Annotated in this window: 110 protein-coding genes, 1 tRNA gene, 1 other RNA gene and 2 riboswitches (2 of these 114 only partly in view); of the genes, 49 read left to right on the top strand and 63 right to left on the bottom strand. The window is 70.1% G+C overall.

The genetic code is table 11. The annotated features are described in order from the left end of the window. Both BM396_RS04710 and BM396_RS04705 read right to left on the bottom strand, forming a co-directional pair. Window positions 1–1,129, bottom strand: the start of a protein-coding gene (locus tag BM396_RS04710) for an AAA family ATPase (RefSeq protein WP_051975905.1). 1,379 nt of this gene lie to the left of the window's left edge; only the first 1,129 of its 2,508 coding nucleotides appear in the window; its start codon is at window positions 1,127–1,129; its stop codon lies beyond the left edge, outside the window. Between the two features lie 80 nt (window positions 1,130–1,209). Beyond that, the gene (locus BM396_RS04705) at window positions 1,210–1,710 is read right to left on the bottom strand and encodes a hypothetical protein (protein WP_051975904.1); all 501 of its coding nucleotides are present in this window, start codon (window positions 1,708–1,710) and stop codon (window positions 1,210–1,212) included. A gap of 175 nt (window positions 1,711–1,885) precedes the next feature. On the opposite strand from BM396_RS04705, the gene BM396_RS04700 reads away from it, so the two are divergent. The 7 genes from BM396_RS04700 to BM396_RS04670 all read left to right on the top strand — a co-directional run bounded on the left by BM396_RS04700 (window position 1,886) and on the right by BM396_RS04670 (window position 5,198). After that, entirely contained in the window at window positions 1,886–2,305 is a 420-nt protein-coding gene (locus BM396_RS04700; protein WP_043378700.1) for a hypothetical protein, read from the top strand. A 3-nt stretch (window positions 2,306–2,308) separates the two neighbouring features. After that, entirely contained in the window at window positions 2,309–2,776 is a 468-nt protein-coding gene (locus BM396_RS04695) for a hypothetical protein (protein WP_043378697.1), read from the top strand. Window positions 2,777–2,778: 2 nt separating this feature from the next. Continuing rightward, a complete protein-coding gene (locus BM396_RS04690) occupies window positions 2,779–3,078 on the top strand; it encodes a hypothetical protein (protein ID WP_081948547.1) in 300 nt (99 codons plus the stop codon). Between the two features lie 111 nt (window positions 3,079–3,189). After that, window positions 3,190–3,807 (top strand): hypothetical protein, encoded by a 618-nt coding sequence (locus BM396_RS04685; protein ID WP_043378695.1) that lies wholly within the window; start codon window positions 3,190–3,192, stop codon window positions 3,805–3,807. 11 nt (window positions 3,808–3,818) lie between these two features. Beyond that, the gene (locus tag BM396_RS04680) at window positions 3,819–4,106 is read left to right on the top strand and encodes a hypothetical protein (RefSeq protein WP_139239452.1); all 288 of its coding nucleotides are present in this window, start codon (window positions 3,819–3,821) and stop codon (window positions 4,104–4,106) included. A gap of 11 nt (window positions 4,107–4,117) precedes the next feature. Continuing rightward, on the top strand, window positions 4,118–4,564 hold the full coding sequence (locus BM396_RS04675) for a hypothetical protein (RefSeq protein ID WP_043378688.1): 447 nt from the start codon (window positions 4,118–4,120) through the stop codon (window positions 4,562–4,564). Window positions 4,565–4,700: 136 nt separating this feature from the next. Continuing rightward, entirely contained in the window at window positions 4,701–5,198 is a 498-nt protein-coding gene (locus tag BM396_RS04670; RefSeq protein ID WP_051975903.1) for an HNH endonuclease signature motif containing protein, read from the top strand. 67 nt (window positions 5,199–5,265) lie between these two features. Here BM396_RS04670 and BM396_RS04665 read toward each other — a convergent pair. The 3 genes from BM396_RS04665 to thiC form a co-directional block, all read right to left on the bottom strand. After that, window positions 5,266–5,340, bottom strand: a tRNA-Gly gene (locus BM396_RS04665). A gap of 529 nt (window positions 5,341–5,869) precedes the next feature. Continuing rightward, window positions 5,870–6,208 carry a FlaG family protein gene (locus BM396_RS04660; RefSeq protein WP_043378685.1) on the bottom strand — a complete coding sequence of 113 codons (339 nt, stop codon included), beginning with the start codon at window positions 6,206–6,208 and terminating at the stop codon, window positions 5,870–5,872. A gap of 764 nt (window positions 6,209–6,972) precedes the next feature. Continuing rightward, the gene (gene thiC, locus BM396_RS04655; RefSeq protein ID WP_043352437.1) at window positions 6,973–8,859 is read right to left on the bottom strand and encodes a phosphomethylpyrimidine synthase ThiC; all 1,887 of its coding nucleotides are present in this window, start codon (window positions 8,857–8,859) and stop codon (window positions 6,973–6,975) included. 71 nt (window positions 8,860–8,930) lie between these two features. Continuing rightward, a riboswitch (TPP riboswitch) is annotated at window positions 8,931–9,036 on the bottom strand. Window positions 9,037–9,155: 119 nt separating this feature from the next. On the opposite strand from thiC, the gene BM396_RS04650 reads away from it, so the two are divergent. The 3 genes from BM396_RS04650 (at window position 9,156) to BM396_RS04640 (ending at window position 11,552) form a co-directional block, all read left to right on the top strand. After that, the gene (locus BM396_RS04650) at window positions 9,156–9,986 is read left to right on the top strand and encodes an alpha/beta hydrolase (protein ID WP_043378682.1); all 831 of its coding nucleotides are present in this window, start codon (window positions 9,156–9,158) and stop codon (window positions 9,984–9,986) included. 13 nt (window positions 9,987–9,999) lie between these two features. Continuing rightward, complete coding sequence (locus tag BM396_RS04645; RefSeq protein ID WP_043352432.1) at window positions 10,000–10,374, top strand: HNH endonuclease family protein; 375 nt, start codon at window positions 10,000–10,002, stop codon at window positions 10,372–10,374. Between the two features lie 107 nt (window positions 10,375–10,481). After that, window positions 10,482–11,552 (top strand): acyltransferase family protein, encoded by a 1,071-nt coding sequence (locus BM396_RS04640; RefSeq protein ID WP_043378679.1) that lies wholly within the window; start codon window positions 10,482–10,484, stop codon window positions 11,550–11,552. Between the two features lie 11 nt (window positions 11,553–11,563). Here the strand turns inward: BM396_RS04640 and BM396_RS04635 are convergent, their stop codons facing one another. Continuing rightward, a complete protein-coding gene (locus BM396_RS04635) occupies window positions 11,564–11,809 on the bottom strand; it encodes a hypothetical protein (RefSeq protein ID WP_043352457.1) in 246 nt (81 codons plus the stop codon). A 115-nt stretch (window positions 11,810–11,924) separates the two neighbouring features. Next, window positions 11,925–12,407, bottom strand: a complete 483-nt coding sequence (locus BM396_RS04630) for a hypothetical protein (RefSeq protein WP_043378677.1) — start codon at window positions 12,405–12,407, stop codon at window positions 11,925–11,927. Window positions 12,408–12,591: 184 nt separating this feature from the next. On the opposite strand from BM396_RS04630, the gene BM396_RS04625 reads away from it, so the two are divergent. The 3 genes from BM396_RS04625 (at window position 12,592) to BM396_RS04615 (ending at window position 17,111) form a co-directional block, all read left to right on the top strand. Continuing rightward, entirely contained in the window at window positions 12,592–12,975 is a 384-nt protein-coding gene (locus tag BM396_RS04625; protein WP_043378674.1) for a hypothetical protein, read from the top strand. A 140-nt stretch (window positions 12,976–13,115) separates the two neighbouring features. Further along, window positions 13,116–15,308 (top strand): transglycosylase domain-containing protein, encoded by a 2,193-nt coding sequence (locus BM396_RS04620; RefSeq protein ID WP_043378671.1) that lies wholly within the window; start codon window positions 13,116–13,118, stop codon window positions 15,306–15,308. A gap of 252 nt (window positions 15,309–15,560) precedes the next feature. Continuing rightward, complete coding sequence (locus BM396_RS04615; RefSeq protein ID WP_043378668.1) at window positions 15,561–17,111, top strand: sensor domain-containing diguanylate cyclase; 1,551 nt, start codon at window positions 15,561–15,563, stop codon at window positions 17,109–17,111. 13 nt (window positions 17,112–17,124) lie between these two features. Here BM396_RS04615 and BM396_RS04610 read toward each other — a convergent pair whose 3' ends face one another. Further along, complete coding sequence (locus BM396_RS04610; protein ID WP_043378665.1) at window positions 17,125–17,964, bottom strand: aldo/keto reductase; 840 nt, start codon at window positions 17,962–17,964, stop codon at window positions 17,125–17,127. A gap of 281 nt (window positions 17,965–18,245) precedes the next feature. Here BM396_RS04610 and BM396_RS04605 point away from each other — a divergent pair, with 281 nt between their 5' ends. The 3 genes from BM396_RS04605 to BM396_RS04595 are packed head-to-tail and all read left to right on the top strand — an operon-like array spanning window position 18,246 to window position 20,025. Continuing rightward, a complete protein-coding gene (locus BM396_RS04605) occupies window positions 18,246–19,319 on the top strand; it encodes an adenylate/guanylate cyclase domain-containing protein (RefSeq protein WP_043378663.1) in 1,074 nt (357 codons plus the stop codon). Further along, window positions 19,319–19,522: a hypothetical protein gene (locus tag BM396_RS04600; RefSeq protein ID WP_043378658.1), complete on the top strand. Its 204-nt coding sequence runs from the start codon at window positions 19,319–19,321 to the stop codon at window positions 19,520–19,522. Before BM396_RS04605 ends, BM396_RS04600 begins: the two co-directional genes overlap by 1 nt. Next, the gene (locus tag BM396_RS04595; protein WP_043354907.1) at window positions 19,519–20,025 is read left to right on the top strand and encodes a YaiI/YqxD family protein; all 507 of its coding nucleotides are present in this window, start codon (window positions 19,519–19,521) and stop codon (window positions 20,023–20,025) included. Before BM396_RS04600 ends, BM396_RS04595 begins: the two co-directional genes overlap by 4 nt. A gap of 31 nt (window positions 20,026–20,056) precedes the next feature. Here the strand turns inward: BM396_RS04595 and BM396_RS04590 are convergent, their stop codons facing one another. From BM396_RS04590 to BM396_RS04560, 7 genes are all read right to left on the bottom strand, one after another. Next, on the bottom strand, window positions 20,057–20,317 hold the full coding sequence (locus BM396_RS04590; protein ID WP_043378655.1) for a BrnA antitoxin family protein: 261 nt from the start codon (window positions 20,315–20,317) through the stop codon (window positions 20,057–20,059). A 6-nt stretch (window positions 20,318–20,323) separates the two neighbouring features. Beyond that, window positions 20,324–20,653, bottom strand: a complete 330-nt coding sequence (locus BM396_RS04585) for a hypothetical protein (protein WP_051044989.1) — start codon at window positions 20,651–20,653, stop codon at window positions 20,324–20,326. A 299-nt stretch (window positions 20,654–20,952) separates the two neighbouring features. Beyond that, window positions 20,953–21,948 (bottom strand): energy transducer TonB family protein, encoded by a 996-nt coding sequence (locus tag BM396_RS04580; RefSeq protein WP_043378653.1) that lies wholly within the window; start codon window positions 21,946–21,948, stop codon window positions 20,953–20,955. A gap of 4 nt (window positions 21,949–21,952) precedes the next feature. After that, window positions 21,953–22,435, bottom strand: coding sequence for an ExbD/TolR family protein (locus tag BM396_RS04575; protein ID WP_043354910.1), 483 nt, complete (start codon window positions 22,433–22,435; stop codon window positions 21,953–21,955). 53 nt (window positions 22,436–22,488) lie between these two features. Continuing rightward, window positions 22,489–23,178 (bottom strand): MotA/TolQ/ExbB proton channel family protein, encoded by a 690-nt coding sequence (locus BM396_RS04570; RefSeq protein WP_043354911.1) that lies wholly within the window; start codon window positions 23,176–23,178, stop codon window positions 22,489–22,491. Window positions 23,179–23,310: 132 nt separating this feature from the next. Beyond that, window positions 23,311–23,784 carry a hypothetical protein gene (locus BM396_RS04565; RefSeq protein WP_043354914.1) on the bottom strand — a complete coding sequence of 158 codons (474 nt, stop codon included), beginning with the start codon at window positions 23,782–23,784 and terminating at the stop codon, window positions 23,311–23,313. A gap of 73 nt (window positions 23,785–23,857) precedes the next feature. After that, a complete protein-coding gene (locus BM396_RS04560) occupies window positions 23,858–24,349 on the bottom strand; it encodes a hypothetical protein (RefSeq protein ID WP_170861845.1) in 492 nt (163 codons plus the stop codon). Between the two features lie 407 nt (window positions 24,350–24,756). On the opposite strand from BM396_RS04560, the gene BM396_RS04555 reads away from it, so the two are divergent. Next, the gene (locus tag BM396_RS04555) at window positions 24,757–25,185 is read left to right on the top strand and encodes an Hsp20 family protein (RefSeq protein ID WP_012320108.1); all 429 of its coding nucleotides are present in this window, start codon (window positions 24,757–24,759) and stop codon (window positions 25,183–25,185) included. Between the two features lie 98 nt (window positions 25,186–25,283). Continuing rightward, window positions 25,284–25,568: a BQ00720 family protein gene (locus BM396_RS04550; RefSeq protein WP_043354930.1), complete on the top strand. Its 285-nt coding sequence runs from the start codon at window positions 25,284–25,286 to the stop codon at window positions 25,566–25,568. A gap of 21 nt (window positions 25,569–25,589) precedes the next feature. Here the strand turns inward: BM396_RS04550 and BM396_RS04545 are convergent, their stop codons facing one another. Beyond that, complete coding sequence (locus BM396_RS04545; protein WP_043378650.1) at window positions 25,590–26,357, bottom strand: alpha/beta hydrolase; 768 nt, start codon at window positions 26,355–26,357, stop codon at window positions 25,590–25,592. Between the two features lie 107 nt (window positions 26,358–26,464). Here BM396_RS04545 and BM396_RS04540 point away from each other — a divergent pair, with 107 nt between their 5' ends. The 3 genes from BM396_RS04540 to moeB all read left to right on the top strand — a co-directional run bounded on the left by BM396_RS04540 (window position 26,465) and on the right by moeB (window position 29,370). Next, window positions 26,465–27,751 carry a glycosyltransferase family 4 protein gene (locus BM396_RS04540; RefSeq protein WP_236961350.1) on the top strand — a complete coding sequence of 429 codons (1,287 nt, stop codon included), beginning with the start codon at window positions 26,465–26,467 and terminating at the stop codon, window positions 27,749–27,751. A gap of 208 nt (window positions 27,752–27,959) precedes the next feature. Further along, the gene (gene infC, locus BM396_RS04535) at window positions 27,960–28,481 is read left to right on the top strand and encodes a translation initiation factor IF-3 (protein ID WP_020092802.1); all 522 of its coding nucleotides are present in this window, start codon (window positions 27,960–27,962) and stop codon (window positions 28,479–28,481) included. Window positions 28,482–28,584: 103 nt separating this feature from the next. Beyond that, window positions 28,585–29,370 (top strand): HesA/MoeB/ThiF family protein, encoded by a 786-nt coding sequence (moeB, locus tag BM396_RS04530; protein ID WP_043378639.1) that lies wholly within the window; start codon window positions 28,585–28,587, stop codon window positions 29,368–29,370. Here moeB and BM396_RS04525 read toward each other — a convergent pair. The 5 genes from BM396_RS04525 to rpmI form a co-directional block, all read right to left on the bottom strand. Beyond that, window positions 29,359–30,240 (bottom strand): DUF1186 domain-containing protein, encoded by an 882-nt coding sequence (locus BM396_RS04525; RefSeq protein ID WP_043378636.1) that lies wholly within the window; start codon window positions 30,238–30,240, stop codon window positions 29,359–29,361. The two genes, moeB and BM396_RS04525, sit on opposite strands and share 12 nt — an antisense overlap. A 9-nt stretch (window positions 30,241–30,249) precedes the next feature. Next, window positions 30,250–32,670, bottom strand: a complete 2,421-nt coding sequence (gene pheT / locus BM396_RS04520; protein WP_043378633.1) for a phenylalanine--tRNA ligase subunit beta — start codon at window positions 32,668–32,670, stop codon at window positions 30,250–30,252. Between the two features lie 98 nt (window positions 32,671–32,768). After that, window positions 32,769–33,851: a phenylalanine--tRNA ligase subunit alpha gene (pheS, locus tag BM396_RS04515; RefSeq protein WP_043378630.1), complete on the bottom strand. Its 1,083-nt coding sequence runs from the start codon at window positions 33,849–33,851 to the stop codon at window positions 32,769–32,771. Window positions 33,852–34,007: 156 nt separating this feature from the next. Continuing rightward, a complete protein-coding gene (gene rplT, locus BM396_RS04510; RefSeq protein ID WP_043355811.1) occupies window positions 34,008–34,385 on the bottom strand; it encodes a 50S ribosomal protein L20 in 378 nt (125 codons plus the stop codon). A gap of 51 nt (window positions 34,386–34,436) precedes the next feature. Next, complete coding sequence (gene rpmI / locus BM396_RS04505; RefSeq protein ID WP_007561407.1) at window positions 34,437–34,640, bottom strand: 50S ribosomal protein L35; 204 nt, start codon at window positions 34,638–34,640, stop codon at window positions 34,437–34,439. Between the two features lie 647 nt (window positions 34,641–35,287). On the opposite strand from rpmI, the gene BM396_RS04500 reads away from it, so the two are divergent. From BM396_RS04500 to dapE, 3 genes are all read left to right on the top strand, one after another. Next, complete coding sequence (locus BM396_RS04500; RefSeq protein WP_043378628.1) at window positions 35,288–36,418, top strand: glycosyltransferase family 4 protein; 1,131 nt, start codon at window positions 35,288–35,290, stop codon at window positions 36,416–36,418. Between the two features lie 148 nt (window positions 36,419–36,566). Then, the gene (locus tag BM396_RS04495; protein ID WP_043378625.1) at window positions 36,567–38,912 is read left to right on the top strand and encodes an amylo-alpha-1,6-glucosidase; all 2,346 of its coding nucleotides are present in this window, start codon (window positions 36,567–36,569) and stop codon (window positions 38,910–38,912) included. Between the two features lie 82 nt (window positions 38,913–38,994). After that, window positions 38,995–40,173, top strand: a complete 1,179-nt coding sequence (gene dapE / locus BM396_RS04490; RefSeq protein WP_043378621.1) for a succinyl-diaminopimelate desuccinylase — start codon at window positions 38,995–38,997, stop codon at window positions 40,171–40,173. Here the strand turns inward: dapE and truA are convergent. The 4 genes from truA to recR all read right to left on the bottom strand — a co-directional run bounded on the left by truA (window position 40,155) and on the right by recR (window position 43,078). After that, window positions 40,155–40,916, bottom strand: coding sequence for a tRNA pseudouridine(38-40) synthase TruA (gene truA, locus BM396_RS04485; protein WP_043378618.1), 762 nt, complete (start codon window positions 40,914–40,916; stop codon window positions 40,155–40,157). The two genes, dapE and truA, sit on opposite strands and share 19 nt — an antisense overlap. Next, window positions 40,916–41,845, bottom strand: coding sequence for a methionyl-tRNA formyltransferase (fmt, locus tag BM396_RS04480; protein ID WP_043378615.1), 930 nt, complete (start codon window positions 41,843–41,845; stop codon window positions 40,916–40,918). The genes truA and fmt overlap by 1 nt, the downstream gene beginning before the upstream one ends. A 7-nt stretch (window positions 41,846–41,852) precedes the next feature. Beyond that, on the bottom strand, window positions 41,853–42,368 hold the full coding sequence (gene def, locus BM396_RS04475) for a peptide deformylase (protein WP_043378612.1): 516 nt from the start codon (window positions 42,366–42,368) through the stop codon (window positions 41,853–41,855). A 104-nt stretch (window positions 42,369–42,472) separates the two neighbouring features. Then, window positions 42,473–43,078, bottom strand: a complete 606-nt coding sequence (recR, locus tag BM396_RS04470) for a recombination mediator RecR (protein ID WP_043378609.1) — start codon at window positions 43,076–43,078, stop codon at window positions 42,473–42,475. A 403-nt stretch (window positions 43,079–43,481) separates the two neighbouring features. On the opposite strand from recR, the gene BM396_RS04465 reads away from it, so the two are divergent. After that, window positions 43,482–45,101, top strand: a complete 1,620-nt coding sequence (locus BM396_RS04465; protein ID WP_043378606.1) for a phosphoenolpyruvate carboxykinase — start codon at window positions 43,482–43,484, stop codon at window positions 45,099–45,101. A gap of 214 nt (window positions 45,102–45,315) precedes the next feature. Here BM396_RS04465 and BM396_RS04460 read toward each other — a convergent pair whose 3' ends face one another. From BM396_RS04460 to BM396_RS04445, 4 genes are all read right to left on the bottom strand, one after another. After that, window positions 45,316–45,639 carry a YbaB/EbfC family nucleoid-associated protein gene (locus BM396_RS04460; protein ID WP_043347589.1) on the bottom strand — a complete coding sequence of 108 codons (324 nt, stop codon included), beginning with the start codon at window positions 45,637–45,639 and terminating at the stop codon, window positions 45,316–45,318. A gap of 73 nt (window positions 45,640–45,712) precedes the next feature. After that, window positions 45,713–47,578, bottom strand: coding sequence for a DNA polymerase III subunit gamma/tau (locus BM396_RS04455; RefSeq protein WP_043378603.1), 1,866 nt, complete (start codon window positions 47,576–47,578; stop codon window positions 45,713–45,715). A gap of 35 nt (window positions 47,579–47,613) precedes the next feature. Next, window positions 47,614–47,712, bottom strand: an RNA gene (gene ffs / locus BM396_RS04450) — signal recognition particle sRNA small type. Window positions 47,713–47,753: 41 nt separating this feature from the next. Beyond that, window positions 47,754–48,014: a PepSY domain-containing protein gene (locus BM396_RS04445; RefSeq protein ID WP_043378600.1), complete on the bottom strand. Its 261-nt coding sequence runs from the start codon at window positions 48,012–48,014 to the stop codon at window positions 47,754–47,756. A gap of 146 nt (window positions 48,015–48,160) precedes the next feature. On the opposite strand from BM396_RS04445, the gene BM396_RS04440 reads away from it, so the two are divergent. Further along, window positions 48,161–49,699 (top strand): YifB family Mg chelatase-like AAA ATPase, encoded by a 1,539-nt coding sequence (locus tag BM396_RS04440; RefSeq protein ID WP_043378597.1) that lies wholly within the window; start codon window positions 48,161–48,163, stop codon window positions 49,697–49,699. Beyond that, window positions 49,696–51,453 (top strand): bifunctional protein-serine/threonine kinase/phosphatase, encoded by a 1,758-nt coding sequence (locus BM396_RS04435; protein WP_043378594.1) that lies wholly within the window; start codon window positions 49,696–49,698, stop codon window positions 51,451–51,453. The genes BM396_RS04440 and BM396_RS04435 overlap by 4 nt, the downstream gene beginning before the upstream one ends. A 10-nt stretch (window positions 51,454–51,463) precedes the next feature. Here the strand turns inward: BM396_RS04435 and BM396_RS04430 are convergent, their stop codons facing one another. The 5 genes from BM396_RS04430 to BM396_RS04410 all read right to left on the bottom strand — a co-directional run bounded on the left by BM396_RS04430 (window position 51,464) and on the right by BM396_RS04410 (window position 56,227). Next, complete coding sequence (locus tag BM396_RS04430) at window positions 51,464–52,183, bottom strand: glutathione S-transferase (RefSeq protein ID WP_043378591.1); 720 nt, start codon at window positions 52,181–52,183, stop codon at window positions 51,464–51,466. Window positions 52,184–52,230: 47 nt separating this feature from the next. Beyond that, window positions 52,231–52,680, bottom strand: a complete 450-nt coding sequence (locus tag BM396_RS04425) for a hypothetical protein (protein WP_043347577.1) — start codon at window positions 52,678–52,680, stop codon at window positions 52,231–52,233. A 135-nt stretch (window positions 52,681–52,815) separates the two neighbouring features. Further along, window positions 52,816–53,190, bottom strand: a complete 375-nt coding sequence (locus BM396_RS04420) for a hypothetical protein (RefSeq protein WP_043378588.1) — start codon at window positions 53,188–53,190, stop codon at window positions 52,816–52,818. A gap of 40 nt (window positions 53,191–53,230) precedes the next feature. Further along, window positions 53,231–55,120, bottom strand: a complete 1,890-nt coding sequence (locus BM396_RS04415; RefSeq protein WP_043378585.1) for a methylmalonyl-CoA mutase family protein — start codon at window positions 55,118–55,120, stop codon at window positions 53,231–53,233. A 303-nt stretch (window positions 55,121–55,423) separates the two neighbouring features. Further along, the gene (locus BM396_RS04410) at window positions 55,424–56,227 is read right to left on the bottom strand and encodes an undecaprenyl-diphosphate phosphatase (protein WP_043347572.1); all 804 of its coding nucleotides are present in this window, start codon (window positions 56,225–56,227) and stop codon (window positions 55,424–55,426) included. A gap of 253 nt (window positions 56,228–56,480) precedes the next feature. Between BM396_RS04410 and BM396_RS04405 the strand changes: the two genes are divergently transcribed. Genes BM396_RS04405 through BM396_RS04395 form a run of 3 tightly spaced genes read left to right on the top strand, consistent with a single transcriptional unit; the run spans window position 56,481 to window position 59,208 of the window. Further along, the gene (locus tag BM396_RS04405; RefSeq protein ID WP_043347569.1) at window positions 56,481–57,173 is read left to right on the top strand and encodes a glutathione S-transferase family protein; all 693 of its coding nucleotides are present in this window, start codon (window positions 56,481–56,483) and stop codon (window positions 57,171–57,173) included. After that, window positions 57,170–58,348: a tRNA epoxyqueuosine(34) reductase QueG gene (gene queG / locus BM396_RS04400; RefSeq protein ID WP_081948553.1), complete on the top strand. Its 1,179-nt coding sequence runs from the start codon at window positions 57,170–57,172 to the stop codon at window positions 58,346–58,348. The genes BM396_RS04405 and queG overlap by 4 nt, the downstream gene beginning before the upstream one ends. Next, window positions 58,345–59,208 carry an SDR family oxidoreductase gene (locus tag BM396_RS04395; RefSeq protein ID WP_043378582.1) on the top strand — a complete coding sequence of 288 codons (864 nt, stop codon included), beginning with the start codon at window positions 58,345–58,347 and terminating at the stop codon, window positions 59,206–59,208. The genes queG and BM396_RS04395 overlap by 4 nt, the downstream gene beginning before the upstream one ends. Here BM396_RS04395 and BM396_RS04390 read toward each other — a convergent pair whose 3' ends face one another. From BM396_RS04390 to BM396_RS33620, 3 genes are read right to left on the bottom strand one after another with little or no spacing between them, the layout of a single operon-like run. After that, on the bottom strand, window positions 59,209–60,033 hold the full coding sequence (locus BM396_RS04390; RefSeq protein WP_051044682.1) for a metal ABC transporter permease: 825 nt from the start codon (window positions 60,031–60,033) through the stop codon (window positions 59,209–59,211). It abuts the gene before it with no gap. A gap of 47 nt (window positions 60,034–60,080) precedes the next feature. Next, the gene (locus BM396_RS04385) at window positions 60,081–60,881 is read right to left on the bottom strand and encodes a metal ABC transporter ATP-binding protein (protein ID WP_043378579.1); all 801 of its coding nucleotides are present in this window, start codon (window positions 60,879–60,881) and stop codon (window positions 60,081–60,083) included. Continuing rightward, window positions 60,878–61,012, bottom strand: coding sequence for a hypothetical protein (locus BM396_RS33620; protein ID WP_280142386.1), 135 nt, complete (start codon window positions 61,010–61,012; stop codon window positions 60,878–60,880). The genes BM396_RS04385 and BM396_RS33620 overlap by 4 nt, the downstream gene beginning before the upstream one ends. Before the next feature lie 124 nt (window positions 61,013–61,136). Here BM396_RS33620 and BM396_RS04380 point away from each other — a divergent pair, with 124 nt between their 5' ends. Further along, window positions 61,137–61,622 (top strand): Fur family transcriptional regulator, encoded by a 486-nt coding sequence (locus tag BM396_RS04380; protein WP_043347562.1) that lies wholly within the window; start codon window positions 61,137–61,139, stop codon window positions 61,620–61,622. 112 nt (window positions 61,623–61,734) lie between these two features. On the opposite strand, the gene BM396_RS04375 is transcribed toward BM396_RS04380, so the two are convergent. After that, window positions 61,735–63,240, bottom strand: coding sequence for an undecaprenyl-phosphate glucose phosphotransferase (locus BM396_RS04375; protein ID WP_043378576.1), 1,506 nt, complete (start codon window positions 63,238–63,240; stop codon window positions 61,735–61,737). 334 nt (window positions 63,241–63,574) lie between these two features. After that, window positions 63,575–63,919, bottom strand: coding sequence for a heme-degrading protein HmuQ (locus tag BM396_RS04370; protein ID WP_043378573.1), 345 nt, complete (start codon window positions 63,917–63,919; stop codon window positions 63,575–63,577). Window positions 63,920–64,302: 383 nt separating this feature from the next. Here BM396_RS04370 and BM396_RS04365 point away from each other — a divergent pair, with 383 nt between their 5' ends. Then, entirely contained in the window at window positions 64,303–64,710 is a 408-nt protein-coding gene (locus BM396_RS04365; RefSeq protein WP_043345276.1) for a helix-turn-helix domain-containing protein, read from the top strand. A gap of 57 nt (window positions 64,711–64,767) precedes the next feature. Here BM396_RS04365 and BM396_RS04360 read toward each other — a convergent pair whose 3' ends face one another. The 4 genes from BM396_RS04360 to BM396_RS04345 are packed head-to-tail and all read right to left on the bottom strand — an operon-like array spanning window position 64,768 to window position 68,493. Further along, window positions 64,768–66,087: a cobyrinic acid a,c-diamide synthase CobB gene (locus BM396_RS04360; protein WP_043378570.1), complete on the bottom strand. Its 1,320-nt coding sequence runs from the start codon at window positions 66,085–66,087 to the stop codon at window positions 64,768–64,770. Then, window positions 66,084–66,860 (bottom strand): precorrin-4 C(11)-methyltransferase, encoded by a 777-nt coding sequence (gene cobM, locus BM396_RS04355; protein WP_043378566.1) that lies wholly within the window; start codon window positions 66,858–66,860, stop codon window positions 66,084–66,086. The genes BM396_RS04360 and cobM overlap by 4 nt, the downstream gene beginning before the upstream one ends. Then, window positions 66,857–67,279, bottom strand: a complete 423-nt coding sequence (locus BM396_RS04350) for a cobalamin biosynthesis protein (RefSeq protein WP_043345283.1) — start codon at window positions 67,277–67,279, stop codon at window positions 66,857–66,859. Before BM396_RS04350 ends, cobM begins: the two co-directional genes overlap by 4 nt. Continuing rightward, on the bottom strand, window positions 67,258–68,493 hold the full coding sequence (locus BM396_RS04345) for a bifunctional cobalt-precorrin-7 (C(5))-methyltransferase/cobalt-precorrin-6B (C(15))-methyltransferase (protein ID WP_043378974.1): 1,236 nt from the start codon (window positions 68,491–68,493) through the stop codon (window positions 67,258–67,260). The genes BM396_RS04350 and BM396_RS04345 overlap by 22 nt, the downstream gene beginning before the upstream one ends. Before the next feature lie 28 nt (window positions 68,494–68,521). Between BM396_RS04345 and BM396_RS04340 the strand changes: the two genes are divergently transcribed. Continuing rightward, window positions 68,522–69,289 (top strand): cobalt-precorrin-6A reductase, encoded by a 768-nt coding sequence (locus BM396_RS04340; protein ID WP_244538801.1) that lies wholly within the window; start codon window positions 68,522–68,524, stop codon window positions 69,287–69,289. Here BM396_RS04340 and cobJ read toward each other — a convergent pair. The 9 genes from cobJ to BM396_RS04295 form a co-directional block, all read right to left on the bottom strand. Then, window positions 69,256–70,017: a precorrin-3B C(17)-methyltransferase gene (gene cobJ / locus BM396_RS04335; RefSeq protein WP_043345289.1), complete on the bottom strand. Its 762-nt coding sequence runs from the start codon at window positions 70,015–70,017 to the stop codon at window positions 69,256–69,258. The two genes, BM396_RS04340 and cobJ, sit on opposite strands and share 34 nt — an antisense overlap. Further along, window positions 70,014–70,793 (bottom strand): precorrin-2 C(20)-methyltransferase, encoded by a 780-nt coding sequence (locus BM396_RS04330; protein WP_043378562.1) that lies wholly within the window; start codon window positions 70,791–70,793, stop codon window positions 70,014–70,016. Before BM396_RS04330 ends, cobJ begins: the two co-directional genes overlap by 4 nt. Further along, window positions 70,793–71,485 (bottom strand): precorrin-8X methylmutase, encoded by a 693-nt coding sequence (locus tag BM396_RS04325; RefSeq protein ID WP_280142384.1) that lies wholly within the window; start codon window positions 71,483–71,485, stop codon window positions 70,793–70,795. Before BM396_RS04325 ends, BM396_RS04330 begins: the two co-directional genes overlap by 1 nt. After that, the gene (cobG, locus tag BM396_RS04320) at window positions 71,482–72,822 is read right to left on the bottom strand and encodes a precorrin-3B synthase (RefSeq protein ID WP_043378559.1); all 1,341 of its coding nucleotides are present in this window, start codon (window positions 72,820–72,822) and stop codon (window positions 71,482–71,484) included. The genes BM396_RS04325 and cobG overlap by 4 nt, the downstream gene beginning before the upstream one ends. Further along, window positions 72,819–76,211, bottom strand: a complete 3,393-nt coding sequence (cobN, locus tag BM396_RS04315) for a cobaltochelatase subunit CobN (RefSeq protein ID WP_043378557.1) — start codon at window positions 76,209–76,211, stop codon at window positions 72,819–72,821. Before cobN ends, cobG begins: the two co-directional genes overlap by 4 nt. Window positions 76,212–76,282: 71 nt before the next feature. Continuing rightward, on the bottom strand, window positions 76,283–77,317 hold the full coding sequence (gene cobW / locus BM396_RS04310) for a cobalamin biosynthesis protein CobW (RefSeq protein WP_043378553.1): 1,035 nt from the start codon (window positions 77,315–77,317) through the stop codon (window positions 76,283–76,285). Next, complete coding sequence (locus BM396_RS04305; RefSeq protein ID WP_043378550.1) at window positions 77,314–77,715, bottom strand: DUF1636 domain-containing protein; 402 nt, start codon at window positions 77,713–77,715, stop codon at window positions 77,314–77,316. The genes cobW and BM396_RS04305 overlap by 4 nt, the downstream gene beginning before the upstream one ends. After that, the gene (locus BM396_RS04300; protein ID WP_043378547.1) at window positions 77,708–78,445 is read right to left on the bottom strand and encodes a CbtA family protein; all 738 of its coding nucleotides are present in this window, start codon (window positions 78,443–78,445) and stop codon (window positions 77,708–77,710) included. The genes BM396_RS04305 and BM396_RS04300 overlap by 8 nt, the downstream gene beginning before the upstream one ends. A 16-nt stretch (window positions 78,446–78,461) precedes the next feature. Next, window positions 78,462–78,644: a CbtB domain-containing protein gene (locus BM396_RS04295; protein WP_043348844.1), complete on the bottom strand. Its 183-nt coding sequence runs from the start codon at window positions 78,642–78,644 to the stop codon at window positions 78,462–78,464. Between the two features lie 35 nt (window positions 78,645–78,679). Next, window positions 78,680–78,873: riboswitch (cobalamin riboswitch) on the bottom strand. 166 nt (window positions 78,874–79,039) lie between these two features. On the opposite strand from BM396_RS04295, the gene BM396_RS04290 reads away from it, so the two are divergent. Next, a complete protein-coding gene (locus BM396_RS04290; protein WP_043378544.1) occupies window positions 79,040–80,398 on the top strand; it encodes a discoidin domain-containing protein in 1,359 nt (452 codons plus the stop codon). A 63-nt stretch (window positions 80,399–80,461) separates the two neighbouring features. On the opposite strand, the gene BM396_RS04285 is transcribed toward BM396_RS04290, so the two are convergent. The 4 genes from BM396_RS04285 to secG form a co-directional block, all read right to left on the bottom strand. Then, window positions 80,462–82,057, bottom strand: a complete 1,596-nt coding sequence (locus BM396_RS04285) for a S10 family peptidase (protein WP_210281158.1) — start codon at window positions 82,055–82,057, stop codon at window positions 80,462–80,464. Beyond that, window positions 82,057–82,509: a DNA polymerase III subunit chi gene (locus BM396_RS04280; RefSeq protein WP_043378542.1), complete on the bottom strand. Its 453-nt coding sequence runs from the start codon at window positions 82,507–82,509 to the stop codon at window positions 82,057–82,059. Before BM396_RS04280 ends, BM396_RS04285 begins: the two co-directional genes overlap by 1 nt. A gap of 57 nt (window positions 82,510–82,566) precedes the next feature. Next, window positions 82,567–84,195, bottom strand: coding sequence for a CTP synthase (locus BM396_RS04275; RefSeq protein WP_043378539.1), 1,629 nt, complete (start codon window positions 84,193–84,195; stop codon window positions 82,567–82,569). Window positions 84,196–84,351: 156 nt separating this feature from the next. Then, window positions 84,352–84,771: a preprotein translocase subunit SecG gene (gene secG, locus BM396_RS04270; protein ID WP_043378536.1), complete on the bottom strand. Its 420-nt coding sequence runs from the start codon at window positions 84,769–84,771 to the stop codon at window positions 84,352–84,354. A gap of 308 nt (window positions 84,772–85,079) precedes the next feature. Between secG and BM396_RS04265 the strand changes: the two genes are divergently transcribed. Continuing rightward, complete coding sequence (locus tag BM396_RS04265; RefSeq protein WP_043378533.1) at window positions 85,080–85,526, top strand: nuclear transport factor 2 family protein; 447 nt, start codon at window positions 85,080–85,082, stop codon at window positions 85,524–85,526. A 144-nt stretch (window positions 85,527–85,670) separates the two neighbouring features. On the opposite strand, the gene tpiA is transcribed toward BM396_RS04265, so the two are convergent. Further along, window positions 85,671–86,432: a triose-phosphate isomerase gene (gene tpiA, locus BM396_RS04260; RefSeq protein WP_043348827.1), complete on the bottom strand. Its 762-nt coding sequence runs from the start codon at window positions 86,430–86,432 to the stop codon at window positions 85,671–85,673. A gap of 187 nt (window positions 86,433–86,619) precedes the next feature. Between tpiA and BM396_RS04255 the strand changes: the two genes are divergently transcribed. The 7 genes from BM396_RS04255 (at window position 86,620) to glp (ending at window position 94,451) form a co-directional block, all read left to right on the top strand. Continuing rightward, window positions 86,620–88,521: a peptidylprolyl isomerase gene (locus BM396_RS04255; RefSeq protein ID WP_043378530.1), complete on the top strand. Its 1,902-nt coding sequence runs from the start codon at window positions 86,620–86,622 to the stop codon at window positions 88,519–88,521. A 3-nt stretch (window positions 88,522–88,524) separates the two neighbouring features. Continuing rightward, a complete protein-coding gene (trpE, locus tag BM396_RS04250) occupies window positions 88,525–90,048 on the top strand; it encodes an anthranilate synthase component I (RefSeq protein WP_043378527.1) in 1,524 nt (507 codons plus the stop codon). 110 nt (window positions 90,049–90,158) lie between these two features. Continuing rightward, a complete protein-coding gene (locus BM396_RS04245) occupies window positions 90,159–90,773 on the top strand; it encodes an anthranilate synthase component II (RefSeq protein WP_043378963.1) in 615 nt (204 codons plus the stop codon). 35 nt (window positions 90,774–90,808) lie between these two features. Then, on the top strand, window positions 90,809–91,846 hold the full coding sequence (gene trpD, locus BM396_RS04240) for an anthranilate phosphoribosyltransferase (protein WP_043378524.1): 1,038 nt from the start codon (window positions 90,809–90,811) through the stop codon (window positions 91,844–91,846). After that, entirely contained in the window at window positions 91,843–92,730 is an 888-nt protein-coding gene (gene trpC / locus BM396_RS04235) for an indole-3-glycerol phosphate synthase TrpC (protein WP_043378522.1), read from the top strand. The genes trpD and trpC overlap by 4 nt, the downstream gene beginning before the upstream one ends. Before the next feature lie 3 nt (window positions 92,731–92,733). Continuing rightward, window positions 92,734–93,225, top strand: a complete 492-nt coding sequence (moaC, locus tag BM396_RS04230) for a cyclic pyranopterin monophosphate synthase MoaC (protein ID WP_043351646.1) — start codon at window positions 92,734–92,736, stop codon at window positions 93,223–93,225. After that, window positions 93,222–94,451: a molybdopterin molybdotransferase MoeA gene (gene glp, locus BM396_RS04225; RefSeq protein ID WP_043378519.1), complete on the top strand. Its 1,230-nt coding sequence runs from the start codon at window positions 93,222–93,224 to the stop codon at window positions 94,449–94,451. Before moaC ends, glp begins: the two co-directional genes overlap by 4 nt. 3 nt (window positions 94,452–94,454) lie before the next feature. Here the strand turns inward: glp and BM396_RS04220 are convergent, their stop codons facing one another. After that, the gene (locus BM396_RS04220; RefSeq protein ID WP_043378516.1) at window positions 94,455–96,242 is read right to left on the bottom strand and encodes a hypothetical protein; all 1,788 of its coding nucleotides are present in this window, start codon (window positions 96,240–96,242) and stop codon (window positions 94,455–94,457) included. 191 nt (window positions 96,243–96,433) lie between these two features. Here BM396_RS04220 and BM396_RS04215 point away from each other — a divergent pair, with 191 nt between their 5' ends. The 3 genes from BM396_RS04215 (at window position 96,434) to BM396_RS04200 (ending at window position 99,875) form a co-directional block, all read left to right on the top strand. Continuing rightward, window positions 96,434–97,936 (top strand): NAD(P)/FAD-dependent oxidoreductase, encoded by a 1,503-nt coding sequence (locus BM396_RS04215; protein ID WP_043378513.1) that lies wholly within the window; start codon window positions 96,434–96,436, stop codon window positions 97,934–97,936. 114 nt (window positions 97,937–98,050) lie between these two features. After that, on the top strand, window positions 98,051–99,334 hold the full coding sequence (locus BM396_RS04210; RefSeq protein ID WP_043378511.1) for a PQQ-dependent sugar dehydrogenase: 1,284 nt from the start codon (window positions 98,051–98,053) through the stop codon (window positions 99,332–99,334). 223 nt (window positions 99,335–99,557) lie between these two features. Then, window positions 99,558–99,875, top strand: a complete 318-nt coding sequence (locus tag BM396_RS04200; RefSeq protein ID WP_043351655.1) for a c-type cytochrome — start codon at window positions 99,558–99,560, stop codon at window positions 99,873–99,875. Between the two features lie 158 nt (window positions 99,876–100,033). Here BM396_RS04200 and lepA read toward each other — a convergent pair whose 3' ends face one another. The 3 genes from lepA to BM396_RS04185 all read right to left on the bottom strand — a co-directional run bounded on the left by lepA (window position 100,034) and on the right by BM396_RS04185 (window position 103,257). Next, a complete protein-coding gene (lepA, locus tag BM396_RS04195; RefSeq protein WP_043351666.1) occupies window positions 100,034–101,836 on the bottom strand; it encodes a translation elongation factor 4 in 1,803 nt (600 codons plus the stop codon). 373 nt (window positions 101,837–102,209) lie between these two features. Then, window positions 102,210–102,446 carry a hypothetical protein gene (locus BM396_RS04190; RefSeq protein WP_236952957.1) on the bottom strand — a complete coding sequence of 79 codons (237 nt, stop codon included), beginning with the start codon at window positions 102,444–102,446 and terminating at the stop codon, window positions 102,210–102,212. Between the two features lie 25 nt (window positions 102,447–102,471). Further along, window positions 102,472–103,257 (bottom strand): HugZ family pyridoxamine 5'-phosphate oxidase, encoded by a 786-nt coding sequence (locus BM396_RS04185; protein ID WP_051975902.1) that lies wholly within the window; start codon window positions 103,255–103,257, stop codon window positions 102,472–102,474. 304 nt (window positions 103,258–103,561) lie between these two features. On the opposite strand from BM396_RS04185, the gene BM396_RS04180 reads away from it, so the two are divergent. The 4 genes from BM396_RS04180 (at window position 103,562) to BM396_RS04165 (ending at window position 107,115) form a co-directional block, all read left to right on the top strand. Beyond that, window positions 103,562–104,272 carry a response regulator transcription factor gene (locus BM396_RS04180; RefSeq protein ID WP_043378508.1) on the top strand — a complete coding sequence of 237 codons (711 nt, stop codon included), beginning with the start codon at window positions 103,562–103,564 and terminating at the stop codon, window positions 104,270–104,272. A gap of 71 nt (window positions 104,273–104,343) precedes the next feature. Continuing rightward, window positions 104,344–106,098 (top strand): sensor histidine kinase, encoded by a 1,755-nt coding sequence (locus BM396_RS04175; protein ID WP_051975922.1) that lies wholly within the window; start codon window positions 104,344–104,346, stop codon window positions 106,096–106,098. Next, window positions 106,098–106,538 carry an HPr kinase/phosphorylase gene (locus tag BM396_RS04170; protein WP_043378502.1) on the top strand — a complete coding sequence of 147 codons (441 nt, stop codon included), beginning with the start codon at window positions 106,098–106,100 and terminating at the stop codon, window positions 106,536–106,538. Before BM396_RS04175 ends, BM396_RS04170 begins: the two co-directional genes overlap by 1 nt. 175 nt (window positions 106,539–106,713) lie before the next feature. Beyond that, window positions 106,714–107,115 (top strand): PTS sugar transporter subunit IIA, encoded by a 402-nt coding sequence (locus BM396_RS04165; RefSeq protein WP_043351658.1) that lies wholly within the window; start codon window positions 106,714–106,716, stop codon window positions 107,113–107,115. Window positions 107,116–107,124: 9 nt separating this feature from the next. On the opposite strand, the gene BM396_RS04160 is transcribed toward BM396_RS04165, so the two are convergent. Then, on the bottom strand, window positions 107,125–108,012 hold the full coding sequence (locus BM396_RS04160) for an EamA family transporter (RefSeq protein ID WP_081948543.1): 888 nt from the start codon (window positions 108,010–108,012) through the stop codon (window positions 107,125–107,127). A 214-nt stretch (window positions 108,013–108,226) separates the two neighbouring features. Next, window positions 108,227–108,617 carry the 3' portion of an ATP-dependent protease ATPase subunit HslU gene (gene hslU / locus BM396_RS04155; RefSeq protein WP_043351661.1) on the bottom strand. It continues 923 nt past the right edge of the window, so 391 of the gene's 1,314 nt are visible here — the last part of the coding sequence; its start codon lies off the right edge, out of view; its stop codon occupies window positions 108,227–108,229.

The raw sequence follows: 108,617 nt of genomic DNA, 5'->3' as shown, positions 1-108,617 counted from the left end.
GCACCGCCGCGGCGACGTCGGCCGCGGTGAATGTCAGCCCCTCCAGCCGGGCCCGATCGGCCTCGGACACAGCCTGTCCGGTCGTGCCGCGGATCACTGCGGCGACGTCCGCACCGGTGATCGGGGACAGCGTGAGGCGGTGGTCAGCCGCCCGGACTGCGACGGCCGGCAGGCACCCCCCTGCGTCCGGCGAAAGGGCCAGCACCGGCTTCTCGCGACGCAGGTAGGCGACGTACTGGCGCTCGCGCTTGGCCGCATCGCTCGGCCTCGCCGGTGCGTCCTCCACGAGGATCTCGACGCCGAACGGGATCGCCCGCTTGCTCTCGGCCGTGTCCTTGAAGAAGGCGAGCGTTAGCTGCTCCGGGACGTCCAGGATGACGACGCCACCCCCGCCGGCCAGGGCCTCACGGACGCCGGGAACGTCGAGCGTGCGCCGTAGCTGCAGCGACGCGGCATGCGCGACCGGCGGCAGCCCGAGGTCGACGTCGTCATCGAGGCCGTCGAAACAGGCATCGTCAGCCGGCTCGGCGCGGGGCGCGGGGCCGGCGGTGACGACGGCCGCCTCGTCGATGAGGTCCTCCCAGGCCATCTGGCGAGACAGCAGGCGGCTCTCGGGGCGCCATGCGTTCTCCGCGTCGTACGTCCCGAGCTCGATCTGGCGCGCGGTGAACGAGGCCTCCGCTCGCGAGCAGAGCGTCCGCCGGCGATCAACAGGATCCGCCAGCGTCGCGAAATGCATCTCCAGCGCATGCATCGTGCGAACGGCACACTCGTAGTGCCCGGCGATGGCGCCGCAGAATCGCGCCCGGCGTGCCCAGTCGTCGAGCGCCTCGCGGATGAGGGCGGGCAGCGCCCTGTCGACGGCGGCGAGCTCGCAGGCCTGGGCGAAGCCGAGCACGTGGACGACGTGGCAGTCCGCCGTCAGGCCGGCGGCGGCGAGCCGGACGGCCGCCGGCATGTCGGAAAAATCCGTCTCGAACGCCCACGCGGACATATCGGCGCACGGGTGACCGACGGTCGGATGCCCGATGGCGAGGTGGTGAAACGTCGGGAGGTCGGTGAGGGCGTTCGCGGGCGTGTGATCGCCCGTGCGGGCGCGCTGCGCCCGACGCTGTGCGTCGTCGGTCATGGACTCTATCTCCAGCGCCCATGCCGACCTGTGCCAGCGGGGCAGGTGAGAGGGTCTACAGCACCCGCCTTGCCATCCGGTTAACGGTGGTTGGGATCCAGCGCCGTCAGGCCCCGGAGCTCCACCAGGGCGCCCGTCGCGTCGGTGAAAAGGGCGGCCGCCCCGATGGCACGGTTGGCGTCGAGATACCGCGCCGCAGCCCGCACGAGGGCGGCGAATTCCTTCGCGTCGTGGCGCTGCGCGATCCTCACGACGCCAGAGAGGGCGTTCGGGGGAAGCCCCTGTTTCCGGACGCGGTCGCGCGCCGTCGAGCGCCTGTTCATGCCGGTGAGCTCGGCCACGGCGGAGGACCAGTCGTCGCCCCAGACGCGGCCGGCAAGGGCATCGAGGGCCTCGACGAGGGCGACGCCGTACGCATCCCTCGGGATCGGGACCCGGCCGTCGGGCCCCTCCAAGTGCGGCTCCCGCCCGACGTACACGAGCTCGCCCTCGCGGCCGTCGAGCCACACGCGGCCGAGGCGGAGGTCGCCCGGCTCCGGCATCGACGGCGCGGCGAGCTCAAGGCGGACGAGTGGCGTCATGGACCGTCTCCACGCGGGGGCACGGCCCGATGCCATGGCCCGCCGACCGGTGGTGCCCGGCCGCCCTGGTGCGGTCAAGCCGCCGGCGCCGGCGTAAGGCACCCCCCTCAGCCCGGGTGGACGAATCCGCGGAGCATGCTTCGATCGAGGCGAGCGGCGAAGGAGTGAGGGCGTCATGACCGAGGCCGAGATCCACACGCTGGCGGGCAAGATCGCCGCCCTGTCGCCCGACGAGCAGGCCGAGTTCGACCGGTCGCTGATCGGCATCAAGGCCGAGCTGGCCCGCCGCGAGGAGGAGCGCCTCGCCAAGCTGCGTGCGCTCACTGACCACCAGGTTGTCGACGTCATTCTGGCGCCTGCCAATCCCGACGTCGACCACGCCCTGGCCATTCTCCGGGACGCCGGCTTCGTCCGGGGCGCGACGCTGCACGAGGCCTACCGCGCCGGGTACGAGCGCTACGGCTACGAGCACCTCGGCGACGGCCACCCGCTGCAGGACGAGGACGCCCCCGACTTCATGAGCGCCCGGGACTACGACCTGCGCGAGCTTGCGAAGGATCGTGATGTCCCCGCCTACATGCAGGGGAAGGCCTGAGCCATGGGCGCGATGACGACCATCCGCATGGCCCTGAGCGGCGAGGCCGGGGACATCGACGCGTTCCTGGCCGCTCACGTCCGGCCTGCCAGCGGCGGCGGCCACACCCTCGACTTCGACACCCTGCTCGCCTGCGACCACTCCCGGTCGTGGGAGGGCATGTACGAGGCCTGGGGCTGCCGCTCGCATGGCTGGGACTTCGAGGTCGTCACCCGGATCCCGACGACCGTCGAGCTCCGGTTCGAGGTGAAGGGCGCAGAGGCGCGGGCCGAGCCTGTCCTGGCGGAGATCGCCCGCCGCTACCCCGGCCTGTTCGGGACCTTCGCCATGGTCCCGGACACCGAGACCTGGGCGGCCCAGGGGCTGCTGCACGAAGGCAAGCTGCACCTGCAGGAGGCCGAGTGGACGGAGGCGATGTACGCGCTCGTCGAGGGGCATGCCTATGGCGAAGCGCCGGGCGAGGAGGACTGACCATGGGCCCCTACAATCACCTCCTCGACGGCGACGTCTGCCGTCGGATCCCGGGCCTGCCCCGGCACGAGCCCCTCGCCCTCGTCTCGCTGCCGGCTGATCTGGCCGCCGCTCCCCCGGCGCCTGGCGAGGTGGTGTCGGGGATCCAGTTCGACTCCGCCGGCACCCCGACCGCCTACGTCATCCCACCGGACATGACGCCGTTCGCCGACGAGATGGCGGCCGCCATGGCGCCCCTGTTCCAGCGGCCGCCCGCCCGCACCCGCGACGCCGACCTCCCTGCCGTTTGGAGCGCCGGCTGATGGAGGCGCTGCTCTCACACACGATGACCGCGTGCACGGCGGCATACGTGCAGACGTGGCACGGCTGGCTGGCGTGGGCGCGGGCCGTCGACACCATGATGGGGGGATCCCGTGGCTGAGACCGTCGCCTCGAAGCTCCAGCGGGCTATCGATGAGCCCATCCCCGACGACGGCCACACGGTCGCGGACCTGATCCCGTTCGGTTGGGCACCCGGCAAATACATTGGCGGGTGCCGGGACTGCCACGAGGTCTTCACCGGCGACAAGTGGTCCCGCCGCTGCAGGGCCTGCGCCGTGAAGGCGTTGGAGGCCTACCGCGCCCGGCCGCGCTGGCAATCCGGCGCCGACGGCATCCCGACCGACCGCCCGGTGTGGGCCTTCTTCTACCAGGGCTGCAGCATGAGCGAGGAGCCGGTCCTGCTCGCTCGGGGCAAGGTCGAGGAAGACGGCGAGGAATTCACGGCCGAGGGCGAGACCTTCTTGCGTTACGGGCACGTCATCGCCTGGATCGAGGCCCAGGAACGGCCGCCCCTGACCGTCGAGGCGGTCGAGTCGTTCGTGGCGGCCCTGGGCGACCATAAGCTGTCGTTCGGCGCCGACCACATCTGCGAGGACTGGCTGCACGGGACCGCGCTGCAGGCCGTCGTCGACGGGCACCCGGACGCCGTGGCCATCGCGGCCGCGGCGCTCAAGAGCCGGGACCTGCCCATCTCGCGGTACTACGGCTGAGGGAGGGGATCGTGAGCGCCACCGGATACTTCGGCCCCTACATGCTGGGGCAGGCGCTGGCGGCCGAGCCAGGCGCCAGTGTGGGCATCCCGTATGCCTTCCTGCTGCAGGTCGCCAGGGCCGCGATGGATGCCGGCGTCTGGGCTCCGCCGGCAGGCGTCCCGGTCGAGGACGCCTTGGACTCCTTCGCTGCCGGGATGCGGTTCCGACCGGAAGGCGAGACCGTCCTGTGCGACGGCTCCGACGTCGAGGAACGCACCGTCTACGCCGACGGCAGCTACTCGACGCGGCTGGGCTGAGGGAGGAAGGCATGAGCGAGCGACCCGACGAATACTGGTGGGTCGAGTGGGCCGAGGGCATGTTCGAGCCGGCCCGCATCGAATACCCGGATGGGCGCCCGCCGCAGATCTCGGAGATCGGGTCGGACTACGCGATGGACCTCGCCGAGCGAGGCGTGCGCCTGGTGGCGCCGGTGGTCCCTCTCAGCATCGCCAGCGACGTCGCTGCCGTCACGGCCGAGCAGCACCGGGATCTGGGCGTGGCCCTGGCCGAGGCCATGATGGCGATGTTCCGGGCTTCCTTCCACGGCGGCACGCCCCTCATCGCGCTGCGGGGATCCCACCTGATCAGCCCCGACGTCCAGGCCGACGTCGAGCGCTGGTACGCGACCTGGGACGCCCGGCACCGGGACGGCATCCGCGCCATGCACCGGGCAATGGACCTGCTCCGCGAGGCGAAGGACGAGGCGGCCGCCTAGGCAAATGGGGCGCCGCCCGTACAATCGACCGCAGCCCCGTAGGAGCGGGGTGCCTTCCGGTGACGGGGATCCCCGCCATGCCGGGTCACCAGGGCCTGCCGTACCGGCACTCCTCGCTTCCACGCGAGGACGCCCCATGCCCTTTTCCAACGATGTGCTGGCCCGGTTCTGGGCCAAGGTCGACGTGCGCGGCCCGGACGAGTGCTGGCCCTGGACGGCCGGGACCGACCGTGCCGGCTACGGCAAGCTCAAGGTCGATGGCCGCGACGTCGGCGCCCACCGGATCTCCTGGGAGATCGCCAACGGTCCCATTCCCGCCGGGCGCCTGCTCCGGCACGGATGCGACAACCCCGCCTGCTGCAACCCGGGCCACCTCACGCCCGGCACGCATGCCCAGAACATGGTGGACGCTGTCGAGCGCGGCCGCCGTCCCGGTCTCAGGGGCTCTCACCCCCGGGTCAAGCTGACCGAGGAGGAGGCGGCCGCCATCCGGTCCTCGAACCTCCCGGGCGTGGTCCTGGCGCGGCAATTCGGCGTGGCGAAATCGACGGTGACCTGGCTGCGCCGCGGGCCGTCCGCAGCCCTGGTGGCGCGCAGGGCGAGCCGGCGGGCGGAGGTCCTTGCCGGCGGCTGAAGTGGTATCGATGTGGTATCAGGCCGATTTGGGCCTGATACCACCGAGGCTAAGTGCCTGAGATAATTGGAGCGGACGATCGGACTCGAACCGACGACATTCAGCTTGGGAAGCTGACGTTCTACCACTGAACTACGCCCGCCCACATGACTGGTCCGGATCCGGCGTTGACGACGGTCGATCCGCCCGGTCCCAGGCCTTCATGTGCGCCAACCGTCTAGCAGTTCGACGGTGATGGCGTCAAACGCATGGGAACCTCTCAGAGCGGCTCCGAGGCCCGAAAAATCTCACGCGAACTGTCCGCGGCACGTGAAAGGATCACGGTTCCGAGGGCGATCTTCCTTGTGCTGCCCGGCGAAGGCGCGATGGGTTCGGATACGCCTTGCGATCCGGTGGAGGCGCTGACCCAGATCTCCGACTTCGCGGCCCGGCATCCGACCACCTGCATGGCCGTGCGCGCGAATCAGCGCGATTTCTGGGTGCCCTGGACGGCCGAGAACTCGTCGTCATGGAGCCGGTCGATCGGAATCCCGGTCCCAAGCGCCGCCTGTCGAGAACAGCCTCCTCGTCGCGTGGCGGCTTGCTCTGGTGGCTCTCCTGGCCCCTTCGCGGTTCAGCCCGGGCCCCGCCCGCTGCGTCGGGCCGCTGGCTGCGCGTCTGACCGACGGTATTCAGGCGACGCGGGAGAGGCTGCCGGTCTGTGCCCCCTGCGTGCCGCGTGCGGAATCGTAGGCGCGATTGCGCAGAGCGGTTTCGCTGGGGAGTTGATCGATCACGTTGCCGGACGCGGGATCAACCACCTGGAAGACGATCGTGCTCGTGTCCGGGTCCTGAATGTAGCGCGCCTTACCGCCGTTTGCGCCGATGTCGAGCTTCACCGCGGGTTCGAGGGGCGCGGATGTGCTCTGGGGCACGGGGGCCTCCTGCGTCACGGCGGCGGCGGCCGTCGCGCCGAGGGCGTCGAGGCCCTGCGGCCCCGACGTCGGGGGTGTCAGCGGACGGATCTCCATGGCCGGTCTCCTGCGATCCTGTGATCGAAGGATTGAGACGGGCGGCTGCCTAACCAGCGGTTAACGGCAGCCGGCGATCCACCGGATGGTGGCTCGCGGTCCGAGATGCGATGAACATCCCGTTAGCGTTGCGACACAAATCCGTGCGGCTTTCTACCCGAGAGGCGGCTCGTCGCGCATCTGATCCATTCAGCCGCCACGGTACCGCGGGCCATCCCGTGTCGTCCGGAGGGCGGTTCAGGCAGATATCTTCCGATGCTCGCCATCGCGATGCGGGCGCTCGCCGTGCAGGAGACTGGAGACAATCAGGGAAGCGTGACCCGTTTGTCCGCAGGCCTCGCTGCAAGATCGTTGCGCGGCTCAATGCCATCCTCGGGCGCGGACCGGTCGATGTCGGACGCGCCCGCATCATCGTGATCGCATGCGCAGCCGCAGTGCTGCATCCGGTGCCCATTTTCAGGCTCCGGATACCCGCTTGCTCAGCAAGGCCGCGTCGGGCGCATACGGGGCACCTGACAGGAAGCGCCTGCGATTGGAAGCGCTCCGCTCTGTCCAGGCGGATCAGAGAAGGATTTGCGCCCCATCATCGAACTGAGCAACCCCGCGGGCCGTCGGCATCGCCGCGGATCAGATGCGTGCGGCGATGCGCGGTACCAATGGCGCCCGACCCGGAGCGGTCCTCGACATCGAGGCCCCGTGCGGTGGAACGCCGGGGCGGAACGGCGGCACGCCCGCATCCGGATCGGACCGGGCGTGCCTTGGCCTCACTCGGCGGCGTCGACGTAGAGCTTGCCGCCCTCGGCCAGGAACTCCTCCGACTTGGCCCGCATGCCGGCTTCGGCCTCGGCCTTGGACATCGCGGGCGACGCGCCCACGACTTCGCCGGCTTCCTCCATCGCCAGCACCTCGGCGCGCAGATCCTGCGTGATCTTCATCGAGCAGAATTTCGGCCCGCACATCGAGCAGAAATGCGCGACCTTGTGGGCGTCCTTCGGCAGGGTCTCGTCGTGGTAGCGGCGGGCCGTATCCGGATCGAGGCCCAGGTTGAACTGGTCCTCCCAGCGGAAGTCGAACCGGGCGCGGCTGAGCGCGTCGTCGCGCAGCTGCGCGGCCGGGTGGCCTTTGGCGAGGTCGGCGGCGTGGGCAGCGATCTTGTAGGTGATCACGCCGGTCTTCACGTCGTCCCGGTCGGGCAGGCCGAGATGCTCCTTCGGGGTGACGTAGCAGAGCATCGCGGTGCCGAACCAGCCGATCATCGCGGCGCCGATGCCCGAGGTGATATGGTCGTAGCCGGGGGCGATGTCGGTGGTCAGCGGGCCGAGGGTGTAGAACGGCGCCTCGCCGCACTCCTTCAGCTGCTTCTCCATGTTGACCTTGATCTTGTGCATCGGCACGTGGCCGGGGCCCTCGATCATCACCTGGCAGCCCTTGTCCCAGGCGACCTTGGTCAGCTCGCCCAGCGTCTCCAGCTCGCCGAACTGGGCGGCGTCGTTGGCGTCGGCGATCGAGCCCGGGCGCAGGCCGTCGCCCAGCGAGAACGACACGTCGTAGGCCCGCATGATGTCGCAGATCTCGTCGAACCGCTCGTAGAGGAACGATTCCCGGTGCCCGGCCAGGCACCAGCGCGCCATGATCGAGCCGCCGCGGGAGACGATGCCGGTGACGCGCCGGGCGGTCAGCGGCACGTGGGCCAGCCGCACGCCGGCATGGATGGTGAAGTAGTCGATGCCCTGCTCGGCCTGCTCGATCAGCGTGTCCTTGAAGACCTCCCAGTCGAGCTTGAGCGGGTCGCCGCCGACCTTCTCCAGCGCCTGATAGATCGGCACCGTGCCGATCGGGACCGGGCTGTTGCGGATGATCCACGAGCGGATGTTGTGGATGTTGCGGCCGGTGGACAGGTCCATGACCGTGTCGGCGCCCCAGCGGATCGACCAGACGAGCTTCTCGACCTCGTCGGCGGCCGAGGAGGTCACGGCCGAGTTGCCGATATTGGCGTTGATCTTGACCAAGAAGTTCCGGCCGATCGCCATCGGCTCCAGCTCGGTGTGGTTGATGTTGGCCGGGATGATCGCCCGGCCGCGGGCGATCTCGTCGCGCACGAATTCGGGGGTGATGAAGGGCGGGACCGAGGCCCCGAAGCTCTGGCCGTCGGCGAGTGCGGCCTCGGCGCCCGCGAGCATCTTCTCGCGGCAGACGTTCTCGCGATGGGCGACGTAGATCATCTCCTCGGTGATGATCCCCGCGCGGGCGAACTCGTACTGGGTCACCCTCTGGCCCGGGGCCGCCTTGCGGATGGTCCGCTCGGCGGGGCAGGGGGCCACGAGCTTGTCGCCCGCGAAGCCGTTATCCTCGGGCTTCACCGCCCGTGGGGCGACGGCCGCGTAACCGCGGGCCGCGATCCAGGGCTCGCGCACGCCGGGGAGGCCGGCATTGAGGTCGATCCGCGCGTCGGTCTCGGTGTAGGGGCCCGACGGGTCGTAGACCCGCACCGGTTCCTCCTTCGGATCGGAGAGGACGATCTCGCGGTAGGGGACGCGGATGTCCGGCCGTCCGGCCGGGCTCGCATAGGCCTTGCGCGATCCGGTCACCGGACCCGTGGTCACGGTCTCCGGGCTGCCTTTCACGTCCTTGGGGAGAACGGGTGCGTTCATCGTGGGCCTCTCCTCGTGCTGGAGCAGTCCGGTCCACGCGATGGCCGAGATGAGATGGGGCCGCGCGACATGCGACCGCAGGTTCCCGTCCCTCCGCCGGTATGAGCCGGATCAGGTTCAAGGGTCAGGGCAGCGTGCCCAATCTCAGCCCCCTGCGGGGCTCCCCTCGGAACGGTTCCAGACTCAGGCGCGCGGACGGCTTTGTCAATGCTGACCGGGCGCCCTAGAAAACACATCCCGAAAACCGTTCGATCGAACGCATCCGCTTCTCAACCCCACGGCCTCCCCCGCATCGCATGCGACTCCTCGCCGGCCTCCTGCTCGCCGTGCTCCTGCTCTGCGGGTTGGCCTGCGCCGCGCTCGCCCTCGGACAGCGCCGCTTCCTCTATCCGGGCGCCTTCAGCCCGCCGACACCCTGGCCGGTGCCGCCCGGGGTCGCGACGATCACGGTCGCGACCTCGGATGGCGAGACCCTGCACGGACTGTGGCGGCCGCCGCGGCCGGGCTGCGGCGTCATCGTCAGTTTCCACGGCAATGGATCCCGCCCGGAACCGCACGCGGAGCGCTTCGCCGCGGAGCCGTGGCGGGCGCGCGGCTGGGGTCTGCTGACCGTGGCCTATCGCGGCTATCCCGGCTCGACCGGCAGCCCCAGCGAAGACGGCCTGATCCGCGACGGCCTGGCGGCCGTGAACGCCGCGCGGGCACAGGCGCCCGACGCGCCGATCCTGCTGCACGGCCATTCGCTGGGGGCGGCCGTCGCGGTCGCCGTCGCCGAACGGGTGCCGACGATCGGGCTTTACCTGGAGGCCCCGTTCGACTCGATGATCCACACCGTGCGGCTGCATGTCCCGCTAGTCCCCATCTGGCTCCTGCGCGACACATACCGCTCGGACACGCGCATCCGTGGCGGAACTGCGCCGGTTCTGATCGTGCAGGGACGCGACGACACGGTGGTGCCGCTCAAGTTGGCGCAAGGCCTCGCCGCAGCAGCCGGCCCGCGGGCGCGGATCGCCGTGATCCCGGGCGACCACGTGTCCATCCTGGGGGGCCGGGACCGAGAGGCCGAGGCGATGTTCAGAGAGCGTGTCGGTCCGACCTGCCCGCAGCCGGTCGATCAGCAAGGATAGGAGAGGGGGGCGCGTGGTCGGACGGCGCTCGCAGCGCTGGAGCGCCGAGGATCCGGACGCACCGGGTGCGCAGGGCCGGCCCGAGCCGGTCTGCCCGCTCTGTGAGCGCCCGATTCCGCATCGCGCTCGCTCCAGCCTCCATCACCTCACCCCGAAGCTCAAGGGCGGAACCCATCGCGGTACCGTCCGCCTGCACCAGATCTGCCACTCGGCGATCCATGCACGCTACAGTGAGGCCGAGATCGCCAAGCGCCTGGCCGATCTCGAAGCCCTGCGGACCGATCCGGAGATAGCCCGCTTCCTCGCCTGGGTGCGCGGCCGGCCGGACGATTTTCACGCCGCGACGCGTATGACCCGCGCGCGGCGGTCGGCGCGGCGCAAGGTCTGACCGCCGGCGTTTACCGACCGTTCGTCACATCCGCAGGTTGCGGCGATCACGTTCATCGCCGTCAACCCAAACCGGTCCAGGATCCCTCCGATCGCGAGGGTGGGACGATGGCCGGGGTCGGGGATACGGGTGATCGGCTCGCCTGGGTCGATATCGCCAAGGGGATCTGCATCCTCCTGGTGGTCATGATGCATTCCGTCACGGGCACCGGCGACGCCATGGGCGGGGAAGGTTTCCTCCATCCGGTCGTGGCCTTCGCGAAGCCGTTCCGGATTCCGGACTTCTTCCTTCTGTCCGGCCTGTTCATGGGGCGGGTGATCGACCGCGACTGGCGCCTGTTCTCCGACCGCCGGGTGGTCCATTTCACCTATTTCTACCTGCTCTGGCTCGTGATCCAGTCGGCCGCCAGATACGGCAAGATCGCCGGCGATGACGGCCCCACGGCCTTCGCGGCGCATCTCGCCCATGCCCTGATCGAACCCTACTCGACGCTGTGGTTCATCTATCTGCTCGCGGTGTTCTCGGTCGTCACCAAGGCTCTGCGCCGCGTGCCCGACGCCGTGCTGCTCGCCGGTGCCGCCGTGCTGCAGATTGCCGACATCCGCAGCGAGTCGACCCTCATCGAGGAGTTCTGTGCCCGATACGTCTTCTTTGTCGCCGGCTATCTGTTCGCCGGCCGCATCTTCGCCCTCGCGGACGCGGCCCGGCACCGGGTCCGGCTCGCCCTGTGTGGCCTCGCCGCATGGGCGTTCGTGGAAGGTTGGCTCGCGCTGACTCCGTCGGGCCTTCCGAATCACCCGACCCTCGCCAGCCTGCCGCTGGTGAGCCTCGCCCTCGGCGCCGCCGGTGCGCTCGCGATCGTGGTGGCGGCGTCGCTCCTTGGCCGCGTCGGGGGGCCGATCGCCGAGGCGATCCGAACCTGCGGGCAGCGCTCGATCGTGATCTATCTCGCCTTTTCGCTACCCATGGCGGCGACCCGGGAGATCCTCGTGCGCACCGGAGCCATCGCCGATATCGGACTTGCAAGCCTCATCGTCATGACCGTGGCGGTGCTGCTGCCGCTGGTCCTGGAGCGGCTGGTTCGCGGCACGGCGCTCGATCTGCTGTTCGTGCGGCCGCGCTGGTGCCGGCTCGTGGGGTCGGAGTCCCGGACCCGCCCGGTCCTGCAGGCGACCTGAGACGGGCGGCTTCAGCCCTCGAAGGCGATGCCGATCCGGCGGCTGCGCCGCCATGCAACGGCCGCCGCGCGCGGCTCGGCGCCGGCGCTCACGCGGAGCGGGAACCGGTCCGGCACCACATGATCGCCGTCGACCTCGATCTGGGCGCCGACCTCGGTCGCGTCCCAGACCAGGCAACTGACTTCGCCGCCGTCGAGCAGGACCGCGCCGAAGGTGAAGGCGTTCTTCCGGAAGACGCCGCGGCGATTCTCCCTCATCGACTCCCCCATCCGCACCCGCGGGTCCGCGGAGACGATCTCCGCGGTCCGGGACGATGCCGGATGGGGGTTAACAGGGCAAATACGATCCCTTGCCTGCGCTCTCAGATCGAGATCAATAGTCGTCCGGATCACCCCTGTAGCGGCGCGGCCCAGGCTCATAATCGTCGTCGTCCGGGCGGCGTGCGCGCGGCCGGTCGTAGTCGCGGCCATAGCGATAGGCGTCGCGCCGGTCGTCGTAATCGTCGCTCCGGTACCCGCCACCGCCGTATCCGCCGCCGCCGAAGCCGCCACCGCCGGAGCCGCCCGCAGTGATGCGCGGTGCGTACCAGCAGCTCTTCGCCTGGCCCGGTGCGGGATCGCCGAAGGTCTGGCTGTTGCAGGGCACGGCGCCGCCCTGAGGAAACGGCCGACCGTTGGTCCGGCCGGGCACGCCGTAATAGACGTTGGTCGCGTAGGGCATCCGGCAGACGCCGCCTTCCTGGGCGCAGCCGACCAGATTCACCGTGTCGAGCTGATAGGCCTGGGCCGGCGCGGGCATCACCGTGCTGGCTCCCAGCATGATGGCTCCGAAGGCCAGAGCAATCCGAATCTGCACGTCCCCGATTCCCCATTGCGTCGCGGTCCGCGTGCCGAATAATCCGGTCGGCGGCTTCCGGCCAGCGGCCGCGCTCGCTATGGCGTCGCGCACGGATCTGTGCGGGCTGTTTTGGCACCGCCATGACGATGATCGGGCGGAGCCACCCGTGATCGAACGGGATAGGGCGCCCCAGGAGGCCTTGATGAGGGATGCGTCCGCGCAGGAGCTTCTGTTGCTCAGCGCGCTGCAGGAATGCCGGATCCAGCTCGACGCGGCGCGCAAGGACGAGGCGGCCCGCGCCGCCGTCCGGGAGGAGCTGGAGGCTGCCCTTCGCCGCGAGGCGGCGCTCTCGGCGGTCGTCGCCGAGGAGCGCGAGCGGACGGAGGCCGTCCGTCTCGTGCTTCAGGCGCTGCTGATGAGCATCGGCTGGTTCGGCCTGCGCCGACGCCTGTTCCGGTCGCGCATCGCCCGGCTGGGCCGCGAGACGCCGGATTCAGGTCCGCAATCGGCCCGCCATTCCGTGCTGCTCGCGGAGGCCCGACGGGTGCTCGGCGCGCCGGTCGTCCAGCCTCCTGCCCAACGCTAGGGCGTATCGGCGCGCGGGATGGGGAACGGGCGCCGAACGCTTCGATAACGGCCCCTTAAACCGCCGCATTTAGCGTGCGGAAACCGTCCTGCGGCGCGCCCGACAGACGCGCTGCGGCGGAACATTCGTAGACGGGATGCATGGCCAAGGGTCGGGGCAGGATTGAGCCGAACTTCGACGTGCCCGAGGGGCGTGTCCGGGATCGCGGCGAACTCGATCTGCGCCTGTCCCGGGAGGACCGTCCCGGGGGGGCAGGAGACGGCGTGGCGAAGCGATCGGGCGGCGGAGGAGCGCGGCAGCCGAACAAGGCGCCGGCGCGGACCACCGGGCGGGCGAAGGCCTCGGGTCGCGGCCGACGCCGGCGGTCCTGGCTCGGCCGCATCGTCTACGGCACCGTCGTCCTCGGTCTCTGGGGGGTGATCGGGCTTGCCGGGCTCATCGCCTACCACGCGTCGCAATTGCCGCCGATCGACCAGCTCGCGGTGCCGAAACGGCCGCCCAACATCGCCATCCTGGCGAGCGACGGCTCGCTGCTCGCCAATCGCGGCGAGACCGGCGGCCGGGTGGTCTCGATCAAGGAGCTGCCGCCCTACCTGCCGCGCGCCTTCGTGGCGATCGAGGATCGGCGCTTCTACCAGCATTTCGGCGTGGATCCGGTCGGCATCCTGCGCGCCATCGGTCAGAACCTGACCCGGCGCGGCGTCGCACAGGGCGGCTCGACCCTGACGCAGCAGCTCGCCAAGAATCTGTTCCTGACGCAGGAGCGGACCGCCTCGCGCAAGATCCAGGAGGCGATCCTCGCGCTCTGGCTGGAGCACAAGTACACCAAGGACGAGATCCTCGAGCTCTACCTGAACCGTGTCTATTTCGGCGCCGGCGCCTACGGCGTCGAGGCGGCCGCGCAGCGCTATTTCGGCAAGCCCGCCAAGGAGGTGAGCCTTGCGCAGGCCGCGATGCTCGGCGGCCTCGTTCAGGCGCCGTCGCGGCTCGCTCCGAACCGCAACCTCCCGGCCGCCCAGGCCCGCGCCGCCCAGGTGCTCGCCGCGATGCAGGAACTCGGCTTCGCCGCGCCGCAGGACGTGAAGGTGGCGCTCGCCCAGCCGGCGAAGCCCACCAATGCCCGCGGCGGCGGTTCGGCCAATTACGTCGCAGACCTCGTGATGGACGTGCTCGACGACTACGTCGGCAAGTTCGACACCGACATCACGGTCCAGACGACCGTCGATCCCGTTCTCCAGGCCGCCGCCGAGAAGGTGCTCACCGACGAACTCAACGCAAAGGGCGTGCGCTTCAATGTCGGCCAGGGCGCGCTGGTCTCGATGCGGCCCGACGGCGCGATCCGGGCGCTGATCGGTGGGCGCGACTACGCCCAGAGCCAGTTCAACCGTGCCACGACCGCGAAGCGCCAGCCCGGCTCCTCGTTCAAGCCCTTCGTGTACCTCGCTGCCGTGGAGCACGGCGCCACGCCCGACACGGTCCGGGAGGACGCGCCGGTCCGGATCGGCAACTGGGCCCCGGAGAACTACTCGCACCGGTACGAGGGGCCTGTCACCTTGCGGACGGCGCTCGCCCATTCGCTCAATACCGTCGCGGTGCGGCTCGGCCAGGAGGTCGGCCCGAAGACCGTGGTGCAGACCGCCCAGCGGCTCGGCATCACCTCGCCGCTCCAGGCCAACGGCTCCATCGCCCTGGGCACGTCCGAAGTGACGCTGCTGGAGATGGTCGGCGCCTACGGGGCCTTCGCCAACGGCGGCACCGGCGTGATCCCCTACGTGGTGACCGCCGTGAAGAGCCAGGGCGGCAAGGTCCTGTACAAGCGCTCCGACAATGGTCTCGGCCGGGTCATCGATGCCAACGCCGACGGCATGATGAATGCGATGATGCACGAGGTCTTCGTCAGCGGCACCGGCAAGAAGGCGGACATCCCGGGCTGGGACCTGGCGGGCAAGAGCGGCACCACGCAGGACTACCGCGATGCTTGGTTTATCGGCTTCTCGGGCAGCCTCGTCACCGGGGTCTGGCTCGGCAACGACGACGGCGAGCTGACCAAGAAGGTCACCGGCGGCAATCTGCCGGCGGAGATCTGGAAGTCGTATATGACCCAGGCGCTGAAGGGGCAGACTCCGGTCCCGCTCCCCGGCCTCAACCGCTGGCGCAGGCAGCCGGAGACGACCGCCTCGGTGGCGAGTGCCGCGCCGCCTGCACCGGGCGGGCTCCTCGGGCAGATTCTGGGCGAACCGGAGGCGCCCGCGCCGCGCCAGTCCGCGCCGGCGCGGCGCGCTCAGAAGGATGACCGCAACTTCATCGAAAAGTTGTTCGGGATCGGCGACTGACGCCGCCGATCGGTGACGGCCCGGCGCTCGCCACCCCATCGCGGGTCTGATCGACGGTGCTCGAAATCAGGCTGACCGCGGACTTGACGCGGCAGCACTGATAGGCCCGGTGCCGATTGATCTATATTGGCGCAAATCGGACGCTTCTTAATCCCTAGAATAACGCCTTTTTCAATATTCGGGACTCAGAATTCGGGTCGATAGCAAGTCCGCTCCCCGGTTGCCGGGGCCGGCGGCAACCCGATCGAGCCCATGGTCCCGCGCGCGACTGCCACAGCGATCCGAGTCCACCTCGCCGATCGCGCCTCGCGTCTGATCGCGCTGGGGGGCACGTGCCTGCTGCTCTGCCTGACGCTGCTCGGGGTGTATCTCTGCCTCGATCTGCGCGATGTCGCTTGGCACAATGCGCGCCGCAACGCCGCGAACCTCCTGGCCGTGATCGAGGAGGGGGTCGGCCACAGCCTGCGGGTTTACGATCTCTCCCTGCAGAGTTCCGCACGCTTGGCGCACCGCGCGGATATCATAATTCTGGACCCGGAACTCAGACGCTTGGCCGTGTTCGACACCGCCGTCGCGGGCTCCGGTCTCGGCCCGATCACCGTCACGGATGCGGCGGGTGATGTCCAACTGACGAGCGATCCCAACCTGCAGAACCGGCCCAACCTGAGCACGCTGCCGGAATTCCAGATCCACAAGTCCAATCCCGATGCGGGTCTGATCCTCACTGGACCGACTCAGTCCCGTCTGACCGGGGAGCCCATTATCCGCATGACCCGGCGGATCCAGACGGCAGACGGCTCCTTCGCGGGGATCGTGTACGGATCGATCAGACTCGCGCATTTCCGGGCGCTCTTCGACCGGCTGCGCTTCGATGACGGTATCGCCCTGAACGTGTTCCATCGGGACGGGACGCTCCTGATCCGCGCGCCGGCCCGGCCGCAATTGCTCGGGCAGAGCATCCGTGCAAGTCCGGCCCACACGTTTTATCAGGCGCATGCCCGCGGCGAGTTTCAGGGACGGTCGGCCTTGGACGGCGTAGACCGGGTCTACAGCTTCGCGAATCTCGACGACCTGCCGCTGATCGTGACGGTGGCTACGGATGTCGACAGCATCCGCGAGGTCTGGATCTATAAGGCGGCGATCGTCGGTATCCTGATCCTCAGTCTCTGCGTCCTCACCTTCGGGCTGACGATTCTGCTTCACCGGGAGGTGGGTCGCCGGGCGGCCGCGGAGGCCTCCACGCGCGAAGCGAATGCTGCACTCGCGGTGCTCGCCCGGACCGACGGCTTAACCGGGCTGCCGAACCGGCGCAGCTACGACGAACACTTCGCCGTGGAGTGGACCCGTGCCGCGCGACTGCGGACTCCGTTGGCCCTGATGATCGTCGATGCCGACCACTTCAAGCAGTTCAACGACCGCTTCGGCCACCAGCGCGGCGACGAGGTGCTCAAGGCGGTGGCGCTGTGTCTGCAGCAGACGCTCGATACCGGCGGGCTGAGTTTCCGGATCGGCGGCGAGGAATTCGTCGCGCTGCTGCCGGGACTCGATGCGACGGCGGCGGGGGCGGCGGCGGAGCGCATCCGCCGCGCGGTGGTGAGCCTCGGGATCCCCCATGCTCCGGACGTCGGCGGCAGCGCCACGGTCAGCATCGGCGTGGCCTCCGCCGATCCGGCCAGCGGGGATCCGCCCGATGACCTCTTCACGGCGGCGGACGCGGCCCTCTATGCCGCCAAGAAGGCCGGCCGCAATCGGGTGCGGGCCGCACCGCCGCGCGCACCCCCGACACTGGCGATGCGGGCCTGAGCCGGCCCGCGGCTCAGAGCATGGGCAGGATCCGGGGGCGTGGCCCCCGAGGGAAATGCGCGTCGATCAGGGCGATCTCGGCCGCACCCAGATGCAGGTCTGCCGCGCCGGCATTCTCGATGGCCCGGTCCGGGCGACCGGTCTTCGGAATCGTGAAGGTGCCGGGCAGCCGGGTCAGGAAGGCGAGGGCCACGGCGTAGGGCGTCGTCCCATGGCTCCGCGCGATGCCCGCCAGGACGCGGCCGCCAGCACTGTCCGGATCGGGAAAGTCGCCGCTGCCGAAGGGCGAATAGCCGACCATCGCGACGCCGTGCTTCTCGCACCAGGGCAGCACAGCATGCTCGATGGCCCGCTCGTTCAGGTGGTAGAGGACCTGATTGCAGGCGATCCGGTCCGGCCCCGCGATGGCGAGGGCGCGGTCGAGATCCTCGACGTCGAAATTGCTGACACCCCAGGACAGGATCTTGCCCGCCCGGCGCAGATCCTCGAAGCCCGCGATCGTCTCCTCGAGGGGGTGCTGGCCCGGCCAGTGCAGCAGATAGCTGTCCAGCCGATCCGTCCGCAGGCGTCGGAGCGAAGCCTCGCAGGCCCGCGCCACGCCGCGGCGCGTCGCATTGCCAGGGACCACCTTCGAAACGAGGAAGACCTCCTCGCGGCAATCCGCGATGGCGGCGGCGACGATTGCCTCCGCGTCGCCGTACATCTCCGCGGTGTCGATATGGGTCATGCCGGCGTCGATTCCGGCCCGCAACGCGCGGATCGCATCCGTCCGGTCCGAACTGTCGATGTGCCACGTGCCCTGGCCGATGACCGGGACCGAGACGCGCATCGCGCCGAAGCTCCTGGCATACATGGCAGCGCTCCCTTTTCGCTGTCACAGGGGTTGCTGACGGCGATCCGGTCGGGATCGGGCCGCCGACGTGTCATGGGTCCGCCGTTCAACTCCCCGGCACGCCTTACTCGCGCCATCTTGGGGCGTTGAGCAATGGCTGGCGGCCTTCCGCGACGCTAAACTTTAGGCCCAGGCTCGAGGTCAGGCGGCGCGGGTATGCCGAGCCTGCGCCTCCCGCAGGGCGCCGCCGCGCCCGGCCACACGACACCCGGTCCGTCAGTGGCCATGCTGGAGATGTGTCGATGCTGCCGGCCCATCGAATATTCTGGGGTCTGATCCTGCTGGCGGCGGCCGGCGCGGGGCTGCTCTACAACATCATCTTCGCGGCTGGCGCCTCTCCCCTCGCCGGATTCACCTACGGCCTCTGCATGGGTGCCACGGTGCTGGCTTTCGACCGCGGGCTGATCCTGGCCGGCCTGCAGACGCGGATCCGCCGCCTGCCGGCGTGGCTCTACGTGCTGGCCGCGGAACTCGCCTACGTCCTGATGATCATGGCGGGCAACGCCCTCGGCGGCTTGGTCGTCTGGGCCTTCGCCCTGACACCGGACGATCTGACGACCGCGACCCGGATGACCGCGCGGGTCCTCGCCTACGCCTTGGCCGTGTCCGGCCTCCTCGTCTTCGTGATCCGGATGCGCGATCTGATCGGCGGCGAGGTGTTCGTGAACTTCATGATCGGCCGCTACCACAAGCCGGTGGCGGAGGAGCGGATCTTCCTGTTCCTCGACGTCGTCGGCTCCACCGCCTTCGCGGAGGCGCACGGGGACCTGCGCGCCCAGGAGTATCTCGGGGCCGTGTTCGCGACGCTGGCCGAGCCGGTGCGGCGCAACGGCGGATCCGTGGACGACTATGTCGGCGATCTCGCCATGGTGACCTGGCCGATGGCCCGCGGCCTCAAGGACGCGCGCTGCATCACCTGCCTGTTCGACGTGCTCGACCGGATCGAGGCGGATGCCGCGGCCTGGACCACCCGATTCGGGACGGTGCCGCGGCTGCGGGCGGCGCTGCATGGCGGCTCGGTGGTCACGGCCGAAGTCGGAGTCGACCGCCATAAGATCGCGTATTTCGGCGACGCCGTGAACGTGACGTCGCGGATCGAGGCCCTGTGCCGCCCGCTCGGGGTCGGCATCCTGATCTCGCAGGATCTCCTCGGCCGTCTTCCGCGCCTGCCAGCCGGCGTCCGGGCGCGCTCTCTCGGCGCCCATGCCCTCCGCGGCCGCGGCGCGCCGTTGTCCGTGGCGACTCTGGAGCGTGGTCCTGCCGAGAGTGCCGCCGTGGCGGATCTGGCGCCGCGCCGCGCTGCGGTCGCCCGCTGATGGCCCGTGTCAGCGCCGCCCGCGCCAACACCCTGATCGCCGTCAAGATGGCGCTCCGTTTTGGCCTGCCGCTGATCGGGGTCGTGGTCTTCGGCCGCGCCATCGTGCTGTCGGTCGGCGGCGATATCGAGCGCTGGCAGTTCGGCCTGGGTGTGCTCCTGATCCTGGCGGGCTTCATCTCGAAGGTCGTGCCCCGGTCATGAGCGCTGCCACGAGCGACCCGACGCGTGCCACCCCGACCGGTCCGGCGATCTATCTCGACGCCGATGCATGCCCGGTGAAGGACGAGACCTACCGGGTGGCCGCACGCTACGGCCTCACCGTCCACGTCGTCGCCAACAGCGTGCTGAACCTCCCGCGCGAGCCCTGGATCGAGCGCGTGGTGGTCGGTTCGGAACTCGACGCCGCCGATGACTGGATCGCCGCGCGGGCGGGGCCCGGGAGCATCGTGCTCACCGCCGACGTTCCGCTGGCTGCGCGCTGCGTGAAAGCCGGCGCCACGGTTCTGGCCTTCACCGGTAAGCCATTCAGCGAGTCCGGGATCGGCCTCGCGCTCGCCACACGCGACCTGATGCAATCGTTGCGCGAAGCCGGAACCATCACGGGCGGGCCGAAGCCGTTCTCGCGCGCAGACCGATCGGCCTTTCTGTCCGCCCTTGACCGGGCGGTGAACCGGATCCTGCGTGACCGGCCGAAGCCGGGCTGAGACCCGGCCGCCCTCCGATCAAATGGACGATTCAGGCGTCGTCCGCTGGGACGAGGCTTCTGAGCGCCTCGTTGATGCGGTCCTGCCAGCCCGGCCCGTCCTTCTGGAAATGCGCGAGCACGGCGCTGTCGAGACGCAAGCTCACCACCTCCCGCGAGCCGGGGATCGTCGTCGGCCGTGCGGCCGGTTGCGGCGGCGGGGCAGCCGGCTTCGGGGTCGTGGCGGCCCGGAAAGCCGCCTCGGCGGTCGCGCGCGGATCGGTGAAGCGGCGGCGGTTGCGGTCCTCGGCCATCGACCCCTAATCCTTCGCGGTCGTCTTCTTCGGTGCCGCCTTCTTCACGGCCTTCTTCGCGGTGCCTTTGGCGGCCGCCTTGGCTTCCTTCTCGGCCGCCTTGGCCTGCGCGTCTGCGGCCTCCTTGGCGAGGCGCAGCGAGCGCAGCCGAAGCGTCCGCTCATCCACAGCCTTGATGGCCGCGTGATGCTCCGCCATGGCCTGGGCGCCTTCGCGCGCCATGCGCTCCGCACGTTCCGCACGCTCAGCGCGATTCTCGGCACGCGTCTTCGCTTCCGCTTCCGCGTCGCGGACGGCATTCACCTCGTCGAGGTCAAACTCAGTCTCGTCGCTCATCCTGTCCCTTTCACCCCGGCTCGACGGATCCGACCCGACGCATCCTGCGCGAGACGGTGTCTGAGCGGGTCCGGCCTGTTCGACGGGCGGAGGGCAAGGCCGGATCATTCGCCCTCCCGCACCGCCGTCAGGCGCGCAAGGAGAGCAGCTTCGCGAAGGCTTTAGCATGCCCGCGACGCCGATGGCGAATCCGGATCGACGGTCGGGGCTGACCGCGCACACCCTTCGTGCGGGTCCACCTGTCCATGCGGCCCGGGTCCGCGTTCTGACGAGAGATACCGGCCCCGATCGTCGTTCGATCAGCGCACGCCGAACCGAAGCGGGATGGAGACCGTCAGGTTCGACAGCGTGACACCGGGCGGCGCCGCCGGCATGCTGCCGCGCACCGCCGCGAGGGCGGCGCTGTCGATCTGGCCGATCCCGCTGGAGCGGGCCAGGCCGGCGCCCGTCACCTGGCCCGAGCGCATCACGGTGAAGCGCACCACCGCGGTCCCGCCCCCGGTTCCGACGGCCGCGTTCACGTTCATCCGGCTGTGGATCGCTGCGCTGATCGCGCCCTGCCATTGCCGCATGGCGCTCGGATCGTTGCCTGCGGCGGCCCGGCCGACCGCATTCTGGCGCGAGGCCGAGGCCGAACTCCGCTCGGCGCCCGCCCGGGCCTTGGCCTCACGCGCCTTCGCCTCGCGCGCGGCCTTGGCTTTCGCCTCGCGGATCTCCTCCAGGCGCTCCTGACGCGCCTCTTCGCGCTTCTGCTCGCGGAGCTTCTCCTCGCGGATCTTCCGCAGCTTGGCCTCCCGTTCCGCCTTGAGCTTGGCGGGGTCCGGTGTGGGCTTCGGCGGTTCCTCGGTCTTGGCGACCTCGGTCGGCGGCGCCGCCAGCGGCTCGGCCGCCTCCGACGTGGAGGTAATCACTTGGTTCTGCGCCTCGACCGGCTGCGCCTCCGCCGGCGCTTCGACCGGCTGGGTGTCCTCCGGCTTGACCTCGGTCATCTCGGTCGGCGGCGGGGGCTGGACGGCCTCGTCGGGCGGCGCGTCCACCGGCTTCGTCTCCGGCGGGGACTCCTGGCTCATCTGCTGCTCCGCCGGAGCTTCGGTGGTCGCATCCGTCATGAGCGGCGCGAGGTCGACGGTGATCTGCTGCTCGCCGGGCGGCGCGGGCGGGGCCAGCCGCAGGAACATCATCGCGGCCAACGCAAGCGCATGCAGCCCGAGGGCGACCAGGAAGGCGGCGACCAGCCCGGACGGGCGGCGCTCGCCGGCCCCGACCGGCAGATCCGTCGACGTGAAGGTGCTCATCGGTTCAGCGCGCGGTCCCTGCGGAGGCGGCCGGAGCGGCGGCCGCTGCCGGAGCGGCGCCGCCGGGCGACTGCGCGATCAGCGACACCTTGGTGAAGCCGGCCTGGCCGACGAGGCCCATCACCTCCATCACCTTGCCGTAGGGCACGTCACGGTCGCCGCGCACGAGGATGACCTGATCCTTGTCGGCAGCCGCCATCTCGCGCAGGCGCGGCACGATGCTGTCCATCGTGAACACCTCCTTGGCGATGGACGGGTTGCCGTCCTTGTCGACCGTCACCTCCGCGGGCTTCTTCGACTGCGCGACTTTGGGGGCCGCCGTCTTCGGCAGCTGGACCGGCACGCCGGTGGTCATCAGCGGTGCGGCGACCATGAAGATGATCAGGAGCACGAGCATCACGTCGACCATCGGCGTGACGTTGATGTCGGACATCGGCATGTCGTCGAGGTCGTCGTCGTCGTTCGCGCGAAGGGATCCCATCGCCATGGGGCGTCTCCGGTACCGTTACGTTCGGTTCTGTGCGGGCGGGCGCGGCGGCTCTATTCGGCAGCCGCCCGATGGGCGCCGGCGCGGTCGCGCGCGAGACGATTGCCCAGAACTGAAATGTAGGACGAGAAGGTGCTCTGGATGCCGCTCACGTCGCTCGACAGCTTGTTGTAGGCCATCACCGCCGGGATCGCGACGACGAGACCGATCGCCGTGGCGAACAGCGCCTCCGCGATGCCCGGGGCCACCACGGCCAGCGACGTGTCCTGGCTGCGGGCGATGGACGAGAACGAGTTCATGATGCCCCAGACGGTGCCGAACAGCCCGACGAACGGGGCCGTGGAGCCCGAAGTCGCCAGCAGCGACAGGCCGGTGCGCAGGCGCTTCACTTCGAGGGTGAGGGCGCCCTTCATCGCCCGCTCGATCCGGTCGCGGCGCTCGGCCCGGGTCTCGGAGGAATCCTGATCGCGCCACGCGTCGATGGCCGCCTTCACCACGTGGCCGGCGATGCCGCGATGCTCGCCGTCGAGGCTGCCCCCGGAGCGGACCAGCGTGGCGAAGGCCTTGGCCTGACGCCGAGCGGCGGCCAGCCGGATGATCTTCTCGAACACCACCGTCCAGCAGGCGATCGAGGCGATCACCAGCAGGATCATCACACCCTTCACGATCGGGTCGGCCTGCAGGAACAGACCGAGGAAGGAGAAGTCGTGGGCCGCCTCGATCGGCGCTTGTGTCGGGTCCATCGCGGGCTCCTGGCGTCTTGGTCTCACGCGGCCTTGCGCCGCCGTCATCTCGGGGTGCGGCGAAAGCCGCTGGCCGCCCGGCGACCCTCGCCGCCGGGCGGTTTGGTCTGATCGACCGTCAAACCATCCGCATCAGCGGTCGAACGGGAGGCCGGCCTTGCTGTCGGTCTCGGTCCGCTCGAGGCAGGCCTCGCGCGCGGAATCACCGCCGTCGCAGGCCAGGACGTCGTTCAACAGGACGCGCCCGACCTTGTTGCAGGCGATGCCGGGGAAGTCGAAGATCTTGACGGTGGTCTTCTTCGGCGGCAGCGGACCGAGCTCCACCGCGACACGCTTCTGCGCGACGCCCTCCGGGTCGAAGGCGAAGAGATCCACCTTGTAGGATTTCAGGCCGGGCCCCTTGTTGTCGATCACCATGGTGATCCGGCAGGCCTCGCCCGCAGTCTCGACCTTGTTGAGCTGCAGCTTGATCGGCGCGGACTTCTCCGCGGCATCCTGCGCCAGGGCCGATACCACGAGGAGCGCCGAGAGCGCGAAGCAGGCCGCCGTGTCGAGGGCGATACGCCCGATCCGCCGACGGTACAGGGGGGCGCGCAGGGCAATCACCGTGACCAAGTCCTTTTCAAGTGTCTGCCGGCCGGCGTTTCGCGCCGCGCCGGCCGGGCGGGTTGGGGCCGGATCAGTGAAGCACCGCGCCTGCGGGGCAGGAGGCCGGGGCGAGGCGTTGGGCCGCCGCATCCAGCGGCCCGACGGCCGCGCGGACCGCCGCCACGAGGCGGGGCGCCGCCTCCCGTCCGGTGATCTCGGCGGCGGCTGCCTCCAAGTCCGTCCAGAGGCGCTGACGCCCGCGGTTGATCAGCGTCACCAAGGCGCATTCGTGACCGGTCACGCGGCAGCAACTCGCCGGCATGAACGACCAGTCGCCGTCGCGCTCCGCCCGCAGTGCCCGGATGATCGCGACCACACAGGCGACGAAGCGGCAGCCTTCGGTCGGCCCGAGCAGCTGCTCGGCGCCGTCGAAGGCCGCGTTCCAGCAGGCGACGTCGCTGGTCATGTAGCCGGCGGCCACGAAACGGGCCACCGACAGGGCCAGGATATCAGCCTCATCGCCGCAGATATCGGCGACGCGCCGCATCGCCGCATGATCAGTCCGGGTCAGGGGCGCGCTCATGGACTGCGGTGCCTCGCGTCGCAGGACAACTTGCATAGACCGACCGTCATGGTCGGATCATCTTCTTTCGCGGCAGTATCCAGGCCGGCCGCCCGGATCAAGGCCCAGCGAGAAAATCAGAGCAGTTCCAAACTGTTAGAGGAAAGCGTGGCCGTCCACGTCTTTGCCTATGTGTCCCGGTAATTTTTGCCTAATTATCCTGGATTGGATCGGACCACGCCGTCCGGACGAAACCCGCGGCCTCCCTTGATGGCCCGGACGGCCTTGGCCATATCTCGTTGTTGCCGGCGACGTCTCGTCCGGCGGAGCGCTACTTCGGTGGGCTCCCTGTCGACGAGGTGCTCAGGCATCCCGGGATTGCGGCGGATCCCGGGGTCGGAGGCCTCGCTTTCTGGATGATGGCCGCGATGACCCGATCCTCGCCCTTCGGGCACCCGTTCCTGCTCGGCTTCGACGAGATCGAACAGGCTCTCGACCGGGTCTCAAAGGCCGCCAATGACGGCTATCCACCCTACAACATCGAGCGGCTGCCCCGCACCGAGAGCGAGCCCGAGCGCCTGCGCATCACGCTGGCGGTCGCCGGCTTCACCCGCGACCAGTTGGACGTCATGTTGGAGGAGAGCCAGCTTGTCGTACGCGGTCGCCAGGTCGACGAGCGCGAGAGGCACTTTCTTCACCGCGGCATTGCGGCGCGCCAGTTCCAGCGGGCCTTTCTCCTCGCCGACGGCATGGAGGTCCTCGGGGCCGACCTCGCCAACGGCCTGCTGTCGATCGATCTGGTCCGTCCGGAACCGGATCGCATCGTGCGCAAGATCGATATCGGCGCCCGCGGCTGAGACCGATTGATTGGACGGCGCGGATCCCCACATCAGTAAGGAGCCGCCGAAGCCTTCAGGATCGGCGGCGCACGCTCTGCCACCCCAGGAGGGCTTTGATGACCAATCTGAACCCGTCTCCGTTGACCCCGGCCGATCTCGACCCGGCCGATTTTGCGCCCGCCGATCTCGCGGCCTTGGGCGAGGGTCACATCGCCTATGTCCGGCCCATCCGGTCCGACGAGGTCCGCCGTTTCTTCCCACAGGCGCCCGAGCTGCTGCCCGGCCTCGATCTGTTTGCCCTCCTCTCGGCGAGTGGCGCTCCGATCATGCTCGCCGATTCGCGGGACGTCGTCCTGGCGAATGCGGTCGCGCAGGACCTGCAGCCGGTCAGCCTCCACTGACCGCTCCGGCCGAGGAACCGGTCAGGCGATCTCGTCCACTGCGGCGATCAGGCGCGCGATGTCCTGCGGCCGCGACAGGCTGTGATCCCCGTCGGCGATGAGCGTCAGCACGGTGTCCTCGGCCGGCAGCCGGCCAAGGATCTTCAGGGCGTGGGTGTAAGGCACATCGGTGTCCCGCATGCCCTGGAGGATGTGGACCGGGCAGGCCGGATCGACCGTGTCGCCGAGCATGCAATGCCGCCGCCCGTCGTCGATGAGGTTCAGGGTGATCGGGTCCGGTTCCGACCCGTAGTCGCTGGGCCTCCGCAGGATGCCGTCCCGGATCAGCATGGCGCGGGCCGCCTCGCCGAGGCGGTTCCAGATCAGCTCTTCGGTGAAATCCAGGGCCGGGGCGATGAGCACGAGACCGGCGGTCGCCTGACCTCCGTTCGCCCGGTCGCGGGCGGCCAGGCAGGCGATCCATCCCCCCATCGACGAGCCGACGAGAATCGGCGCCTCCGCGGCGTAGGCGGCCAGGACGGCCTGCGCGTCCTCGAGCCACGAAGAGATCGTGCATTCCGTGAAGGTGCCGCTCGAGGCCCCATGCGCGGCATAATCGAAGCGGATGAGCGTGCGGCCCCTCTGCGAGGCCCAGGCATCCAGCGCCGTCGCCTTGGTGGCCGTCATGTCGGAGCGGAATCCGCCGAGCCAGACGACCGGTGGACCGCCCCCCTGACGCACCCGCACGGCGATGCGCCGGGCGGCCTCGCCCGTGCCGACGGTGAGGAACTCGGGGGCCATATCCGACATCGTTCTCTCCGATATCCCTGTCTCGACGTGGAAGAAGTCCGGACCTGAACGGTTCGGCTTCAACTCTCGTTTACCGGACCGTAAAGCCCGGCGGCGATGCTGGATCAATGGTAGCGAGCATTTGGCAGATACCGGTCGGGGGCCTGCGCGTCCTCGCCGATGGACCGCGGACGGGCGAAGGTACACACGCCTTGTCGGGTTTTCCCGCGGAAGTCGGGGCCCTTGCGGGCGCTCGCGTCCTGCAGATCATTCCCGAACTCGACGCCGGGGGCGCCGAGCGCACGACCGTCGATGTCGCGGGCGGCCTCGCGGCCGTGGGCGCCCGCGCGCTGGTGGCGACGGAGGGGGGGCGGCTCGTCGGGGAATTGCAGGCCAAGGGCGGCCACTGGCTTCGCTTCCCGGCCGCCGCGAAGAATCCGGCGCTGATGGCCGTGAACGTCCTGCGGCTCATGGCCCTCTGCCGCCGCGAGCAGGTGCAGATCATCCATGCCCGCTCCCGTGCGCCCGCTTGGGTCGCCCTCGGAGCGGCGCGCCGGCTCGGCCTGCCGTTCGTCACCACCTATCACGGCAGCTATTCCGGCCGGACCAACGTCAAGGTTCTGTACAATTCGGTGATGGCCCGCGGCGACGTGGTCATCGCCAACTCGCACTACACCGCAGACCTGATCCACCGGCTGCATGCCGAGCAGGCTGGCGACCGCGTGCGGGTCATCCACCGCGGCACGGATCTCGGCGTGTTCAACCCGGTCGCCGTCGGCGCCGTACGGGTCGAGGCGCTGCGCCGGAGCTGGAACGTCGCGCCGCACGAGCGCGTGATCCTGCTGGCCGCCCGCCTCACGGCCTGGAAGGGCCATCGGGTGCTGATCGAGGCGGCCGCGCAGATGCGCGACCGCGGCGTTCCCGATCTGGCCGTGGTCCTGGCGGGAGACCCTCAAGGACGCGCCTCCTACGAGCGCGAACTCGATGCGCTGATCGCCGCGCGCGGGCTCGAGGGTATCGTCCGGCGGGTCGGTCACTGCACCGACATGCCGGCCGCCTTCCGGGCCGCCTCGGTGGTGGCGGTGCCGTCCGTTGAGCCGGAGGCCTTCGGCCGTTCGGCCGTGGAGGCGCAGGCGCTCGGTACGCCGGTGGTGGTGTCCGATCTCGGGGCCGTACCGGAAACCGTACTGGCGCCGCCGGAGACGCCAGCGGGCCAGCGCACCGGATGGCGCGTCCCGGCCGGCGACGCGGCCGCGCTCGCCGCATCCCTGACCGAGGCCCTTTCTCTCGGCGCCAGCGCCCGCGACGCCCTCGGACGGCGGAGCCGTGCGCATGTCGCGGCGCATTTCTCCCTCGAGCGCATGGTCGGCGACACGTTGGCGGTCTATGCGGGGCTGCTCGGCCGCTTGCCCTGAGCGGCCGGCTGACCCGGAAAGCGGACCGAGACGCCGTGGCCGATTATTTTCGGCACCGCGGCTTCAGGCGGTTGACTCTGGTCGCGGTTCCACCAACGTTGTACGTCCGGAAGAGACCGGGGCGGCAGGCGGCCAGGAGATCCTTCTGGGAACCGCCGTTTCGCCGTTGCAGCAGGAGACCTAAGCCATTCGTAGACCGATGAGAGCCATGCCGGCCCCGCAGAAGGACGGGCCGCGCGCCAACCGCGACATTCGCGGTGTGCGGGAAGTGCAGCTGATCGACGATACCGGGCAGAACCGCGGCGTCGTCCCCTTCTTCGACGCCCTCAATCTGGCTGAGGAAGCCGGTCTCGATCTCGTGGAGATCGCGCCGAACTCCGTGCCGCCCGTCTGCAAGCTGCTCGATTACGGGCGCTTCCGCTTCAACGAGCAGAAGAAGCAGAACGAGGCCCGCAAGCGCCAGAAGACCGTCGAGGTGAAGGAGATCAAGCTCCGCCCCGGCATCGACAAGCACGACTACGACACCAAGATGAAGTCGGTGCACCGCTTCTTCGAGGAAGGCGACAAGGTCAAGGTGACCCTGCGCTTCCGCGGTCGTGAGATGGCTCACCAAGATATCGGTCTGCGCCTCCTGGAGCGCGTGAAGAGCGAGACGGCGGAGATCGCCAAGGTCGAGAGCGAGCCGATGCTCGAAGGCCGCCAGATGATCATGATCCTGGCGCCGCGCTGAGCGGCACCGATCCCGAGACGCGAGATCCGCGCCGCCTCCTCACCGGGGCGGCGTTGTCTTTTCAGCGCTTCCGATTGGCGGCGCCGCGGATTAAGGGGCAGCCATGGCCCTCGCTCCCGATGAGATCGAACGCTACGCCCGCCACCTCGTCCTCGCCGAGGTCGGCGGCCCCGGCCAGGCCCGGATCAAGGCCGCCCGGATCCTGGTCGTCGGGGCCGGGGGGCTCGGCGCGCCGCTGATCCAGTATCTCGCCGCCGCCGGAATCGGGACGATCGGAATCGTCGACGACGACGCGGTTTCCCTCTCGAACCTCCAGCGGCAGGTGATCCACGGCACGCCGGATCTCGGCCGGCTAAAGGTCGAGAGCGCCGCCGACGCGGTGGCGCGGCTCAACCCGCACGTGACCGTCGTCCCGCATCCGGTCCGCATCGATCCGGACAACGCCGTCGACCTGATCGCCGGCTACGACCTCGTGGCCGACGGATCCGACAATTTCGCCACGCGCTACGCGGTGTCGGATGCCTGTTTCCGCGCGCGCCGCCCGCTGGTGACGGCGGCGCTCGGCCGCTTCGACGGGACGCTGACCACGATCCGCGCCCACGAGACCGGGCCGGACGGGACGCCGAACCCGACCTATCGCTGCCTCTTCCCGAACCCGCCGCCGCCCGGCAGCGTGCCGGCCTGCGCGGAGGCCGGCGTGCTGGGAGCCCTGGCCGGGGTGATGGGCTCGCTGATGGCCATGGAGTTGCTCCGCTCGGTGGCGGGCTTCGGAGAGCCCCTGGTCGGGCGCCTCCTGATGGTCGATGCCCGCGCCATGCGGTTCGAGACGCTGAGCTACGGCTGGGATCCCGACAACCCGCTCAGCGGCACCGGCGCCTCAGCGGCCTAGGGAACCCGGCGGCATCCACGGGCCCTCGACGGTCTCGGCGCCGAGGCAGCACTTCTTGAACTTCTTCCCGGAGCCGCAGGGACACGGATCGTTGCGGCCGACGTTCTTGAGCGGATTGCGCTGCGGCTCCCCCGCGCCCTCCTCGGCCCAGTCGAGGGCTTCCACCGGCTCGTCGAGGTAGCCGTACTGGTAGGGGCCGAGCCGGTCGCGGTCGTCCGGATTGGCCTCGGCCTTGCGCAGAGCGTCCTTGAACCACCCGGCGTCGCTGATCTCGTCGGTGAGGCGTCCGTCGGCACGGGCCGCAGCCGCCCGGGGCGCGAGGTCCCGGAAACCGAGATGGGCGATCGTCTCCTCCCAACCGACCCAGGCCGGCGCCCCTTCCACGGCCGCCTGGGCGTCATCGAACCGGACCAGCAGGTCGTGCATCGCGGCCCGGTCGATCCGACCCTCCAGGGTCAGGAAGGTGCAGGCGCTGAGCAGCGCCATGCGCACGTAATCGTCCACCGTGCTGTCCAGGATCAGACGGAACAGCGGCTGCGGATCGCCGTCGAACAGGCTCGCCAGGATCTTGGCAAGGGTCGCCGTGACGGCATCGCCGAGGATGGCGTCGAGGGTTTCCTCGTCGTGCCGGAGCAGCCTCAGCAGCGGTGCCAGGGCGCGCGTATCCCGGGCATGGGCCAGGACGTGCAGGCCCCAGAAGAGAAGGTTCGTCTCCTCCGGCGTCAGCTCACGTCCGTCGGCCGCGCCCTCCAGCAGCGGCAGCGTCGCCTCCGCGACGGCGGAGGGATGTTTGAGCGCTTCCCGCAGCGCCGCCTTCGGCCGGTATTCGGCCGCCGCGAGGTCTTCGATCAGCAGGGCGATCCGGTCCATGGCGGCGCCTCAGGTCCGAAGGGTCGCGCCGGTTTTGCGGGACACTTCGGCGACGATCCTGGCGCTCACCGCCTCGATCTCCGCGTCGGTGAGGGTCCGCTCGACGGGCTGCAGGCGCACCGCGATCGCCACCGACTTCGCGCCGTCCGGCACGCCGGGTCCCTCATACAGATCGAACACGTCGACGCCGGTGACGAGCTTGCGCTCGGCGTTCTGTGCGGCCTTCACGAGGTCACCCGCCGGCACGTCGCGGCCGACCACGAAGGCGAAGTCCCGCGACAGCGGCTGGAGCTCCGACAGCACCAGGGCGGCCTTGGCCTTGGTCGGCTTGTGCTTGGGCAGGGGCAGGGCGTCGAGGACGATCTCGAAGGCCACGAGGGTGCCCTTCAGATCGAGGGCCTGGAGCGTCCGCGGATGCACCTCGCCGAACCAGCCGATCTCGGTCTTCGGACCGAAGCGCAGGGTGCCCGAGCGGCCGGGATGAAGCCAGGACGGGCCGCCGGCGGTGATCTGAAGGCCGCCGGTCGGAACGCCGAGGCTGCCCAGCAGGGCCAGGGCGTCGGCCTTGGCGTCGAAGGCGTCGACGGTCCCGGCCGTGCCGTGCCAGTGGCGTCCGGCGCCCGACAGACCGGCACTGCCGCGCCGGACCGCCGCCGCCCGGATGGTCTGGCCCTCCGGCGCATCGGAGGCGAAGCACTGGCCGACCTCGAACAGGGCCGCGTCCGGATAACCCCGGTCGGCATTGCGCTGCGCAGCCCGCAGGAGCCCCGGCAGCAGGCTCGGCCGCATGTCCGACAGTTCCGCGGCAATGGGATTGGCCAGGACCAGATCGGCACCGCCGCCGCCGAACAGTTCGGCATCGCCATGCGGGACGAACGACCACGTGACCGCCTCCATGAGGCCCCGGCTCGCCAGGGCCCGCTTCGCGGTGCGGGTCCGCTTCTGCATCACCGTCAGCAGCGGACGGCCGATTCCTTCGAGCGGGGGCAGGGGCTTGGCCTCGATCCGGTCCAGCCCGGCGATGCGCACGACCTCCTCGACGAGGTCGGCCTTGCCTTCGACATCGGGCCGCCAGGACGGCGTCAGCACCTTCACCCGGTCGCCGGTCCCCGAGATGTGGAAGCCCAAAGTCTCCAGGATCACCTTCATCTCGACACGCGGCACGTCGAGGCCGGCCAGGCGGCGGACCTCGCTCCACGGAAAGTCGATGATCCGCTCGGATTCGGGAGGCTCGCCGACGATATGCGCCTCGGTCGGCGTACCGCCGCACAGGTCCACCACCAAGCGCGTCGCGAGATCGAGGCCCGGCAGCGTGAAGGCCGGATCGACACCCCGCTCGAACCGGTAGCGCGCGTCGGTGATGAGGCCGAGTCGGCGGCCCGTCTGGGCGATGTTGGCCGGGTCCCAGAGCGCCGATTCGATCAGCACATCCGTGGTGCCGGCGTCGCAGCCGGAGTCCTGGCCGCCCATGATGCCGGCGATGGATTCGACGCCGTTCCGGTCTGCGATCACCACCATGTCGTCGGTGAGCGCGTGGGTCCGGCCGTCGAGGGCGAGCAGGCTCTCGCCCTCGCGCGCACGGCGCACGGTGAGCGGCCCGGCGACCTTGGCGGCATCGAAGACGTGGAGCGGGCGACCGCGATCGAAGGTCACGTAGTTGGTGATGTCGACGAGCGCATTGATCGGGCGCAGGCCGATGGCCCGCAGCCGGGCCTGCATCCAGCCCGGCGACGGCCCGTTCGTGACCCCGCGGACGAGCCGCAGGGCGAAGAGCGGGGCGAGGTGCCGGTCGGCCGGCTCGAAGGCCAGCTCCACCGCGACCGGGCAGGGGCCCTCGCCGCGCACGCCCGGCAGCGTCTCGCGCTTGAGCGTGCCGAGGCCGGCGGCCGCGAGATCGCGGGCGATGCCGTGGACCGAGGTGCAGTCCGACCGGTTCGGCGTCAGGTTGATCTCGATGACCGGATCGTCGAGCCCGGCATAGAGGGCGTAGGCCTGGCCGATCGGTGCGTCGGTCGGGAGCTCCATGATGCCGTCATGGTCGTCGCCGAGGCCGAGCTCGGCGCCCGAGCACAGCATGCCGCGGCTCTCCACACCGCGGATCGTGCCCACCGACAGGGTGATGTTCTTGCCCGGGACGTAGGTGCCCGGCGGCGCGAAGACCGAGACGAGACCGGCCCGGGCGTTCGGCGCTCCGCAGACCACCTGCACGGGCGCGCCCGCGCCCGTCTCGACGGAGCAGACCCGCAGCCGGTCGGCGTTCGGGTGCTGCTCGGCCGTCAGGATCTTCGCGATCACGTAGGGCTTCAGCGCGGCGGCCTTGTCCTCGATGCCCTCCACCTCCAGGCCGATCCGCGTCAGCGTCTCGGCGACGGTGTCGAGGGTGGCCTCGGTGTCGAGGTGGTCCTTGAGCCAGGAGAGGGTGAATTTCATGATGGACCTTCGAGAGCCCGATATCGGCTCGACCGTCGGAGGAAGAGGATGGCGGGGCCGTCACCGGAGCCGGAGGGCCCCGGTGAGGCCGGTGCGGCTCAGCCCGTGAGGCCGCCCACGAGGCTCGGAACGTCGAGCGGGCGGAAGCCGTAATGATCCAGCCAGCGGACGTCGGCCTCGAAGAACGGCCGCAGGTCCGGCATGCCGTATTTCAGCATGGCGATTCGGTCGATGCCGACACCGAAGGCGAAGCCCTGCACGGCATCCGGGTCGAGCCCGCAATTGCGCAGCACGTTCGGATGCACCATCCCGCAGCCCAGGATCTCCAGCCAGTCGTCGCCCTCGCCGAAGCGGATCTCGCCGCCCTTGCGCGAGCACTGGATGTCGACCTCCGCGGAGGGCTCGGTGAAGGGGAAGAAGGACGGGCGGAAGCGCATCTTCACGCCCTCCACCTCGAAGAACGCCTTGCAGAACTCCTCCAGCACCCATTTCAGGTTGGCGATGTTGGCCGCCTTGTCGATCACCAGCCCTTCGACCTGATGGAACATCGGCGTGTGGGTCTGATCGGAATCGTGCCGGTAGGTCCGGCCCGGGATGATCACCCGGATCGGCGGGGTCTGCGCCCGCATGGTGCGGATCTGGACCGGCGAGGTGTGGGTGCGCAGCACCTTGCGCTTCCCGTCGCGGTCCGGCGCCAGGAAGAAGGTGTCGTGCATCTCGCGGGCCGGGTGCCCGGGCGGGAAGTTGAGCGCGGTGAAGTTCAGATCGTCCGTCTCGATGTCCGGACCCTCGGCCACCGCGAAGCCCATATCGGCGAAGATCGCGGTGATCTCGTCGATCACCTGGGAGATCGGATGGATCCGGCCGCGCACCTCGGGGGCCTCGCGGACCGGCAGCGTCACGTCGACCCGCTCGGAGGCGAGGCGGGCCTCCAGGGCGGCCTCGGCGAGGGCGGTCTTGCGCGCGGTGACGGCGCCCTGGACCCGGTCGCGCAGGCCGTTGATCAGCGGGCCGCGCTCCTTGCGCTCCTCCGGCGTCATCGCACCGAGGGTCTTCAGCAGATCCGAGACACTGCCCTTCTTGCCGAGCGCGGCGACGCGGACCGCGTCGAGGGCCGCCTCGTCGGACGCCGCGCTCACCTGGGCCAGGAGATCGCGTTCGAGGGTATCGAGATCGGTCATCGCTGTCTTCGAGCAGGGTTGGCGGAGTCGGCCGTCGGGCCGTGCTCTCGCGCGTTGTGCGCCCGCACGCAAGCGCGGGGCAGGGGACCTCGTAAACGACGAAGGCGCGGCTCCCCGGGGAACCGCGCCTTCCGTACGTCTCGCCTCAGGCCTGGATCAGGCGGCCTTGGCGGTGGTCTGCGGCAGTGCGGCCTTCGCCTTCTCGACGACGGCGGCGAAGCTCGCCGGCTCGTGGATCGCGAGCTCCGACAGGGCCTTGCGGTCGACGACGATGCCGGACTTCGCCAGACCGTCGATGAAGCGCGAGTAGGTCAGGCCGTGCTCGCGGACCGCCGCGTTGAGACGCTGGATCCAGAGGGCGCGGAACGTGCGCTTCTTGTTCTTGCGGTCGCGGTAGGCATACTGCATGCCCTTCTCGACCGCCTGCTTGGCGATCCGGATCGTATTCTTGCGCCGGCCGTAATAGCCCTTGGCGGCCTTCAGAACTTTCTTGTGCTTCGCGTGACTGGTCACGCCGCGCTTGACGCGGGCCATCGGTTATCTCCTGGATTCGACGAAAGACAGTGGCAACGGGTGTTGAAGGACTTACCGCGCGTTCGGCAGGAAGTACTTCTTCACGTTGGCGGCATCGCCCTCGAACAGGGTCGTGGTGCCGCGCAGGTTGCGGATCTGCTTGGTCGTCCGCTTGATCATCCCGTGGCGCTTGCCGGCCTGGGCGTACATCACCTTGCCGGTGCCGGTGATCTTGAAGCGCTTCTTCGCGCCTGATTTCGTCTTCAACTTGGGCATTTGGCTCTCCGTTGCGCGAAATGATCCCGGACCGCCCCGCAAGGGTCGGATGGGGTTCGCGCGCTGATGCTTCTGGTGGAGCAGCACGAGCCGCCACGGCAGCCCTATCGGCCGGGCGGTTCGACGCGGTGCGGCTTATGACAGAAAGCTGACGCGGCGGCAACGCCCGTGAGGCGGGACGCGGGCCTGGGGGGCGGAGGGCCCTGGACATCCGCGTCGCCGGTCCGGGGCGCAGCGGGCGAGCCCGGGATCCAGAAGCGCCGACACCGCCGTTTCGGGCGCCCGGTCCGTATCCAGGTCCGGGATCTGCTGCGCCGTCCCGGAGTACGGGTTTGTCGGGTCCGGGCGCAACCTGATCCCGATAGCCGGCGTTCGTGATCCTGTGGCGCATGGAGGCGATGCGCGTGTCCGGACCGGAGACGGGCCGGCTCCGCGCGACTGCCCCGCGAGCAGCGGATTGGGCGCCGGTGACCATGTCGCGGCCGCTGATTCGGAGGAATTCGGGGACAGCGAGCGCGCTGCACAAAACGGTGAGCGACAACGGGGGTCGCCAGGAACCATAACCTTGGCCGTCCGTTTCATTCATGTCCCGCTCAGGCCGGCAGGGTTAGACCCCCCGTCAAATTCGGCCAACCAGGAGACACTTCGTGCGCATTGCCCAGATCGCTCCGTTGTCGGAGGCCGTCCCTCCGAAGTTCTACGGCGGCACCGAGCGCGTCGTCAGCTGGATTACAGAAGAACTGGTCCGCCAGGGTCACGAAGTCACGCTCTTCGCAAGCGGTGACTCCGAGACGTCTGCCAAGCTCGCAGCCTGCACGCCCGAGGGCCTGCGCCTGCTCGGCTACCGGGATCACACCGCCAGCCACCTGGCGATGCTGCATCAGGTGCACCGCCGCGCGCACGAATTCGACATCCTGCACTTCCACATCGACCTGCTTCAGTATCCGATGTTCGAGGATCTGAACCACAAGTGCATCACCACGATGCACGGTCGCCTCGACGTGCCGGACTTCATGCCGGTCTACCGCACCTTCACGGGCATGCCGCTGGTCTCGATCTCCGACAACCAGCGCCTGCCCATGCCGCCGACCTCCAACTGGCTGGCGACGATCCATCACGGCCTGCCGGCCGAGAACTGCCCGTATTACCCGGACGCCAAGGGCGGCTACCTCGCCTTCCTCGGCCGGATCTCGCCCGAGAAGCGCCCCGACCGCGCGATCGAGATGGCGATCCGCTCCGGCACGCCCCTCAAGATCGCCGCGAAGGTCGACAAGGCGGACCAGGATTACTGGGACGAGGTCATCGAGCCGATGATCCATCACCCGCTCGTGGAGTATATCGGCGAGATCAACGAGGAGCAGAAGAAGGACTTCCTCGGTAACGCCCTGGCGCTCGCCTTCCCGATCGACTGGCCGGAGCCCTTCGGTCTCGTGATGATCGAGGCCATGTCGGCCGGCACCCCGGTGATCGCCTTCCGCAACGGCTCCGTGCCGGAGGTGATCAAGGACGGCGTCGGCGGCGTTCTCTGCGAGAACATGGACGATGCCGTCGCGGCCGTCGCCAAGGTCAAGACCATGAGCCGCGCCGGCGTGCGCCGCCACTTCGAGAGCGCCTTCACCGCCGAGTGCATGGTCAAGAAGTACGTCGCTGCATACGAGGACCTGCTCGGTCGTGGCGCCGACGTGATCAAGCTGCCGAAGTCCGGCTACAAGGCGCAATACGGCGAGGTGAACGGCTCCGCACGGCCGGCGATCCCGGTCGCCGCCATGCCGGCCTGAAATCCGGCCCCGGGCTTGCGAGGCAGGTCCGGCTCGGCCTAGCGTCTTAAAGGCGACTCATCCGTAGGATGAACAGGGGCTGCCGCATCGAATGGATGCGGCAGCCCTCTCGATTCGCACCTCTCACTTGCACCCGGAGATGCCCTGCATGGCGGCGGACAACACGGCAGCGGCCCACGATGCGAAGGCCCGGACCGCGGAGAGCGCCGGAAGCGTGGCGCACGGTTTCCAGGACGCGGACGACGTCCTGCCGACCTATCACATCGAGGCGCACACCTCGCTTGTGGAGCGGCCCCTCCGCTCGCTGAAGTTCGGCGAGGCCTTCGGCGTTCTCGATTCCTACGGCGATATCGGCGTCCAGCCCGGCCCGGAGGGCCTGTATTTCCAGGACACGCGTTACCTGTCGCGTCTGGAAGTGACGGTGGAGGGTCAGCGCCCGCTGATGCTCTCCTCGGTGATGCAGGACGACAACGGCGCGCTCAGCGTCGACATGACGACGCCCGACATCCGTCTCGATGCCCATGACGAGACCTCGATCCCGCGCGAGACGATCGCCATCGAGCGCACCAAGTTCCTGTTCCGCGGGGCCTGCTACGACCGGATCGGTCTGCGCTCCTACGATTCGAAGCACCGCCGCCTGCGCATCGTCGTGACGTTCGACGCGGATTTCCGCGACCTGTTCGAAGTCCGCGGGACCGACCGCCAGGAGCGCGGCAAGCGCGGCGTCCTGGTGGCAAGCGATCGGGAGGTGCAGTTCCGCTATGTCGGCCTGGACGAGATCGTCCGGACGACGGCGCTGCATTTCGGCCCGAAGCCCAACTCGATCGAACCCGGCAAGGTGGTTTTCGATGTCTCGCTCCCGCCGGAGGGCCGGGCCTCGCTGTTCATACGCGTCACCTTCGAGGCGCACCGGGCCTTCACCAAGCCGCCGACCGACACGATGGTCGGGGAGGACGCGGCCGCCAAACTGACCCTCGCGGCCAATGCCGGTGGCGCCCGGCGCGAGCCGAAGGATCTCGCCGAGGGCACGATCTTCGCCCGCGCCTACCGCGACTCGCGGCGCGATCTCCGGAGTCTAACCGCCGGCATCACCACGATCATCTCGTCGAACGACCAGTTCAACGAGGGCCTGTGCCGGGCCACGGCCGACCTCTACATGCTGGCGAGCCGCACCCCGGAGGGCATCTACCCCTTCGCCGGCATCCCCTGGTACTCCACGGTGTTCGGCCGCGACGGCATCATCACGGCGATGATGGCGCTCTGGATCGACCCGAAATTCGCCCGGGGCGTGCTCCGCTACCTCGCCTCGACGCAGGCCAAGGCGGTCGATCCGGCCGCCGACGCCCAGCCCGGCAAGGTGCTGCACGAGACCCGGCGCGGCGAGATGGCGATGCTCGGCGAGGTGCCGTTCCGGCACTATTACGGCACCATCGACGGCACCCCGCTCTTCGTGATGCTGGCCTGGGAGTACTACGCCGTCACGGGCGATCTCGACACCGTTCGGGCGATCTGGCCCGCGCTGGAACTCGCCCTGGAATGGATGGACCGTTACGGCGACCGGGACGGCGACGGCTTCGTCGAGTACGCCCGCGACACCGACAAGGGCCTGGAGAATCAGGGCTGGAAGGACAGCCACGATTCGATCTTCCACACCGACGGTCACCTGGCCAAGGGCCCGATCGCCCTTTGCGAGGTGCAGGGCTACGTCTACGCGGCCAAGAACGGAATGGCGAAGCTCTCGGCTCTGCTGGGGCATGACCCGATGGCCGAGCGTCTCACGCAGGAAGCCGTGGCGCTTCGCGAGAACTTCGACGCGGCGTTCTGGAACGAGGAGATCGGCACCTACGCCCTGGCCCTGGACGGCGCGAAGAAGCAATGCGCGGTGCGCTCGTCCAACGCGGGCCACGCCCTGTTCACCGGCATCGCCAAGCCCGAGAGGGCGTCACGGGTCGCCGAGACCCTGCTCGGCAAGGACGGCTTCAACGGCTGGGGGGTGCGCACCATCGCCAAGGGCGAGGCGCGCTACAATCCGATGTCCTACCACAATGGCTCGATCTGGCCGCACGACAACGCGCTGATCGCAATGGGTCTGGCGCGCTACGACCGCAAGCACGAGGCCGCCCGCATCTTCCAGGGCATGTTCGACACCTCGCTCTACCAGGACCAGAAGCGCCTGCCGGAACTGTTCTGCGGCTTCATGCGCCGCAAGCAGCGCGGGCCGGTCTCCTATCCGGTGGCCTGCAGCCCGCAGGCCTGGGCGGCGGCGGCGCCCTTCGCCTTCCTGGCGGCCTGCCTCGGTCTCGAACTCGACCACGAGCGCAACCGCGTCCGGCTCAAGAACCCGATCCTCCCGGCGTTCCTCGACGGTGTGACGCTCTACAACGTCAAGCTCGGCGGTTCGCGCCTGGATCTCCGCTTTCAGCGCTACGACGACGATGTCACCGTCTCGGTGCAGCGTCGCCACGGCGACGTGCAGGTGGTGGTGACCAAGTAGGGCCGGGCACACGGGAGTTCCGGGGCGGCCCGCTTCGGGGTAAGCGGGCCGCGCGGCACGTCACGCCGCCGAGGACGGGTTCATGCCGGCTGATCATCACGCCCCCGACGCGGCCCTGCGCCTTGCACAGGCCCTGATCCGGTGCCCGTCCGTGACGCCGGAGGACCGGGGCGCCCTCGACGTTGTCGCCGACGCGCTCCGGCCTGCCGGCTTCGCCGTCGAGCGGCCGGTCTTCTCGGAGCCCGGCTATCCCGACACGCCGAATCTCTACGCGCGCATCGGACGGGACGGTCCCTGCCTCGTCTTTGCCGGCCATACCGATGTCGTTCCGGAAGGCGAGGGCGCCTGGCGCCACGGACCCTACGCGGGCGAGGTGGCCGACGGGATGCTGTACGGCCGGGGCGCCGCCGACATGAAGGGCGGCGTCGCCTGCATGCTGGCGGCGACGCTCGCCTTCCTGGAGCGGCGGGGCGACGGCTTCGCCGGCTCCATCGCCTTCCTGATCACCGGCGACGAGGAGGGGCCTGCGGTCAACGGCACCGTGAAGCTGCTCGACTGGGCGCGCGCGCGGGGCGAGCGGTTCGACCATTGCGTGCTCGGGGAACCGACCAATCCTGGCCGGCTCGGAGAAATGATGAAGATCGGCCGGCGCGGGTCGCTGACCGGCAAGCTCACCGTGATGGGGCGGCAGGGCCACGTCGCCTACCCCCATAAGGCCGAGAACCCGATCCCGGGCCTGCTGCGCCTCGCCTCGGCGCTGGTCGGCGAGCCGCTGGATCGTGGGACCGCGCATTTCGATGCTTCGAACCTGGAATTCACCACGATCGACGTGGGCAACCCGGCCAGCAACGTGATCCCGGCGACCGCGCGGGCGACCTTCAACGTCCGCTTCAACGACGACTGGACGGCCGAGACTCTCGGGGCCGAGATCCGCAGGCGCCTGGAGCAGGCGGCCGGGAACGCGGTGCGCTTCAGCCTCGACCTTCAGCCTTCGAACGCCCCGGCCTTCCTCACCCGGCCGGACGCCTTCGTGGATCTCGTCTCCGAGGCGATCCGGGCGGAGACCGGCTTGACGCCCACGCTCTCGACCACCGGCGGCACGTCGGATGCGCGCTTCATCAAGGATGCCTGCCCGGTGATCGAGTTCGGGCTCGTCGGTGAGACCATGCACCAGATCGACGAATGCGTGGCCGTCGCCGATCTGGAGCGGCTCACGGCGATCTACGAGCGGGTGCTCGAGGCTTATTTCCCGAGCGCGTAGTCGACGCCCACGAAGGTCAGCCCCGCGGCTGGAGCGAGCGGTCCGCACCGGCGCTTCTCGCCCGAAGCGAGGATCTCGGCCACGTCGTCCGCCGAGAGGCGTCCACAGCCCGCGAGCATCAGCGTGCCCACCATCGCCCGCACCTGATGGTGCAGGAAGGAGCGCGCCGCGGTCGCCACCACGATCTCGTCGTGCAACGCCATCGGAGCCCGGGCGACGTCGAGCTGCTCCAGCGTGCGGATCGGGCTGTTCGCCTGGCACTCGGCGGCCCGGAAGGCCGAGAAGTCGTGGCGGCCGACGAGGCGCTGGGCGGCGGCGTGCATGAGACCGACATCGAGGGGCCACGGCACGTGCCAGACATGGGCCCGCGTGAGCGCGGCGGGGCTGCGCCGGTTGAGGATGCGGTAGCGGTAGTGCCGGCGGATCGCCGAGTGGCGGGCGTCGAAGCTCTCCGGCACGATCTCCGCGGACAGGACCGCCACCGGCTGTGGCCGGAGATGCGCGTTCAGCGCGTCCCGTACCGTGTCGGTCCGCCAGTCCTTGGCGAGATCGAGATGGGCGACTTGATGAATGGCATGCACGCCGGCATCGGTCCGGCCCGCGCAGGTGAGCCGGACATGCTCTCCCGAGAAGCGCGTGACCGCCGTCTCGATCGCGCCCTGGACGGTGAGGTCGTCGGCCTGCCGCTGCCAGCCGCAGAACGGGCCGCCGTCGTACTCGATGACGAGCTTGTAGCGGGGCATCAGCCGAGGCGGGCGCCGGGCGTCAGGCGGGCGCCGCGGACGAACTCGGCCCCGCTCGCGCTGCCGCCCTTCCCGGCGCGTCGCAGCTCCATGAGCCGCACGGCGCCGTCGCCGCACGCGACGGTGCAATCGGTGTCGCACAGCGTGCCGGGTGTGCCCGCATCCTCTGCCGGGGCGGCTCGTAGCACCTTCACGCGCTCGGGTCCCTTGCCGAGATCGACCTCGAAGAAGGCGCCGGGGAAGGGCGACAGCCCGTTGATCCGATTGGCGATTTCACCGGCCGACCGGGACCAGTCGATCCGCGCCTCGTCGTTGGTGATCTTGTGCGCGTAGACGACGCCGTCCTCCGGCTGGGGTGTGAACGTCAGCGTGCACGCATCGAGCCGGACGAGGGCCTGCGCCATCAGGTCGGCGCCGAGGGGCATCAACGCGTCGTGCAGCTCGCCCGCAATCATGCCTGGCGCGATGGGTATTCTCGCCTCCAGGGCCACGGGGCCGGTGTCGAGGCCCGCCTCCATCCGCATCACGCCGACGCCGCTCTCGGCATCGCCCGCCATCACGGCGCGCTGGATCGGCGCCGCGCCGCGCCAGCGCGGCAGCAAGGAGCCGTGCAGATTCAGGCAGCCGTGCTTCGGTGCGTCGAGGATCGCCTGCGGCAGGAGCATCCCATAGGCCACCACGACGGCGACGTCGGCCCGGTGCGCCGCGAAGGTCTCGGCCGCTTCGGGCGTGCGCAGCGTCGCGGGCGTCAGGACCGGCACGCCGAGGGTGTCGGCGAGGGCGTGGACCGGGGAGGGGCGCAGGCTCATGCCGCGGCCCGCCTTCGCCGGCGCACGGGTATAGACCGCCACGATGTCGTGCCCGTCCTGCGCGAGCCGCGCGAGCGTCGGCACAGCGAAGTCCGGCGTGCCCATGAAGACGACGCGCATGGCCGGCTCAGGCCGCGTCGCGCTTGGCCGCCTTGGTGAACTTCTTGATCACCCGGTCGCGCTTCAGCTTCGACAGATGGTCGATGAACAGCACGCCGTTCAGATGGTCGATCTCGTGCTGGATGCAGGTCGAGAGCAGGCCGTCGGCCTCGATCTCCTGCTCGTTGCCGTCGATGTCGCGGAACCTCACGCGCACCCGGTCCGGACGCTCGACTTCGGCGTAATAGTCCGGGATCGACAGGCAGCCCTCGTCGTAGACCCGCCTTTCCTCCGAGGACCAGACGATCTCGGGGTTGATGAAGACCCGGGCGTCGCGGACGCCCTCCTCCTTCGACGTGTCGATCGTGACCACGCGCTTGGCCACGCCGATCTGGATCGCGGCCAGCCCGACGCCGGGGGCATCGTACATCGTCTCGAACATGTCGGCGACGAGGGTGCGGATCTCGCCGGTGATCGGGCCGACCGGTTCGGAACCCAGGCGCAGGACGGGATCGGGGAGGATGACGAGCGGGCGGATGGTCATGGCGGAAACCGGCAGGGAAGGCGCCGGGACGGGTCCAGGCTCAGCGTCGAATAGGATGCGGCCGAAGACCGGTCAAATACCGGCTCGATCCGCGTGATCGCCCGTCAGAAGGCCGTGCGGCTGCGGATCGCGGCCGACAGGGTGCCCTCGTCGAGATAGTCGAGTTCGCCGCCGACCGGTACGCCGTGTGCGAGGCGCGTGACCTTCACGTCGCAGTGCCGGATCGACTCGGTGACGTAGTGGGCGGTGGTCTGGCCGTCGACGGTCGCGTTGAGAGCCAGGATGACCTCCGTCACCTCGGGCCGGGCCACGCGCTCCCCGAGGCTCGCGAGGTTCAGGTGCTCCGGCCGCACGCCGTCCAGCGCCGAGAGGACGCCGCCGAGCACGTGGTAGCGCGCCTTCACGGCGCCCGAGCGCTCCAGGGCCCAGAGATCGGAGACATCTTCCACCACCACGAGCGTCGTCGGGTCGCGCTCCGCGTCGCGGCAGATCGTGCAGGGGTCGGACGTATCGACGTTGCCGCAGCTCGAGCACACGATGATGCGGTCGGCCGCCACCCGCATGGCGTCGGCGAGGGGGCCGAGCAGCGTGTCGCGCTTCTTGATGAGCTGCAGGGCGGCCCGCCGCGCCGAGCGCGGTCCGAGGCCGGGCATGCGGGCCAGCAGCTGGATCAGGCGTTCGATCTCGGGGCCGGCGACGGCTTGGGGCATCGTGCCTCTTGATGAGGAAGGGGCTGTCAGGTCCGGATGGGCATAGACGCCGCCGGGCAGCGCGCAAGGGTGTACGCGTGCGTGTCCGGCATATGGGTATTCCAGAGCCGCTCCGCCGATAGCGTTACGCTGTGCGATGAACGGAACTGCTTACAGACTTGGGTTCCTGAGTCCACAACTGTGCTCTAATCTGTTTGTCCACGTTGCGGGCCCCTGGCGGAGCCCATAATGACAGCGAAGCTTCGCCGCCTACTCGATGGAGAGACGGGAAGCAGCCGGGAACGGAGATCCTGCGTGCGGCGGTCCTGTACGACCGCACGGACGTCTCCCGGGCAAACCCGGACGGCGGAGCCGTCCGGCACAATCGCGTCGACGGTCGAACAGGGGCCCGGGAGATACGATCTTGACCAACATCGGTGATCACAACGCGGCCCACGGCGCCGAGGCGACCGGCTTCCGCGACCTCAAGGCCGTCCACTGGAATTTCGAGGCGCCGCGTCTCTACGAGGAGGCGCTGGCCCGCAAGGAGGCCCAGCTCGCCCGCGGCGGCGCCCTGGTGGCGACCACCGGCAGCCACACCGGCCGCTCGCCCAAGGACAAGTTCGTGGTCCGTGATGCCGGGACCGAGAGCGAAGTCTGGTGGGACAACAACGGCGCCATCACGCCCGAGCAGTTCGAGACCCTGCGCCAGGATTTCCTGAAGCACGCCGAGGGCAAGGAGCTGTTCGCCCAGGACCTCTACGGCGGCGCCGATCCGGCCTACCGGGTCAAGGCCCGGGTGTTCACCGAGTTCGCGTGGCACTCGCTGTTCATCCGTAACCTGCTGATCCGGCCGGACCGCTCCGAGATCGCGTCCTACGTGCCCGACATGACGATCATCGACCTGCCGAGCTTCCAGGCGGATCCCGCCCGGCACGGCTGCCGGTCGAAGACCGTGATCGCCATCGACTTCTCGAAGAAGCTCGTCCTGATCGGCGGCTCCGCCTACGCGGGCGAGATGAAGAAGTCGGTCTTCACCTATCTGAACTACATCCTGCCCGGCCAGGGCGTGATGCCGATGCATTGCTCGGCCAACGCGGCCCTCGACGCGGAGGGCGGCTCGGCGATCTTCTTCGGCCTCTCGGGCACCGGCAAGACGACGCTGTCGAACGATTCCTCCCGCCAGCTCCTGGGTGACGACGAGCACGGCTGGTCGAATTCCGGCATCTTCAACTTCGAAGGCGGCTGCTACGCCAAGACCATCCGCCTCTCGCGCAACGCCGAGCCGGAGATCTACGCCACCACCGAACGCTTCGGCACGGTGATGGAGAATGTCGTGATCGATCCTGCCACCCGCGCGCCGGATTTCGACGATTCCTCGCTCACCGAGAACACCCGCTGCGCCTATCCCCTCGATTTCATCGCGAATGCCAGCGCCACCGGCCGGGCCGGGCATCCCAAGAACATCGTGATGCTCACCTGCGACGCCTTCGGGGTGATGCCGCCGATCGCCAAGCTCACCGGCGCCGAGGCGATGTACCACTTCCTCTCGGGCTACACCGCCAAGGTGGCCGGCACCGAGCGCGGCCTGACCGGGCCGGAGGCGACCTTCTCGACCTGCTTCGGTGCGCCGTTCATGCCGCGGCACCCGAGCACCTACGGCAACCTGCTGCGCGACCTGATCGCCAAGCACAGTGTCGATTGCTGGCTCGTCAACACGGGCTGGACCGGTGGCGGCGTCGGTACCGGCCGGCGCATGCCGATCCGGGTCACGCGCCGTCTGCTGAGTGCGGCGCTGGACGGCTCCCTGGCCCAGGCCGAGTTCCGCCGCGACCCGTATTTCGGCTTCGCGGTGCCGGTCTCCGTGCCGGGCGTCGAGCCGCACATCCTGACCCCGGTGAAGACCTGGGCCAACAAGGGGGCCTTCGTCGAGACGGCGGCGCGTCTGGTGAAGATGTTCGACGACAACTTCAAGCGGTTCGAGACCCATGTCGATGCCGACGTGCGTGCCGCAGGGCCGTCCGCTCAGGCGATCGCGGCCTGAAAACGCGATCGGGCGGCCCGAGGGGCCGCCCGCCTTCATCGGGCCGGAGCGACCCACGCATGTCCGAACCGCGCCAGCCTCGCGAGGTGCCGCAAGGTCGCGGAGGCCGCCGAAGAGACCTTCAGCCGGCCGCGCGAGCCCCGAAAGTCTCCGCGATGGCGCGGCCGCACCGCCGGATGCGGATCGGGGACGGGATGAACGGCAATAGACCGACCTAGAACGGCAGTTTCATCCCGGGCGGCAGGGGCAGATCCTTGGTCAGTTCCGCCATGCGCTGCTGCATGGTCGCCTCGGCCTTGCCGCGGGCGTCGTTGCAGGCCGCCACGATCAGATCCTCGAGGATCTCGCGCTCGTCCGCCACCATCAGGGACGGGTCGATGCTGACGCCCGTCATCTGGCCCTTGGCCGTCATCGTCACCCGGACAGATCCCCCGCCGGAGGCGCCGGTAACCTCGATCCCGTCCATCTCGGACTGCAGGTTGGCCATCTTCTCCTGCATGGCCTGAGCCTGCTTCATGATGCCCATCAGGTCGCGCATGCGGCTCTCTTTCCGTTTCCCCGTCTGATCTGGGTATGATGCGGCTCCGGCGCCACCGTCGGTCGGGCGCGCGTCAGGCGTCGTCATCCTCGGCCTCGCCGACCGGCGCGGCATCGCCGTCCGCGAGAACGTCCGGCTCGGCGGAGGGCAGGGCCTCGGGCGCGGTCTCGCGCACATCGACGATCTCAGCCCCGGGAAAGCGTGTCAGCACCTCGCGCACGAAGGGGTCGGCCGCGGCGTTCTCGCGGCGCGTCTCAGTCGCCGCCCGGGCGGCTGCATCGAGGGTCGGCGCGCCCTCTTCCTTCGACAGGGCCACCGACCAGCGCCGCCCGGTCCATCGGTCGATGGCGGCGGCGATATCGGTGGCGAGGCTCGGGCGGCCGCCCGGGGCGAGGCGGAACTCGATCCGACCTTCCTCGAAGCGCACCAGATGCACGTCGCGCTCCAGCGCGGTGCGCAGCAGGATGTCCCGATTGGCGTCGGCCAGAGCGATCAGGTCTTCGAATCGCCCAAGACGCGGCGCCGGGGGGGCTGCGGGCACCGGTCTCGGAGACGGCACGCTCATGGCGGTCGGCGCTGTCATAGGCGCCGGCACCGCCGTCGCCGTCCGGGGTGCGGCGGCCAGCGCCGCGGAGCCGCCGCCACGCAGGTCGGGGATCGGCGGCAGCGGCGGCCGCGCCGGCACGGGAGGGGGCTCGTGCGCGGGCGCAGCGGCTGCCTCGGCCTTGAGCTGGCGCAAGGCCTCGTCGGGGGTGGGCAGGTCGGCCGCGTAGGCGAGGCGCACGATCGCCATCTCGGCCGCCGCGAGGGGCCGGGGTGCGGCCTGAACCTCGGGGATCGCCTTCAGCAGGATCTGCCACGCCCGCGACAGGGCGCGGATCGAGAGCTTCTCGGCGAATTCCGCCCCGCGGACGCGCTCCGTCTCGCTGAGCGTGGGGTCGGCGGCCGTCTCCGGAACCACCTTGAGCCGGGTGACGAGATGCGTGAACGCCGCGAGATCGGAGAGGACCACCGACGGGTCCGCGCCGGAATCGTACTGCGCCCGCAATTCCGCAAAGGCGGCCGGGACCGAGCCGCGCATCACCGCCTCGAACAGGTCGAGGATCCGGGCGCGATCGGCGAGGCCCAGCATGTCGCGCACGCTCTGCGCGGTGATCGTGCCTGCGCCGTGGGCGATGGCCTGGTCGAGGAGCGAGAGCGCGTCGCGCACGGAGCCTTCCGCGGCGCGGACGATGGCGCCGAGAGCCTCGTCCTCGACGGAGACGCCCTCGGCCGCGCAGACCTTCGCGAGATGCGCATGCAGGGTCGGCGCCTCGACCCGGCGCAGGTCGAACCGCTGGCAGCGGGACAGGATCGTCACCGGAACCTTGCGGATCTCCGTGGTCGCGAACACGAACTTGGCGTGGGGCGGCGGCTCCTCCAGCGTCTTCAGGAAGGCGTTGAACGCCTTCTCGGAGAGCATGTGGACCTCGTCGACGATGTAGACCTTGTAGCGCGCCGAGACCGGCCCGTAGCGGATGCCGTCGATGATCGCCCGGACGTCGTCGATGCCGGTATGCGAGGCGGCATCCATCTCCAGCACGTCCATGTGCCGGGATTCCATGATCGCCGCGCAGTGGAGGCCGAGTTCCGGCATCGACACGGTCGGGCCGGTGTCGGGCTGGCCGGCGCGGGCGTAGTTGAGGCCGCGGGCCAAGATGCGGGCCGTGGTGGTCTTGCCGACGCCGCGGACGCCGGTAAGCATCCAGGCCTGCGGGATGCGGTTGGCCGCGAACCCGTTGGCGAGGGTGCGCACCATGGCATCCTGGCCGATCAGGTCGCCGAAATTGGTGGGGCGGTACTTGCGCGCGAGCACCCGGTAGGGCGTCGCCGCGACGGCGGGCGCTGGAAACCCGGGCAGGCCCGGCTCGTCGTCAGGCGTGCCGGTCGTAGCGTCCATGCCGTGTCGGGATCGAGCTTCCGCGCGCGGGAATGAGGTGGGAGGCTGGACGAAGACCCGCTCGGTCTCGTTAGGGCTGCTTCCTTCCGGACCTGACCCGGTTGGCGAGTGAAACGTCCCTCGCCAACCCCCCGACGGCTATATGGCCGTGCCGTTCGCCGAACGCAAGCGCCGCCTACTCGGCCTTGCGCTTCACGATGGCCAGGGTCTTCGGATCGAGATGCAGATCGAACTGCTTGCCGTTCGCGTCAATCGCATCGTCGACCTCGATCATGCCGTCGTCGAGCTCGATCTCCTTCCACTTGGTGAAGCCCTCCTGCTTCAGCATCGCCTCGACCTTGGCCTGCTGGTCGGGAGGAAGTTTCTCGTCGGCGTAAGCTGCGAGGCCGGTGCCGGCGATCAGGGTCAGGGCGAGGAGGGGCGTGGTCAGACGCATGACTTTCTCCAGTCCGTCGAGGGTTTCCGGCTTTGAACAGGAATGCGGCACCGGAGTTCCGTCGCGACGGCGGTCCCCTTGAGCCGCTCCCGAATCTGCCGCACATCTTGGCCGCACCGGAATATGGCGGCGAGGGCAGTTCATCGATGGTCACCCGCGTCGCCACCGTCGCCTTCGAGGGCATCGAGGCGCGGGCGGTGGACGTGCAGGTCCAGATCATTCCGGGCTCGGTGGTGTTCACCATCGTGGGCCTGCCCGACAAGGCGGTGGCGGAGTCCCGCGAGCGGGTTCGCGGCGCGCTCATCGCCTCCGGACTGGCGCTGCCCGCCAAGCGCATCACCGTCAATCTCGCGCCCGCCGACCTGCCCAAAGAGGGCTCGCACTACGACCTGCCGATCGCGCTCGGTGTCATGGCGGCGATCGGCGCGATCCCGGTCGACGCGCTCGCCGGCTACTGCGTGCTCGGCGAACTCGCCCTCGACGGCAGCATCACGGCGGTCAGCGGCGTGCTGCCGGCCGCCATGGCGGCGGGGGAGCGGGGGCTCGGGCTGATCTGCCCGGCCTCCACCGGTCCGGAGGCGGCCTGGGCCGGAGGCGAGCTGGATGTGCTCGCGCCGCGCTCGCTCATCCAGCTCGCCAATCACTTCAAGGGCAGCCAGGTCATGGCCCGGCCGGAGCCTGCCGTCGCCGCGCTGGCGGGACCGCTCCCGGATCTCGCCGACATCAAGGGCCAGGAGGGCGCCAAGCGTGCCCTGGAGATCGCGGCGGCCGGCGGCCACAACCTCCTGATGAACGGGCCCCCCGGCTCGGGCAAATCCATGCTGGCGGCGCGCCTGCCCTCGATTCTGCCGCCGCTCAGTCCGCGCGAACTCCTCGACATCTCCATGATTCAGTCGGTGGCGGGCGAGCTCAGGGATGGGGCCCTGTCGAATCGCCGGCCGTTCCGGCAGCCGCACCATTCCGCCTCGATGGCGGCACTGGTGGGCGGCGGGCTCGGGGCGCGGCCGGGGGAGGTATCCCTCGCCCATGGGGGAGTCCTGTTCCTGGACGAGCTGCCCGAATTCTCGCCCCAGGTTCTCGACAGCCTGCGTCAGCCGATGGAATCCGGCGCGGTCATGATCGCCCGCGCCAACCACCGGGTCACCTACCCGGCGCGCTTCCAACTCGTCGCCGCGATGAATCCCTGTCGCTGCGGCCAGGGCCTCGAGCCGGGCTACGCCTGCCGCCGCGGCCCGAACGAGCGCTGCATGGCGCAGTATCAGGCGCGGATCTCCGGCCCGTTGCTGGACCGCATCGACCTGCGCATCGAAGTGCCGGCGGTCACGGGCGCCGACTTGATCCTGCCGGCCCCGGCAGAGGGCTCCCGCGAGGCCGCGGCCCGGGTCTCGGCGGCCCGCGCGCTGCAGGGGAGCCGCTATGCCGCGCGGGGCCTGCCGGATTCCACCACCAACGCGACCTGTCCGGCCAACCTCATCGAAGAGGTCGCGAGCCCCGACGCGGACGGCACGGCGCTGATCCGGCAGGCGGCCGAGACCATGCGCCTCTCCGCACGCGGCTTTCACCGCACGCTGCGTGTCGCCCGGACCCTGGCCGATCTCGACGGCGAGACACAGGTGCGCCGGCTCCATCTCGCGGAGGCCCTCTCGTACCGCGGGCGCGGCGCGGGCGCGGCAGCCGCCGCTTGAGCACCGGATCGGACGTCTCCAGCGATCTGACGGTCACGATCGGCCAGTACAGCAGCGCCGGCCGCAAGGCGGCCAACCAGGACTTCAATGGCATATTGGTGCCGGTTCAACCCGCTCTGGGTCTGAAGGGGATCGCGGTGGCGCTCGCCGACGGGATCAGCAGCAGCGCGGTGGGCGCGGCGGCGAGCGAGACCGCGGTCAAGAGCTTCCTGAGCGACTATTACGCCACGCCGGACACGTGGTCGGTGAAAACCTCGGCCCAGCGCGTAATCGCGGCGGCGAATTCCTGGCTCTACGCCCAGACCCGGCGCGGCGCCGATCCGAACGATGCCGACCGGGGCTACGTCACCACCTTCGACGCCCTCGTCCTGAAATCGCGCATGGCCCACCTCTTCCACGTGGGCGATGCCCGGATCTGGCGCGTGTCCGGCCGGTCCCTCGAACAGCTCACCGAGGACCACCGCGTCGTCGTCTCCGCAGCGGAATCCTATCTCGGCCGCGCCCTCGGGGCGAATGCCCGTGTGGAGATCGATTACCACGTCGTCGGCATCGAGGCGGGCGACACCTTCGTGCTGACGACGGATGGCGTCCACGAGCATGTCCGGCCCCGCGACGTGGTTGCGGCGATCGCGCGAGCCGCGACGCTCGACGCGGCGGCGCGGGCGATCGTCGAGGCAGCTCTGGCCGCCGGCAGTCAGGACAACCTGACGATCCAGATCGTGCGGGTCGAGAGCGTACCGGCCGGCGCGCCGGCGGATCTCCTCGGGGAGGCCGAGGGGCTGGACCCCGCGCCCCTCCTCGACCCGCCCGCCGAACTCGACGGCTTCCGTCTGGTGCGGATCCTCCATTCCGGACCCCGCAGCCGCGTCTATCTCGCCGTCGAGGCGGAGACGGGTGCCCAGGCCGCCCTGAAGGTGCTGTCCCTGGACCTGCGGGACGACCCGGCCCAGCGGAAGCGCTTCGTGATGGAGGAGTGGATCGCGCGGCGGATCGACAATCCTCACGTGCTCAAGGCGCATCCCCGGGCCGGCCGCCGCAGCCACCTCTACACGGTCATGCGCTACGTGGAGGGCCAGACCCTGACCCAGTGGATGCGAGACCACGCGACCCCCGATCTGGAAACGGTGCGCGGCCTCGTCGAGCAGCTCGCCCGGGGCGTGCAGGCGTTTCACCGGCGAGAGATGGTCCATCAGGATCTGCGGCCCGATAACGTCCTGATCGATACCGCAGGGACCGTCCAGATCATCGATTTCGGGGCCACGACGGTCGCGGGCGTCGTCGAGGGCGATCCGCGGATCGATCCTGCGGAGATCCTCGGCACGGTGCAGTACACGGCGCCCGAATGCTTCCTCGGCGCGCCGGCCAATGCCGGGTCCGACATCTTCGCGGTCGGCGTCATCACCTACCAGATGTTGACGGGACGGCTGCCGTACGGCGACGCCGTTCCGCGGGCGCGCACGCGCGCGGCGCAACGGCGGCTTCGCTACACGTCGGCTCTCACGGTGCGTCCGCTGCTTCCCGTCTGGGTCGACGGGGCGCTTCGCAAGGCCGTTCATCCCGATCCGCTGCGGCGCTACACGGCCTTGTCCGCCTTCGTCCACGACCTGCGGCATCCCAATCCGGCCTTCACGGACGGACGGCGGGCGTCTCTGCTGGAGCGCGATCCGCTGCTGTTCTGGCGCCTGCTGTCGCTGGTGCTGGGGCTCGTCGCGCTGACGCTCGCGGCGATCCTGATCGCCGGGCCGCGGCGGTGAGGCCTGCGCCTCAGGGATCGAGTTCGGGATAGCGGCGGAAGATGCCGTCCTCGTTGAACGGGATCCGGCGGTCGCTGGCGAGATAGGCGGCAATCCGCGGTCGCCGGGCCACGGTCTCGTGGAGCCGCGCCACGTTCGCGTTGGGGCGCAGGGCTGCGGCGGTGGCTTTGGGAAAGGCGTAGCGCAGCCCGTCGACGAGCTGGAACAGCGACAGGTCCGCGTAGGCCAGATCCGCGCCGACGAGCCGACCGCCGCCATTCCCCGCCAGAACGCGCTCGAAATAGCCGAAGAATTTCGGGATGCGCTCGGTGCGGAATTCCGCGGCCCGGCGCAGGGCCTCGGGCTTCTGATCCGCGTAATACAGGCCGACACCTAAGGGATGGTGCGTGTCGTGCGCCTCGTCGACCGCGTCCGCGATGGTGAGCTGGAGCTGATGGGTCCAGATCCGGTCGCGCTCCGACGCGCCGACGAGGCCGAGCCGCGGCCCGAGATAGAGCAGGATCGCGGCACTCTGCCCGATGACGGTGTCACCATCGCGCAGGAAGGGCGGCGCCAGGGGCGGCCGCGGGTTGCCGGGATCGGACAGGCGGTCGAGCATGGGGCCGATCCCGCCATCCTCGTCATCCTGGCGGGTGACGTCGATGTAGTCGGCGCCGGCTTCCTCGAGGGCGAGGCGGACGAACTCGCCGCGCCCCTGGATCATCGGCCAGTAATGCAGTTCGTAAGGCATCGCCGTCTCCGCCTCGGGGAAGACACGGACGCCCGGACGGTTCCCGCTCAGTTGCCCTCGGCCGAGTCCTCTGCCGAGGCCTTCTCCACCGGAGGCTCGGCGCTGGCGACGGCCTTGCGGGCGAACATCGGCTGGAGCCGCTCGGCGAGTTGCTGGTCGAGATGCTTGACGTAGGCGCCCTTGAAATAACGCTCGCCCGTCTTCGCGCCGTACAGGCGGTCATGAGCCTGGATCATTGCGGCGACTTCCGGACGGCAGAGGAAGCCGGTGATGCCGACGGCCTCGTACCAGCGGCCCGCCCGCGCCTCGGCGGTGGCCTTCGGGTTCGACAGCACCGTGTCGGCGAAGCATTCGGTGGCGGCCTGCCGCAGCGGCGCCAGCACCTTCTCGGCCTCCGCCGTGTTCACTTTCGACGCAGCCGGAAGCCGGTGAGGACGCGCCTCGGCCCCCGAGACGAGAGCGAGGACAGCGAAGGTGGCGAGGATCGAAGTCTTCATGCAGGCGGCCTCGTCGGGTGTCCGAACGGTGTTCAGGTCTCGCTCATGATTGCGTCGGGATCGGGGCTTTCGGCACGGTCGAGCTGCCCGATTCAGGGCGAGATCCGGACTGTTTCGCGACGGCCACACGCGGCCTCAGCCGCGCCGCTCAGCGTTCCAGTGACCGCGGCAGGAGAGGGCGCCGGACGCGACCCAGGTGCCGGTTCCGAATCCGTTCCGGTCAAGCCGCCCCCGTACGTCGGCGGTGGCGGCGCCGTTCGAGATGGATCCCCGGATCGCCCCGTTCCGGGTCACCCCGCCCTCGACCACGAAGGCGGTCCCGATGAAGCGCGCCCGTCCGTTCTCGATCCGCACCGGATAGCGATAGGCGCGGTCGCAGCTCCCGGTCTCGGTGATGATCTCGACGCTCCAGGTGCCGTCGAACCGGTCGGGCGGGGCCGCTTGGCGCGGCGCGGCGGCGGCGGGACTCATGCCGGCGAGGAACAGGGCGAGAGCGAAGCGAGACGTCATCGGATCCGGGACGAGGCGGGTTCGCGAGGATTGGCGCCTTTCAGCGTGGGGTCTGCGGCGCAGGACCCCGCATGGCCGCGCGCAAGGCCGCGTTGAGGAGGGCGAGCAGGTCGCAGCCGACATGCAGGAAGGCGGCCACGCCCGCCTGCTTCAGCGGCTCGGCGAGGTCCGTCGGCTTGCCCGCGAGGTAGATCGGACCGGCGCCGGCCTTCGCCAGGGCTTCCGCCGTCTTGACGGCGTGCTCGGCGTAGATCGCGTCGGTGGAGCAGATGCAGGCCAAGCTGGCACCGGAATCCCGGAACGCCGCCGCCGCCGCCTCGGCGTCGGAAAAGCCCTCGTTCGACAGCGCCTCGATCCCGCCCGCCGCGAAGGCGTTGGCCGCGAAGGTCGCACGGGCGTTGAACGACGCCACAGGGCCGAGATTAGCTAGGAACACCGCCGGCCGGCGGCCCGTCTTGGCGAGACAGGCATCCGAGGCGTCCCGCAGGGCCTCGTAGGGCTCCGCGAGGCGCAGGGACGGCAGCGCGTCGCAGGCGACGGCCGAACCCGCGCCGAAATTGGACCCGCGCGGCCCGGCCACGGGCGGCACGTCGAGGACGGCCGCGGGCTTCTCAGAGAGGTTAGGGAATTCGCTCGCGCCCGTGAGCGGTTCACGGCGGTTCGCTACGGCCTTGGCCCGGGCCTCGCGGGTCAGCTCGATCCGCCGCTGCAGCTTGCCGACGCTGAGCGAGGCGACGATGCCGCCCTCCGCCTCGATCGCCTGGAACGCCGCCCAGCCCGCCTCGGCGAGTTCGGCGGTCAGGGCCTCGAATCCCCCGGCGCCGGCCGCGGGGTCGCTGACGCGCGCGAGATGCGATTCCTCGATGAGCACGATCTGACTGTTGCGCGCGACGCGCCGGGCGAAGGCGTCCGGCAATCCGAGGGCCTGGGTGTAGGGCAGCACCGCGACGCTGTCCGCGCCGCCCATGCCGGCCGAGGCGGCCGCCATGCCGGTGCGGAGGATGTTCACGAAGGGATCGCGCTTGGTCATCATCCGCCACGCGGTCTCGGCATGGAGCCGTAGCGGCTTGGGATCGAGCCCGCAGGCCTGCTCGACCCGGGCCCAGAGGCGTCGCATCGCGCGGAATTTCGCGACCGTGACGAACTCGTCGGCATCGGCCGTCAGAAGCATCGCGACGCGGTCACGGGCGGTGGAGAGGTCGTGACCGGCATCCTCCAGGGCGCGCAGATAGGCGACGGCGGTGGCGAGCACAGCCCCGAGTTCCGCCGCCTCTCCGGCGCCGCCCTCGTGATAGGGCCGTCCGTCGGCCAGGAAGGCTCGGCCGGTGAAACCCGCCGCTTCCAGCTCCGCGACGGTCTCGGCGAGACCGGGGGCGATGTCCTTCCAGACCGCTCCGAGGCTTCCGGTCGCCGCCAGAACGCCGACCGGATCGATGCCGAGATCGAGGTCGTAGGTCGAGAGATCCTCGCCCCGGCGCTGCGCCAGCGCGCTCACCAGCCGGGCCACTTCCAGGCCGCGCCCGCCGGCGTCGATCCGCAGGGCGATCAGGGGCAGCATCACGCCCTTCAGCGCCGCGTCGAGATCTTCGACGCTCGCGGCGGTCAGGCCGTAGCCGCGGGCGCCCGCCGCGCCCGCAAAGGCCAGGACGAGGGCGTCGGCCCCGCCTTCGAGGTCGATGAGCGCCTGTGCGTTGGCGGCGGCGAGATCGGGGTGATCGACCCGTTGCGCGATGCGCCAGGGGCCCGGCTCACGCACCGGCTGGGCCGCCGGGGCGGCGGGTCCGTAGAGGGGTTCGATCCGCAGGCCGTCGGCCGTGTGCGACACCAGCCGCTTCTCGAAATCGGCGCCCTTGAGGACGCCTTCGACGAGGCCGAGCCAGCGCGCCCGGTCTGCGGGCTCGAAGAGGTCGGCGAGCGGTGTGTCTTCCATCGGAACGTCCCAGAGCGCGGCGTCTTCTGCACCGCTTCCATGCGTTTGCCTCGCACGCCGCTCCGCCGCTGGCAATCGCCCGATGGTTGAGGAAAGCTGAAGCCGCCCATCACCGATTTTTGATGGTCCCGGCGGCGCGACGGGGAGCCCGGAAACCGGACATGCCGACCCGGCAGGCTTCGGCAAAGCCAGCATTTCCGGATTGCGGGCCCGTCTACGGCGCCCGGACCGACGACCGGACGGATCACGCCGCCGAGGCGGATCCGCCGATCCGGTCGTCCGGGCCCGAGAGGGACCGGCCCGTTAGCCCAGGATGATCAGGCCGGCGAAGCCGAGGGCGCCGACGATGATCCGCCACCACGCGAACAGCCAGAAGCCGTGGCGGGAGACGTAGTCAAGAAGCACCCGCACCACGAACAGCGCCGAGACGAACGACACGACGAAGCCGATCACGATCAGGCCGACATCGTTGCTCGAAAGGTACTTGTAATTGTCGAGCAGGTCCTTGGCGAAGGCGCCCGCCATCGTCGGCATCGCCAGGTAGAACGAGAACTCGGTGGCCGAGCGCTTGTCGGCGCCCATCAGCATCGCGCCCACGATGGTGGCGCCCGAGCGCGACACGCCGGGGATCATGGCGAGGCACTGGAAGATGCCGATCTTCAGGTCCATCGGCAGGGTGAAGTCGTAGACGTCCTTCTTCTTCACCTCGAGGTCGGTGTCGTCGATGACGAGCAGCACCAGGCCGCCGGCCACCAGGGTCGCGCACACGATCCACGGATTGAACAGGTAGGCTTTGATCAGCTTGGAGAAGAGGCCGCCGATGATCGCCGCCGGCAGGAACGCCACCAGGATGCCGAGCACGAACCGGCGCGCCCTCGGATCGGACGGCACCGCCGTGGCGATCGCCAGCAGGCGGCGGAAATACACCAGCAGGATCGCCAGGATCGCGCCGAGCTGGATCAGCACCTCGAAGGTGTTGTTGGGCGAGTGGAAGCCGATGAAGTGGCCGACCAGCAACTGGTGGCCGGTCGACGAGACCGGGATGAATTCGGTCGCCCCCTCCACAAGGGCGAGCAGCACTGCCTTGCCGATGCTTGCCGGATCCATCGTGACGCCTTGTGCCGTGGGCGCTGCGGCCCCCGTCGAGCCGCCGCCTGCCACGCGAAATGGTTGAGCCCGAGGCTTCGCCCATTAGGGTTGACGAGCGGTTACCGGGCCGGGCCGGGCGTGTTAAGGGCTCGGAAACGGTCGGGCAATAACGCTCGGTCCGAAGTCCTGCGCGCCGAACACCTGCGCATCAGGGCCCTCGACGAGCGCGGGACAGGCCGCGTTGGCAGACCGAACGTCCTCCACGGCCTCGATGGCAACCCTCTACCACTTCCCCTTCTGCGCGAATTCCCGGTTCATCCGTCTCGTACTCGCCGAGATGGGCATGGAGCCGACGCTGTTCGAGGAACGGCCCTGGGAACGGCGCGACGACTTCCTGCTGATCAATCCGGCGGGCGTCACACCCGTGCTGCTGGAGCAGAACGGGCTCGTCGTCCCCGGCGCCGGCGTCATCGCCGAGTATCTCGACGAGACCCGCGGCCTCGGGCTCTCGGGGCGGCGCATGCTGCCGGAGGACACCGTCGAGCGCGTCGAGGTCCGGCGCCTGCTCGACTGGTTCCTGGTCAAGTTCGAGTCCGAGGTGACGGCCTACCTCGTGAACGAGAAGATCTCGAAGCGCTTCATGTCGGCCCATGAGGGCGGCGGCCCGCCCGACATGAACGCGATCCGCGCCGCGCGCTCCAACGTGCGCTACCACCTCAAGTACATCGGCTACCTGATCGCCAGGCGGCGATGGATCGCCGGCGACAACCTGACCTATGCCGATCTGGCGGCGGCCGCCCATCTGTCCTGCGTCGACTACCTGGGCGACGTGCCCTGGGACGAGGACGAGATGGCCCGGAACTGGTACGCACGGGTCAAGTCGCGGCCCTCGTTCCGCGCTTTGCTCGCCGACCGCGTGCCCGGCATGGCACCGGCCGCCCATTACGCGGACCTGGATTTCTGACCGCCCGACGAACCTATTTCGGCGCCGATCTCCGCCGGCTCGTCGAGACCCGGGCCCGGGCGCTCGGCTTCTGCGGCCTGCGCGTCACCCGTCCCGACAGGCTCCCGGACCTTCCGGGCCGCCTGTCGACCTGGCTCGCCGAGGGCGCGCACGGCACCATGGAGTGGATGGCGGAGCGGGCCGACCAGCGGGCGAGCCCGGTGGACTTGTGGCCCGGCCTGCGCAGCATCCTGGTGCTCGCGATGAGCTACCGGCCCGAGCACGATCCCCTGGACCTCGTGGCCCGGCCGGATCGCGGGGCCATCGCCGCTTATGCACAGCGGCGGGATTATCACGAGGTTTTGAAGGGTCGTCTGAAAGAATTGGGGGGGTATCTCTCCGCCAAGGGCGACGTGCGGGTGAAGGTTTTCTGCGACACCGCCCCCGTCATGGAAAAGACCCTCGCCGAGGCGGCCGGCCTCGGCTGGCAGGGCAAGCACACGGTGCTGATCTCCCGCGGACACGGCAACTGGCTGCTCCTCGGGGCGATCTACACGAGCGCGGAATTCGAGCCCGACCCACCGGAGCGCGACCATTGCGGCTCCTGCCGCGCCTGCCTGGACATCTGCCCGACCGACGCCTTTACGGCCCCCTACAGGCTCGATGCCCGCCGGTGCATCTCGTATCTCACGATCGAGCATGCCGGTCCGATCCCTGCCGCGTTCCGGCCGGCGATCGGCAACCGGGTCTTCGGTTGCGACGACTGCCTCGCCGTCTGTCCCTGGAACAAGTTCGCCCGTACGGCGGCGGAGAACCGGCTCGCCGCGCGGGCGGATCTGGCGGCCCCGGCGCTGGCGGATCTCGCCGGTCTCGACGATGCGGCGTTCCGGTCGTTCTTCGCCGGCACGCCGGTGAAGCGCACGGGGCGCGACCGCTTCCTGCGCAACGTCATGATCGCGATCGGCAATTCCGGCGATCCCGATCTGGCGGGCGCGGCCGTCGCGGCCCTCGATGACGCATCTCCCCTGGTGCGCGGCATGGCGGTCTGGGCCTGCGGCCGGCTGCTCGCGCCGGATGCCCTGCACGCGCTCCGCCGACTTCATGGCGACCGCGAGACCGACGCCCATGTCCGCGACGAGTGGACGGCCGCCGCCGCCTTGACGGAATCGCCCGTGGGCGAGACACCCGCCCCATGAATCTCTTCGTCTTCGGGCTCGGTTTCACCGGCCGCCGTTTCGCCGAACGGGCGCGAGCGCGTTTCGGGACCGTCCGCGCCAGCGTCACGGATCCCGCGGCCGCCGACCGCGTCGCGGCGGAGACCGGGTTCGCCATGCGCGCCTTCGGGCCGGAGGCCGACGATCCCCGGATCGCCGCGGATCTCGCCGACACGGACGTGCTGCTCGCCTCGGCCCCCCCCGGCGAGGCCGGCGACCCGGTTCTCGCCCGCTACGGGGACGCCATCGCGGCGAGCCGGATCGGCTGGATCGGCTATCTCTCGACGATCGGCGTCTACGGAGACCAGGGCGGCGCGTGGATCGACGAGGCGACACCTGCGGCGCCACGCAGCGCCCGGTCGAAGGTGCGCCTCGAGGCCGAGGCGGCGTGGCTCGCGCTCGGCGCCGAGACCGGGAAGGCCGTGCAGGTCTTCCGGCTCTCAGGCATCTACGGACCCGGGCGCAACCCGATCGTGAAACTGCGCGAGGGTCGTTCGCAGCGGATCGTGAAGGCCGGGCAGGTCTTCAACCGCATCCATGTCGACGACATCGCCACGACGCTGCTGGCCTCCATCGACCGCCCGCGGCCGGGGGCGATCTACAACGTCACGGACGACGAGCCGACCGCGCCCCAGACGGTGACCGAGCACGCCGCCTCCCTCACCGGTCTGCCGCTGCCGCCCGAGATCGATTTCGAGACAGCCGACCTGTCGCCGATGGCGCGCAGCTTCTACGGCGAGAACAAGCGCGTGCGGAACCGGCTGATCCGCGAGGAACTCGGCGTGGCCCTCGCTTATCCGACCTACCGCGAAGGTCTCGCGGCCCTGAAGGACCAGCCCTGATCAGGCTTCGAGGTGACGCGGCCGCACGAGGCGGCGCAGCAGGCCGCCGCGCGGCCCCACCATCATCGAGGCGACATAGAGGGCCCCCGCCGCCAGAACGATGGCCGGGCCGCTCGGCAGGTCGTACTGGTACGACAGGCTGAGCCCCGAGACGCTCGCGAGGGCGGCGATCAGCATCGAGACCGGGATCAGTCCGGCCAGGTCGCGGGCCCAGAACCGGGCCGCCACTGCGGGCAGCAGCATCAGGCCGACCGCCAGCAGGGTCCCGAGGGCCTGGAACCCGCCGACGAGGTTGACCACCACGAGCGCCAGGAACGCGAGGTGCACGGGACCGCCGCTGCGGCTGACACTCCGCAGGAACAGCGGGTCGACGCATTCCATCACGAGCGGCCGGTAGATCACGGCGAGCGCCAGCAGGGTCAGCGTGCTGATGCCGCCGAGCAGCCAGAGGGCGGAATCGTCCAGGGCCAAAACCGAGCCGAACAGGAAGTGCATGAGGTCGATCTGCGATCCGCGCAGGGAGACCAGCAGCACGCCGGCGGCGAGCGAGATGAGGTAGAAGGCCGCGAGGTTGGCGTCCTCCCGGATCGTGGTCGCCCGGGTGACGGCGCCCGCGAGCAGGGCCACCGCGAGGCCGGCGACGAGGCCGCCCAGCGTCATCGCCGGCAGGGACAGGCCGGCGACCAGGAAGCCGACCGCAGCCCCCGGCAGGATCGCGTGGCTCATCGCGTCGCTCATGAGGCTCATGCGGCGCAGCGTCAGGAAGACGCCGATGGGCGGTGCCGACACCGACAGGGCGAGGCAACCCGCCAGCGCCCGGCGCATGAAGCCGAATTCGACGAACGGCGCAAACAGAGACCCGAACGGATCGGTCACGCGGCGTCCTCGTGATGGTGATGCGCAGCTCGGCCGTGATCGTGCGCCGGCTCCGCGGGCTTCCGCGGTCCTTCACAGATCGCCGCGCCCTCGTCCCAGGCCTCGGACAGGTTGCGGGCGCGGGCCAGATTCTCGGCGGTCAGGACCCGCGCGGTCGGCCCCCAGGCCACGGGCTCCCGGGCGAGCAGCAGCGTCGTCGGGAAATGCGCGCGGACCTGCGCGAGGTCGTGCAGGGCGGCGATCACGGTCCGCCCCTCCTTGTGCCAGGTCGCAATCAGCACCAGCAGATCGTCGACCGTCCGCGCATCGATCCCGGTGAACGGCTCGTCGAGGAGCACGACGGGGCAATCCTGCAGGATCAGCCGGGCGAACAGCGCGCGCCGGAACTGACCACCCGACAGGGTACCGATCGGCCGCGCCGCGAAGCCCTCGAGACCGACCGCCGCCAGCGCGGCCTCGATGGCCGGCCGCCGCCGGACGAGGCTGCGCCACGCCCCCGCCTGCCGCCAGAGACCCATCCCGGCGAGATCCATGACGGTGAGCGGAAAGCTCCGGTCGATCTCGTCCGCCTGCGGCATGTAGGCCAGGGCGCCCGCACGTTCGATGCGGCCGTCGAGGCAGCGTATCTCTCCGGCCATGCCTTTCAGCAGCGTCGACTTGCCGGCGCCGTTCGGTCCGACCAGCGCGAGCAGGTCGCCCGCTCGCACGGTCCCGTCGAGGTGGTGGACCGCTGGATGCCGGTCGTAACCGAGGGTGAGGCCGACGAGGCGGATCGGATCCGGATTCCGGCCGCTCATGCCGAAAGCGCCCAGGCGATGGTCAGCCAGACCAGCGCCGCGAGCGTCGCGGCGAGCGCCAGCCGCAGGCCGATCCCGCTCTGGAACAGCGATCGTCGGGCCGCGCGTCTCAGGCTGGGAATGGTCGGCAAGGAATCCTCGTCGCGCACTGACACCGGCGCGGGCACCACGCGGAGCTACTGGTGCGGTCCTGGGCCGCGGTGATACACTGTAACAAACCCGCGGGACAACCTGCGGATCATGTTTGGAGCAATCATGCACCGTCACGAGGGTCACGACGCGTGCCACGCCGGCACCGGTGACATTCTCGCGCGGGCCGAGGCCCTCTGTCGCGAGCGCGGTCTGCAGTTCACGCCCCTGCGCCGCGAGGTGCTGGAGGCCGTGGCCGAGGCCGGGAAGGCTCAGGGCGCCTACGACATCGCCGAGCGGCTGAGCGCGCCGGGCAAGCGTGTGGCCCCGGTCTCGGTCTACCGCGCCCTCGATTTCCTGATGGATCAGGGGCTGGTCCATCGGATCGCGAGCCGCAACGCCTTCATCCCCTGCGCGCACGGCCACGCGCCCGGGGAGGGGGTGATTTTTCTGATCTGCCGGACCTGCGGCGGCGTCGACGAGGCCTCGTCGGAGGAGGTCGAGGGCAGCCTCGGGCGCACTCTGGAGCGGGCCGGATTCACGCCGACCCACAGCATCCTGGAGGTCGAGGGCGATTGCGGCACCTGTCGTCAGCGGAAGCTGGCACCCTGAGCCGCGAGACCGACTTGCCTGATCCATCCCGTCCGCGCTGACGGAGGGGAGCAATCCAGGGGCGTGCCACGCCTGCGGGCATGGCGCCTCCCGACCGCCTCGCGCCCGCGCCTTAGAACGCGTTCTGGTATGCGCGGCGCGAAATCACCGTCTGGATCATGATCTGGATATCGAACCAGATCGACCAGTTGTCGATGTAGTGCAGGTCGCAGGCGACGCGCTGCTCCATGGCGAGGTCGGTCTGGGTCTCCCCCCGGTAGCCGTTGACCTGAGCCCAACCCGTGATCCCAGGCTTCACGTTGTGGCGGCGTGCATACAGGGCGATCCGCCGCTCGAAGCTCCGGTCGTGGGCCAGCGCATGCGGGCGGGGACCCACCAGCGACATCTCCCCGCGCAGGACGTTGATCAGCTGGGGCAGCTCGTCGAGATTGGTCCGGCGCAGGATCGCGCCGACCCGGGTGATCCGACTGTCGTTGCGGGTCGCCTGCCGGAAGGCGGCATTCGCATCCGTGCGCATCGACCGGAACTTGAAGACGCCGAACGGCTGCTGATTGAAACCGTAGCGCTTCTGCCGGAAGAAAACCGGGCCGGGGCTGTCGAGCTTGATCGCAACGGCGATGGCCGCCAGCAGCGGGGACAGCGACACCAGGGCGATGGTCGCCAAGGTCAGATCGAGGAGGCGCTTCAGCATCACCTCGCCCAGATTGAGCGGCCGACGACCGATATTGATCCCCGAGACTCCGCCGACCCGGGCGACCTGCAGATCGGGAAAGCGATCGAGGACGGCGCCGGGGCGCAGATGCAGGGCCGAGGGCACCCGCAGGAACGCGTCGATGCACCGCTCGACCTCCGCGGTGTCGGCCCACGGCACGAGCACGAAGACGTCGTCCGGCCGGAGGAATCGCACCACCGAGACCGCGAGGTCGAGATCCTCCTGCAGCTGGTCGTATCGGGTGGCCACGTCGGCGCCGGGATCGACCCGTCGCAGGTAGCTGGTCCCGATGATCCGCGAGCCGAGATGATCGGCTTCCTTGCCGGCGTAGAAGCGCGCGATGTCCTCCTCGTAGCCGACGAGGTGGATCCGGCTGGCCGTGGCCGAGCCGGCACTGAGCCGCGCCCGCACGAGGCGCCGCACCGATGCCCGGGCCGCGATCAGGACCGGAAGGCCCACGGCGAACGTCCCGAACGAGATCAGGCGCGAATAATCGTTGGTCGTCTTGGTCATGAAGCTCACGACCAGCACGGCGGCCCAGGCGACCAGCCAGAGGGAGGCCACGCGTTGAACGCCCGGCTTCTGCGCCATGACGTTCTCGAGGCTGTACTCCTCGCGCAGGACGTTCGCGGCGATGATCACCAGTCCCAGCAGCGCCGACAGGCGCAGGCCGCGAACGCTGCTCGCCCAGAATGCGCTGTCCTGGGCGAGGGCGTGGTAGGCGAACTCGACGCCCAGGGCCACCATCACGATCGCCACGAGATCGGTCGCGGCGAGCGTCGTCGACAGGGCGATCCGCGCCAGGGCACGACCGCGCCGGGGCAGCAGCGCCGACCATACGTTGCGTCGGCGCTCCGCCGAGGTGGGCAGCGCCTGAAACGTCTCCGGAAGCCGATCGTGAAACATCTGACCCGCAACGTCCCGTCTTAGTCGGACTCTGTACCAGTCTGAGACACGAAAGGTTTCGGCGCCGCCTGGTGACGGTGACGGAGCAAGCCGCGGGCCCGGCAGGTTCGCATTCGCTGTCACGGAGGGAGGCTGCGACCTAGAGCGCGCGCTCAGGCGTTGCAATACATGATTAATGCTGAGCGCCGGCATGACGCATGCGGCGGCCGCCAATGTTGGAGTTCGGCCGTCATCGCACGCGTCGTTTCAATTCAAGCGCGTTTCTTCGTCCGCAGTTTCAACCGGCCCTGCGCCCGCCCCGCATGCGGAACGGGCGAGGACTCTCGGTTGAGCCTTAGGACGTCGCCTCCGCCTCGGCGTCGGCGGGTCTGGCGACGGTCTGGATCGTCTCGAAACCCTCGAACTGGGGATGACCGAGATACAGGGGTTTGGTCGAAGGCACGCGACCGTGCGCCTTGCGGAACTGCTCGGATCGGGTCCAAGCTTCGAAATCCGCGTGCGACCGCCAGATCGTGTGCGAGGCGTACAGGACGTGGTCTTCGTGCTCGGGGCCGCGCAGGAGGTGGAATTCCACGAAGCCGGGCATCTCGCCGAGATGGCTGTCGCGGCCGAGCCAGACGGCCTCGAAGTCGGCCGTCGCGTCCTTGACGACCTTGAAGCGATTCATCGCGATGAACATGCGTCTCTCCTGCGCGCTACCAATCCTACAAGCATCGGCGGTCCTAAGGGGAACACCTGCGCGGCGACAAGGCGCACCACTTAAGCTGCCCAATCATCGCCATCGACATTTCCGCAACAATGTTGCAAAGATGTGTGTACTTAAACTAGAAGCTGTAACCTTTGACTTGCGAAGCTTGACAACTTGGTGTCCAACTGCGGTGCACGCCACCTGTGTCGGGATCAGGGCTATAGCCGCATGAGCGGCAGGGATGACCGGCCACACGGCGTGCACGACATGCGACTTAGGGGCGGGCGGTGAAGCGGCGCGATAGCGAGGCGAAAACACCGCATTCGCAGGAGGATGCATCCCACTCCATGGAGAAGGATTCCCCTGGGCAAACGATGCCGAAGCAGACCACCGACGTCGATCGTCTCGTCGGGATTCGCATCACAGCCCTGCGCAAGGCGCGGGGCATGAGCCAGACTGCTCTCGGCAATGCGGTTGGGGTGACCTTTCAGCAGGTCCAGAAATACGAGAAGGGGCAGAACCGGGTCGGCGCCGGCCGGTTGCGGGAGATCGCGCGCCTTCTCGAAGTTCCGGTTTCCGCGTTCTTCGAGGAGACTGAGCCCCGCGAGAACGCCCAGGAGGACGTGTTCGGCTTCCTCAGCGCCCACGGCGCCATCGAGCTTCTGCGCGCCTACGCCCAGATCGAGGATGAGCAGATGCGCCGCGATGTGCTGGCGCTGGTCCGCAGCGCCGCGCGCCTCGCGCAGAACCGCACGGCGGCGCCGGCGGCGGATCCGGCCTGACAGGCGGGCTGGCGGGCCTCGCCCGGCGCCCCGGAGGCGGCTGCATCCGGGGCGGTTTCAGGGTGCGTCAGACGCGATCAGGTGGAAGAAGCTGCCGGTGACGGGGCCGACCCGATGTCCGGCAAACCCCAGGTCCACACCCTCCGCATCCGAAACGCGGGCGAGCGCTGATGCCTCCGGTGCGATCGGCGAGAGCTCGGTGGCGTAGTGGAACTCGTGGCCGATGAGGCGCGCCCCGTCTTCTCCGAGCATGCCGGATCCGCAGAGCCGCGCGACGCGATAGCCGAGATGCAACTTGCGGCGGTGATAGGACGTCGCCACCGGGAGGAGGCCCGCCATGGGATGGGTGGTGCCGTCGGCGTCCTGAAGCGTCTGCCCGAGGACCATGTAGCCGCCGCACTCTCCGTGGACGGGGCGTGTCCTGGCGAAGTCGCGCAGCCCGTCCAGGAAACGGGTGGCGACGGCGATCCGGCCCGCATGGAGTTCGGGATAGCCCCCCGGCAGCCAGCAGACGTCGCAATCCTCCGGTGGGCCTTCGTCGGCGAGGGGTGAGAAGGGGATGAGTTCGGCACCGGCCAACCGCCAGCCGGTCGCGAGATGCGGATAGAGGAAGCTGAACGCCGCGTCCCGAGCGACCGCCACGCGTTGTCCGGGCGGCCGCGGCAGCCGGCCGCCGGAGGCCGGCACGGTGCCGCCCGCACTGGCCGTGACGGCGTCGAGGTCGATACCGGCTTCCGCGAGGTCGGCCAGCCGGTCGAGGCGGGCGGTGAGATCCGCGGTCTCGCCGGCCTGGACGAGCCCGAGATGGCGTTCGGGCAGGACCAGCTGCGCGTCGCGCATCAGGGCGCCGAGCACCGGCAATCCAGCGCGCTCCATGCCGGCTTCGACGAGGCGACGATGGCGGTCGCTCGCCACCTTGTTGAGGATGACCCCGGCGATCCGCACGCGGGGATCGTAGAGCGTGCAGCCCAGCGCTACGGCAGCCGCCGATTGCGCCGCGCCCGACACGTCCACCACGAGCACGACCGGCCAGCCGTAGCGCGCCGCGATGTCGGCATTCGCCCCGGTCCGGTTCTCGGCTGCCCGGACGCCGTCGAACAGGCCCATGGAGCCCTCGGCGATCACCAGATCCGCCGCCGCCGCCGTCTCGCCCGCGAGCGTGTCGAGGAGGGGCGTCGCCATGGCGAAGCTGTCGAGGTTGAAGCTCGGATGGCCGGTGGCGGCTTGGTGAAAGGCCGGGTCGATGTAGTCCGGACCGCATTTCGCGCCGCGGACCCGCAGGCCGCGCCGGGTGAGGGCGCGCATCAGGGCGAGGGTCACGGTCGTCTTGCCGGAGCTGGAGCGCGGCGCCGCGACGAGGAGGCCGGGGGCGCTCACGACGGCTGGCCCACGGTGCCGCCGGGCCGGTATCGCCGGTCGTAATCGGGCGCGTAGAGCGCGCTCTCGCGGAAACCCGCGGCGCTGAGGGCGGGCCCAACCAGGATCAGGGCGGTGCGCTCCAGGCCGGCCGCCGCGACGAGGCCGGGCAACGTAGCGAGATCGCCGACCAGCGCCCGCTCGTCGGGCCAGGAGGCCCGGAACACAGCCGCCGCTGGGCAGGACGGCCCGTAGAACGGGATCAGTTCCGCGGCGACCGCCTCGACCGCATGAATCGACAGGTGGATCGCCAGGGTCGCCCCGGTGGCCGCATAGGCCGACAGGGTTTCCCCCTCGGGCATGGCACTCGCGCGGCCTGAGGTCCGGGTCAGGACCACGGTCTGCGCCACGCCGGGGACCGTCAATTCGCGGCGCAGCAGGGCGGCTGCGGCAGCGAAGGCCGGGACGCCCGGCGTAACCGTGTAGGGAATCGCCAGCGCGTCGAGCCGGCGCATCTGCTCTGCCAGCGCGCTCCAGATCGACAGGTCCCCGGAATGGAGGCGTGCCACGTCCTGTCCGGCCGTGTGCGCCGTCCGGATCTCCGCCATGATGGCGTCGAGGTCGAGGGGGGCCGTGTCGACGATCCGGGCGCCGGGCGGACACCAGCCCAGGATCTCGGGGGCCACGAGCGATCCGGCGTAGAGGCAAACGGGACAGGCCGCGATGCGGTCGCGCCCGCGCACCGTGATCAGGTCGGCCGCGCCGGGTCCGGCGCCGATGAAATGAACGGTCATGTGTCCCGTGTCGTGTCGCATCGGACGGCCAGGGCGCAAGTGGCGCCGGCGCTCGTGATCCGCGGCAGGGCGAGGCGGCTCTGCGGCCCGGCGCCGGCCAGGGCCGTCGCCTCGGCCAGCGAGCCGACGCCGCGCAGCTGTTCGATCCGCGCCGAGCGGGTGACGATCTCGGCGTCGCGCGCCTGCAGCGCGGCGGCTGCCACGGGCTGGGGCGACAGGCCGAACCGTGCCGTCGCCGCGCGGATCGCCGGCTCTGCGGCCCGGTCGGCCGCCGTGGCGACGGCCGTCAGGCTCGACCGGTCGGCACCGAGCGCCGCGAGCGCGCGCTCGATCAGCGCCGCGATCTCGTCGGCGTCGGTCCCCCGACGGAAGCCGATCCCGGCGACCAGCAATCCGGTCACGGCTTGGTCCAGGCCCATTGGGTCACCGGCATGGCGGTGCGCCAGCCATGCATCCCGCCGACCGGGCTCGCCCGCTCGACACCGTAGCGACGCAGGCTTCCGCCCTGCGCCGCGAAGGCCGCGAGCAGCGCGGCCTCGCCTTCGAGGGTGACGGCATTGGCCACGCAGCGACCACCGCTCCGGAGGGCCGCAAGCACCGCTGGCAGGACCCCGAGCTCGGAGACGCCGCCACCGATGAAGACCGCATCCGGCGTCGGCAGGCCCTCGAGTGCCCCGGGGGCGGTGCCGACGACGACGGAGAGGTCCGGCGTCCCCAGGGCGACGGCGTTGCGACGGATGCGCTCGGCCCGGTCCGGGCGTCCCTCGATCGCCGTGGCGCGCAGGCTCCAGTGACGGAGCATCCACTCGATCGCGATCGAGCCTGCGCCGGCGCCGACATCCCAGAGATGCAGGCCCGGATGCGGACGGAGCGCCGATAGGGTCAGAGCCCGGATCTCGGCCTTGGTGAGCTGGCCGTCATTCTCGAACAGGCCGTCGTCGAGGCCCGGGGCGAGGGGAAGGGCGTGACCGGGCCCCGCCACCGCGATCGCCACCGTGTTCAGCGCGTCGATGTCGGCGCGGTCGAACGCGTCCGCGCGGGTCGTACCGACCCGTTCATTCGGGCCGCCCATCGCTTCCAGCACCGTCAGCGTCGACGCGCCGAAGCCCCGCGCGCAAAGCAATGCGGCGAGCGCGCCGGGGGTCGTGCCGTCCCAGGACAGCACGAGCACCCGCGCCCCCGGCTGGAGATGCGGCACGATCCGGGTCAGCGCGCGGCCATGGAGCGTGACCAGCGCGCATTCGGCCAGCGGCCAGCCGAGCCGCGCACAGGCGAGGCTGAAGGCCGAGGGCTGCGGGAAGGCGCGGATCTCGGCCGCCGGCACCATCCGGGCGATCTCGGCGCCGATGCCATAGTGGAAGGGGTCGCCGGTGGCGAGGAGGCAGGTCGGCTGCCCCCGCCGCGCGAGAATCTCCGGATAAGCCTCGTGGATCGGGCTCGGCCAAGACCGCGTATCCGCATCGAGCGGACCCGCGAGGGCGAGATGGCGTCGGCCGCCATAGACCACGCGGGCGGCATCGAGCGCGGCGGCGGCGGCCGGCGTCAATCCGGCCCGCCCGTCCTCGCCGATGCCGACGATCGACAGCCAGGGTGAGCTCGACAGCGCCTCAGGGCTCATGGACAAGGCGTCCATGGACACGGCGTTCCCGACGAGCGGCACGATGCGGATTCTGATCCTCGGCGGGACCGGCGAGGCGAGCGCCCTGGTCCGGTCGCTCGCTGGTCGGGCGGATCTGTCCGTGACGCTCTCGCTGGCCGGCCGGACGGCCGCGCCGAAGCCCGAGCCCGTGCCGACCCGGATCGGCGGATTCGGCGGGATCGAGGGCCTCGCCGACTACCTGAAAGCCGACGCAATCGATTGCCTGATCGACGCGACCCATCCCTTCGCCGCGACGATGTCGCACCATGCGGCGTGCGCAGCCGCCCTGACGGCGGTGCCGATCCTCGCGATCCGTAGATCCGCCTGGACGCGCGAGCCCGGCGACCTCTGGATCGAGGTCGACCGGATGGATGAGGCGGTCGCCGCCCTCGGATCCGCGCCGCGGCGCGTGTTCCTGACGATCGGCCGGCAGGAGGCCGGGGTCTTCGCGGCGGCCCCCCAACACACCTATCTGGCGCGCACGGTCGAGCCGTTGGGCGGGATCCTGCCGGTGCCGCACCTCACCGCCCTGGAAGCCCGCGGGCCCTTCGATGTCGCGTCGGAGGCTGCGCTCATGCGCACGAGCGGCATCGAGATTCTCGTCAGCAAGAATGCCGGCGGGGCGGCGACCTACGGCAAGATCGCGGCGGCGCGCACCCTCGGAATCCCCGTCGTCATGGTGCGCCGGCCGGGCAAGCCCGACGTGCCGAGCGTCCCGGACGCTGCGGGCGCCCTCCGCTGGCTGGAGGCGGGCGATCACGCCGGTTCCTCAACCTTGCGGGCCGTGTAGACGAAGGGTGTCCGGCCGGCGCGCGGGATCAGCCGCGTCGTCGAGGCGCCCAGGATGACCATCGTGGCCATGTCGGCCGGCACGTCGCGCGCCTCGGCGAGGGTCGCGACCCGGATCGCCTCGTCCGGCCGGCTGATGGCGCGGGCGAACATCACAGGCGTGTGGGGCGCGCGGATCCCGGACGCGATCTCCAGAGCCGCCCCGAGCTGCCAGGGCCTGGCGGCGGAGATCGGATTGTAGAGCGCGATCACGAAGTCGGCGCGCAGCACCGCCTCCAGCCGCGCGGTCACCACCGGCCAGGGCTTCAGGTTGTCCGAGAGGGACAGCGCGCAGAAATCGCCGCCGAGGGGCGCGCCGAGCCGGGCAGCGGCGGCCAGCATGGCGGTGACGCCCGGCTCCACGGTGATCGCGAGGTCGCGCCAGTCAGGCTCGCCCTGCTCCACCGCCTCGAACACCGCCGCCGCCATGGCGAAGACCCCCGGATCGCCGCCGGAGACGACCGCGACCCGTCGTCCGGAGGCGGCGAGCTGCAGCGCGTGGCGCGCCCGGTCGACCTCCACCCGATTGTCGCTGGCATGCCGGACCAGGCCGGGTCGCTCGGGCACACGGGCGACATAGGGGAAGTAGCCGACGACATCCTCCGCCGCATCCAGCGCCCGGCGGGCGGACTCGGTCAGCAACGCGGCGTCGCCCGGGCCGAGGCCGACGACGGCAAGGCTTCCGCTCACGGCCGCCGTCCCTCTCCGGGCAGAAGGACCATGGAGAAGTAGGGTGCGTCGTCGTCGGCCTTGTCGGCCAGCATCACCACCCGCTCGCCCGCCATGGTGCCGCGCTCCACATAGACCGCACGGGCGAGCAGCCCGGCGGCCGACAGAGCGGCGCGCACCTTCGGCAGATGGCGCCCAAGCTTCATCACGACGGCGGCGTCGGTGCCGCGCAGGCGCTCCGTCAGGGCCTCGAGCGAGAGGGTCGCCGGCAGGACGGTGAGGACGTCGTCGCCCCAGGTGATCGGCGTGCCGGCCCGAGTCCAGCAACCCGACATCCCGGTGACGCCCGGAATCACCTCCACGGGGAAGCGGTCCTTCAGGCGCCGCCACAGGTGCATGAACGAGCCGTAGAAGAACGGGTCGCCCTCCGACAGGATCGCGACGTCGCGCCCGGCGCCGAGGTGGTCGGCGAGTTTTCCGGCTGCCTCGTCGTAGAAGCTCGCCAGCGCGGTGACGTATTCCGGATGCTCGGGGTGAATCTCGGTGGTGTAGGGATAGGCCAGTGCCATCTCGCGGGCCGGATCGCGCAGGATCGCGTCCGCGATGGTGCGGGCGTTGCCCCGCCGGCCGCGCTTGCAGAAATGCACCAGCACCGGCGCGCGCATCAGGATGCGCTGCGCCTTCACGGTCAGCAGATCCGGATCGCCCGGGCCCATGCCGACCCCGTAGAGCGTTCCCGTCATCGCCGCCGCGGACAGCTCCTCGGTCGGGCCGTCGAGGCGTTCGAAACCGTCCATCACTCGACCTCGCTGGCGAGCGCGTTGATAGCGGCGGCCGTCATGGCGCTGCCGCCGCGCCGCCCGTGCACGACCACGAACGGCACGCGGCCGTCCCGGGCCAGCGCCTCCTTCGATTCGGCCGCGCCGACGAAACCCACCGGGATGCCGATCACCGCGGCCGGAGGTGCGACGCCGGCGTCGAGCAGCTCCAGAAGGCGGAACAGGGCGGTCGGCGCGTTGCCCACCGCCACGACGCTGCCCGGCAGGCGTTCGCGCCACAGCTCCATGGCGGCTGCGGACCGCGTTGTGCCGAGGCTCCGGGCGAGCTCCGGCACGCGGGGATCGCCGAGCGTGCAGACCACGTCGTTATCCGCGGGCAGCCGTGCCCGGGTGACGCCGTCGGCGACCATGCGGACATCGCACAGGATCGGCGCGCCGGCCTTCAGGGCCGCGACGCCCGCTTCCGCGAAGCCCGGCGACATCTCCACGTCGGTCGGCAGGTCGGTCATCCCGCAGGCGTGGATCATGCGCACGACGACGCGCTCGGCGGCGCCCGACCAGCGTCCGAGATCCGCCTCGGCGCGGATCATCGCGAAGGAGCGCGCGTAGATCGCGCTGCCGTCGCGGATATACTCATAGCGGGACGGGGATTCGTGGGCCGCGGCCGGCTCCGATCCTGTCTGGCGCAGGGCGTTCTGGCTCGCGCTCATGCCGGTCTCCTGGTCCTCCCGCTGTCCGTCCAGGTCGTCTCCGGCGCGAAGGCGGCGGACAGCCCGACGATCTTGGCTCTTCCTAACCGCTCCAGCACGGCCTCGATAGGGAGATGCATCGCCGGCTCATCGGCGGGGGCACCGCCGATCACCACGCCGTACAGACCATCGCGACCGACGAGGGTCAGGTCGGCCGGGCCCGGTCGGGCGCATCCCTTGGCGCATCCCGAGACGTGCGCGGCGCGGCCCGACGCCGCCAGGGGAGCGAACGCCGCCGCGAGGCGCGCCGCATCGGTGAGGGTCCGGGTCGACCCGGAGGCGCAGCCCGGGGCACCCGTGCAGGCATCGATCGCCCGCCACGGGTCGTCGGCGGCAACGATGAAGTCTACCGACAGGGCCTCTCGCACCGCCGCTGCCGGGACGTCCGGGGCGGCCAGGAGCATGAAGCCGCGGGTCGGCGACAGTCGAAGCTCGTCCGCGCCGAGCGTGACCGCGGCATCCGCGAGCCGGTCGAGGGCGTCGGCCGTACAGCGACCGAAGGGCGCATCGATGGCGAGGATCTGAAGGTCCTGTCCGCCTCGTGGCTGCCGGGCTTGTCCGGGCCATACGCTCCCGCCTCCGCGCGCTGCGACGTGTGGTCGCTTTCCGCTCCGCAGCGCCTCCGTCAGCGTCGCCCTTTCGTCTTCCGACAGATCGCGCATCCGGCGCCGGCCGGTCCGCGCGAAGGCGGTGAGCACGGCGGCCACCACGTCGGGCGCTTCCCGTTCCCCGCAGGTCAGAAGATCCTGCCGCCCCTCGCCGCAAGCGATCGTGATCGCAACGCGGCCGGGTGCGTCAGCGATCACGGCGCAATCGGCCTCCGCGGTCGCCCGATCGACGCGTCCCTCGATCACGACCAGGGTCTTGGCCGGCAGGCCGGGAATCGTCAGCCCCGCCGCTTCGACGGCACGGGCCAGTCCCGGCACGTCGATGGCCTCCTCCGGATCGCGGCCCGCCAGCGGGCTCGTGAGCGTCAAGCGCTGAGGCCCGCCATCGGCCCGCACGTCGCCGAGGCCCTGGGCCGAGAGCCACGCGGCAAGGGAAGCCTGCGTCGCCTCGGTGACGCCCCGGATCTGGAGATTCGCCCGCGCGGTGAGATCCAGGTGCCCGTTCCCGAAGTGCCGGGCGCCCTCCGCCACGGCGCGGGCCTGACCGAGCGTCAGGACGCCCAGGGGCGGGTGTACCCGCGCCAGCAAGCCGTCGCCCGTGGGCATCGGCCGGGTCAGGCCGGGGCACCAGCCCCGACGGCTGGCTGCCTCGGGCAGCGTACGTCCATGCGGGCGCGGAGCGACGCTCATTCGGCGGCCTCGTGCAGCAAGGCGTCGGCCGGAAGAGCGTTGCGCCGGCTGTGCCAGAGTCCCCGGTCCCGGGCGGCGTCGAACCGTTCCAGGATCGCCCGGGTGGCCGCGGGGTTGGCGGCCCGCAGGCGCTCGAACACTTCGGTATCGGCGATCCAGGCGGCGTACAGCGTCTCGAAGCCGGCATCGGACACCGCATCGCTGGCGGCGGCGAGGACGAAAACCGCGTCGAGCCCCTGAGCCAGCTCCTGCGCGCCGCGATAGCCGTGACGGAGCTGGGCGGCGATCCAGCGGGGATCGGCGAGGCGGCCTCGGATCAGGCGGGCCGCGTCCTCCCGGGCGGTTCGGGCTTTCGGTCGCTCCGGCTGCGAGACATCGAGGCTGTAGAGCGCGGGGCTCGCCCCCTCCAGGGCAGCGGCGGCCGCGAAGCCGCCCATCGCGTCCACAGCGGCATCCCCGTCGAACAGATCGCGCTCGGCCACGTCGAAGGCGTGGAGATAGGCGTCGGCTCCCGCCACCCGAGCGGAGAAATCCGCATCCGGCGCCTCGCGGTCGCCATAGGCGTGCGTGCTGGCCGCAAGATAGGCGCGACCGAGATCGGCGCGGCCATCCCACGTGCCATCGAGGGCCGTTGCGGCGGTACCGGCGCCGTAGCGGCCCGGCGCAGCGCCGTAGACCCGCACGGCCGTCTCGCCCCGTCGGCGGGCCGCCGCCAGCGGGTTCTCGTCGTCGGCCTCGTCCCTGTCGGCTACGGCGCGGGTCGCCCGGTCGAGCAGCGCCAGGGTCTCCGGGAATGTGTCGCGGAACGCCCCGGAGACCCGCACGGTGACGTCGATCCGGGGCCGGTCGAGCATCGCCAGCGGAAGGATCTCGAAACCGGTGACGCGGGTGCTGGCATGGTCCCAGACCGGCCGCACGCCCATGAGGGCGAGGGCATGCGCCACATCCTCGCCGCCGGTGCGCAGCGTCGGCGAGGCCCAGAGATCCATGACGATCCGGGCCGGATAGGCACCCTCGTCCTGAAGGTAGCGGGTCACCACGGCGGCGGCGGCCCTCTCACCGAGGAGCGCGGCGGCGCGGCTCGGGATGGCCCGCGGGTCCAGGGTCGCGAGGTTGCGTCCGGTGGGGAGCACGTCGCTGCGCCCGCGGGACGGCGAGCCGGAGGGCCCCGGCCGGACGAATCGGGCGTCGAGGGCTGCGAGCAGCCCGGTCCGCTCGGAGGCGGCGCTTGCCAGCACCGCCTCCGCGGCCTCGCCCGGGGCTCGGGCGAAGACGTGGAGACCGTCGCGGAAGACGGTCTCGCCGAGGTCGCAGAGGTGCGCGTCCAGCCGGGTCAGCGCCTCGTCCATCGGCGTGTCCGGGCCGATGCCGGCGCCGTCCAGCAATCCGGCTGCCTCGGCCTCCTCGAGGATGGCGCGGGCCACCAGTTCGGCGCGGCGGGGATCGAGCACGCTCGCGGCGGCGTATTCCTCCACCAACTCGCGCAGGCGTGCGGCCTCCGGCTTCAACGCGTGGACGGCGACGTCCGGCGTCAGGTGACCGAGCGCGACGCCGCCGAGGCGCCGCTTGACCGGCGCGGCCTCGCCCGGATCATCGACGATGAAGGGATAGACCACCGGCAGGCCGCCGACGCACAGCGCCGGCAAGCAGGTGGGGGACAGGGCCACGGCTTTGCCGGGCAGCCACTCGGTTGTCCCGTGCGTACCGAGCTGCACCAGAACGTCGAAGTGCTGCTGCAGGCCGAGATGGAACGCCAGATAGGCATGGGTCGGAGCCCGGTCGAGGTCGTGATAGCCGGCCTTGCGATCAGGATCGCGCCCGCGGTCCGGTTGAAGGAAGACGGCGAGCCGACCGCGGTCACGGATCGCCTCGTCCCCGGTGCGATCCGGAGCGGCGCTCCGATCGGTTGCGGCCGTGCCCGTCAGCATCCGGAACCGGAAGGCGCCGTCGACGCAGGCCGGATCCGATTCGGCCTCGCCCCAGACGGCGGTGATCGAGGCGCGGGTCTCTTCGGGAAGGGTGTTCCACCAGGCTTGGTAGGCGGGGAGGGGCACGCGGAACGCGGCCGGACCCTCCGTGAGATCCGCCATCAGCGTGCCGGCTTCCGGAAGCGCCCCCGTCGCGTAGCCCGCTGCGGCGAGGTCGGCGGCGATGGCGCGGGCGCTCTCGGGCGTGTCGAGACCGACGGCGAAACCGGCGCGGCCGCCCCGGGCCGGATAGTCGGACAGGACCAGGGCCACGCGGCGCGCCGGCCGAGGCAGGGCGGCCAGCCGCAGCCATCCCGCGGCCCGGTCTGCCAGGGCGGCGATGCCTGCGGGGTAGGGCACGGCCCGCCGCTGGGTGAAGCCGGCGACCTCCGGGCTTTCCTCCTTGAAGGAGATCGGAAAGCCCGAGAGCCGGCCGTCGAATTCCGGCAGCGCGATCTGCATGGCGAGATCGGACGCGCCGAGGCCGCGGGCCGACGCCTCCCAGGCCGCGCGCGGTGACCCTACCGTGAAGGCCTGAATGACCGGGCAGCCGGCGCCGTCGAGAACGAAGTCGGTGCCGTCCTCACGCGCGGAGAACGCCGTGGCTGCGATGACGAGGTCGGGTCTGCGCGCCCGCACCGCATCGGCGACCGCCGCGGCGGCCTCGGGCTCCTTCAGGCTCGACACGACCATCGGCAGCGCCCCGATCCCGCGGGCGCGCAGGGCGGCTGAAAGTGCGACGAACGGCTCGGTGTCGCCGCCGAGCACGGCGGAGCGATAGATCAGCAGCAGGGCCAGCGGATGGGCGGGCGACGGCGCGCCGTCGAGCGGGGTCGCCGTTTCAGCCGCGGCAATGGCTGTTTCGAGGGGGAGAGCGCCGCAACCCGGACACCAGGGAAAGCCGCGGGGCAGGGGCTGCGGAGGCTCGACCGCCCCCTCGGCGCCTAGCCGGATGGCCAGGGATCGCAGCATGCGCCGGAGATTGCCGGGACCGCCGGCACGGAAATAGGCGTCGAGTTCCCCGGCGAGGGCGGGATCGGTGGAGAACGGCGCGAGACGGGGGTCCGGCCGGTCGTCGCCCGGCAGGACCGCGAGCACGACGCCGTGCGCCCGCGCGGTTTCGGCGCAGCGCTCGATCCCGTAGCGCCAGTAATCCAGTCCGCCCAGACAACGGATCACCACGACCTTGGCGTGCGCCACGACGCGTTCGACGTAGAGGTCGACCGACAGCGGATGCCGCAGTTTGGCGAGCTTCGCGAGCCGGAGACTCGGCAGACCGGGCTCTGCGGCGTGGGCCTGACCGACCGCCGCGAGGTCGCTGTCGGTGAACGACAGCACAACCAGATCGCCGGGCTCCTGCCCGAGATCCACCGCCGCCTCACCCTCGTCGAGCGAGACGGTATCGATGCGCACGAGATGCATCGACGGCCCCTAAACCGCGGCCGCGCGCACCGGCGCGCCGCCGTCAGCCGCGCAGGCGCGCGCGGCGGCCGTCATCCCGCGAGGGCCGCAGCGACGGCGCGCTGGTCGAACCCCTTGAGGCCGATCACCACGAGGTTGCCGTCCCGGGCCTCCCCGGACTTCCACGGCCGGTCGAAATGGTGGGCCACGCGCCGGCCGACCCCCTGCACCACGAGGCGCATCGCCTTGCCCTCGACCTCGGCGAAACCCTTGATCCGCAGGACGCCCGGGATCTCGGCTGCCTTCTCGACCCGGGCCGCCAGATCGCCCGCCGTGATCGCGGGGCGGACGGGCAGCGCCACGGTCTCGAAGTCGTCGTGGTCGTGATCCTCGCCCTCGCCGTGATGCGACGGACGGGAATCGAGATCGTCCTCGGCGGCCGCCGCGAGACCGAGCAGCACCCGCGGGTCGATGACGCCGTTCTCGGTCTCCACCACCTTCACGGCCCGGGGCAGGTGGCCTTCCACCTCGGCACGCACCCGAGTGCGGGTCGGGGCATCGATGAGGTCGGCCTTGTTGAGGACCACGAGGTCGGCGCAGAGGAGTTGGTCCTCGAAGACCTCTTCCAGCGGATTGTCGTGATCGACCGATTGGTCCGCGGCCCGCTGGGCGGCCAGTGCCTCCGGATCGTCCGCGAAGACGCCGGCGGCGACGGCCGGGCCGTCGACCACTGCGACGACCCCGTCGACGGTGACCCGCGAGCGGATCGCCGGCCACTGGAACGCCTGAACCAACGGCTTCGGCAGCGCGAGGCCCGAGGTCTCGATCAGGATGTGCTCCGGCGGCTCGGCGCGGCCGAGGAGAGTCTCCAGCGCCGGAACGAAATCGTCCGCGACCGTGCAGCAGATGCAGCCATTCGGCAGCTCGACGATAGCTTCTTCGGTGCAGCCTTCGACCCCGCAGGCGGCGAGGAAGGACTTGTCGAAGCCGACGTCGCCGAACTCGTTGACCAGGATGGCGAGGCGGCGCCCCCTGGCGTTCTCGACCACGTGGCGGACCAATGTCGTCTTGCCGGCTCCGAGGAAGCCCGTGACGATGGTGCAGGGGATCTTGTTCACGATGGTCATTCCGCGGCCTCCAGGGTGCCGGCGGGGAGCGGGCGGGGTTCAGGGAACGGGGGGATGCGGGCGATCACGCCCTTGCGGAAGGCCTCCGGACGCTCGCGCCAGGGCACGATGCCGTCCGAGGTCGCCGCATAGGCCGCGAGCCCGGCGAGGATGGTCTCCGCCGAGGCGGCCGGATCCATGTCGCCGTAGACGTAGGTCCAGCGGTCGGCCGAGGCGACCGCCACGGTGCAGGGCCGCTTGCAGACCGACAGGCATTCCACCGCCTCGATCCGCAGGTCCGGCGTGCCGGCGCTCCGGGCCTGAAGCGCCTCCAGAAGGCGTGCTCCGGCGCGCGGTCCATCCGGATCGTCGTCCGGACGGCGGCAGGTCGTGCAGACGTACAGGACGGTCTCAGGCACGGGCCGTTCCCCGTTGCGTGTCGCGGGAAAACGCCTGCCACGCCCAGCCGAGCCCCAACCCGATCAAGATCCAGAAGACGAAGCTGATCGCCAGCGACCGGGCGGCGAACTGTGCGGCCAGCGCGGCCGGAAGCTCCGACGCGCCCTCCGGCGCCTGCGGGGCGCCGACGACGTGGGGGGTTATGATCAGGACGAGGCCACCCAGGATCGTGATCAGAGCACGGCGGATCGTGATCAGGTAGAGTCCCATTCCGGTCGCCGCCGCGGTCATCACCCACCAAGCCTGCCGCGCGGCCAGCGGTGCAGCGGCGCTGCCGGGCAGTTCCGGCGGCAGGCCGAGGCCCGGCGCGAGGGCGACGCTGGCGAAGCCCGCCACCGCGAAGGCGAGACCGACCTGCGGCGTCGGCTCGCGGCCGCAGGCGATCATCACCGCGCCGAGCAGCAGGGCGTAGCCGACGCCGCCGACGAGGGTCGCAAGACCGGTGAAGGCCATCCGCGGCAGTCCGGGGCCGGGCTGCCATTCCGGTGCCGCGGCGGGTGCGGCGTGGTCATGCCCGGCATGGGCGAGCACGATCGGAAGGGCCTTCGCGGCCTGATGCGAGGGTTCCTGCTGCTCGTAGCGCTCGGCCGCGACGATCAGCGGCGAGGTCAGCGTGAGTTCGAGGCCCGTCACAACGGCAGCCGCGAAGAAGCCGGCGGCCAGGGCCGCCGACAGAAGCCGAATGATCATCCCTGCGCCGAGGGCGTCAGTGACAGGGGAAGTTCTGGGTATGGCGGAAGTCGTGCGCCGCGTTGTGGAACGCGATCGCCGGCGAGAAACCCGCCATGAACAGCAGGCCGAGGCCCAGCATGGCCGCGAGCGCGACGGCGACCGGACGCTCCGACGAGCGGGTACCGGCGGCGACGGGGGCGAGGGTCTGAGCGGTCATCGTCGAGTGTCTCCAGCCGCCCCACCGGCGGCATTGCGGGATCCTGTTGCGACGGCAGGTCTCCTGGCTCGCGGCTCGGCGCGCCCACCGCCTTCCCGGATCGCTCCGGTGGCGCTTGGCAGGCGCTCGCCGCTCACAGTTGCGGGGGCAGCCGCGGAATCGGGGCGAAACCCCTCACCGCATTCCCTTTTCACCCCGTTGCCAGGGCACCGTCACCGGCACGTTGTAGACGCATGCCGGCGACGACACAACGGAGCGGCGCCAGATCCGTTCGGATTCCCGTGCGTCCCTTCGCGGGTGGCCGGGCTTGACGTCCGCGCCCCGATGCGGGCACCGCCGCACCGGATGCCCGGCCGGCCCGGCATGGGCACCTCCGCTCAGTTCTCGGAGACCCGATGGCCCTCGCAGACGATCCGAGCCCGGTCCTCGTCGATCTCGCCACCGGCCGCGCCCCCCGGATCGTACAGGACGAAGGCACCGCCTGGCTCGAGATCGATCTGGACGGTCGTTTTCCGATCCGCGCCGTCGCGCTGCGACCCGTACAGGATACTGTCGCGCCCGAGGTCGGCGATGTGGCCGTCGAGGTCTCGCAGGACGGCGTCACGTGGTCCGCGCCCGACATCGTCGGCTGGACCGCCAAGCCGGGCGCCCTCGTGGCCGCCATCGGAGCCGACGAGCGGGCCTGGGCGCGTCTCGTGCGGATCGCGGTGCCGGATCCGGCGCTCGTCGCAGGCGTCGACATCCGCGCCGATGAAGCCGCCATCGACCTCATCGCCCTGCGGGCGCTACTCGGGCTCGACATCACGCTCCTGAACGAGAAGCCCGGCGCTAACGTCTACGTCACCTACAATCTCGAAGCCGCGCCTGGCCGCGCTAGCCGCAACCTCGTCGGCCTGTCGCTGTTCGAGAACGGCGCCTTCGGCAACTGCCTCGTGCAGTACATCATCGCGGTCTCGATCGCGAAGGCGCTCAACCTGAAATACATCAAGGTCCCGAAGGTCGACCGCAGCAAGGTGATCTTTCTGACCCAGAGGCTGACCTGCGACGGCATCACGTTCATTCCGCCGGACGAGCCGCTTCCGCCGGACGGCTACTTCCTGTCCGGCTTGTATTTCGATCCGACGCAGTTCGAGCGGGTGACGGCGCTGCAGGGCCCGATCGACTCGCGCGCGATCGTTCAGGATGTGATCAGGCCCCTGTTCAACGGCCTGCCGCGGACATTTGCGGCCAAGCCCGACGATCAGCTCCTGATCCATATCCGGTCGGGCGACATTTTCAGCACCTGGGTCGACCCGCACTATCCGCAGCCGCCCTTCGCCTTCTACCGGATGGTCATCGACCGGCTGCAGGCCGAGGGCCGCATCCGTTCCGTCAAGCTCGTCTTCGAGAACCGTCTCAACCCGGTCATTGCAGAAGTGGAGGCCTATGCGGCACAGCGCGGCCTGCCCGTAGAGATCCAGAGCGAATCGCTGATCTCCGATGTCGCCGCATTGGTGAACGGCCGCTACCTCGTCTTCGGGCTCGGAACCTTCGGGCCGGCGATCTGCCATCTCTCGGAGCGCGTCGAGCAGGTGTTCTACTTCGCGTCCAATTGGCCGCAGGGCTTCCAGTCGATTCCCACAATCGGGAAAGTGGTCGAGGTTCGCGATCGCGAAGGCCGGTACATGAAAGTCGGCGAGTGGCAGAATACCGCCGCTCAGCGCCGGAGCATGGTGGAGTACCCGGCCGAAGCTCTCGCCTTCGACGATGTCTGATCGGTCGCGCCGGTCACGATCCGACCGGCGACGACCCCGCTGCCTGCATCCCGACCGAACACGTCACGGTGCGGTCCTGAGACGTTCCGCGGGTGCGCCGGCCGAACGCGCCGAGCCGCCATCGCGGACCTTCAGGGCGTCCGTGTACATCCGTTCGACATCCGCCTTGAAGGCGGCGCGGGAATCCGGACGCGTGTAGAACATGTGGCCTCCGGGATAGACTGCGAGGCTCAGGCGACCGGCACTGTAGGCCGGGACCTGCGCCAGCAGGAGCTTCGAGGCGAAATACGGGGTTACGAGATCGGTGAATCCGTGCGCCACGAGGACACGCAGGTGCCCGTCGAGGGCTAGGGTTCCCTGAAGGTTCGACAGCACCTCCGGTGCCTGTCTTCCCGAGCCCCAGCTCCAGCCCCGATTGACCGCATTGTTCAGGAGCTCGTAGCGCATGTTGGCCACGGGCCATTTCAGCGTGCGCGCGTAGAGATCGAGCATCGCGCTGGTCAGCGGCGCCTGGAGCGCGGTGAGCTGGGGATCCTCGAAGCTCGATTGCGCGGCGGCCGGATTCGGGTCCCAGCCGGTGATGCCGGTGTCGTAGGCGCTCGTCACGCGACCTTCGGCACGATCGATCTCCCGCTGGACGCTTCGGGTCGAGAGGCGCGCCGCCTGCGCGCGGACCAGGGCGGGATCGAGCCCGACCAGCGGGGCGACCTTCTCGGTCATCCGCGCAACCGCCGCGGAATCGCTCGGCCCCTTCAGGAGATCCGTTAGATAGGCACCGGATGCGTAAGCCTCGGCATCCCCCAGCAAGGCCGGCGTGGGTACCGTCCCGGCCCGCTCCAGCGCACCGGCCGCCAGCGACGGCAACTTCAGCACGTAGCCCCAGGGATTGGCCCGCGGGGTCTCCAGCCACCCGAAGTCGAGCACCGGCGAGAGCAGCACCATCCCCGACAGGCCGACGCCGATCTCTTCCTGGAGCTTCTCCGTGATCAGCGGGCCGCGGAACCCGCCATAGCTCTCGCCGACGAAGAACTTCGGGCTCGCTAGACGATCGTTGTTGCGCAGGTAGCGGGCGATGGCTGCCGAGAGGGTCGCGGCGTCGGACTCGATCGACCAGTAGGCCTTGCCGTTGCCGTCCGCGGCCCGGCTGTAGCCGGTGCCGACGGGGTCGATGAAGACGAGATCGGTGAAGCCGAGCCACGTCCCGTCGTTGGGCGTGAGCGTGACCGGCTGCGACGGGCTGATGCTGTCGCCGCCGACGGGCAGCCGCCAGGGGCCGATCGCCCCGATGTTGAGGTAGGCCGACGCGGCGCCCGGGCCGCCATTGACCGCGAAGGTCACCGGGCGCTCCTGGCCGTCCTTGGACGCCACCGTGTAGGCCACGAAGGCGATCTCGGCCTGCAGCTTGCCGGCCTCGTCGACGAGCGGCAGGCTGCCGGCCGTGGCGGTGAAGTCGAGGACCCTGCCGTCAGGCAGCGTGACGCTCTGCTTCGTGACGGAATCCGGCGGCAGGCGTCGTCCGTCCGGCCCGCGCGGTGCCGGCTTGCTCTCCGCGGGCGGATGTCCGTGCGGCGCCTCCTCTGCCCAGCCGGCAGAGGGCAGGGCGATGAGCATGCCGAAGGCGAGCGCGGCGCGCGCGAGACGTCTGTTAAGGGCCACCATCACGCCTTCTTGTTCCAGCGTCCGGAATCGTCCTGCTGCCAGTAGGCGACCGTGTGGCCCGCCTCCTTGGCCTGCTTCCACCGCTCACGCGCCCTCAGGAGGGCGTCCTGATCGGTCCCGTCGAACAGGATACAGATCCGCTCATACGTGCCGGCATCGGGCGGCAGGTCGGCGCCCTCGACGAGGAAGCGGATCGAGGCCGCGTTCGGGTTCACGTCCCGAAGGGTCAGCACCACCGGCTGGCTCGCCGCGTCGGGCTCGCGATCGGTCCCGTGCGGCAGGAAACTCTCGTCGGAATAGGTCCAGAGGTGGTCGTCCAGCGCCTGCAGGCGCTCCTCGCTGGCGGCCTGGATCGCGGCCTGCCAGCCGCGGTCCAGCGAGCGCTCGACGAGGCTCGGCAGCACCCGTTCCAGGGGCTGCCGTTGCATATGGTAGAAGAGGATCTCGGTCACGATGCCGAGGATATAGGGCTCCAGCCCGCCGCGCGAGCAGCGGCGCGCCGCCGCGGCTCAGACCAGCCGGCTCTGTTCGATCGCGGCGCCGACGAAGCCCTTGAACAGCGGGTGTGGCTCGAAGGGGCGCGACTTCAGCTCCGGGTGGAACTGCACGCCGATGAACCACGGGTGCCCGACATGCTCCACGGTCTCGGGGAGGAGGCCGTCGGGGGAGACGCCGGAGAAGCGCAGGCCCTTGGCCTCCAGCCGCTCGCGATAGGCCATGTTGACCTCGTAGCGGTGGCGGTGGCGCTCCGAGATCTGCTCGGACCCGTAGATCTGGGCGATCTTGGATGTGGGATCGAGCTTCGCCTCATAGGCGCCGAGCCGCATCGTGCCGCCGAGATCGCCAGCTGCAGCCCGCCGCTCCAGCTCGTTGCCGCGCAGCCACTCGGTGAGCAGGCCGACCACCGGCTCGGACGTCTCGCCGAACTCCGTGGAATTGGCTTCCGGCATTCCCGCGAGCGAGCGGGCGGCCTCGATGACGGCCATCTGCATCCCGAAGCAGATCCCGAGATAGGGGATGCGCTTCTCGCGCGCGTAGCGGGCCGCGCGGATCTTGCCCTCGGCGCCGCGCTGGCCGAACCCGCCCGGCACCAGGATTCCGTTCAGGCCCTCCAGGAACGGCGCGGGATCCTCGCGCTCGAACACCTCGGCCTCGATCCATTCGAGGTTGACCTTGACCCGATGGCTGATGCCACCGTGGGTCAGCGCCTCGGTCAGCGACTTGTAGGCGTCCTTGAGCCCCGTGTACTTGCCAACGATGGCGATGGAGACCTCGCCCTCGGGGTTGCGCACGCGCTCGGAGATCGTCCGCCAGCGGCCGAGATCCGGCTCCTCGCCGTGCTCCAGGCCGAAATGGCCGAGCACCTCGCGGTCGAGGCCGGCTGTCCGGTAGGAGAGCGGCACCTCGTAGATCGACGCCACGTCCCGCGCCTCGATCACCGCGGTCTCGCGGACGTTGCAGAACAGCGCGAGCTTGCGGCGCTCATCGACCGGGATGTCCCGGTCGCAGCGGCAGAGCAGGATGTCGGGCTGGATGCCGATGGAGCGCAGCTCCTTCACGGAATGCTGCGTCGGCTTGGTCTTCAGTTCGCCCGCGGACGGGATGTAGGGCAAGAGCGTCAGGTGGACGTAGCAGCAGGTGCCGCGGGGCAGTTCCTGGCCGAGCTGGCGGATCGCCTCGAAGAACGGCAGCCCTTCGATGTCGCCCACGGTGCCGCCGATCTCGACGAGCACGAAATCGAACGCGTCGTTGCCGTCGAGAACGAAGTCCTTGATCGCGTTGGTGACGTGCGGAATCACCTGGATCGTGGCGCCGAGATAGTCGCCGCGGCGTTCCTTGGCGATGATGTCCTGGTAGATCCGGCCCGTGGTGATGTTGTCGGCCCGGCTCGCCGGGACCCCGGTGAAGCGCTCGTAATGCCCGAGGTCGAGATCGGTCTCGGCGCCGTCGTCGGTGACGAACACCTCGCCGTGCTGAGTCGGGCTCATCGTGCCCGGATCAACGTTCAGATAGGGGTCGAGCTTGCGCATCCGGACCCGGTAGCCGCGGGCCTGCAGCACCGCCGCCAGGGCTGCGGAGGCGAGCCCCTTGCCGAGGGAGGAGACCACGCCGCCGGTGATGAAAACGTACCGCGTCATGGGCCTCGGTCCATAAAGAAGCTGCTGCCGTTTGCCAAACGACCCGTGCCCCGGCCCGCGCATGGGCTGGGGATCATGGAACGCATGGCACGGACCGGCTGAGTGCCGGCCCGTCGGAGATGGAATGAGACGCTGCGCCGTTCCGAGCGCAGCCCGTCAGCGGGATTGCGGCGCGTCCGGGACCGCCGGCTGGGCGGGCGCGGCCGGCTGGGCCGGCGCCGTGGCGGGCACCCGGTCCTGTTGCTGGCGGAGCGTGTCGAGCAGGTTGTCGGCGCCGGTCGGCTGCTTGGCGGGCTGGCCCGACGTCTGCGGCGCGCCGGTATCGAGGATCGATTTCGGCGCCGCGGAGCGATGCGACAGGATGGCGAGCGCCAGGCTGGTGGAGAAGAACAGGGCCGCCAGGATCGCCGTGGCCCGGGTCAGGGCGTTGGCCTGGCCACGGCCGGTCATGAACCCCGCGACGCCGCCGCCGCCCCCGCCGCCGAGCCCGAGGCCGCCCTCGGAGCGCTGAAGCAGCACGACGCCGATCAGCGCGAGGACGATGATGAGGTGGACGACGATCAGGACGGTCTGCATCTGTGTTCCGGGATCTTCTTCAGCGCCGCGCGCCGGCAGCGGGCACCGGGAGACGAACGCACGAGGGCCGGAGCCCGCCGCCGCTTCCGATGCTCCCCGTCACGCATGCGTGCAGCGGAAGCCTCGTGGGCGACTTTGCGGGCGGACCGGCCGGAATTGGGCGACGGCATACACCACCGGCCGCCCGCCGCCAACCTGACGCGCGCGGCCGGCTGCCGGCGGCGCCCCTCGCCTTCGGCCGCGCCGCGTGGTTTCTGGACGGGAGAGAGCGGCCGATCGAACGCGCCGCCCCGTCCGGGAGGCCAACCATGTCCGTGTCACGCCGGGTGGCGCTCGTTGCCGCCATCGCCGCGCCCGTTCTGATCCGCGCCGTCCCCGGCACGGCCGCCGGGCCCGACGCCGCCGCCGTGGAGCAGGCCGTCGACGCTCTGACCCAAGCCCTGCTGGCCGCGGACGGGCCGGCCCTCGACGCCCTGGTCCTCGACGGTCTGAGCTACGGACATTCCAGCGGTCAGGTGCAGGACAAGACGGCGTTCGTCGAAACGCTCACCAGCAAGCGCTCGGCCTTCCCGAGCATCACTCTTTCGGACCGCTCCGTCTCGGTGGTCGGCGACGACGCCGTCGCCCGCCATGTCTTCACGGGCGAGGTCGTCTCGGGCGGCAAGACGGCGCCGGTGCATATCGGCGTGATGCAGGTCTGGCACCGGGATCAGGGCCGCTGGCGGCTGCTCGCGCGTCAGGCCTTCAAGATCTGACAGCGCCTCCGTGCGATCGCCGCTCCGCCTGCGCCGGCGGAGCAGTCCGGTGCCGCCCCATTAAGGCCTTGCAAGGACAGGGATCTCCCTGCGGCGCGTGACAACGGCAAGCGCCGCGAGCGCATCGAACCGCCGGAGGCGCGCTCAGGCGTAGGCGGCGCAGATCCCCAGGAAATCCGCGGCCACGAGACTCGCGCCGCCCACCAGGGCGCCGTCGACGTTATCCACCGACAGAAGTTCGCGGGCATTTCCGGGCTTCACCGAGCCGCCATAGAGGATGCGGATCTTGTGCGCCTCGTCGCCCACGAGCTTGTCGAGCATCTCGCGCAGGGATGCGTGGACTTCAGCGATGTCGCGCGGCGTCGGTGTCCGGCCCGAGCCGATCGCCCAGACCGGCTCGTAGGCGATCACCGTATCGGCCGCTGTGGCGCCCTTCGGCAGGCCGATGGCGAGCTGCGCCCGGACGATGTCGAGGGCCCGGCCTTGCTCGCGCTCCTCGATGGTCTCGCCGACGCAGATGATGCCGCACAAGCCGGCACGCCGGGCACCCAGCGCCTTGGCGTGGACGCCGTCATCGGTCTCGTGGTGGTAGGCCCGACGCTCGGAATGACCGACGATCACGTATTGCGCGCCGAGATCGGCGAGCATCTCGGCCGAGATCGAGCCGGTGAAGGCGCCGCTGGGGCGGGCATGGAGGTTCTGGCCGCCGATGGCGATGGGCGAGCCGGCGGCGGCCGCCACGCAGGAGCCGATCAGCGTCGCGGGCGGGCAGATCAGCACGTCGATGCGGGCCGCGAGGTCGGGCGAGAGCCCGTCGCGAATCGCTTCGACCACCTGGATGGATGCCCGGGTTCCGTTCATCTTCCAGTTGCCGGCGACAAGCGGCCTGCGCCCCGATTGCGTCATTCCTGCCCTCGCTCCGCCGCGGCGTTTCCCGAAGTTGCCGGGGCCTACCAGAGCGAGCTTGAGCGCGCAAACGCGCCGAAGCGCCTGAGTCTTTGCCTGTGGACGCGAATGGTCTATCGCGGTCGGCTCTCAGGAACAGCGCCGGCCCGGCGACGGGACGGCTGCCGAAGGTACTCGATCACAGACCATGCTTCAGGGCATCCGCAACGCCAGCCAGCACTGGCTCGGCAAGATCGTCTTGACGATCATCTTCACGCTGCTGATCGCCGGCGTCGGGATCTTCGGCGTCGAGGAGTTCTTCCGCGGCGGCGCGAGCAACAAGGTGGCGACCGTTGGCAGCACGCCGATCACCGCCGAGCAGGTGCGCCAAGCCTATCAGAACCAGCTGCAGCGCTATCAGACGCAGTTGAAGCGTCCCCTCACGCCCGATCAGGCGCGGATGCTCGGCCTCGACCGGCAGGTGATGTCCCAGCTGATCACCGAGGCCGCCCTCGATCAGAAGACCCACGATCTCGGCCTCGTCGTGCCGGATTCCGCGGTGATCAAGGCGATCCACGAGGAGAAGAGCTTCCAGAACGCGCAGGGCCAGTTCGAGCCGCAGCTCTTCTACCAGACCCTGCAGCGGGCGGGTCTCAACGAGGGCATGTTCGTGCGCGAGCAGCGCTCCGTGATCGCCCGTCTGCAACTCGCCGAGGCGGTGTCGTCGGACCTGCATGTGCCGGTCGCCATGCGGGAGGCGGTCCACCGCTACACCACCGAGCGCCGTGCCGCCGCCTACCTGATGCTGACGCCCTCGGTCGCCGGGCAGATCCCCGAGCCGACCGACGACGAATTGAAGACTTGGTACGAGGCCAACAAGTCCGGTTTCCGGGCGCCGGAATTCCGCGCGGTCAACCTCCTCGTGGTCGAACCCGAGGCGATGGCGAAGCCGGACGCGATCACCGAGGCCGACGCCCGCGCCGCCTACGCGCTCAACAAGGATCGTTACGGCGCGCCCGAGAAACGCACCATCCAGCAGATCGTCTTCCCCGACCCGGCTGCCGCCGAGGCGGCCCGCAAGGCGATCACCGACGGCGCCAAGACGTTCGAGGCGGTGGCGACGGAGCGCGGCACCGACGACAAGGACCTGACCCTCGGAACGCTGACGAAGAGCGAGCTGTTCGACAAGGCGGTGGCCGACGCGGCCTTCGCGCTGCCGGAGGGCGGTGTGAGCCAGCCCGTCCAGGGCCGCTTCGGCACGGTGTTGCTGCGGGTCACCAAGATCGAACCCGGGACGGTGAAGCCCTTCGAGGCCGTGGAGGGTGAGATCCGCAAGGGCCTCGCCCTGGCCCGCGCCCGCGACGCGATGGAGACCACCCGCGACGCGATCGAGGATCAGCGGGCCGGTGCAAAGCCCCTCGCCGACATCGCGGCGGAGCGTGGTCTCAAGATCGTCAGCGTCAAGGCCGTCGACGTGAACGGCAAGGGACCGGACGGGCAACGGGTCGCCGACATCCCCGATCCGGACACCACTGTGCCGGCTCTGTTCCGCGCCGAGATCGGCGGCGACAACGAGCCTCTGCGCACCAAGACCGGCGGCTACGTCTGGTACGACGTCACCGGAATCGATGCCGCCCACGACAAGCCCCTCGATGAGGTCAAGGACGGCGTGAAGGCCGGCTGGACCGCGACCGAGATCGCCAAGCGCCTTCAGGCCAAGGGGCGCGAGCTGGTCGAGAAGATCAACAAGGGCGAGACCATGGAGGCTGCAGCGCAGGAGGTCGGCGTCAACCTGCAGGAGGCGCAGGATCTCGCACGCAATCAAGCCAAGGACATGCTCAAGCCGGATGACGTGAACCTGATCTTCGCGACCCCGGTCGGCAAGGCCGGTACGGCGGCGGCCGGAGATTCGCGCGCGGTGTTCAAGGTCACGGCGGCGACGGTTCCGGCCTTCGTGGCCGACAGCCCCAGCGACAAGCAGATCACGCAGAGCTTCCAGGCCGCCCTCGCCGACGACGTCCTGTCTCAGTACATCAGCGAGGTTCAGAAGAACGCGGGCGTCAAGGTCGATCCGGCGGCCCTGCGCCGCGCCATCGGCGGCGAGTATTGAGGCATGGCCGAAGCGCCCGATTATGCGGCCTTCGCGGCGCGCTACGAGGCCAGGCAGCCGAGCCTCGTCGCGGTCAGCCTCGTCGCGGATCTGGAGACGCCGGTCGCGGCGTTCCTCAAGCTGCGCGCCGGCCATTCCGGTCCGGCCTTCCTCCTCGAATCGGTCGAGGGTGGTGCCGTGCGCGGCCGATACTCCATGATCGGCCTCGACCCGGACCTGATCTGGCGCTGCCGGGATGGCGCGCCCGCGATCGCGCGCGGTGCCGACCTCACCCGGTTTGAGCCGGATGACCGGGCACCGCTGGCGAGCCTGCGGGCGCTGATCGCCGAGAGCGCCATCGGCGAAGAAGCCGACGGCCAGGATCTGCCGCCGATGGCGGCCGGTCTATTTGGCTATCTCGGCTACGACATGGTCCGCGCCATGGAGCGGCTGCCGGAGCCGAACCCGGATCCCCTCGGCGTGCCGGACGCCATCCTGATGCGTCCGCGGGTCATGGTGGTTTTCGATTCCATCCGCGACCTGATCACCGTTGTGTCGCCGGTGAGGCCCACGGCCGGGACGACGGCCCGGGCCGCCTATGAGGAGGCGCTTCAGCGTCTCGACCGGGTCGCCGCCGCCCTGGAAGGTCCCTTGCCGATCGAGGCGCGGGTGGACCTGTCGGCGGTCGCCCATCCCGAGCCGGTCTCCAACACGTCGCCGGACGCGTTCGCCGCCATGGTGGCGCGCGCCAAGGCGTACATCGTCGCGGGCGACGTGTTCCAGGTGGTGCTGTCCCAGCGCTTCTCGGCGCCGTTCACCCTGCCGGCCTTCAGCCTGTACCGCTCCCTCCGGCGCACGAATCCGGCGCCGTTCCTGTGCTATCTCGATTTCGAGACGTTCCAGATCGTCTGCTCGTCGCCGGAGATCCTCGTCCGGGTGCGCGAGGGGACCGTCACGGTTCGCCCGATCGCCGGAACCCGCCGCCGCGGCGCAACCCCGGCCGAGGATGCCGCGCTCGCCGAGGAACTCCTTGCCGATCCGAAGGAGCGGGCCGAGCACCTCATGCTGCTCGATCTCGGCCGCAACGATGCCGGCCGGGTTTCGCGGATCGGCAGCGTCCGGGTAACCGACTCGTTCTTCATCGAGCGCTACAGCCAGGTCATGCACATCGTGTCGAATGTCGAGGGCGACCTCGATCCACGCCACGATCCCCTCGACGCGCTGGCGGCGGGCTTCCCGGCCGGGACGGTCTCGGGGGCGCCGAAGGTGCGGGCCATGGAAATCATCGACGAGCTGGAGCGCGAGAAGCGCGGGCCGTATGCGGGCTGCATCGGCTATTTCGGTGCCCGGGGCGAGATGGACACCTGCATCGTCCTGCGCACCGCGGTGGTGAAGGATGGTCAGATGCACGTCCAGGCCGGGGCAGGGATCGTGTACGATTCGGATCCTGCCTCCGAGCAGCAGGAATGCGTCAACAAGGCCAAGGCGCTGTTCCGCGCCGCCGAGGAGGCGGTGCGGTTCGCCGCGCAGGCGAAACGGGGGCAGTAGGCGGGGCCGCGAACCGGTTCCGCGCCCGATCCGATTGCCGAACGACGGGGATGGTTGACCGCGCGAATGCGAGCGGTCACATCGCCTGCATGCCCGAGCGTGCCGCCGCGATGCCCAACGTCCTCGTCATCGACAACTACGATTCCTTCACCTGGAATCTCGTGCACCTGATCGGTCCGCTCTGCGGGACCGTCGATGTCGTGCGCAACGACGCGCTCACGATCCCCGACATCCGCGCCAGGGCGCCGGACGCGATCGTGCTGTCGCCCGGGCCATGCACGCCCACGGAGGCGGGTATCTGCCTCGACGTGGTCCGTGATCTGTCCGAGGAGATCCCGATTTTCGGCGTGTGCCTGGGTCTCCAGGCCATCGGACAAGCGTTCGGCGGCGATGTCGTGCGGGCGCCCCTGCCGCTCCACGGCAAGGTATCGACGATCCGGCACGGAGCCCGCGGCCTGTTCCGCGGCCTGAACGACAGCTTCGAGGCGACCCGCTACCACTCCCTCGTGGTCGATCGTGCGACCTGCCCGGCCGCGTTGCGGGTCACCGCGGAGGCGGACGGCCTGATCATGGGGCTCGAGCATGCCGAGCGTCCGCTCCATGGCGTCCAGTTCCATCCCGAGAGCATCCGGTCGCAGCACGGCACGGAGATCGTGAAGAACTTTTTCGATCTTGCCACGGCCTGGAATACGGCGCGTGACAGGACGCGTGCCGACGTGCATTGACGCCGGGAGGCCGGGGCGGCCCTCCGTCAGAAGCCATGGATCGTTTCAGACCCCATCTCGCGAAGGTCGCCGGGGGCCTCGCCCTCGACCGTGCCGAGGCCCGTGCCGCCTTCGACGACCTGTTGTCGGGCGAGGTGACGCCGGTCCAGGCCGGCGCCTTCCTCACCGCCCTTAAGGTGCGCGGCGAGACCGTCGACGAGATCGTCGGCGCCGCCGAGGCCATGCGGCAACGCATGACGCGCGTCGCGGCGCCCGCGAACGCTATCGACGTCGTCGGCACCGGCGGCGACCATTCCGGCAGCGTCAACGTCTCGACGCTGGCCGCCATCCTGGTGGCCGCTTGCGGCGTGCCGGTGGCCAAGCACGGGAATCGCGCCGCGACCTCCCGGTCGGGCGCGGCCGACGTGCTCGCGGCTTTGGGCGTCCGTCTGGGCCTCGATCCGGCCGGGCAGGTGCGCTGCCTCGACGAGGCCGGTCTCTGCTTCCTGTTCGCCCAGGCCCATCACCCGGCGATGCGACACGTGGCGGCGGTTCGCTCCGAACTGCCTGTCCGGACGATCTTCAATTTGCTGGGCCCGCTCAGCAACCCGGCCGGCGTCGGCTATCAGCTCTTCGGCGTCGCCCAGGAGGCGCTGGCCGAACCGCTGACGCGCGTCCTTTCGGAACTCGGCAGCCGCCGGGTCTGGACCGTCCACGGGTCCGACGGGCTCGACGAGATCACCGTCACGGGTCCGACGCGGGTGGTGGCCCTCGATCACGGCAGGCTGTCTCGCTTCACCATCGACCCGCGGGAATTCGGGCTGGCGCTGCGCGCCCCCGAGGAACTGCGCGGCGGCGATCCGGCCGACAATGCCCGGGCGCTTGAGGCCGTTCTGGCCGGCGCCCGCAACGCCTACCGGGATATCGCGGTTCTCAATGCGGGGGCTGCCCTCGTCGTCGCGGGTGCCGCGCAGGCCCTGGCGGACGGCGTCGCGCGGGCGCAGGATGCCGTCGATTCCGGGGCGGCCCGGGCGACGCTCGCCCGCCTTGTCCGGGCTTCGAACGACCACTCCAACGGGGAGGAGGGCCGATGAGCTCGCTGACGCACGACGCGACCCAGCAGACCGGCGCCGAGGCGCCGCCCGAGCGGCCGAACGTCCTCGCGCGGATCGAGGCCTACAAGCGCCGCGAGATCGCCGAAGCGAAGCTGCGCGTGCCGCTCGCCAAGCTGGAACGGCGGGTCGCGCAGGCGGAGCCGGTGCGCGGTTTTGCGGCGGCGATCCGCGCCCACCTCGCCGAGGACCGCCCGGCGCTCATCGCCGAGGTGAAGAAGGCCTCGCCTTCCAAGGGCCTGATCCGCGCCGATTTCGATCCGGCCACCCTGGCCGCCGCCTACGAAGCCGGCGGCGCGACCTGCCTGTCGGTGCTCACCGACGAGCCCTCGTTCCAGGGCCGGCCCGAGTACCTGACGGCGGCGCGCGAAGCCTGCGGGCTTCCGGTGCTGCGCAAGGACTTCCTGTTCGAGCCCTATCAGGTCTACGAAGCGCGGGCCTGGGGCGCCGACTGCATTCTGGTCATCATGGCCTGCCTCGACGACGACGAGGCCGTGGCCCTGGTTGAGACGGCGAATCTCCTCGGCATGGATGTCCTGGTCGAGGTGCATGACGCGGCCGAGCTGACCCGGGCGATCCCCCTCGGTACGGCCCTGATCGGCATCAACAACCGCAATCTCAAGACCTTCGAGGTGTCGTTCGAGACCGCGATCGGGCTCGCGCCGGGCATACCGGCCGATCGCATCGCCGTGGCCGAGAGCGGGATCGGCGACCATGCCGACGTGGTGCGTCTCCGGGACAACGGCCTCGGCGTGGTGCTGGTCGGCGAGAGCCTGATGCGGCAGCCGGACGTCGCGAAGGCGGCCCGGACCCTGCTGTTCGGCGATGCGGAGACCAAGGGCGGCAAGCCGCGGAAGAAGGCTTAAGCGATGGAGCCGGGCTCGACGCTGACCCATCTCGACACCAGCGGCGCGGCCAACATGGTCGACGTCACCGACAAGCCCGCCACCGACCGGACCGCCCGGGCGGAAGGCCAGATCGTGATGAGGCCCGAGACTCTGGCGCTGATCCGCGAGGGCGACGCCAAGAAGGGGGACGTGATCGGCACGGCGCGACTCGCCGGCATCATGGCGGCCAAGCGCACCCACGAGTTGATCCCCCTCTGTCACCCGCTGCTGCTGTCGAAGGTCCGAGTCGAGTGCGAGCCCGACGCGGCGCTGCCGGGCCTGCGCATCGCCGCGGAAGTCCGGGTGCAGGGTCCGACGGGTGTCGAGATGGAGGCCCTGACCGCGGTCTCGGTGGCCTGCCTGACGGTCTACGACATGGTGAAAGCGGTCGATCGCGGCATGCGCATCGAGGGCATACGCCTCATCGCAAAGGACGGCGGTCGCTCGGGCGCGTATCGGGCCCCGCAGGAATGAGCGACCTGATCCCGGTCGCCGAGGCGCTGGCGCGCGTTCTCGCGAGCGTCGCCGGTCCGGTCGAACCCGAAACCGTGCCGCTGGCGCAGGCTGCCGGCCGGACGCTCGCCGCGGATGTCGGTGCCTTCCGTACACAGCCGCCGTTCCCGGCCTCGGCCATGGACGGCTACGCCGTGCGCAGCGCCGACGCCTCAGAGGTGGGGGCATCTCTGCGGATGATCGGCACCAGTGCGGCCGGACACGGCTTCTCGGGACGCATTGGCGCAGGCGAGACGGTGCGGATCTTTACCGGCGCGCCGGTTCCGGAGGGTGCGGATGCGATTCTGATCCAGGAGAATGCGTCCGCGGAGGATGGGACGGTGCGCGTCCTCGAGCCGGTCGAGCCGATGCGGTTCATCCGTCGGGCGGGCCTCGATTTTATTGCGGGCGAAACCATGATCCCGGCCGGCATGAGCCTCGACGCCCGGCGCTTGGCGCTGGCCGCGGCGGCTGGCCATCCGCGCCTCTCCGTGCGGCGGAGGCCGCGGGTTGCGATCCTCGCCACCGGTGATGAGTTGGTGGAGCCCGGGGCGACGCCCGGCTGGGACCAGATCGTCGCTTCGAACAGCCTCGCGCTGGCGGCCCTCGCGGCGGAGGCGGGTGCCGACATCATCGATCTCGGAATCGCGGCCGACGACCACGCCGCCCTGGCGGATGCGTTCCGTCGGGCCCGCGAGGCGCGGGCCGACCTGCTCGTGACCCTCGGGGGCGCCTCCGTCGGCGACCACGATCTGGTTCAGAGCGCGCTCGCCAAGGAGGGACTGGACCTCGGGTTCTGGCGGGTCGCCCTCCGTCCGGGCAAGCCGCTGATGCACGGCCGCCTCGGCGACATGCTGGTGATCGGATTGCCGGGCAATCCGGTCTCGTCGATCGTCTGCGGGCTGCTGTTCGTGGTCCCGGCCATCCGTGCGCTCCAGGGGGATCCGCAGGCGGGCGTCGACCGCAGCGAGCCGGCGAGGCTCGGCCGCGACCTTTCGGCGAATGACGGCCGCGCCGACTACATGCGCGCGAGCCTCACCGTGGAACCTGGCCAGCTGCCCATCGCGACCGCCGAGCAGCGCCAGGATTCCTCCATGCTGGGCGTTCTCGGACGCTCTGAGGCCCTGCTCATCCGCGCGCCGCACGCGCCGGCCGCGACCGCCGGCGATCTTTGCCGGATCATCCGTCTCGATCGTCGCCTGTTTTGACGCTCAGGGCATCACGCGCCACGCCTTGAGAGGGCCAGGCAGGTCCAGCGGCATCAGGCGGGCGCTCCGGACGCTGCCCTGGGCGAGTCGCGTGGCGAAGGCCGTCTCGGCCTGAAGATCGTCGGCCGGCCGGGCCGGGCAAGCGACGAGGTATTGAACGCCGAACTCCGTCAGCACCCGGTCGAGGTCGGCCTCGGTACCGCCCAGCCCTTCGATTGCGGCCGTGAGTCCGGGAATCGCCCGGTGATACGGCGCGGCCACGATCTTATGCGGTGTCCGCAACAGGATCGACGGTCCCAGGACGATCGGCGCCAGCACGGTGCCCTCCGGCAGGGCCGCGAGAGGGCTTACGGCGGCATCGCTGAGGCAGGCTGTGACCTCGGCCGCATCCGGCGCGGTGCGCAGGTCCGGCGCCAACGCTCCGAACAGGAGCGCCGGGATCATCCAGAGGCAACTGATCATTCCGGCGCCGAGGAGCGCGATCTGCCAGCGTGGGCCATCGGCAGGCGGGCCTGCGGCGCGCGCCAGCGCCCGATCAAGGATGATGCCCGCCACCAGCGGCACGAAGCCGGAAGCGATGTAGAGGCCGCGGAACTGAACGATGCCGAGGATCAGCCCGGGCCACAGGAACAGCGCCATCACCGACCAAGCCCGACGCTCCGGCCCGCACCAGGCCATCCCGGATGCGGTGAAGGTCGCGAGGATCACGACGGGATAGAAGACCAGCGCCTCCCACTGGCCGCGCGCCACGAATTTCGTCAGTGGCGCCATCTCGTTGACGGTCAGCAGCCAATGGATCCGCACGAGAGGCGGCATGTCCGGGAAGGGGCCGCCGAGGCAGGCCGGGAAGGCGCCGACGAACCCGACCAGAAGGACGCATCCGGCCAAGCCTGCGAGGGCGAGCCGGGCGCGGATCGTCGCGAGGCGCTCTCCCGCGACGGCGACGCCGATGGCGAAGACGAGGCCGCCCACGGTCAGCCAGAGCCACGGTGGCGAGAGCGCGTCGCAGTGCGAGACACCCCAGAGGGAAGGCGCTGTCTGCACGGCGAACAATGCGGGCGCGGCGGCCCCGAGCCCGAGACCAAAGCCCGCCAGCGGGGCACGGGCGGGCGCTCCGCGCAGGCACCAGTCGCCCGTGAGATACAAGGCGGCCAGCGCCACGTAGGGCAGCCCCTCAAGCCCGATCGCCAGGGAGACGGCGGCCAGAATCCCACCGATCACCCCCCGCTTCAGATCGCCGCCGATCATGCAGAAGGCGAGGCCGAGGATCGCGATGATCTGCAGATTGTGATGATCGACCCGGCCTGCCTGGAACTGGATCGTGACACCGTAGGTCTGCGTCGCCGCCACCAGGGCCAGGAGCGCGGCCCGGCTCCCGAAGCTGTGCCGGACGCCGCGATACAGAACCCAGCCGTAGAGCCCGAAAAGCACCATGGGCCAGAAGGCGGCTGTGAGGCCTTCCGCCAGCGCGCGACCTGTCAGGGGCGTGAGCCCCAGGATCATCGCCGCGATGGGCGCATCCACGAGGCGCGACCAGTGGCTGGGCGTGCCGGCCGGGGCCAGGAACCGGTACTGGACGTTGTCGAACCAGCCCTGTCCGGCCAGCAGGTCGCGGACTTCCACGAGGCGCATGGCGTCGTCGGTATCCGGAACCCGCAGGTGCCGGATCGTCTCCCACACCGCGTGGGGCGCGTTCATCGTCGCGATGCAGAGGGCGGCGAGCACCCACAGGAGCGTGCGGGTCTCGATCCGCCGGCGCGGTCGGGAGGGCAGGGGCGCCGGAGCCGGCATGGTTGGATCACCCGGGCGGGCGGTCGATGCCCTCGCCGTCATGCTGGCGCGGTTCGGCTTAACGCGCGGTCAAGGGACATCGGCCGCGCGTTCCCGCCGCCGCGCCAGCGATTCCTTAACCACGACCCGGCATCCTGCCGTCCGGTCGGCGTCCTGCGCGTCGCGCGCCGCACCAATCGCCGGAGCATGGGATGAGCCACCACACCGAGACGCTGGTGATCGGCGCGGGGCCCGCGGGTCTGACCGCCGCCTACCTGCTGTCGAAGAAGGGGCGCTCCGTCACCGTCCTGGAGCGGGATCCGGCGCAGGTCGGCGGGATCTCGCGAACCGTTTCCCACAACGGCTACCTGTTCGATATCGGCGGCCACCGCTTCTTCTCGAAGTCGCAGGCCGTGGTCGATCTCTGGGACGAGATCCTTCCCAACGACTTCATCGAGCGGCCGCGCCTGTCCCGGATCTACTATCGCGGCCGGTACTACGCCTACCCGCTCAAGGCCTTCGAAGCACTCCGCAACCTCGGCGTCTTCACCAGTGCGGCCTGCGTTGCCTCCTACCTCTATGCCCGCCTGCGGCCGGTCGAGGAGCCGAAGACCTTCCACGCCTGGGTGCGCAACCAGTTCGGCGAGCGCCTGTTCGCGATCTTCTTCAAGACCTACACCGAGAAGGTGTGGGGCATGTCCTGCGACGCGATCTCGGCCGACTGGGCGGCGCAGCGCATCAAGGGGCTCGACCTCGGCGCGGCGATCCGCGACGGCATCAAGCGCTCCCTGGGCCTGCGCAAGCGGGCCCCGGCCGGCGGTCCCGTCATCAAGACGCTGATCGAGTCGTTCCGCTATCCGCGCCGGGGACCCGGCATGATGTGGGAGGCCGCCGCCGCCAAGATCGAGGCCCAGGGCGGCCACCTGCGCCTCGACCGCAGCGTCGATTCCCTCAGCTACGATGCCGGGACCGGCATCTGGACGGTGGCGGCCCGCCGCGCCGACGGCAGCCGCGAGACCTTCACGGCCCGCAACGTCATCTCGTCCGCGCCGGTCCGTGAGCTGGTCGACGCGATCCGCCCGCGGCCGCTCAGCACCTTCAACGCCCGGGCGCTGAAGTACCGCGATTTCCTGACGGTGGCGCTGATCGCCAAGTCCGACAAGAACTTCCCGGACAACTGGATCTACATCCACGACCCGTCGGTGAAGGTCGGCCGGGTGCAGAATTTCCGCTCGTGGTCCCCCGAGATGGTGCCGGACGCGGACCATACCTGCCTGGGCCTCGAATATTTCTGCTTCGAGGGCGACGGCCTCTGGAACGCCGACGATGCCGAGCTGGTGGAGCTCGCCAAGCGCGAGATCGGTCAGATCGGCCTGATCGACCCGGCCGACGTGGTCGATGCCTGCGTGGTCCGCCAGCCGAAGGCCTACCCGGTCTACGACGAGGAATATGCCGGCCACGTCGTCACCGTGCGGCGGGAGCTGGAGCGGGATTTCCCGACCCTGCACCTCGTCGGCCGCAACGGCATGCACAAGTACAACAACCAGGACCACGCGATGATGACCGCGATGCTGACCGTGGAGAACATCCTCTGCGGCCGGCGGCGGCACGACGTCTGGCGGGTCAACGAGGACGCCGAGTACACGGAGGCCGGCGTGTCGGGGGCCGAGGCGGCGCTGGGCAGCGAGCGTCTCGTGCCGCGCAAGGTCGCCTGACGCGCAACAGCACCGGGCCCGCGTCACCGAAGCGGCTTGCCGGTCTCTCCCGCGCCCCTATCGTTCCCTTCCGGTAATGCCCTGAACCGAGGGCCGCCGGGAGGATTTGTTTCGATGCGATCTCTGCTTCTCGCCGCGCTCGTCGCGGGCGTGGCCATGCCGGCGGCGGTTCTGCCCGCCCTGTCGCAGGGCGCCGCCCCTGCCGAGACCAAGGCCAAGACCGACGATCTGGAGAAGCTCGAGGGCTTCCACAGCACGGACACGCAGGCCGCCGCCGAAATCCCGCAGACCGGCCGGCGCGCCGACGCGATCCGCAAGAACCTGTCGAAGATCAAGCTGCCGGACGGCTTCAAGATCGATCTCTATGCCGTGGTGCCGGATGCCCGCGCCATCGCGGTCGGCCCGAATGCCGGGGTGCTGTTCGTCGGCACGCGCAAGAGCAAGATCTTCACGGTCACCGACCGCGACAAGGACCGGGTCGCCGACGAGGTCCGGCCCTTCGCGCCGGGCATCGCGTTCAAGATCCCCAACGGCGTCTGCTTCTCGAAGGACGGCGTGCTCACCGTGGTGGAGCAGAACCGCGTCCTGGCCTTCCCGGCCGCCGAGTTCTTCTACGAGAATCCGGACGTCGCCGCCGGCGTGCTGGTCAAGCAGGGCGCGCTGATCCCGGCCTCCGAGGAGAGCTTCAACCACACCGCCCGGGTCTGCCGGGTCGGGCCGGACGGCAAGACCTACATCGCGCTGGGCCAGCCCTACAACGTGCCGCCGCCCGAGAAGATGGATCTCTACAAGAAGACCGGTATCGGCGGCATCATCCGCATCGATGCCGACGGCAAGAACCGCGAGGTCTACGCCACCGGCATCCGCAACTCGGTGGGGATGGACTTCAACACCGACAAGTCCCTCTGGTTCACCGACAACCAAGTGGACGGCATGGGCGACGACAAGCCGCCGGGCGAACTCAACCGCGCCACCAAGGCCGGCGAGAATTTCGGTTTCCCGTGGTTCGGCGGCGGTGCGGTCCGCACGGTGGAGTACAAGGACCAGACCCCGCCGGCCGACGCCGTCGCGCCGCAGGCCGAACTGCCCCCGCACGCGGCCGATCTCGGCATGACCTTCTACAACGGCAAGCAGTTCCCGGCCTCCTACAAGGGCGGGATCTTCATCGCCGAGCACGGGTCCTGGAACCGCACCGAGCCGGTGGGCGCCCGGGTGATGTTCGCCAAGCTCGGCGCCGACGGGAAGGTGGAATCGGTGAAGCCCTTCGCCGAGGGCTGGCTCACCGGCGACGGCGAGTATCTCGGCCGCCCGGTGGACGTGGCGGTGATGCTCGACGGCTCGCTGCTGGTCTCGGACGATTCCGCCGGGGCGATCTATCGAATCTCCTACGAGAAGTAGTGTCTTGTGACGGGGCGCCCCTCACCGAGAGGGACGCCCCGTCGCGCACGGGCGCGACGCACCCCCTCTCCCGTCCGGGAGAGGGTCGGGGTGAGGGGTGCGCCGTCTCCGGAAAGATCCGATCCCTCACCCTGTCCCTCTCCCGCACGGGAGAGGGGACCCGCGCCCCGTCCGGAAGCGCGGGTGCCAGTCTCCACCGGTCCGAGAGTTCGAGCCCGCCCCGATGATCCGCTTGCTTCTCCTCCTTGCCGCCACGCTCGTCCCGCTCTCGGCCGAGGCCGGCGACGCTGCCGCGGGCAAGAAGCGCGCGACCGCCTGCCAGACCTGCCACGGGATGGACGGGCTCTCGAAGCTGCCGGAGGCGCCGAACCTCGCGGGTCAGGTCGAGCCCTACCTCGTGAAGGCGCTCACCGAGTACCGCGACGGCAAGCGGCAGAACGAGATCATGAACGTGGTCGCGAAGGAGCTGTCGGACGCGGATATCGCCAATCTGGCGGCGTATTATGCGGGGATCCAGATCGACGTGCTGCCGCCGGGGTAGACGCTCTTTTTGCGCCCCGCAGCGTCGCTGCGCTCGCAACGACGGAAAAGGCCGGTTCCCGTTTCAGAACCGGCCATCACGTTCGAACGCAAAAGCAAGATCGGCTCTCGCGTCTTCCTCGTGACAGATGACGGAAAGCGCCTCACCAACGCGGCGCCTCAATCGTCCATCTTCAGCGCCGCGATGAACGCTTCCTGCGGGATCTCGACGCGCCCGAACTGGCGCATCTTCTTCTTGCCTTCCTTCTGCTTGTCCAGAAGCTTGCGCTTGCGCGAGATGTCGCCGCCGTAGCACTTGGCGGTGACGTCCTTGGACAGAGCCTTGATCGTCTCGCGGGCGATAATCTTGCCGCCGATCGCCGCCTGGACGGGGATCTGGAACAGGTGGCGGGGAATCAGGTCCTTGAGCTTCTCGCACATGGCCCGGCCGCGCGATTCGGCGCGGGTGCGGTGGACCAGCATCGACAGGGCGTCCACCGGCTCGGCATTCACCAGGATCGACATCTTCACGAGATCGCCCTCGCGGTAATCCGAGACGTGGTAATCGAAGGAGGCGTAGCCCTTCGAAATCGACTTCAGCCGGTCGTAGAAATCGAACACCACCTCGTTCAGCGGCAGGTCGTAGACCACCATGGCGCGCTTGCCGACGTAGTTGAGGTCGATCTGGACGCCCCGGCGGTCCTGGCAGAGCTTCAGCACGCCGCCGAGATACTCGTCGGGCGTCAGGATCGTGGCGCGGATCCAGGGCTCCTCGATCGATTCGATCTTCATGATGTCCGGCATGTCGGCCGGGTTGTGCAGCTCCTTCACCTCCCCGTCGCGCATCTTCAGGCGGTAGACCACCGAGGGCGCGGTCGAGATCAGGTCGAGGTTGAACTCGCGCTCAAGCCGCTCTTGGATGATCTCCAGGTGCAGGAGCCCGAGGAAGCCGCAGCGGAAGCCGAAGCCGAGGGCGGCCGAAGACTCCATCTCGTAGGAGAAGGAGGCGTCGTTGAGCCGCAGCCGGCCCATGGCCGAGCGGAGATTCTCGAACTCGGCCGCGTCCACCGGGAACAGGCCGCAGAACACCACCGCCTGGACTTCCTTGAAGCCCGGCAGCATCTCGGTGGTCTGGCGCTTGTCCTCGGTGATGGTGTCGCCGACGCGGGTGTCGGCCACCTCCTTGATCGAGCCGGTGAAGAAGCCGACCTCGCCCGGGCCGAGGGCGTCGATATCGGCCATCTTCGGCCGGAATACGCCGATCCGGTCGACGCCGTAGACCGCGTCGGCACCCATCATGCGGATGGTCATGCCCTTCTTGAGGGTGCCGTCGATGATCCGCACCAGCACGACGACGCCGAGATAGGCGTCGTACCAGCTGTCCACGAGGAGCGCCTTCAGCGGCGCGTCGCTCTTGCCCTTCGGCGGCGGCAGGCGGGTGACGATCGCCTCCAGCACCGCCTCGATGTTCAGCCCGGTCTTGGCCGAGATCGGCACCGCGTCGGAGGCATCGAGGCCGATCACCTCCTCGATCTGCTCCTTCACCCGGTCCGGCTCGGCCGCCGGCAGGTCGACCTTGTTGAGGACGGGCACGATCTCGTGGTTGGCGTCGAGCGCCTGATAGACGTTGGCGAGGGTCTGCGCCTCCACGCCCTGCGAGGCGTCAACCACGAGGAGAGACCCCTCGCAGGCGGCGAGCGAGCGCGACACCTCGTAGGCGAAGTCCACGTGGCCGGGCGTGTCCATCAGGTTCAGGACGTAATCCTTGCCGTCCTGCGCCTTGTATTCCAGGCGCACGGTCTGCGCCTTGATGGTGATGCCGCGCTCCTTTTCGATATCCATCGAGTCGAGCATCTGCTCGCTCATGTCGCGGAGCGCGACGGTGCCGGTGGCCTGGATCAGCCGGTCGGCCAAGGTCGATTTGCCGTGGTCGATATGTGCGACGATCGAGAAATTGCGGATGGATTCGATCGGGGCTGTCATCGGCATTCCGTTCGGGCGCACGCCGGCGCGCACCCTCTGACGTCGGGACGTATTCGAGAAGATCGGCTCCCGCGCGAGATAGCAGCGCCGCGGGAAGGCGCCAAGCGCGGCCTAAGCGCCTGAGGACCGGCGCCGACGCGATGAGGGTCCCGTCCCGTCATTCCGGGCGGGCGCAGAAGGGCCCGAATACCGGAACCGTACCGGCTGGCGCCGTCGGATCCCGCCGGGTGTCCCGGTCGCGGGCTGCGCGTCGCGGTCCCGGGATGACGGAGGGCATGGACCCGGTCGTCCGGTCCGCGGACAAACGACGGGGGCCGACGCGTGCCGGCCCCCGGGTGAACGACGGGACTGTCGCCGACGATCGTCCGTCCGATCAGCGACCGCGGTCGCGGATCAGGCGCTCGATCTCGGCCTCTCCATGGGAGCGCGCCTTGGCCTCGGTCGGATGTTTCCGGTCCGAGCGCTGGTGCAGCTTGCCGTGCTTGCGGATGCTCCACTGGAACAGGGAGCCGCTCTCGCCGACCGGCTCCACATCGAGGCTGAAGGGGTAGGTATCAGTCTGGGTATCGCTCATCGCCCCGATATGGGGCACGCAGCGACTTTTCGCCATGCCTGATCGTGAAGTCCTTGCGCGTTCACGCGTCCGCACCGGTCGCGCGCGCCCGCGCGGCCATGGCAACGAGACTTTTGCGCAGCGCACCCATGTCGGTGACGCGCTCCGGATAGGGGGCCCGGACGGTGCGATCGCCCGCCATCAGGTCCATGCCCTCGGGGTCGAGGCCGGTGAGCCGCCAGGGCAGCCCGGCCTCGCCGCCCGCGCCCGCGGCGTAGAGCGCCAACGCGTCCGCATGGTCGGCGTTCATATGCTCCACGGCGCCGCGCTCGCCGGCCACGATCGGCTGCGCGTCCGAGAGATCGAGGAGGAGCTGGTCCCGGGTCAGCGTCGCGGCCTTGGCGAAGCCGCCGTTGAGATGGCCGGCGTCCGGCGCGAGGGCGAAGAAGCCGAAATCGGGGAAATCGGCGTAGAGCTTGGCCTTCGGGTGGCGGGCCAGGAACCGCTCGCGCGCCCGCGCCTCAGGTGTCTGGACGGCGCGGCCGACCACCGTCAGCCGGGGATGGGCGAGGGGATCGCCCTTGCCGCCCTGCGCGAACAGCAGCGAGCAGCGCGGCTCGGCGAGCAGGTTGCGGGTATGGGCCGACAGCCGCGACAGCAGCATCAGCGGCGTGCCGTCCACGTCGGTGGCGATGGTGACGAGGGACGCGAAGGGCGTGCCGTCCGGATCCAGGGTCGCGAGGGCACCCGAACGGATGCTGCGCAGGAGCATCCGCGACAGGCCGATCGCGTCGAACGGCGCCGCCTCGGCGGGCAGCGGACGGGCCGGTCCGCCGGGACCCGGACCCGTGTCCATCGTCTCGCCCATCCGCGATTCCTCCCCGGTCCGAATTGCCGCCGCATTCCGCCGCCATGTTAGCGATCTGCTGCAGCGCGCGCGAGGCGTCCAAACCGCGTCAGATGGGCCGCGGCGTGCCGCTGTTACGGCCAAGCTATGACCGCCGCTCGCTTTTTCCGATCGGTCGTACTAAAGCACCTGTCCCTTTGCGTGTGCCGGGCTGCGCCGAAACTGCCCGGTTCGCGTTTTCGTCTGCCCCTCGTGGGCCGGGATGCGGCGCGGCCTGTGCGTAGAGCCGGGACCGCGCCTGAGCCCGTTCAGTCAGGGACCGCGCATGCCGACCATCGCCCTCGTCGACGACGACCGGAACATCCTCACCTCTGTGTCGATCGCGCTGGAGACCGAAGGTTACCGCATCCAGACCTACACGGACGGCGCCTCCGCCCTGGACGGTCTGCGCCATTCGCCGCCCGATCTCGCGATCTTCGACATCAAGATGCCGCGCATGGACGGGATGGAGCTTCTCCGACGCCTGCGGCAGAAATCCGACCTTCCCGTGATCTTCCTGACCTCGAAGGACGAGGAGATCGACGAGCTGTTCGGCCTCAAGATGGGCGCGGACGACTTCATCCATAAACCGTTCTCGCAGCGGCTCCTCGTGGAGCGGGTCAAGGCGGTGCTCCGACGCTTCGCCAAGGAGGCCCCCGGCAGCGCGCCCCGGGGCGAGGCCGAGGTGGCGGCCCGGTCGCTGGAGCGCGGCGCGCTGATGATGGATCCCGAGCGCCACACCTGCACGTGGAAGGGCGAGCCGGTGACCCTGACGGTCACGGAGTTCCTGATTCTGCAGGCGCTCGCGCAGCGCCCCGGCGTGGTGAAGAGCCGCAACGCCCTGATGGACGCGGCCTACGACGATCAGGTCTATGTCGATGACCGGACCATCGACAGCCACATCAAGCGGCTGCGCAAGAAGTTTAAGGTTACCGACCAGAGCTTCGACATGATCGAGACGCTCTACGGCGTCGGCTACCGCTTCAAGGAGGCGTGATCTCCAGGATCCGCCCCGTGACCGCCCGGACCACCCAGCCCCAGACCGAGGATGCCCCGCCCCGCGCCTCCCTGGCCCAGATTCTGTCCCGACCGCTCGGCCTGCCCCGCGCCGTGTGGGACGCGATCGGCCAGCGCGCCTCGTCGAGCCTGACGCGCCGCATCGTCGTCCTCAACCTCGTCGGGCTGATCGCGCTGCTCGTCGGGTTCCTCTACCTGAACCAGTTCCGCCAGGGCCTGATCCAGGCCCGGATCCAGAGCCTCGCCATCCAGGGCGAGATCATCGCGGGGGCGATCGCCGCCTCGGCCTCGGTGGACACCGACACGATCCGCATCGATCCCGACAAGCTGCTCCAGCAGCAGGCCGGCGAGGCGGCGGAGGAGGAATCGCAGCCGCTCGCCTTCTCGCTCAACCCCGAGAAGGTGGCGCCGCTCCTGTCGCGCCTCGTGACGCCGACGGGCAACCGCGCCCGGGTCTACGATCAGGAGGGCGGCCTCCTGTTCGACACCCGCACCCTGTTCAAGCGCGGCGACGCCAGCCGGCCCGATCCGCTGGAGCCCAAGCCCCACAAGCCCGGGATGCTCGAATCCGCCTTCGAGACAATCCAGGCGAAGCTCGGCGGCCTGTTCCGCAGCCGGACCGAGACCGCCGAGGAGACCGGGCCGGTGAACGGCCACTCCCTCCGGGAGGTCCAGGCGGCGCTCGGCGGCAACCGCGGCAGCCTCGTGCGCCGCAACAAGCTCGGCGAGACCACCGTGTCGGTGGCGGTGCCGATCCACCGGGCCGGCTCGGTCCGCGGCGCCCTGCTGATCTCGACCCAGGGCGACGCCATCGACCGGGTCATCGCCTCGGAGCGGTTCGGCCTGCTCCAGGTCTTCCTCGTCGCCTCGGCGGTGATGGTGGTGCTGTCGTTCCTGCTGGCCGGCGCCATCGCGGGGCCGGTGCGCCGCCTCGCCGAGGCCGCCGAGAAGGTCCGGATGGGCATCAAGACCCGCGAGGAGATCCCCGATTTCACCGAGCGGACCGACGAGATCGGCCATCTGTCCGGCGCCCTGCGCGACATGACCCAGGCGCTCTACCGGCGGATCGACGCCATCGAGAGCTTCGCGGCCGATGTCAGCCACGAGCTGAAAAATCCGCTCACGTCGCTGCGCAGCGCGGTGGAGACCCTGCCCCTCGCCAAGACCGACGAATCCCGCGGCCGCCTGATGGCGATCATCCAGCACGACGTGAAGCGCCTCGACCGGCTGATCAGCGACATCGCGGACGCCTCGCGGCTCGATGCGGAACTCGCGCGCGCCGAAGCCCGGCGCGTGGATCTCCGGCGGCTTCTCACCACCGTCGTCTCCGTGGCCAACGAGCGGCGGCGCCCGAAGGACTGCCTGATCCAGCTCGACGTCGAATCGATCGGATCGGAGCAGGACGCGCCCTTCACGATCATCGGCCACGACAGCCGGCTCGGCCAGGTGGTCAACAACCTCCTCGACAACGCCCGGTCGTTCTCGCCGAGCGACGCGAAGGTCCGGGTGGTGCTGCGCCGGGTCCGCGGTGAGGTGGAGATGATCTGCGAGGACGAGGGTCCGGGCATCCCGGAGCACGCCCTGGAGCGGATCTTCGAGCGCTTCTACACCGACCGGCCCGAGCAGGGCTTCGGCCAGAATTCAGGGCTCGGCCTGTCGATCTCCCGCCAGATCGTCCAGGCCCATCGCGGCACGATCCGCGCCGAGAACCGGCCCGGCGCCCCGGATGAGGATGGCGAGCCCACCGTGCGCGGCGCCCGCTTCGTGGTCCGCCTGCCGGCGGCCCCGCGGCAACTCCACGCCTGATGGTCACCCTTCACGGCGCCTGTATCGCGCTGTGCGAGACCGGGATCCTGATTCGCGGCCCGTCGGGCGCCGGCAAATCCAGTCTCGCGCTCCTGCTCGCCAACGCGGCCGACGGGGCCTTCGTGGCCGACGACCGCGTCGTCTGCACGGTGCGCGAAGGGCGACTCGTGGCCTGTCCCCATCCGAGCCTCGCCGGACGGGTCGAGATCCGGGGGCAGGGGATCCTGCCCGTGGCCGAGTTCGGCATCCCGTTCCGCCCGGAGGTGGTTCTGGACCTCGCCGTCGATCTCGTGGAGACGGCACCGCGCCTGCCGGAGCCCCCCGAGGCGGCGGCGCTCCTCGGCCTGACCCTGCCGCGCCTCGTTCTCGACCGGGGCGCGCGCGCCGCCGGCCTCGCGCCGCTGCTCATCCGTGCGGCACTGCGAAAGCATCGGCCGTGACTTCGCAGCCGCACAGGCGGTTCGATTCGCCTAAGACTGGTATACCCCCATGGCGCAGCCGCTGCGGCCGTGGCATGATCGCGGAAATGTCCGGGCAAAAAAGTCGCGTTCGCCTTGTGGGGGGCTGTGCGATGCACAACATGGCGGCATTCACAGGACGTTGGAACACGTGTCGATGATTGGCATGGTGCTCGTAACTCACGGGCTACTGGCGACCGAGTTCAAGGCCGCTCTGGAGCACGTGGTCGGCCCGCAGGATCAGATCGAGACGATCACGATCGGGCCGGAAGACGATATGGAATTGCGACGGCGGGACATCATGTCCGCGGTCTGTCGGGTGAATACCGGTGAGGGCGTGGTCGTGCTCACCGACATGTTCGGCGGCACGCCGTCGAACCTCGCCCTGTCCTGCATGAACGGCGGCTCGGTGGAGGTCGTGGCGGGCATCAACCTGCCGATGCTGATCAAGCTGGCCAGCGTCCGCGACGAGGAGAAGCTCGGCGACGCCGTGCTTCACGCCCAGGAAGCGGGCCGCAAATACATCAACGTCGCCTCGCGGGTTCTGGCGGGGAAGTAGTCTTCACGATCAGGCTTCCAGTACGGCCGCGGTCGGGGCCGTCCGCCGCGTGCTCACGGTGATTCCCACGGAGGCCGCGATCACCAGTCCGATCGCCAGCCATTGGATGGGACTGATTCGCTCCCCCAGGAGAACGAGGCCGGCGCAGGCCGCCACGGCGGGTTCCAGGCTCATCAGGACGCCGAAGCTCTTCCGGTCGAGCCGGCGCAGGGCGAACATCTCCAGGGAATAGGGCAGGGCACTCGACATCACCGCCACGCCAAGGCCTGCGGCCAGGATGCCGGGGCTGAGCAGGGCAGGTCCGGCCTCCGACAGGCCGAAGGGCGCCACCACGATGGCCGCCGTGAACATGCCGAGGGACACGGCCTGGCCGCCGTCGATCCGCCCCGCGCGCTGTCCGAACAGGATGTAGAGCGCCCAGCACAGGGCCGCGCCGAGATCGAGCAGGATCCCGATCGGATCGAGTCCGTCCTGACCGGAGATCGGCAGGAGCAGCGCGAGTCCGGCGACCGCCACGCCGATCCACAGGAAATCCGACCGGCGGCGCGACGCGATCAGAGCGACGGCCAGCGGCCCGACGAACTCGATGGCCACGGCCGGTCCGAGGGGCAGCCGTGCCAGGGCGAGATAGAACAGGAGGTTCATCAGCCCGAGGGCCGTCCCGTAGAGGGCGATCCAGCCGGCCTCGCGCGCCGGGAGGCTGCGCCGCCACGGCCGCCAGACGGCAACGAGGATCAGGGCCGAGAAGCCGACCCGCAGGGCGGACGTCCCGGATGCACCGACCGCCGGAAACAGGCTCTTGGCGAAGGTCGCTCCGCTCTGGAGGGAGACCATGCCGGTCACCAGCGCGGCGACCGAGAGCATCGTGTCGCCGATGCCGAATCTTATGCGTGACACGCGTCGACATTCCCCAGCACCGCGCCCCGGCGCGGGCCTAGCAGACGCGGCGGCCGCGAAGGGCCGCGCCGGGCCGCATGGCTCACGCCACCCTCAATCATGACTGGAGGTTCCGGGACCGCGTCGCGAAGCCCGGGCTCGCCTCTGGCGCTCCGGCGCGGCGCTCCGGAATGACGGCGTGGCCGCAAACCGGAGCGCGGATGACGTCCAGGTCCTAGAGGATGAACCGACTCAGATCGGCGTTGGACGCCAGGTCCTGAACCCGCTCGCGCACATAGGCCGCGTCGATCGGCACCGTCTCGCCGGAGCGGTCTGTGGCGGTGAAGGAGATCTCGTCGATCACCCGTTCGAGAACCGTCTGAAGCCGGCGGGCACCGATGTTCTCCACTGAGGAATTCACCTCGACCGCGACCCGGGCGAGCGCGTCGACGGCGTCGTCCGTGAAGGACAGGGTCACGCCCTCCGTTTCCATCAGCGCGACCGTCTGCTTGATCAGGCTCGCCTCGGTGGCGGTGAGAATCTGCTTGAAGTCGTCCACCGTCAGCGGCTGCAACTCCACGCGGATCGGCAGGCGGCCCTGCAGCTCGGGCAGGAGGTCGGACGGC

This window comes from Methylobacterium sp. UNCCL125 (assembly GCF_900116795.1).
GTDB lineage: Bacteria > Pseudomonadota > Alphaproteobacteria > Rhizobiales > Beijerinckiaceae > Methylobacterium > Methylobacterium fujisawaense.
The sequence above is the reverse complement of the archived record's forward strand: the minus strand, read 5'-3'. Positions and strand labels throughout refer to the sequence as shown.

Excerpts from the sequence above, each read along its gene's own strand:
- BM396_RS04660 (WP_043378685.1), bottom strand. The coding sequence starts at position 6,208 with ATGGAGATCCGTCCGCTGACACCCCCGACGTCGGGGCCGCAGGGCCTC.
- BM396_RS04700 (WP_043378700.1), top strand. The coding sequence starts at position 1,886 with ATGACCGAGGCCGAGATCCACACGCTGGCGGGCAAGATCGCCGCCCTG.
- BM396_RS04370 (WP_043378573.1), bottom strand. The coding sequence starts at position 63,919 with ATGTTCATCGCGATGAATCGCTTCAAGGTCGTCAAGGACGCGACGGCC.
- BM396_RS04430 (WP_043378591.1), bottom strand. The coding sequence starts at position 52,183 with ATGCCTTACGAACTGCATTACTGGCCGATGATCCAGGGGCGCGGCGAG.
- BM396_RS04460 (WP_043347589.1), bottom strand. The coding sequence starts at position 45,639 with ATGCGCGACCTGATGGGCATCATGAAGCAGGCTCAGGCCATGCAGGAG.
- BM396_RS04615 (WP_043378668.1), top strand. The coding sequence starts at position 15,561 with ATGGTCCCGCGCGCGACTGCCACAGCGATCCGAGTCCACCTCGCCGAT.
- BM396_RS04245 (WP_043378963.1), top strand. The coding sequence starts at position 90,159 with ATGCCCAACGTCCTCGTCATCGACAACTACGATTCCTTCACCTGGAAT.
- BM396_RS04575 (WP_043354910.1), bottom strand. The coding sequence starts at position 22,435 with ATGGCGATGGGATCCCTTCGCGCGAACGACGACGACGACCTCGACGAC.
- recR (WP_043378609.1), bottom strand. The coding sequence starts at position 43,078 with ATGCCCCAAGCCGTCGCCGGCCCCGAGATCGAACGCCTGATCCAGCTG.
- BM396_RS04420 (WP_043378588.1), bottom strand. The coding sequence starts at position 53,190 with ATGACGTCTCGCTTCGCTCTCGCCCTGTTCCTCGCCGGCATGAGTCCC.
- BM396_RS04540 (WP_236961350.1), top strand. The coding sequence starts at position 26,465 with ATGGTAGCGAGCATTTGGCAGATACCGGTCGGGGGCCTGCGCGTCCTC.
- glp (WP_043378519.1), top strand. The coding sequence starts at position 93,222 with ATGAGCGACCTGATCCCGGTCGCCGAGGCGCTGGCGCGCGTTCTCGCG.
- BM396_RS04180 (WP_043378508.1), top strand. The coding sequence starts at position 103,562 with ATGCCGACCATCGCCCTCGTCGACGACGACCGGAACATCCTCACCTCT.
- BM396_RS04695 (WP_043378697.1), top strand. The coding sequence starts at position 2,309 with ATGGGCGCGATGACGACCATCCGCATGGCCCTGAGCGGCGAGGCCGGG.
- BM396_RS04525 (WP_043378636.1), bottom strand. The coding sequence starts at position 30,240 with ATGGACCGGATCGCCCTGCTGATCGAAGACCTCGCGGCGGCCGAATAC.
- BM396_RS04550 (WP_043354930.1), top strand. The coding sequence starts at position 25,284 with ATGACCAATCTGAACCCGTCTCCGTTGACCCCGGCCGATCTCGACCCG.
- BM396_RS04650 (WP_043378682.1), top strand. The coding sequence starts at position 9,156 with ATGCGACTCCTCGCCGGCCTCCTGCTCGCCGTGCTCCTGCTCTGCGGG.
- BM396_RS04385 (WP_043378579.1), bottom strand. The coding sequence starts at position 60,881 with ATGAGCGGCCGGAATCCGGATCCGATCCGCCTCGTCGGCCTCACCCTC.
- BM396_RS04640 (WP_043378679.1), top strand. The coding sequence starts at position 10,482 with ATGGCCGGGGTCGGGGATACGGGTGATCGGCTCGCCTGGGTCGATATC.
- cobN (WP_043378557.1), bottom strand. The coding sequence starts at position 76,211 with ATGCATCTCGTGCGCATCGATACCGTCTCGCTCGACGAGGGTGAGGCG.
- BM396_RS04705 (WP_051975904.1), bottom strand. The coding sequence starts at position 1,710 with ATGACGCCACTCGTCCGCCTTGAGCTCGCCGCGCCGTCGATGCCGGAG.
- BM396_RS04495 (WP_043378625.1), top strand. The coding sequence starts at position 36,567 with ATGGCGGCGGACAACACGGCAGCGGCCCACGATGCGAAGGCCCGGACC.
- BM396_RS04210 (WP_043378511.1), top strand. The coding sequence starts at position 98,051 with ATGCGATCTCTGCTTCTCGCCGCGCTCGTCGCGGGCGTGGCCATGCCG.
- BM396_RS04405 (WP_043347569.1), top strand. The coding sequence starts at position 56,481 with ATGGCAACCCTCTACCACTTCCCCTTCTGCGCGAATTCCCGGTTCATC.
- truA (WP_043378618.1), bottom strand. The coding sequence starts at position 40,916 with ATGCCCCGCTACAAGCTCGTCATCGAGTACGACGGCGGCCCGTTCTGC.
- BM396_RS04380 (WP_043347562.1), top strand. The coding sequence starts at position 61,137 with ATGCACCGTCACGAGGGTCACGACGCGTGCCACGCCGGCACCGGTGAC.
- BM396_RS04170 (WP_043378502.1), top strand. The coding sequence starts at position 106,098 with ATGGTCACCCTTCACGGCGCCTGTATCGCGCTGTGCGAGACCGGGATC.
- BM396_RS04595 (WP_043354907.1), top strand. The coding sequence starts at position 19,519 with ATGAGCGCTGCCACGAGCGACCCGACGCGTGCCACCCCGACCGGTCCG.
- BM396_RS04200 (WP_043351655.1), top strand. The coding sequence starts at position 99,558 with ATGATCCGCTTGCTTCTCCTCCTTGCCGCCACGCTCGTCCCGCTCTCG.
- rpmI (WP_007561407.1), bottom strand. The coding sequence starts at position 34,640 with ATGCCCAAGTTGAAGACGAAATCAGGCGCGAAGAAGCGCTTCAAGATC.
- rplT (WP_043355811.1), bottom strand. The coding sequence starts at position 34,385 with ATGGCCCGCGTCAAGCGCGGCGTGACCAGTCACGCGAAGCACAAGAAA.
- BM396_RS04185 (WP_051975902.1), bottom strand. The coding sequence starts at position 103,257 with ATGGGCGAGACGATGGACACGGGTCCGGGTCCCGGCGGACCGGCCCGT.
- BM396_RS04220 (WP_043378516.1), bottom strand. The coding sequence starts at position 96,242 with ATGCCGGCTCCGGCGCCCCTGCCCTCCCGACCGCGCCGGCGGATCGAG.
- trpE (WP_043378527.1), top strand. The coding sequence starts at position 88,525 with ATGGCCGAAGCGCCCGATTATGCGGCCTTCGCGGCGCGCTACGAGGCC.
- dapE (WP_043378621.1), top strand. The coding sequence starts at position 38,995 with ATGCCGGCTGATCATCACGCCCCCGACGCGGCCCTGCGCCTTGCACAG.
- BM396_RS04300 (WP_043378547.1), bottom strand. The coding sequence starts at position 78,445 with ATGATCATTCGGCTTCTGTCGGCGGCCCTGGCCGCCGGCTTCTTCGCG.
- BM396_RS04590 (WP_043378655.1), bottom strand. The coding sequence starts at position 20,317 with ATGGCCGAGGACCGCAACCGCCGCCGCTTCACCGATCCGCGCGCGACC.
- BM396_RS04255 (WP_043378530.1), top strand. The coding sequence starts at position 86,620 with ATGCTTCAGGGCATCCGCAACGCCAGCCAGCACTGGCTCGGCAAGATC.
- BM396_RS04295 (WP_043348844.1), bottom strand. The coding sequence starts at position 78,644 with ATGACCGCTCAGACCCTCGCCCCCGTCGCCGCCGGTACCCGCTCGTCG.
- BM396_RS04340 (WP_244538801.1), top strand. The coding sequence starts at position 68,522 with ATGCGGATTCTGATCCTCGGCGGGACCGGCGAGGCGAGCGCCCTGGTC.
- BM396_RS04165 (WP_043351658.1), top strand. The coding sequence starts at position 106,714 with ATGATTGGCATGGTGCTCGTAACTCACGGGCTACTGGCGACCGAGTTC.
- cobG (WP_043378559.1), bottom strand. The coding sequence starts at position 72,822 with ATGAGCGTCGCTCCGCGCCCGCATGGACGTACGCTGCCCGAGGCAGCC.
- BM396_RS04555 (WP_012320108.1), top strand. The coding sequence starts at position 24,757 with ATGACCCGATCCTCGCCCTTCGGGCACCCGTTCCTGCTCGGCTTCGAC.
- BM396_RS04585 (WP_051044989.1), bottom strand. The coding sequence starts at position 20,653 with ATGAGCGACGAGACTGAGTTTGACCTCGACGAGGTGAATGCCGTCCGC.
- BM396_RS04330 (WP_043378562.1), bottom strand. The coding sequence starts at position 70,793 with ATGGACGGTTTCGAACGCCTCGACGGCCCGACCGAGGAGCTGTCCGCG.
- BM396_RS04365 (WP_043345276.1), top strand. The coding sequence starts at position 64,303 with ATGCCGAAGCAGACCACCGACGTCGATCGTCTCGTCGGGATTCGCATC.
- cobW (WP_043378553.1), bottom strand. The coding sequence starts at position 77,317 with ATGACCATCGTGAACAAGATCCCCTGCACCATCGTCACGGGCTTCCTC.
- BM396_RS04395 (WP_043378582.1), top strand. The coding sequence starts at position 58,345 with ATGAATCTCTTCGTCTTCGGGCTCGGTTTCACCGGCCGCCGTTTCGCC.
- BM396_RS04285 (WP_210281158.1), bottom strand. The coding sequence starts at position 82,057 with ATGGTGGCCCTTAACAGACGTCTCGCGCGCGCCGCGCTCGCCTTCGGC.
- def (WP_043378612.1), bottom strand. The coding sequence starts at position 42,368 with ATGACCATCCGCCCGCTCGTCATCCTCCCCGATCCCGTCCTGCGCCTG.
- thiC (WP_043352437.1), bottom strand. The coding sequence starts at position 8,859 with ATGAACGCACCCGTTCTCCCCAAGGACGTGAAAGGCAGCCCGGAGACC.
- BM396_RS04290 (WP_043378544.1), top strand. The coding sequence starts at position 79,040 with ATGGCCCTCGCAGACGATCCGAGCCCGGTCCTCGTCGATCTCGCCACC.
- BM396_RS04605 (WP_043378663.1), top strand. The coding sequence starts at position 18,246 with ATGCTGCCGGCCCATCGAATATTCTGGGGTCTGATCCTGCTGGCGGCG.
- lepA (WP_043351666.1), bottom strand. The coding sequence starts at position 101,836 with ATGACAGCCCCGATCGAATCCATCCGCAATTTCTCGATCGTCGCACAT.
- moaC (WP_043351646.1), top strand. The coding sequence starts at position 92,734 with ATGGAGCCGGGCTCGACGCTGACCCATCTCGACACCAGCGGCGCGGCC.
- infC (WP_020092802.1), top strand. The coding sequence starts at position 27,960 with ATGCCGGCCCCGCAGAAGGACGGGCCGCGCGCCAACCGCGACATTCGC.
- pheT (WP_043378633.1), bottom strand. The coding sequence starts at position 32,670 with ATGAAATTCACCCTCTCCTGGCTCAAGGACCACCTCGACACCGAGGCC.
- BM396_RS04440 (WP_043378597.1), top strand. The coding sequence starts at position 48,161 with ATGGTCACCCGCGTCGCCACCGTCGCCTTCGAGGGCATCGAGGCGCGG.
- BM396_RS04625 (WP_043378674.1), top strand. The coding sequence starts at position 12,592 with ATGAGGGATGCGTCCGCGCAGGAGCTTCTGTTGCTCAGCGCGCTGCAG.
- BM396_RS04670 (WP_051975903.1), top strand. The coding sequence starts at position 4,701 with ATGCCCTTTTCCAACGATGTGCTGGCCCGGTTCTGGGCCAAGGTCGAC.
- cobM (WP_043378566.1), bottom strand. The coding sequence starts at position 66,860 with ATGACCGTTCATTTCATCGGCGCCGGACCCGGCGCGGCCGACCTGATC.
- BM396_RS04375 (WP_043378576.1), bottom strand. The coding sequence starts at position 63,240 with ATGTTTCACGATCGGCTTCCGGAGACGTTTCAGGCGCTGCCCACCTCG.
- BM396_RS04690 (WP_081948547.1), top strand. The coding sequence starts at position 2,779 with ATGGGCCCCTACAATCACCTCCTCGACGGCGACGTCTGCCGTCGGATC.
- BM396_RS04675 (WP_043378688.1), top strand. The coding sequence starts at position 4,118 with ATGAGCGAGCGACCCGACGAATACTGGTGGGTCGAGTGGGCCGAGGGC.
- BM396_RS04570 (WP_043354911.1), bottom strand. The coding sequence starts at position 23,178 with ATGGACCCGACACAAGCGCCGATCGAGGCGGCCCACGACTTCTCCTTC.
- trpC (WP_043378522.1), top strand. The coding sequence starts at position 91,843 with ATGAGCTCGCTGACGCACGACGCGACCCAGCAGACCGGCGCCGAGGCG.
- BM396_RS04580 (WP_043378653.1), bottom strand. The coding sequence starts at position 21,948 with ATGAGCACCTTCACGTCGACGGATCTGCCGGTCGGGGCCGGCGAGCGC.
- BM396_RS04350 (WP_043345283.1), bottom strand. The coding sequence starts at position 67,279 with ATGGGCCTGGACCAAGCCGTGACCGGATTGCTGGTCGCCGGGATCGGC.
- BM396_RS04275 (WP_043378539.1), bottom strand. The coding sequence starts at position 84,195 with ATGACGCGGTACGTTTTCATCACCGGCGGCGTGGTCTCCTCCCTCGGC.
- BM396_RS04390 (WP_051044682.1), bottom strand. The coding sequence starts at position 60,033 with ATGCGCCGGGCGCTGGCGGGTTGCCTCGCCCTGTCGGTGTCGGCACCG.
- BM396_RS04410 (WP_043347572.1), bottom strand. The coding sequence starts at position 56,227 with ATGGATCCGGCAAGCATCGGCAAGGCAGTGCTGCTCGCCCTTGTGGAG.
- BM396_RS04215 (WP_043378513.1), top strand. The coding sequence starts at position 96,434 with ATGAGCCACCACACCGAGACGCTGGTGATCGGCGCGGGGCCCGCGGGT.
- BM396_RS04325 (WP_280142384.1), bottom strand. The coding sequence starts at position 71,485 with ATGAGCGCGAGCCAGAACGCCCTGCGCCAGACAGGATCGGAGCCGGCC.
- BM396_RS04560 (WP_170861845.1), bottom strand. The coding sequence starts at position 24,349 with ATGAGCGCGCCCCTGACCCGGACTGATCATGCGGCGATGCGGCGCGTC.
- BM396_RS04545 (WP_043378650.1), bottom strand. The coding sequence starts at position 26,357 with ATGTCGGATATGGCCCCCGAGTTCCTCACCGTCGGCACGGGCGAGGCC.
- fmt (WP_043378615.1), bottom strand. The coding sequence starts at position 41,845 with ATGCGCGTCGTCTTCATGGGCACGCCGGACTTCGCTGTGCCGACGCTC.
- BM396_RS04620 (WP_043378671.1), top strand. The coding sequence starts at position 13,116 with ATGGCCAAGGGTCGGGGCAGGATTGAGCCGAACTTCGACGTGCCCGAG.
- BM396_RS04610 (WP_043378665.1), bottom strand. The coding sequence starts at position 17,964 with ATGTATGCCAGGAGCTTCGGCGCGATGCGCGTCTCGGTCCCGGTCATC.
- BM396_RS04415 (WP_043378585.1), bottom strand. The coding sequence starts at position 55,120 with ATGGAAGACACACCGCTCGCCGACCTCTTCGAGCCCGCAGACCGGGCG.
- moeB (WP_043378639.1), top strand. The coding sequence starts at position 28,585 with ATGGCCCTCGCTCCCGATGAGATCGAACGCTACGCCCGCCACCTCGTC.
- BM396_RS04635 (WP_043352457.1), bottom strand. The coding sequence starts at position 11,809 with ATGAGGGAGAATCGCCGCGGCGTCTTCCGGAAGAACGCCTTCACCTTC.
- BM396_RS04190 (WP_236952957.1), bottom strand. The coding sequence starts at position 102,446 with ATGGCGAAAAGTCGCTGCGTGCCCCATATCGGGGCGATGAGCGATACC.
- trpD (WP_043378524.1), top strand. The coding sequence starts at position 90,809 with ATGGATCGTTTCAGACCCCATCTCGCGAAGGTCGCCGGGGGCCTCGCC.
- BM396_RS04600 (WP_043378658.1), top strand. The coding sequence starts at position 19,319 with ATGGCCCGTGTCAGCGCCGCCCGCGCCAACACCCTGATCGCCGTCAAG.
- BM396_RS04345 (WP_043378974.1), bottom strand. The coding sequence starts at position 68,493 with ATGGACGCCTTGTCCATGAGCCCTGAGGCGCTGTCGAGCTCACCCTGG.
- BM396_RS04445 (WP_043378600.1), bottom strand. The coding sequence starts at position 48,014 with ATGCGTCTGACCACGCCCCTCCTCGCCCTGACCCTGATCGCCGGCACC.
- secG (WP_043378536.1), bottom strand. The coding sequence starts at position 84,771 with ATGCAGACCGTCCTGATCGTCGTCCACCTCATCATCGTCCTCGCGCTG.
- tpiA (WP_043348827.1), bottom strand. The coding sequence starts at position 86,432 with ATGACGCAATCGGGGCGCAGGCCGCTTGTCGCCGGCAACTGGAAGATG.
- pheS (WP_043378630.1), bottom strand. The coding sequence starts at position 33,851 with ATGACCGATCTCGATACCCTCGAACGCGATCTCCTGGCCCAGGTGAGC.
- BM396_RS04425 (WP_043347577.1), bottom strand. The coding sequence starts at position 52,680 with ATGAAGACTTCGATCCTCGCCACCTTCGCTGTCCTCGCTCTCGTCTCG.
- BM396_RS04455 (WP_043378603.1), bottom strand. The coding sequence starts at position 47,578 with ATGGACGCTACGACCGGCACGCCTGACGACGAGCCGGGCCTGCCCGGG.
- BM396_RS04265 (WP_043378533.1), top strand. The coding sequence starts at position 85,080 with ATGTCCGTGTCACGCCGGGTGGCGCTCGTTGCCGCCATCGCCGCGCCC.